Genomic DNA, 115,343 nt, shown 5'->3' on the forward strand with positions numbered 1-115,343 from the left:
TCTCGCTTGTGCTCAAATTGACGGCAAACGGCGCGGAGAAACGCTTGATTTGCAAGAATTTGCACGCTTGGCTAATGCGTTTGTCGAAAATGGCGTACAATAAGAGGTAAAATAAGAACAAAAAGAACAAAGCACAAGGATATCCTGAAGTTTCTACCATTCCTGATGGTGGTCCATCTGCAGGAGAGTGATGCGATGTGTGGATGTTTGAGAGTCCTACTTACGGCAGACTGACGCTCGACGAAGTAGCCGAAAGAATTCAGGCTGCGCTTAGCCATCATCCGAACGACGAATTTCGCCTCATTATAGGCTCGGATTCTCAGCCTAAACCGCAGGCGCATCACGTCTCGTTCGTGACAGCCATTATCTTGCATCACGTCGGTAAAGGCGCCCAATATTTCATCCATCGAGAACAACTCATGCATATGGAATCCTTGCGTCAGCGCATGTTTACAGAAGCCTCCTACTCTCTCCAGGTAGGAGGCATGTTATTTGAAGCTCTCCCTGCTTTGCCTCAACGCCTGCGCGTAGAGGTACATCTGGATATTGGCGAACGCGGTGCGACACATCACATGATTCGTGAGATTGTGGCCTGGATTACTTCCAGCGGCTACGAAGCGCGTATCAAGCCAGATTCCTACGGTGCCTCTAAAGTGGCCGATCGCTATACCAAGTCGTAAGCCTGGCAAACACATTCGGCGCAACCTTCGCATAGGCTGATGCATCAACGGCGGACGGGAGGGATGCGCGTGTGGAAGCCAGGTGACTGTGTGGTTCGAAAATCATACGGCAAAGACGTTTTCTTTCAAATTGTGGAGGTTGATGAAGAAACTTCTACAGCTATTCTCAAGGGTATGGATGTACGGCTGATTGCCGACGCTCCTTATGACGATCTGGAGGCTGTTTCTGAAGATGAGCAACGCGTCTTTGAAGCAAGACGCAGCAAAGTAGAAGGAGAAAGTCTCAAGCTGATTCAGTCCAGACGGGCTGTCGATTTAGAGAAGCGAGCGTTGCGCAGGGAAACGCGCTATCAATCGAATCCGGATTTTTTTGAACGGCCCGGACGAGTTCTACACCTCGACGGAGATGGAGCATATTTACAGAAATGTTTGGCGATGTACCGCGAACTCGGTATCCGGGCAATAGGAGAACATTTGGCCGAGCACAAAATGGCGGATATGGTCGTACAGCTGATTGAGAAGCATGAGCCAGACATCCTGATTATTACTGGACACGATGGTGTGATTCGCAAAGGAAAAGATCTGAAAGACATACAAAATTACCGCAACTCCTTGCATTTTATCCGCGCAGTGGCTAATGCCCGCAAGCGCGTGCGGAATATGGACGATCTCGTTATTATTGCAGGAGCCTGCCAATCCCATTTTGAAGGTATTATTGACGCGGGTGCCAATTTTGCCAGTTCCCCGCAGCGCATCATGATTCATGCGCTCGATCCGGTCTTTATTGCGGAGAAAATTGCTTATACGCCGATTCACGAGACGGTCAATCTCTACGATGTCGTCAAGGCGACCTATACAGGCATTGATGGTGTAGGCGGATTGGAGTCGCGCGGAAAATATCGCCTTGGACTTCCGAAATCCTCCTTTTAAATGAAAGCTTAATGGCTTCGGGACGAAAATATAAAAAAAGAATGTAGTTTACCCATTGACAACAAAATTCATGCGTTGCTATAATGTACGCTTTGGGTTGACATGCCTCTTTCTTGATGATATACTGTTTGTTGGAAAGAGGTGGTGTGTGTTGGCGAAAAATGCGCTCCACGAAATTAAAAAAAATCTTGAAGGTCTGGTTGGTGAGCGCCTGTTATTGCGGGCCAACGGAGGGCGCAGGAAAACAGTCGAGCATTTTGGTGTGCTTGAGGAAACCTATCCCTCTGTATTTGTCGTCAAGCTTGATCCTCCTGATGGTTCCTTTAAACGCGTTTCCTACAGTTATGCTGACGTGTTGACAGAGACTGTTGAATTGGTTCTATGCAAAGACGGCGAAAACACGCGGCTCATGTAGCAGGCAAGTGATTGCGGACATTTGGTAGCCGCAGCGTTTCGTTTTAGAGATAGAAGCAATAAATTTGACATCTAGGTCAATCTCAATAGATTTTGATATGGTTAAGTTTCTCCTGAAGTCGGCGCTTTAGCGTACGGCTTCTTTTATTTTTTCGTTTCCGCGTCTACGTTATCTGGATATTTGAAAAAATATGGCCAAAATCTCTGAGGGGTTCATCTAAAAATGGAATATGATTGCGCTTCTGCGCAAAAACTATGCCTTGTTCCACGAGAGGAGGGAAGTCTGTGGCCCCTCAAGCTGGACCACTTGTAGTAGTGGGTGGAGCAGAGGACAAGCAGAATGAATGCAGAATTCTTAGACATTTTTTGGAACTTGGAGGCGGTCGGCACGCCCGTGTCCTCATTATGACCGTGGCCACTGAGTATCCAATCGAAGTGGGAACGCAGTATATCGAGGTGTTTAAAAAACTGGGCGCAGCTGATGTGCGCACTTTTGACGTTTCTAACCGTAGCGCAGCCAATCGGGATAGTGCGGTGGAAATGATTCGCGATGCCACTTGCATTTATTTTACAGGTGGAGATCAGTTGCGGATTACCAAGTTACTGGGAGGGACACGCGTAGACGCAGCACTTCATGAGGCGCACGCAAACGGCATTCCACTTGGCGGTACGAGCGCGGGTGCATCCATGATGTCAAGTACCATGATTGTCAGCGGCGAGGCGGAGACCAATCCGCGCATATCTATTGTGGATATGGCTCCCGGTATGGAATTTTTAGATGGCGTCGTTATTGACCAACACTTTGCCCAGCGCGGCCGGCTTGGACGACTACTCTCGGCAGTAGCTCAATATCCGCACCATCTTGGTATGGGAATTGATGAAGATACAGCCATTTCTGTGCATCAAGGTGTGCTGCGGGTGATTGGGCGTGGCGCGGTTTCTATTGTCGATGCTGGACAATTGCTTTACAGCAATTTAGATAAGGTTCATCGAGATGAATCACTTGCACTCTGTGGCGTACGCCTGCATGTGCTACCAGATGGATACGGGTTCCATATGCGTCGGCGGGAAGCCATTACAGACTGGTCCGCTTATCGGGAGCAGAGCGACAAGGAGCTGTCAGAATGAGAATCGTCTCTGTACGGCATATTGAAGGGCCTAATTTGTTTCTTTATAAACCTATACTTCAGGCCCGTATCCATTTAGAAGAACTGACAGAGCGCGAGAGCAAAGAGTTTCCGGGTTTTCATGAACGTTTGCTTCAACTCTTGCCAGGACTGTCGGAGCACCACTGTGCAAAAGGTCAGCCTGGAGGTTTTTTGGAGCGCCTTGAAGAAGGAACGTATTTTGGGCACATAGTGGAACATGTTTGTATAGAATTGTGTACATTGCTGGAGATCGACGTACATTATGGCAAGACACTCTATGCAGACGGTCCAGGTATATACAATATAGTTATTGAGTGTAAAGCGTATGCTGCGCAAAAATTTCTTCTCTACAAAGCGTTGGAATGCGTAGAAAATCTATTGCAAGGGCAGGCATTTCCCTTGCAGAGCGTATTGCAGGAAGCACAAGATATTCTGGCGGTTACAGAACTTGGCCCCAGTACAAAAGCGATTTTGGAAGCTGCTGAAAGGCGTGACATACCAGTTCGACGGATCGGCGGGCAAAGTTTTCTTCAACTTGGATATGGCCGTTACTGCAAAAGGGTGGTCGCTACCATTACCGATAACTGCTCCGCGGTAGCTGTAGATATCGCATCTGATAAAGAATTGACCAAGCTCGTTTTAGAAGAAGCAGGAATACCGGTGCCTCGTGGTGATGTGGCCGTTACTTCTGAGGAGGCAGTGCAAATCTGGGAACGTCTGGGTCAACCAGTAGTGGTCAAACCGCGTTACGGTAACCAAGGAAGAGGCGTATCGCTCGATCTGAACAGTCCAGAAGAAATCCAAAAAGCGTTTGACATTGCAGCAGAGTATAGCCAGGAAGTCGTGGTTGAGGTCTATTGCCGCGGACAAAATTTGCGTCTGCTTTGTGTAGGCGGCGAATTTGCCGCAGCTAGTCTTAGAATACCTCCTTATGTAGAGGGAGATGGTCAACGGACCGTTAGTGAATTGATTGAAATCTTAAATGAAGATCCTCTTCGGGGCATCGATCATGAGCGGCCGTTGACACGTGTCAAGGTAGATGAAATTGTTCATCAGACCTTGACTCGCCAGGGCTATTCTCTTGATTCTGTGCCGCAAGCAGGTCAACAAGTGTGGTTGAGGGAAAGTGCAAATCTCTCGACAGGTGGGCATGCGAAGGATATCACCGATCAAATTCATCCGCTTCTTAAAACTTTGGCTGCTCGCACAGCCAGAGCAGTAGGTCTGGATGTATGTGGTATTGATATAGTGATGGACAATCCGTTAGCCAAACCATCTTCTTCGAATATGGCTGTCATTGAAGTGAATGCTGCGCCGGGAATTCGCATGCATCAATATCCTACACAAGGACGTTCAAGAGACGTGGCTGATGCTATTGTTGCATCCCTCTTTCCTGACAATAGCAACGGAAGAATTCCCATTGTCGCTATTACAGGCACCAATGGCAAAACGACAACCACTCGTTTGATTGCCCACGCTTTAGAGAGGCAAGGCGTCAGGGTAGGGATGACGACCACAGAGGGAGTCTATATCAATGGCGTACAAGTGATGTCAGGAGATACCACAGGACCGCGCAGTGCCCGTCTGGTTTTGTCCGATCCAACAGTCGATGTAGCTGTTTTGGAAACGGCTCGTGGCGGTATTTGTCGCGGGGGTCTTGCATACGACTTGGCTGATGTGGGTGTGATTACGAATATTACAGCTGATCATCTTGGTCAAGACGGCATTGACACATTGGAAGACATTGTACATGTCAAATCGTTGGTAGCAGAATGTGTCAAACCAACCGGTTGTGTCGTATTGAACGCTGACGACGAGCGTGTTCTTTCTATGCGTTCGCGCATTAAAGCAAAAACAGCCTTGTTTTCAATGCAGACACAAAACCATGAGATTCAGCTTCACTTAGCCTCTGGAGGAACAGCTTATTACTTAAATCGTAAGCAAATTGTTGAGGCGGTTGGGAGCTTTGAATATCCAATTGTATCAGTAGAGAAAATACCTCTCACCGTTTTAGGGACAGCCAAGTTTCATGTGCAAAATTGTTTGGCTGCGACAGCGGCGTTGCGCCATCTCGGGTTGACCCGGCAGGAAGTGGCGGCGGCATTGCTCGGTTTTCATGCCAATCAGCATAACACTGGCCGAGCTATGATGTACGAGTTGCCCAATCGGGTAAGGGTCATTCTTGATTATGGACATAATCCTCACGGCTTTGCTTGTGTGACAGAGTGGGTGAAACAGTTGGGGGCCCATCATCTCATAGGGGTTGTGGGTGTTCCGGGCGATCGCGCTGACGAAGTTGTTTACGCTTCTTCAGAGGTGTTGGCGGGTTGTTTTGACTGGACGATTGTGAAAGAGGATGCGGATAAGCGTGGACGACAACCAGGCGAAATCGCCAAAATGATGGCAGAACGTATGCAAAGTTTGGCTCCTCAAAGTGCGTTGCAAATCATTGAAGATGAACTGATTGCTTTTCAGACGGCACTAGATAAGGCAAAAGCGGGAGATATGGTGGTAGCTTTCTATGAAAAATTGGAACCGTTGTTGACAGAACTCAAGTCACGTCAGGCCAAGCCCCTTACACAATGGCAGGCAGACGCCGAACAGGTTCCTGGTTACGCAATGGTTTAAGCGTATTTTCCTAGGCTTTTCAACAAACTAGACAAGGAACTTGACTTGGCCTTCGCCACGTCGCATGCTAGAGTGCGACGAGGTGGGGCCTTTGTTGTTGGAGCGGGCGTATGCCAAAATTAATTTAACCCTAAATGTACTTGGAAAACGTCCAGATGGTTATCATGAAGTGGATATGGTCATGCAGAGCATTGATTTGTCGGATGAAGTGGCTCTGGAGTGGTTGCCGGAATCTATGGAAATTGTCATGGAATCACAAGCCACGAGCATACCGCTTGATGGACGTAATTTGGCGGTGATAGCGGCTGAGAAGTTTCTTTCTGCTGCTAACCTTACGCGCGGTGTACGTATTTATTTGACCAAAAATATACCGGTCGCAGCCGGATTAGCCGGGGGCTCGGCTGATGCTGCTGCCGTTTTGCGCGGTCTTAACCGTCTGGCGGGACATCCCTTTTCATTGGACGAATTAGCTGAACTTGGTGCTCAAATCGGATCGGACGTACCTTTTTGTATTTACAACGGCTGTGCTATTGCATCCGGGCGGGGCGAGAAAATTACGCATGTTCAACCTGCCTTGCGCAGTTGGGTAGTTTTATTGAAACCTCCACTTTATGTTTCGACTACAGAGGTTTATCAGTCGATTCAAGCGGATGATTTTAGCAACAAGCGAGTCAGTTCTGCCATGACGGAGCGATTTGCTAAAGGCTGTACACTGGCGGAAATAGAGTCGCTCATCTGTAACGACTTGCAGCCCGTGACCTTTCGGCTCTATCCCGAAGTGGCTCAGCTGCATCGTAAAATGCAGTCGGTGAGTGGATTACCCTGCCATATGTCAGGCAGTGGCCCAACGCTTTTTACGCTGGTTCCTACGCAGTCTGCAGGACAGAGGGTATACAATGCGCTACGCGGGTTTGCCAAGGATGTTTATCTTGCGCGACTTTTTCAGCCAAACAGCGGGGGCAGACAGGATGAGACGGTCTTCACGTTTGCTGGCTATGGCCAAGCGTCTCTTTGATCGTCCCCATCATGTATACTCTCTTTCGGAATTGGCGGGCAGTGAGGTAGCTGCCAAATCGACGCTCAGTGAAGATGTGGCGTTTTTGCGCGCTTTTCTAGAAGAAACACAGGAAGGTACAATTGAAAGTTTGCCTGGTGCATCGGGTGGAGTGCGTTTCACGGTAGGTATGCCAGATTCCATCAGACTGCGTTTTCTTGAACGGTTAGCGAGTGAACTTTCTCATCCTTCACGTATGTTGCCGGGTGGGTTTATCTATATGTCGGATATTCTTGGCCAGCCTGATGTATTAGATAACATTGGTCGGATGATAGCAGCAGAAATGGCTAAAGTACAACCCAACGTGGTAGTGACAGTGGAGACTAAGGGAATCCCACTAGCTGTAGCGACAGCTCGCTATCTCGACGTGCCGCTTGTTATTGTCCGTCGCGAGCATAAGGTGACGGAAGGAGCGGCACTCAGCATGCATTATGTGTCCGGTTCGGAACGGCGGATTAGTACAATGTATGTGTCCAAACGGGCGCTCCCAGAACGGGCGCGTGCCTTGGTAGTTGATGATTTTATGAAAGCTGGTGCCACAGCGCAGGCTGTGCGCGCTTTGCTGGCAGAGTTTTCAGTGGAAGTAGTTGGAACAGCGGTCTTTGTAAAAACCGAGGAACCCCAGAAAAAGTTGATATCCGATTACTTGGCGCTCCTTGAGGTCAAAGCAACTCAGTTGGATGGGAGTATATTTGTTCAACCTGTCTATCACGCGTAGCTATCACGTCGTGATATAGTGAATAACGGAATGTCCGGATGGGTTCCCCATTCTTTGTAAGCCTTAGAAGGGAAGGATGAAAAATCATGAAGATGATTGCCACTGAAAAAGCACCGGCGGCCATAGGTCCTTATTCACAAGCGGTGCAATTGGGAAATGTTCTCTACACCTCTGGCCAGATACCCTTGACTCCAGCTGGTGAAATGGTCACTGGCGGAATTGAAGAGCAGACAAAGCAGGTACTGGATAATTTGGATGCAGTGCTACATGCGGCTGGAATGACACGTCAAAATGTGGTTAAAACGACTATTTTTCTTACCGATCTCGCTCATTTTCAAACTGTGAATTCCTTGTATGCACAATATTTTGGCGACCATCGCCCGGCGCGTTCCACGGTTCAGGTGGCTGCTTTGCCACGTGGGGCGCAAGTGGAAATAGAATTGGTTGCTGCTCTCGAATAGAATTTTTTCTAACCTGTTCCAACCTGCCCCTGACTTTTGAGAGGGGCAGGTTTTTTATTGACGAAAATTTTACAAACATTTTGACGTAATAGCAGGAAAAGAAGAACAATATGTAGAAAAATATGCACAGCATGGGGGATGCTTCTACAGCTAAGGGTGGTGAACAGGGTGCAAATTACGGATATACGTTTGCGCAAAGTCGTCAATGATGGACGTATGAAGGCAATTGCTTCAGTAACTTTTGATGGCGAATTTGTTGTTCATGACATCCGCGTCATTGATGGAAACAATGGTATGTTTGTGGCCATGCCGAGTAAAAAAACACCGGATGGTCAGTTTCGAGATATTGCGCATCCCATTTCATCCGATATGCGTCAAAAGATTCAACAGGCTGTTCTGGAAGAGTACTATCGTTCCGATGTATCCGATGTGGCTTTGGAAGAGCCAAGTGCCTGATGATATCGGAAGAGGCGTTGGGGTTGTTGAATAAAAAGTCGTGCAGCAATGCAATGACTGAATTTATGTATAAAAAGATAGACCCTGCCAAATTTGCAGGGTCTTTTCTTGATATCACCTTTCTGATTTACAATAAAAGGAAAAACAATTCTTTATGTAGATCATGTCCAAGTAGAAAACTGAAAGAAATGGTACACAAACTACTCTTAAATGAAATTGAAATTGTTTTGTCCCTTCCTGTACACTGAAATGAGGAATGAATCGCGCTTTCAAAAACATGTGGACTGGAAGTGCGTACGGTTCTCCTATTGAGGACAGACAGGTTTGGTAAGGGGGATCAAGGTTGGGTAGAACTGCCATAGTACTGGCCGGCGGGCTAGGTACGCGTATGAAATCCTCTTTGCATAAAGTGCTTCATCCTGTACTTGGGAAACCCATGATTTTGCATATTTTAGATGAAATTGAAAAAGTACAGGTCGATGAAGTGATTGTTGTTGTGGGTCAAAGCCGCGAATCTGTCATTTCAGTTGTAGAAGGACGGGCAAAGATAGCCGTTCAGGAGCAACAGTTGGGAACTGGACATGCTGTAATGGCGGCGCTTCCCCACGTGAAAGCGGATTCTGACACAGTATTGATTCTATATGGAGATGCGCCGTTGATACAGGCATCCACTATGGAATCGATATTCCAGAAACAGGAGCAAAGTGGAGCGGGAGCAGTGATTTTGGCTGCCCATGTTCAAAATCCGACCGGTCTGGGTCGTGTTATATTATCGCAGAGCGGACAAGTGGAGCGAGTGGTGGAAGAGCGCGACGCAAGCCCTGAAGAGCGTCAAAATCATTTGATTAACACAGGAATTTACTGTTTCCGCACCGAACGCCTGCGGGAAGCTTGCGCTCAGTTACGTCCGAATAACGCTCAGAATGAATATTACCTCACCGACACCTTGCAATACTTACAAAGTATGGGTGTCGATGTATGGGCGCAGATAGCGGATGATGAAGAAGAAGTGGCTAGTGTAAATGATCGTTTTCAATTAGCACAAGTTGAAAAAATTGCTCAGCAAAGGCGTAACCGCGAACTGATGTTGGCAGGCGTCACCTTCTTACAACCGGATTCCACTTGGATTGGAGCCGACGTAGAAATCGAGGCTGACGTCACGCTTTATCCAGGTTGTGTGCTGGAAGGCTGTACACAAATTGCTGCGGGTGCTGTGATTGGGCCATATACTCGTCTGGTGGATGCCCAGGTAGAGGCTGGCGCCGTGGTGCAAAATAGCGTTGTTCTGCAGTCAATCATTGGTGAGGGTGCACAAGTTGGACCTTTTGCCTATATCCGTCCAGGCAGTACTGTGGGGGCGCGAGTCAAAGTTGGCGATTTTGTCGAACTCAAGAACACTCGACTTGGAGCCGACAGTAAAGTCAGTCATCTGGCCTATCTAGGCGATGCAGTCATTGGCGAAAGAGTCAATATTGGCTGTGGAGTCATTACAGTGAATTATGATGGAATGCAGAAACACACTACAGTGGTAGGGGATGACAGTTTCATTGGTTCTAACGCCAACCTCATCGCACCTGTCCAAGTTGGAGAGGGCGCTTATGTCTGTGCCGGATCGACCATTACAGATAATGTGCCAGACGACGGGTTTGCCATTGCTAGAGTGAAACAAGAGACCAAACCACGCTATGTTAAGGCCTGGAAACAGAAAAAAAGTCGCGTTTTGCGCATGGGGAGGGACTCTTGAAGTGAGTTTTGACGGGGATTTAAAACTCGTCACCGGCAACGCGAATCCGCAGTTGGCGCGTGAAATATCGGAATTTGTCGGTGTCCCGCTGGCGGAATGCCAGGTCGGGCGATTTATGGATGGAGAAGTGCAAATTAAGTTGGCAGAAAGTGTGCGCGGTAGCGATGTATTCATCATTCAGCCAACGTCTGCGCCAGTCAACGAGCACTTAATGGAGTTGCTGATTATGGTTGATGCCATCAAGAGGGCTTCAGCCAGCACCATCAATGTAGTTATTCCGTATTATGGTTATGCGCGTCAAGAACGAAAAGCTCGTGCGCGCGATCCGATAACAGCTAAACTGGTGGCCAATCTCTTAGAGAAGGCTGGTGCAAACCGCGTTATCTGCATGGATTTGCATGCGGCTCAAATTCAAGGTTTCTTTGATATTCCGCTGGATCACTTGATTGGAATGCCCATTTTGGCCAAGTATTTTCTCAACAAGCAATTGGAAAATCCTGTTGTGGTTTCTCCGGATATGGGTGGCGTCACACGTGCCCGCGCGTTTGCTGAACGGCTTGGGGCTCCGCTTGCGATTATTGACAAACGCAGACCAGAAGCGAATGTTGCTGAAGTTATGAATATTATTGGCGATATTCAAAATCGGACAGCCATTCTGATTGACGACATGATTGACACAGCCGGAACTATCACATTAGGTGCCAAGGCGCTTCTCGAAAGAGGGGCAAAGTCTGTTTATGCTTGCTGTATTCATCCTGTTCTCTCCGGCAATGGTGTAGAGCGTTTAGAGCAATCCGATATTCAGGAGGTCGTGGTTACCAATACCATTCATCTGCCAGAAAGCAAGCGAATTGATAAAATTACCGTGTTATCTGTTGCTGAGTTGATTGCCGAAGCGATCATTCGGGTGCATACTCAGCGTTCTATCTCACAGCTTTTTGACTAGGCGGTTATTATGAAGTTAATTGTAGGATTGGGCAATCCAGGAAAAGAATATGAATGGACAAGACATAACGTTGGGTTTTGGGCGGTTGATACGTTAGCCGCCCGTTTTGGCATGGGCGTGAAAGATTTTCGCGTGAAATTTCAGTCTCTCGTCTCTGAGTATACGTTTGGCGGAGAGAAGATTCTGATGATGAAACCGCAAACATATATGAACGTAAGTGGTGTAGCTGTGGCTGAAGCATTGAATTTTTATAAGATTATGCAACCCGATCGAGATGTAATGGTTATTTACGACGATATGGATTTTCCGGTAGGCACATTGAAATTACGTATATCCGGCAGTGCAGGCGGTCATAACGGAATCAAATCACTGATTGCGCATATGGGAACAAGTCAATTTGCCAGATTGCGTGTTGGCATTGGGCGGCCATTACCTGAACAAACCGTCATTTCCCATGTGCTTGGTCGCTTTCCCAAAACCGAAGAGGATCAAGTGAAGTCTGTTTGCGAGAAAGCGGCAGAAGCAGTGGAATATGCTTTGATGCATTCTTTCCAGGCAGCTATGAATCGCTATAATAGCTGAGCTAACTCACTTTGTTAGGTATGATAGGACGGTTTCGCCCCCATACTAACTAGGGATGATTCCTGGTATGTGTTCCATTGTTGGGAACGCAGGCAAAGGTGGGGTAGTTTATGCGTATTGAATATATCTGCCGACATTGTCGACAAAAAGTAGGCCAGCTGAATCAGCCACATTGGACCATGGCTGACGTGGATGTGCGGCTTGGCTTAGGGCGTCTGACACCAGCTGAACGACTTGAATCTGTACAGATGGACACATACGACGATATGCGGGTGTATACCGTTTGTTCATACTGTGAAAATGCTTTGCGTGAGCATCCAGAATTACTTTTGGAAGGAAAACTTTTGCAATAGGGCCGCTGTTGGAGAGCGCAGGAGGCTTCTCGCGGCTGGTTCTATAACCCGCGTATTCGTTAATCAGATGGAAGACGCGAGTTTATGGTGCGGATTTTTCAGATCCGCCAAGCGAGGAGGAGTCTCATGTTGGAATTGGCGCACATCCTTCTGCAAGATCAAAATTTTGTGGATTTTTTGCAATCCGTCAATCGAACGAATATCGATGCATTGGTGACAGGAGTTGGCGGCAGTGCGCGCAATTTGGCGTATGCAGCTATGTTGCAACACTGGCGCCTGAAACACCCAGATCAATCATTGCTGATTGTCACTCATAGCAGTAGCCAAGCTGACAGTGTGGCAGACGATTTGCGTACGCTTCTGTCTGAAGAGGAAGTCTTTGTCTATCCAGAACGAGAATTGGCTGCCCTCCATACATTGGCCGCCAGTCCAGAAGTTACAGCGTTGCGCCTTCGCGTATTGGATAGACTTTCTTTACGTATGCCAACCGTAGTGGTCACCACCATTCTGGCAGCAACTGAATGGTTGGGACATCCAAAGACATTTCATGAGGTTGTGCGCGAGTATCAAATCGGTATGCAGCTTGATATAGAGTCAGAGTTGACGAGACTCGTCCAAATGGGTTATGAACGAACAGAAATGGTCGAGCGGCAAGGACATTTTTCTCTTCGCGGTGGCATTCTTGACATCTTTCCAGTGGGTCAAGAGCATCCCGTACGCATGGAATTGTTTGATACTGATATTGACTCATTGCGTACATTTGACGCACAAACCCAGCGTTCATTGGAAAATTTGCAAGAGTTTCGCTTGTTGCCAGCTGTGGAACTAATCTTTCCGCAATCTGCTTTGTTACAGGCGGCGGATGAAATTGAAAAATTCATGCACGATCGATTGCGCAGTTTGACAGATTTAGAACAACGTGATCGGCTGCAACAACAAGTGGGCAAAGATATTGAGAAGATGCGACAGGGCCAGCCATTTCTAGGGCAAGCACGGTATATTGAACATTTTAAAACTCATGCGGCCACACTGTTGGATTATTTCCCTGCAGCCACTTTGCTCTGCCTGGAAGAACCGTTGCGGCTTCAAGAACGGGAGAAGTCCGCGCGGCGTGATTTTACAGAATGGCTTGCCAATGCTCTGATGCGTGGTGATGTATTGTCAGCGTCAATCGCTGCACCAGAAACTGGGCGTGTTTATGATGAACCGCGATTCACTCGCATTCATTGGAGTAAATTCCAAAGAGGATCTGGACGTTTTACGGCTCATTTGACGTTGACGACCAAAGACGCCCAAGAATTTCACGGACAGATGAATGTTCTGAAAACAGAACTTGCTCATTGGAAAAAATCAGGTTATCAAGTCGTTTTTTTGGCACCAACTGAGGAACGGGCAGCGCGTATGGAACGCGTTTTTGTTGATTATCGTGTCGAAGCTGTGCGTCCGAAATCATTTCAGGTCGGTGAGACGCCACAAATTTTAATCGGAGAATTGGCAAGTGGTTTTGAGTTTCCCATGCAGCATTTGGTCGTTGTGACAGACAGGGAAGTGTTTGGGAATCGCCAGAAAGTTCGGCGAGCACGTCTGGAAATGTCAGATGCCGAGCGGATCAAGAGTTATCAGGAACTGAAAATTGGCGATTACGTAGTGCACGTCAATCACGGTATTGGCAAATACGTAGGCATAAGGACACTGGAAGTGGATGGTCATCATAAAGATTACCTGCATCTGGTTTACGCCGGGAATGACAGTCTCTACGTTCCCGTAGAGCAGATTGATCAGGTACAGCGCTATATCGGATCGGAGGAAAAAGAACCTAAAGTTTATCACCTTGGCGGCGGCGAATGGTCACGTGTCAAAAATCGCGTATCCAAAACTGTTAAAGATATTGCGGCCGATCTCGTTAAACTTTATGCCAAACGAGAAGCTACGCCAGGACACGCATTTTCACCGGATACACCCTGGCAGGCAGATTTTGAAGCGGCCTTTCCATATGAGGAAACCCCCGATCAATTGCGGGCTATCGAGGAAATTAAACGGGATATGGAACGCGGTCGACCTATGGATCGCTTGCTCTGTGGAGATGTAGGTTATGGAAAAACAGAAGTTGCCATTCGGGCGGCATTTAAGGCGGTTATGGATGGCAAACAGGTGGCTGTGTTGGTGCCAACAACCGTTTTGGCACAACAACACTTTGAGACGTTTAAAGAGAGGTTTGCTGGGTTTCCCATCACAGTGGACGTTTTGAGCCGTTTTCGTTCGCGGAAAGAAGCAACAGCCTGTATTCGCGGGCTGAAAGATGGCAGTGTGGATGTCGTAATTGGGACGCACCGACTGCTGCAAAAAAGCATTGAGTTTAAGGATTTGGGGTTACTCATTGTTGACGAAGAGCAGCGTTTTGGTGTCACACATAAAGAACGGCTGAAAGAACTGCGGGCCAATGTGGATTGTTTAACGCTGACAGCAACGCCCATTCCGCGCACGTTGCATATGTCGATGATGGGTGTGCGCGATTTGTCAGTGATTGAGACACCACCGGAAAATCGTTTTCCCGTACAGACATACGTAATCGAGCAGAATGAGGGAATGGTTCGCGAAGCTCTCGAACGCGAACTGGGTAGAGGCGGTCAAGTCTATTACCTTTACAATAATGTGCAGAGTATTGTCAGTCAGGCGGAACGGTTGCAACGTTTGATGCCGCAAGCAAGAATCGCCGTGGCGCACGGTCAAATGGCGGAAGATGAGCTTGAGCGTGTCATGTTGGAATTTCTTGAAGGAGAAATTGATATTTTGGTCACTACGACCATCATTGAAACGGGATTGGATATTCCAAACGTCAATACTTTGATTGTGCATGATGCTGATCGACTGGGACTATCGCAGTTATATCAATTGCGTGGTCGTGTGGGGCGTTCCAACCGGATTGCCTATGCTTATTTCCTGTATCAAAAAGACAAAGTCTTGACAGAAGTGGCAGAAAAACGTCTACAAGCTATCAAGGAATTTACAGAACTGGGCAGTGGTTTTAAAATTGCCATGCGCGACTTGGCGATTCGCGGCGCAGGCAATCTGCTGGGCGCAGAGCAACACGGCTTTATTAATTCTGTTGGATTTGACATGTATAGTGAAATGTTGGCGGCGGCAGTCAAAGAGTTGCGCGGCGAACAAATAGAAGAGCATCCGGAAGTAAGCGTCGAGTTGCAGGTGGATGCTTATTTACCCGACTCATATATTTCCGATCCGGCGCAGAAAATCAGTATGTACAAAAAGTTCAAATTTGTGCAAACGCCTGAAGCTGCTGATGATCTCGAAGAAGAACTGGAGGACAGATACGGCGATTTGCCTGAACCTGTACGTCATTTGTTGGACATCACGCGCATAAAAGGCTATGCTGTCAGGTGCGGGGTTGACCATATCTCCCAACAGGGAGCGGAGACGGCCATCCGCTTGCTTCAAGATGATAGGCATCGCATCGATTACGCTAAATTGCAGTCGGTTGCAGTCAAACATGCGGCTGCCGTCACCAAGAGGCCCAATGGCACGACCTTTTTGTTACTGCGGACGCGGGGGTTGTCTGACAGTGAAAGATTGCTTCGCATCAAGCGGATCCTTTCGGATTACGCAGAGATGTTGAGTAGTACACGGGAGGTAGAAAAGATTGCAAAGTAAACGCACCGTCCTGTTGTCGCTGGCAACGGCTGCTGTTGTAACCTTGGTAGCCGGCTGCGGGGCGCAAAACGCCGGCAACCATACCACGCAGAATGCCACTCCAACTAGCCTGAATCTTCCTAAACTGCCGACTTATAGCGGTCCTACAGTGGCTACTTACAATGGGGGCACGCTGACCAAGCAGGAATTTGAACAACAGTACAATCTGCAAGTTGTATTGCCCAAGTTGACTGCTCAGGAGTCGAAGACGCAGTTCTTGCAGAATTATATCCTTGTCTATAAATATCTTTATGCTAAGGCAGTGAAAGCAGACAAAACACCCGTCAATGTATCTGAAGCGGAACAATTGACCAATCAGTATATGAGTCAGTTGGTCGGACAAGATTACAAGACACAAGCAGACTTGAATAACGAAATGAAAAAACTGGGCATCACCAAACAAGATTTCGTCACATTGGCGGAAGAGGGACAAGTGTTGCAAAATTATCTGCAGCAGGAATTGAAAAATGTCACCGTTTCAACGACGGATGCACAAAATTACTATAACGCCAACAAATTGAATTACTTGCAGGTGACCGTCAGCGAGATTCTTGTCAAGACGGAGAGTCAAGCTAAGTCGCTGATAGCTGAATTGAAAAAAGACAATGGCAAAAATTTTGCACAATTGGCTGACAAATATTCTCAAGATCCGGGTGTCAAGCAAAATCATGGCACATACGCCAATGCAACAGCCGGTCAATTTGTGCCGCATTTTGCAGAAGCTTGTGCAACCTTGCCAATAGGTCAAATCAGCAGTCAACCTGTGCATACACGTTATGGATGGTTTGTCATGCGAGTGGACAAGCGTCAACAATTACCGTTTAGTCAAGTTGAGAGCAGCATCAAACAACAGTTGTTGCAACAGGCGCAAAATCAAAAAGAGACACAGATTATGGATGATGCCAAGAATAACGTCGATGTGAAAATGACAGTCAAAAGTTCGCAGTTGTAAAATCTGTGTGCATCATTGAATAAAATTGGGCTGTTTGATTCTACGAATGTGCAACAGTATGCCTGAATTGGTGTATAGAGGAATCCCACCCGTCACATACTAACCACACGCCAGACACCGCAGAACTAACTCATGAGGGTGGGGGACTTCACATTGAAAGCTACAGGCATCGTACGGAGAATTGATGACCTCGGTCGTGTCGTAATTCCGAAAGAAATTCGCCGAACGCTGCGTATTCGCGAAGGTGATCCGCTGGAGATTTTTGTAGATCGAGATGGGGAAGTCATTCTGAAAAAATATTCACCAATCGGTGAATTGGGCGATTTTGCAAAGGAATATGCAGAGTCGCTTTCTGAATCCACGGGGCATGTCGCGTTAATTGCCGACAGAGATGTGATTATTGCGGCCGCAGGCACTGCCAAAAAAGATTTTCTCGATCGTCCCATATCCAGTGATGTAGAACAGGCTATGGAAGATCGCAAGACCATTATGAATTTTACACCTGGGGAATACAGTATTGTCCGGGATATGCCAGAACGTCTAGGTTCGCGTGTCATCGCGCCGATTATTGCAGCGGGTGATCCGATTGGCGTTGTGATGCTTATCACTCGGGATGAAAATGCGAAAATGAGTGAGTTGGAGCGCAAACTTGTGGAAACCGCTGCTGGTTTTCTGGCTAAACAGATGGAACAATGAATTGTCACGTAAATTTTAAAAATGCGTACCGTCTGACGTAAGCAACAAAATACGAGAAAAAATCCCGTCCAAAGCCGAGACGGGATTTTTTCTGATTCATCAATGGGACTAACTGGCCCACTTTGTCCATAGGATGTTGAAAGAATCTATGGATAGGGGAGAAGGCGTATGAAACGGCGCGGTTTTGTCCATGGCGCCATGCTCCTGGCCGGGGCTGCCATGCTTTCTAAATTGCTCGGATCGGTCTATACCATTTTCTTGCAAAATATTATTGGCGATCACGGTATGGGGCTGTTTCAAATGGCCTATCCTGTTTACTCGACACTCCTTGCTGTCGCAACAGCAGGTTTTCCGGTTGCAGTTTCCAAGCTGGTTGCAGAAGAGTTGGCCCAAGGACATACACAAGCTGCTCGCCGCACATATCAAATCTCTGCATTTTTTCTTTGCGTGCTAGGCGTTTTTGCCTTTCTGGTGCTGTACATTTTTGCGCACACCTGGGCAAAAATTGCTGGCGATCCTTCTGCTACGCTGGCGATTCGCGCGATTTCTCCGGCGCTTTTGATTGTGCCATTGCTCAGTGCCATGCGAGGTTATCTCCAGGGGCATGAATGGATGGAACCAACTGCAGTTTCACAAGTCATGGAGCAGTTGGTCAGGGTAATCACGATTTTGGCTTTATCCATTTATTTTATGCAAGCCGGGTTTGGTGCTGCTACAGCTGCCGCTGGAGCGGCTTTTGGTGCCGTGACGGGTGCGGCGGCCGGTTTGTTGACCATGATGTTTTATCGCAGGCGACAACCGGTTTCTAAAATGTCGGATCGACATCAAATTCCATGGAGTCGACTGCTACGCCGTCTGATTTATTATGCCTTGCCGATTTCCTTGGGAGCTTTGGTGATACCTCTCATGAACAATGTGGACGCACTCACTGTCGTGCATTTATTGAAACAGGCGGGCGAAACACAGCGAGAAGCTACCAGTGCTTTTGGCTTGTTGGCAGGAAGGGCTGCAAAATTGACACTTTTGCCAATTACGCTGGCTTCGGGTATTGGCATTGCGGTGATGCCAGCCGTCTCTGCTGCTGCCGCTCGACAGGACATGCGCAGCGTGCGCAATCATGTGCAAGTTTCTCTACGCATGACCGCCATTCTAGCTCTTCCGGCGACCGTCGGTCTGGTTTTACTGGCACGTCCAGTGGATATTGTCCTTTTTCAAAATTCGGATGGCTGGAATGTTATAGCTTGGCTTTCCCTCTCCATTCTATTTGCCAGTTTGCAGACCACAGCAGCGGCAGTTTTGCAGGGAGCAGGTATGGTATACTTGCCCGTAATTCATCTATTGGCGGCAGCTTGTCTGAAGGTCGTACTCAATCTATTGTGGATTCGACAACACGGGTTAGTAGGTGCTGTTTGGTCTACAGATATAGCCTATTTGTTTGCGTGTCTACTCAATTTGCTTGCCATCTCGCGCCGTCTGGGTGGATTGAGTCTCTCCGATTTTGGGTTTCTGCCCATTGGTGTTTCGGCATTTGTCATGGGAGCTGTGGAATTCGCTTTAGTTCGTGCCTGGCCTCTCTTGCAAAGTGATACGGAAAGCCGTTGGACAGTTTCCTTGGCGCTGATGGCGGCTATTGTACTCGGCGTGCTCGCTTTTTCCATAGCGGCTGTTGCCAGTAACGCTTTGCAGGAAGAGGAAATCGAACGAATACCTAAAGTTGGTCCACGTTTGCTCTCGATTTTCTCGCGTATGGGATTGACACGCAGCTAAGTTAGAAAAGGCTCCTAAGGGGATGAAAAAATGCTGATTGAAGTCGTGGGGCTTGGTCCGGGTGATGAAAGTACCATGCCGCTTTCTACATGGAAAACATTACAAGAATCTCGTTCGCCCATTATTTTGAGAACCAAAATTCATCCGTCCGTTCCTGCTCTTACAGAAGCAGGCATTTCCTTTACAACGTTTGACCATCTCTACGAGCAGCACGGCGACTTTGAAACGCTTTATGAACAGATGGCGGAAGAATTGCTACGTTTAGCAACACAGCATAAGAAAGTGATTTACGCCGTTCCTGGTCATCCGCGGGTTGCTGAGCAATCTGTGGAATTGTTACTGAAAAAAGCGACTGCCTGCGGGGTGGAGGTGCATGTTGGGGCTGGACAATCTTTTCTCGATCCGCTTTGCACAGCTATCGGATTAGATCCGATTGCTGGTCTCCTGCTCTTAGATGGAACTCAATTACATATAACTGAATTGCAACCGGGAGTTCATACGCTGATAGCTCAAGTTTATTCACCAGCCGTTGCCTCAGATGTGAAATTGACACTCATGGAAGTTTATCCTGATGAACACGAGGTCACAGTTTTGAGTGCTGTGGGTGTTGCCGGGGAAGAGAGCGTCACTTCTGTCCCGCTCTATGAATTGGACAGGCTGACAGAGATTCATCACTTGACGACAGTCTATGTTCCCCCCGTGCAAAATTTATCAGAAAAAGCTCGGCATCCATTATATCTTGCTGACATTGTGGCTCGCTTACGGCATCCTTTGGATGGCTGCCCATGGGATTTGGCCCAGACGCATGAAACATTGATTCCCTATGCCACCGAGGAAGCCTATGAAGTGGCTCAGGCAGTTTTAGAGGATGATCCAGCACATTTGCAAGAAGAGTTGGGCGATTTATTGCTTCAAGTTTTGTTGCATGCGCAAATTGCAGCAGAGAACGGAGATTTTACGTTGCAAGATGTGTTTTTTGGACTGGCAGAAAAACTCGTCAGGCGCCATCCTCATGTATTTGGTCAACAATCAGCCAGCAATGCAGAAGAAGCCGAAGCGATGTGGAAGTCTGCTAAGGCAGAGGAGAAACAGCGAGACTCCCTGTCCCTGGAAGGAAACGAGACGCCACTGTCGCGCATGAGCGATGTACAGACTGGACAAGACGCACTCAACTATGCGTTTGACGTACAAAAAAGAGCGGCAAAGGTCGGATTTGAATGGAATTGTATAGAGGATGTTTTAGAAAAGCTGAGAGAGGAAATAATTGAGTTTGAAGAAGCGCTTAACCAGAATGATTCTAAAGCTTTGACAGAGGAATTAGGGGATTTATTTTTTACTCTGGTTAACTTGTCGCGTTGGTTAAAGATGCATCCAGAAATGGTTCTTCGTAAGGCGGTAATCAAATTTGTCCGCAGATTTGAAAGGGTAGAGCAGGCTGTACATGAGAGTGGGCGAACATGGCAGGAGTATCGTTTGGATGAATTAGATCAACTGTGGCAAAATGCGAAATTATGATCTGAATGAATGAAAAGCAGGAATTTGGCGGGAAAACACGAATATTGTTCCCGACATTCCCACAAAGGGGGCACTTTCCAGTGAATAAAGCAGATTTGGTCAATAAGGTTGCGGATAAAACCGGACTTAAGAAGAAAGATGCGGAAGCTGCTGTGAATAGCGTCTTTGAAAGTATTGAAGAAGCGCTTCGCGAAGGAGAAAAAGTTCAGGTCATTGGTTTTGGAACCTTTGAAACCAGAACGCGCGCAGCGAGGTCTGGCCGCAACCCGCAGACGGGTGAGACGATTGAGATTCCTGCTGCCACTGTACCAGCCTTTAAACCAGGCAATAAACTGAAAGAGCTGACTCGCTAATTGCGTCTAGACAAGTTTCTCAAGGTTTCGCGCTTAGTGAAAAGGCGAACACTGGCTAAAGAATTATGTGACGCAGGACGTGTGTCTTTGGGAGACAGGGTGGCAAAGGGTAGTAGCCCAGTTCAAATTGGGGATATTTTGTCAATTCGTTATGGACATAAAAGAATCACCGTAGAAGTGTTGCAGTTGATGGACAATCCCCGCAAAGAACAGGCGTCGTCCCTGTATAGGGTTCTTTCCGAAGAACGTCTTGAGCAGGTGAATACTCATTTTGTGGATGATGAAGAATAGACCCTTTGTATCACTGGGGTATGGTTTTCTTTCTATCCATAAGCAAACGATTTTCAAGAGTTAACTGATAGGAGTCAGCAAAAATTCATGGAGTCAAGAGCCTCCAAATTCACTGTTTGAAAAGTGGATTTGGAGGCTCCTGTATTTAGAAAAAAGCTTTTGCCATTTTCGGTTCTAAATTTTGCTCCCCATCCATAGCATGATGAAAGGACGGGCAGGCGAGGACTGGAGGTAGGCGTATGGCAGAATTGTCCACGCATCATATCCATTTGGATGGTCGTAGACGTGCTGATATCACAGGCGTTTCCAGCGTGGAAAGTTTCGATGTACATGAATTCACTCTGAAAACTACAGCCGGAATGTTGCAAGTCAAAGGCGCGAATCTCCATATGAAACATCTCGATCTTGAATCCGGACAGGTTATTATCGAAGGGACAGTTCATGGTATGCAATACATTCAAGAGAACAAGAAGAAGAGTATTAGTTCTCGGTTCAAGTGGTAAACCATGATGAATTCCAGCATGTACCTATTTACAATCAGTGCATCCGGATTTTTGATGGGCTGCGTATTCGATATTTATAATACCATTCTCTCTGAGCACCCTTTGTTGAGATGGTTGCGAACGTTGGCTGATTTGCTGTTTTGGCTTGTTTTTGCTGTGTGGGTCTATCATTTCTGTCTGGTGACTGATGAAGGAAGATTTCGCATTTACACACTCGGTATATTGTTGTTTGGATATGTGGTATATCGTCTGACATTGCGTAAATTGCTGTTGGGGAGCGTTGCGCTGTTAGTGAAACTGACGCGCATGATCTTTCGTATCGTTTGGCGAATCGTTTACGCAGTCGTGATTTGGCCGTTGCTCGCCTGCTGGAGGATTGTCTGGCGAATATGTTCTATTGCTTATTCAGTTCTTCAAAAATTAGAGAATATGCTGGTGACATTTTTAACTTTTGGACTGAAAATTCTTTTTTGGCCACTGAAAAGACCTTGGGAAAAGTTTAAACCCATGTTCTTGCCGTTTTTTGGGCACTGGGAAGGATTCTGGACAAAACTGTCGAACATGTTGAAACATCCACCGAATGCAGCATAAGCATAATGGAATGGCGTATGTTGCTTTTCATGAGACAGGGAGCGGTTCGCTTTGCCCAGACAATCTTCATATGCTTCACGTCAAGCTGCCCCGGATGTTGCACCCAGGATTTTCGTCCGCAAACCTTGGAGAAAGTTTTTGCGTCTTCGTTATGTGGCACTTTGCGTCGTGTTTGCGTATGCGGTTATTCACTATGAAACAGTGCAGCGCCCCATTCTTCAGCAATTGGAAGTGCAACATCAACAACTCAACAACCAGTTATCTCAGTTGAAAACGCAGAATACTTATTTAAAGAATCGAGTTCAGCAACTCAATAATCCTAGTTTTATTGAGAAATACGCAACCGATCATTTTGGTCTGATTGTACCGGGACAAATCCCGTTCACTGTTGCAAATTCCCAGCACTAAAGCGTGAGGGATGACAGTCTAAAATAAGACCATGATAAAAATGAATCGGTAAGTGGGGCAATTTAAGGCGGTTTGCTTGACACCAATTTTTCGTCTTTTCTATACTGTAGAATGGAAGTCTCTAAAATCCTAAGGAGGAAGCTCGTCTGTATGTCCATTGAGGTCGGCAGCAAAGTGTCTGGCAAAGTTACTGGTATAACAAATTTTGGCGCATTTGTCCTCTTGCCCGGAGGCGAAACGGGTCTTGTTCACATTTCGGAAGTTTCCAATAGTTATGTGAAAGATATTCGTGAGCATTTGCAAATGAATCAGGAAGTACTCGTTAAAGTAATTAATGTCGACCCAAGCGGCAAAATTGGTTTGTCCATTCGTCAGGCAGATGACCAAGCGCCAGCAGCCCGTCCAACCCGCGAGGGGAATTCTCGAGGTCGTAGCGGTGGTCACCACAATCAACAGAGAATGTCGTTTGAAGATAAAATGTCCCGCTTTATGAGAGACAGTGAGGAACGTTTAATGGCTTTGCGTCGCAGTGAATCCAAACGCGGGGGTCGTGGCGGTCGGCGCGGATGACAGCAGGCGAGCCTATCATTTCAGATTAGATTGTCTGTTATAGTCTTTGATAAGGGCACTCCATAGAGGAATGCCCCTTTACTTTTGTGCGCCCGGCATGGGCGTTGTCTCTACGGTGAGAGTCCGGAATGGTGAAGGTAGCAGTAGCCATTAGCTTAAGCCAAGGGTGTCCACCGTGAGGTGGAATCTGAAGGAAGGCGGCGGCAAACCTCCGACCCGAGGTTCACGAACTCCAATCGAGGCTAGCGACAGTTGGGTGAGTCTGCAAAACAAGACAAAGCCCTTGCTACCGAAGGCTGTCGAGAGTAAATGGAGCGGGTAGATGGAGGGAAAGACAACGTTCTTACCCGGGGAGGTCTGTCCGGCACGCCAGCGATGCTGGTAAGCGTTTCTGAAAGGAAACGTTGAACGGACAGAAGTCAGCAGAGGTCATACTACCTGCAAGGGGACGCCCAAGCAGGGAAGGACTGAACATGATTGTGAGGGTTGTTCATGGCAAGTTCGAGAGAGAAGCAAAGACAGCCGAATATCCCACGAGGGAGCTATCCTCAGGAGGAAGTGGTGAATCCACGGGGGACTGAGGAAGCGCCGAGTTTCTCTCCGGCACGACCCAATGAACCAGTCCGCGAGGAAAGTTGTATTGACCTGATGGAACAGGTAGTAGAGCGGGAAAACCTACTCTCAGCGCTACGCCGTGTGGAGAAGAATAAGGGAGCTGCCGGTGTCGATGGAATGGAGATAAAATCCCTTCGTCCATTCCTGATGGAAAACTGGGGGCGTATCCGAAGCGAACTCCTTCATGGAACCTACCAACCATTGCCCGTACGTCGAGTCGAAATCCCGAAGCCAGACGGTGGCGGCAAAAGGATGTTGGGAATACCAGCGGTGCTAGATCGCCTGATCCAACAGGCACTTCTGCAAGTATTGACACCCATCTTTGACCCAGAATTCTCATGGTACAGTTATGGTTTCCGCCAGGGGCGCAATGCCCACCAAGCGGTCAATCAGGCACAGATGTACATTGCCCAAGGCTACCGCTATGTTGTGGACATGGACTTAGCTCAGTTCTTTGACCGGGTGAACCACGACATGCTTATGGCACGAGTGGCTCGCAAGGCAAGAGACAAGCGAGTTCTGAAACTGATTCGTGGATACCTAAACGCAGGTGTCATGGAACACGGCGTATGTGTCTCTACCGAAGAGGGCGTTCCACAAGGCGGTCCACTCAGTCCATTACTCGCCAACATTATGTTGGATGACTTGGACAAAGAACTGACGCGACGCGGACACCGCTTCGTCAGATATGCCGATGACTGCAACGTGTACGTGAAGAGTCGCCATGCAGGAGAAAGGGTCATGGAAAGTGTGCGCAGATTTGTGGAAGAGCGACTCAAGCTTAAAGTCAATGTGGATAAGAGTGCAGTAGACCGACCGTGGAAACGCAAGTTTCTTGGGTTCTCATTCACACCTAACAAAGTGCCGCGAATTCGAATAGCACCAAAGTCACTGAAGCGATTCAAGGACAAGGTCAGACAACTTACCTCGCGAAGTCGGGGACAGTGCATGGAACAAAGACTCGATTGGCTCAACGCATATCTAAGAGGGTGGGCAGGCTACTACCGCCACGCTCAGACCCGTAGTGTGTTCGAGGACTTAGACAAGTGGATACGTCACCGATTGAGAATGTGCTTCCTTAAGCAATGGAAGAAACCTAAGACAAAGCGACGAAACCTCGTCGTCCTTGGGATTCCCGAGGAATGGGCAGTCCTGATAAGCGGTTCACGCAAGGGCTACTGGAGACTCTCAAATACCCCACAAATGAATAAAGCCCTCGGTCTTGCCTATTGGCGTGACCGAGGACTGGTTAGCTTAGTTGAGCGATACGATGTGATTCGTTCCACAACATGAACCGCCGTATACCGAACGGTACGTACGGTGGTGTGAGAGGACGGGGGTTAGTCACCCCCTCCTACTCGATTGGACAGAACCGCGCGTTCGGCCATCGTTCTGGTACATGCTGTCCTGTCCATTTTTTGACTGATGCATTCTGGAGAATGTAACTGGTTTATCCAGACATTAATTGGTGGTATTCCATTCAAAATAACATGACACAAGGAGAGAATCAGATGGGGGAACCCTATTTTCTTCAGTACCAACTTTCCGACGATAGAGTTGTGATGTTGCAGTTCTCCAACATAAACGATAGGGACGGCTGCCATATCTCTCTTGATATGTACAAAGCCCAACTGGGCCCTGTTACTCAAGCTGTGATGGAACGCATTTTAGCTAAGTTTCAGGGCACAGTGTGGGGAGGATTAGACCAATCGTAATGACTATCCCGCCTCTGGCGGTATCGATAGTACGCTTCATTGAGCATCACAATCGATTGAACGTCACGATTATAAAAAGCTCGTTTCAACTGCTTGCACAGCCAATCAGGCATCGGTATTCCTCCGTCCTGAGTGTGATGTGCCTCTTGCATACGCAAAGGCAGAGTCAATGACCTCTGCTCTATCATACGCATGGATAGCTTGTCACGCGCCACTTGCAGACGAATTTACCGCTTGCAGCAAAATATCAAAGCGGCTCTGCACTTGGCGTGTTTGCACGCCAGCCTTTTCCAGTAATTCGATGGCATATGTGTTGGGGCGGTAGTCAAATTCAAAGCATACTTCACGTATGCCAGCTTGAATCAAACTCTTTGTGCAGTTTAAACAGGGCCGATGGGTTACGTAAAGCTGAGATCCGTCCACAGCAATACCTAATTTTGCACACTGCAGCAAGGCGTTTTGCTCGGCATGAATAGCGCGTATACAATGACCATCTTCCATCTTGCAACCCACATCAATGCAATGAACGTCCCCTGCTAGAGAACCATTGTAACCACTGGCCACAATTCGCTTATCGCGAACAATGACACACCCAACCGCCAATCGGGCACAGGTCGAACGAAACGACATGACTCGACTTTGTGTGGCAAAAAACTCATCCCATGACATCCTTGGTGTTTGTGTGTTCGATGAGGCAAAATTCATGGATAAGTCATCCTCTCTATAAAAATCGTCCGTTAAACCTTCAGGAAACTTGGCAGATGATGTCGGAAGATTTTATCTTGCAACCTCCTTGGTTTGACAAAATCAGCGTCATGCTCCGCCTATACTGGTCATACAAATAACAGGAAGGGGCTCGGCTCATGTCACACCTATCCCTGGTGGGAAAAGCGGATCGACCATCATCACAAAAAGCTGCGTTGGTGCGAGTGCACTGGCAACGTGCAGTATTGCTTGCTGGAATGGCTTTTGTTCTTGGACACGCTACTATTCTACACGCAGTATCACCCTTTGGTTTTGCTTTCTTTGTAATTTTGCACGAACGCGGTGGACGAGGCAGGCGATTTCCTGCCTATGCTGCAGTATTGGGAGCCCTGGCTGGTGGGGGAGTTTACGCTGCTGCTGGCATGCTTTTGCAATTTTTTATGTACCGCGCTGTGCGTCTGTATATATTGCGCAAACCGTTTGCCGATTTTCGGTTTATTCCACTGATTGCAGGCGTAGTAGCGCTCTGCAGCAAGTTGTTGTTGATTGGCACTGTCTGGACGCAGATGGATGTTCTGCTGGCTCTGGCTAATGCAGCGCTAGTCACTTTGTTGTGCCTGATTTTTATTCAGTGCATTTCCATATTCATTGGCAAAGAAGCCGTTAAATCTCTACGTCACGAACAAGTAGCGGCGCTTATCATTCTTGCTGGATCTGTAGTCATGGGTTTGTCTGATTGGAAAATACATGATGTTTCAATCGCCTCCATAGCCGTGAACTGGATGATATTAATGATAGCTTGCGGCGGTATGGGGATGGCTGCAGCAGGTGCTATTGTGTTGAGCTTACTTTCATTACTGAGTCATCAGGGCAATATGGCGGATGTAGCCATTAGTGGATTTGGAGGCTTTCTGTCGGGGCTTTTAAAGGATGCCAACCGCTTCTGGATCGGTCTAGCCTTTGTACTGTCCACTACAGTACTTGCTATGTCAACATCCAGTGATTGGCATGGTTTAGCGAATCATGCTTTAGCTGCTTCGATTGCGACAGTAATTTATTGGTTAACCCCGCGCCGTTTGCATCTTGAAGTAGCATCGTATGTTCCAGGAACATTAGAAAATCGCCAGTCAGAGCAAGATCGTGTGCGTCGTATGAATCAGTTGATGGCTGAAAAAATCGAGCAATTCGGACAAATATTCGAAGAATTAGCCGTTACTTTTGCCGATCACGGTGAAAATCCATATACTACCGCGCAACAGTTGGTTACGCACATGGTCAGTACGACAGCTGGTCAGGTTTGTTCAGGATGTGCGAGACGTGCCACCTGTTGGGATAAACAAGGTATCCAAACTTACCAGGCTATGGCCAATACCATTAGCCAAATTGAAAGCTGTCCACCTGGCAAAGCATTTCCTACTCATGATTTAAAAGAACGCTGTTGTCGGCTTGACGCTATGATGGGGGTTTTAAAATACAATCTGGATCTTACGTATCGAGATGAAAAATGGATGGCTAAATTGCACGATTTGCGTACACTGGTAGCCGCCCAACTTGGTGGAGTTGCAGCAGTTGTCCGGGCAATTACAGACGAAATTGAAGAATCCGAACGCAGTGCGCTCTCAGATGAAGAACAGATACTAGCGGCTCTTGAAAAATTAGGATTGTATGTCGACCGGGTGCATATTGTTTCGTTGGATGCCGGCAAAATTCATATTGAAGTTTTGCAACCGACTGACAGGGCATATGAAACGTCAACAAAAGTGATTGCTCCACTGCTGTCGGGTGTGGTTGGTGAAACACTCTCACTGTCAAAGCTTGATGCAAATGGTGATGGATACAGTATCTGTGTCTTTGCGTCTGCTCGCCGCTACAGTGTCCATACAGCAGTTGCTAGCGCTGCGCGAGGTGGACGAATTGTCTCTGGAGATACTCATACGGCAGTTGATTTGGGGAACGGACGCTTTGCGATTGCCGTTTCAGACGGTATGGGTAATGGAGAACGCGCACGCCGTGAGTCTCGTGCTGCCATTGAACTTCTCAAAAAACTTTTGAAAGCTGGATTTGATGAACAGTTGGCCATTCGTACAGTCAATTCCACCTTACTTTTACGCAGTCAGGATGAGATGTTTGCCACGCTCGATATGGCTTTGATAGATCTATACAGCGCCAAGACAGAATTTTTGAAAGTTGGTTCCGCACCGTCTTATATTTTGCGAGGCAATGATATTATGACCATCACTGGCGCGGGTGTACCCATTGGTATTTTGCAAGATATCGATGTTCAGGCGGTCACGGAAGATTTGCAAGATGGAGATATTCTCATTCTTATTTCAGATGGGATTTATGATGCACCCAAAGAAACTTTCGAGCCTTCTGATTGGTTGCAGCAGCAATTGCGTATGTTGAAAACACGCGATGCCCAAAGTATTGCAGACACACTTGTGGAAGCGGCAGTGCGTGCTAACAACGGTAAAATTGCTGACGATATGACAGTGGTTGTAGCAAAAGTGGGAAAGTTTGAGCCAGAATGGGCCACCATTAAGATTCCTGGTGTACAAGGCTTGCGACGTAAGGCGGACAAGCGTAGACGAGGCGCCTGACAAAGAAAGACACCCAAGTTTCAATATTTTTTGGAACTGATAAATGAATAGCTGAAATTTCATAGAGTGAGAATGTCCACACCATTGGCTGACCATACTGGTAGAAGAACCAGATGTGGAAGTCGATGGAGGTGGACGTTTTGTCTCTGGAAGCCAAGATGAAGCAGATTTTAGTGATTACAGATGGTTGTTCCAATGTTGGAGAATCCCCGATAGAAGCGGCTGCTGATGCGCGTCGTCAGGGTATCGCAGTGAATGTCATTGGTGTAGTAGAAAAAGGCGAGATGGGCGGCGCAGGGCGTGATGAAGTCATGCGTATTGCAGAGGCGGGAAATGGTATGTGCCGGATCGTTCAACCCAGCGATTTATCAGCTACTGCTCAAATGATGACACATCAGACTATGCAGTTGACCTTACAGCAAGCGGTTAATGCAGAATTGAAATCGGTTCTCGGAAAAACGCAGGAGGAACTTCCGCCTGAAGAACGTGCTCGTGTGACTTCTGTGGTAGACAAATTACAGGAAGAACTGCATCTGGATTTAATAGTACTCATTGATACGAGCGCTAGTATGAAACACAAAATGGACATGGTACGCGAGGCTGTGCGGGACTTATCTTTTTCGCTCAGCGCCAGAATGGGTTCTTCACGAGTGGCAGTCGCTGTTTTTCCAGGACAACGGGGAAATTGGGTAGAGACGGTGCAGACTTTCTCTGCTACTCTTGACCCCAAAGCATTAGAGCGTTGCTATGTAGCGAGTGGAGGTACACCTACGGGTCCGGCTATTCGTCATGCTTTGCAGTTGTTTCAGGAAAAAACGGAAAGTGGAATTGATGAGCAATGGGCGGCGCTTGACTAATGGTGACCCGCCTGCTGCAGCCAGGCCAAGTGCTTGTTGGTAAATGGCAAAAAAACAGTTATCGTATTCTCCAGCCGCTTGGGCAGGGAGCAAACGGTGAAGTCTATCTGGCGCAATCTATCATGAACAAGCAGGAAGTGGCGCTTAAAATCAGCAGTAACTCGCATGAAATCGCAGGTGAATGGCGACTACTCAGACAACTTTCCGCAGTAAGTCACGCTTTGCCGAAACCGATTGAACTAGATGATGCACAGCATGCACCACTGTACTTTTACAGTATGGAACGTATTGCCGGACAGCCGCTGACAAAAGTTCACCAGCATCTGCGCCAGACGGAAATCGATCGATTATTTGCTGCCTATCTTCAGGTTTTACATGAGTTTCACCAGGCTGGATTCGCTTTTTCTGATGTCAAACCAGAAAATTTATTGGTTGAAAGCGGGACGGATGGCAGGTTGCAAGCGCGTGTGGTTGATATAGGCGGTGTCAGTGCCTTTGGTCGATCCGTTCGACAATACACGCCAACAAGTGATCGTGCCTATTTCGGCTTAGGTACGCGTTCAGCCGACGCGATGTATGATTTGGTAGGGCTCTCGCTGGTTTTTCTTCAGTTGCAACAACCATTGCCTGTTCATCGCATGGGTCGTGTGGAAGATCGCCAGCGCTATGTTTTTACAGCACTGCAACTTATGCCTAAAACGAGAAGAAAAACAGTCATTGACGCTATTTTGCATGGCCAGGTGCAATCGGCGGCAACTGCGCTTTCTCTGTTTCATTCAGCTAAAAGCAACAAGAAGAGACAAACCATGCCAAAGCCTGCTCGGCAGAAAAAGTCAATGGCTACTTCTCCATCACCGCGATCGAAAAAAAAGAAATGGGACTGGACAGAGCGCCTGATGTGGTTTTCTTTGACGACGGCGGCGATTGCTACACTTGCGGCCTGGACGGTATTTTTACTATGATGAAGCAAATTGGGCGCGTGGTTCTGAATGCGGTTTGCAGATAAGGATTGAGCCGCTGCGATGAGTCAAGGTGGATTATGCGGAAATCATCAGTAGTTTCAGTACATGAGTTTTTGCAAATATGGCTCAGCATGGCGAAGCAAAAAAAGCTTCAAAGAGTTCTTGTTGCCTGCTCAGGCGGTGTGGATTCTGTAGTGCTTTTGCGAATGCTAGCCAGTTTGCAATCTTCCCTCTCTTTGCAGTTGGTGGTAGGGCATGTCCATCATGGATTGCGCGAAACGGCTAATCGTGACGCCCGCTTTGTTCAGGAATTGGCTGAACAGCTTCACTTGCCAGCTGAGATAGAGTATGTCCACTTGCAAGACATCAGCATTCAACATCGGCGCGGTACGGAGGCGGACGCTCGTCATTTACGCTATCAGGCTTTGCTTCGCATGGCAGAGAAATATCAATGTGATGCGATTGCCGTTGCTCACCATGCTGACGATCAGGTGGAAACGGTATTGTGGAGATTGTTGCGCGGCGCTTATTTGTCGGGGTTGCAGGGAATGCAGGCTGAGTCAGTTGTTCCACAAAGCCATATGCGCTTGCTCCGGCCACTTCTCTCTTTTTCCAAGCAAGCTATTGAGAAAACAGCTCAACAAAACGGATGGTCCTGGGTTGAAGATGAAAGCAATCAGTCGCTTCGCTTTCTTCGCAATCGTTTGAGGCAGCGTGTGTTGCCAGAACTTCGCGCTATTGAACCCAATGTTTCAGAGATAATTGGACGTTTTACAGCAATGGTTCGTGAAGAAAATGATTGGCTGAATGATTGGGCCAAACAATTATTCAATACGTATATTACATATGACGAGACTTTATCAGCGTATCATTTGTCTACAAATCAATGGATAGAGTTGCCGATTCCTTTACAAAGAAGGGCAATTCACCTACTATTGACATGTTTTCCGACGGAAATCAATTGGACTGCGCGCCACGTGGAAGATCTGCGGAAATTGGCCAGCAGCAAAGATCCGTCGGCTGGCATTGATTTGCCGGGCGGATTTTTAGCGTGGCGTATTTATTCTCAATTGTGGGTGGGCCCTCGACCTCGTTTCTTGAACACTAAGCGGCAAACTGTTCGGGAAGTCCTTCTCAACGAAGGAGAGTGGGCTGATGAGCTTGGATGGATTTGGCGTCTTACACGTCATCATATATCAAACTTGGTGTCAGGTAATGATTGGGGATGGACGGTTCATTTACCGCCAGAAATCCATTCGTTGAGCATTGAAGACTGCAATCGAAGCTGGCGTGTCAAGACACGGGTCGGATCGAAAAAAATTCAGGACTTGATGACAGATAGTAAGTTGCCGAAAATGTTGCGAGCTGCCTGGCCAGTTGTAAAAGCTGGCGACTGGCTGTGGATTCCAGGTTTGTATAGCTCATCGCGAATTCATTCAAAGGATGCAGAGATTGCCCGTTGGACCTTACAAACCATTCCGCCCAAACATGTGCAAAGTTTGTTGCAAGCTGAGGAATGCAGAATTTTATGGAGAAGGGACAAGGAGGAGTAGATTTTCTGTCATGCAAAAAGACCTAGAGAGCATACTGTTCGATGAAGAGCAAATTCAACAGCGCATTCAAGAGTTGGGGAAACAGTTAGCTGTCGAGTACAATGAGAAAAATCCGCTTTTTATCTGTGTCCTCAAAGGCGCAGTGCTCTTTATGGCGGATTTGATTAAGCGGGTAGATGTTCCGCTTGAAATTGATTTTATGGCAACCTCCAGTTATGGAGATGCCTCAAAATCATCAGGTGTTGTGCGTATTTTAAAGGATCTTGACAGACCTGTGGAAGGTCGGCATGTGGTAATTGTCGAAGATATTGTGGACTCTGGTTTGACACTGCGCTATTTGCGCGAAACCCTCTTGCATCGAAAGGCAGCATCTGTGAAAATTGTTTCGCTGTTTGACAAACCGGAGGGCAGGCAAGTGGACATTGAACCGGATTGGTTTGGTTTTCGTGTACCCAATGCTTTTATTGTAGGATATGGACTGGACTATGCTGAACGCTATCGGAATCTGCCTTATGTAGGCATTTTAAAAGCCGAGATTTATCAGGAGTCATGACGTTCAACAGATCTGTCACAAAGGATTCATGGCCTCCTTCCGCTCTGCTGTTGTCTATTCAGTCCTTATGGTACAATATTCCCGCCATGACCGAGAGGAGGTAAGGCATGAACAGGTTTTACCGCAGCATTGTTTTCTATGTGCTGATTTTGCTAGCCATCGTCGGAGTGGTGGACTTTCTGACAAATTCAAGCCGCCCGCAATCGACGATAGCCTATAGCCAATTTGTGAGCGATATCAAATCGCATGAAATTTCCGGTCCGGTTTATGTGACTCCAGATGGGCTAACGCTTACCATTGACGGTACGCTCAGTGACGGAAAGAAGTTTTCTACCAGGGGTCTGAATGACGATAACGTCTATCCTCTTCTGGAAAATAATAAAGTCGACTTCTACGTCAATCAGCAACCAAAAGAATCTGTTTGGATTCAATTTTTAACTTCCATTATTCCGTTTGTCTTTGTTTTTGTCATTATGTTCTTCCTGTTTAATCAGGCACAAGGCGGCGGCAGCCGAGTCATGAACTTTGGCAAAAGCAGGGCAAGACTTTACACTGAGGAAAAACGTCGCGTTACTTTTCGTGATGTAGCTGGTGCGGATGAAGAAAAGGCTGAATTGGAAGAAATTGTAGAGTTTCTTAAAGATCCCAAACGCTTTTCACAACTCGGTGCCCGCATTCCCAAAGGTGTACTTCTGGTAGGGCCGCCTGGTACGGGTAAAACTTTGCTGGCTCGTGCGGTTGCGGGAGAAGCTGGCGTTCCCTTTTTTAGTATTTCAGGTTCTGACTTTGTAGAAATGTTTGTCGGTGTCGGTGCATCACGTGTGCGTGATTTGTTTGAAACTGCCAAGAAAAACGCACCTTGTATCATTTTTATTGACGAAATTGATGCAGTTGGACGTCATCGTGGAGCAGGTCTCGGTGGCGGTCATGATGAACGTGAACAAACACTCAACCAATTGCTTGTAGAGATGGACGGTTTCTCGGGAAATGACGGCATAATTATTATTGCTGCCACCAACCGTCCAGATATCCTCGATCCAGCGCTGCTGCGTCCAGGCCGTTTTGACCGCCAGATTGTGGTCAATCGTCCTGATGTAAAAGGCCGTGAGGAAATTTTAAAGGTGCATGCTAGAAACAAGCCGTTTTCTTCTGATATTCGCTTGGATGTGATTGCTAAGCGGACACCCGGGTTTACAGGAGCCGATTTGGAAAATGTCCTCAATGAGGCAGCACTATTAGCGGCTCGCAAGCGAGAAACCCGCATTACCAATCGCGATATTGATGAAGCGATTGACAGAGTGATGGCTGGCCCGGAAAAACGCTCGAGGGTGATTAGTGAACATGAGCGTAAACTGGTAGCCTTCCATGAAGCTGGGCATGCAGTGATTGGCTATTATGTGCAGGCTGCGGACACAGTTCATAAAGTCACCATTATTCCCCGCGGAATGGCGGGTGGGTATACGGTTACCTTGCCTAAGGAAGATCGTTATTTCATGACACGGCAGGAGATGTACGATCGCATCTGTGGATTGTTGGGTGGTCGAGTCGCGGAAGAGATTGTTTTAGGCGAAATTAGCACAGGTGCATCCAACGATTTAGAGCGAGTTACGGAAATTGCTAGGCAAATGGTGACTCAGTATGGTATGAGCGACAAACTTGGCCCCATGCAATACGGTAGCCGTCAAGGTCAAGTCTTCTTAGGCAAAGACCTGTCGTCAGAAGCCAATTATAGTGACAGAGTTGCCTTTGAGATTGACGAAGAAATGAAGCGGATAGTTGAAGATTGTCATGAGCGCACTCGCAAGATTTTGACGGAACGTCGAGATCGGCTGGATGCTTTGGCCAATCTTCTCCTGGAAAAAGAGACGATTGATGAATTTGAGATTCGGGCCATTATGGAAGGCAAATCACCAGAAGAGGTAATAGCAGAACAGAATAAAGACCTCTAGATAATAGATGGCAAGGGAAAATGCGTTTTGAAGAAAAGCAGCATTGACAGGAGATTCTAACGACAACCCTCTACATGGGGGTTGTTCGTCATTCTAGGAGGTTTAAACATGAAAAGCGCACCTGACCAGTTAGTGAGGGCAACGATATTGAATGGTCGTGGTCGTGCTCTGGCATGCGTTACGACGAACGTTGTCAATGAGATGCAGGGTCGACACCATACTTGGCCGGTGGCCACGGCTGCATTAGGAAGAACAGCAAGTATTGCCCTCATGATGGGGCAACAATTGAAAAATGAAGAGCGTCTGACACTTCGTATTGATGGAGACGGTCCGCTTGGACGCATTCTCGTAGATGCGGACGCTTTTGGCAATGTGCGGGGATACGTGGACAATCCGTTTGTTGATTTGCCAGCCAATTCAAAAGGTAAGTTGGATGTTGGCAGAGCTGTTGGCAGAGGTACTCTCTATGTTACACGAGATACCGGTTTGAGAGATTATTATACAGGTTCGGCAGCTATCCAGACAGGTGAGATTGCAGATGATTTCACTTATTATTTTGCTGTATCCGAACAGACGCCCTCTGCTGTGGGAGCAGGGGTACTCGTTGGGACAGACAATCGTGTTATCTGTGCAGGCGGGTTTCTCTTGCAATTGCTTCCCGGGCATGAAGAAAATGACATTGAAAAGCTGGAAGAACGGTTGTCTTCTATGCAAAGTGTAACTGACATTCTACAAACAGGTAAGAGTGCAGAAGAATTACTTTATTTGCTCGATCCCGATGCACACTTGCTCAATCGAGTAGCTGTACAATTTGCTTGTAACTGCTCTCGTGAACGATTTGCGGCAGCAATGAAAAACCTCGATGTCTCAGAACTCCGCAGTATGATGGAAGAAGACAAAGGAGCAGAAGCGGTTTGTCATTTTTGCGCTGCAAAATACTTTTTTGGCGTAGAAGAGATAGAAGGCTGGATTGCTGAACAACAGTCCTAAATTTATCGAGCCTGCTATCGCGTCTTCGCTTGCGTGGAGTGTCATTGGAAAGAAGGGTAACACAGTGCGTACAAAAGTGATGGGGATTTTGAATGTAACACCTGACTCTTTTTCTGACGGGGGATTTATTTTTCCCCGACTGATGCGCTGAACCATGCGTATCGCCTGGTTGAAGAAGGCGCAGACTGGTTGGACGTGGGTGCCGAAAGCACGCGACCAGGTCACCAATCCGTTACATCTGAAGAGGAATGGCGAAGATTGCAGCCTGTACTCAAAGATCTTGCGCTTCATTGTCCGATTCCCATTAGTGTAGATACGTATAAACCTGAGATAGCGGCACGTGCTCTTGAATGCGGCGTGAGCGGTATCAACGATGTTTGGGGTGCCCTGCACCATAAAGAGATGCTACAAGTAGTCAGTGACGCCAACTGTATTTATTTTTGGATGCATAACCGAGACAGCCGACCTTTAGGGAATGGTCTCGCAGAACTTCTTCAGGAAACACGGTCTGGTATAGAACGCTGCTTATCTGCAGGTATTGCGAGAGAACGTCTGGTCATAGATCCGGGAATAGGTTTTGCTAAGGATACCCATCAAAATCTATCTGCTTTGCGAATTTTGCCGCATTATACAAAACTGGGTCAATCCGTTTTGCTCGGTGTCAGTCGGAAACGATTTATTGGAGAAATTCTTTCGGCAGATGTATCCGATCGATTAGAAGGAAATCTGGCTATTGCTGCATATGCAATAATGGAAGGTGTGGAATACTTGCGCGTCCATGACGTGAAGGCGACTGTGCGCGTTTGTCGGATGCTTGAGGCTGTACAAGACAAGGAGGACGATGGGCAGCAAAATGGTCCATGAGGTATTTATAGCCCTGGGTTCCAATCAGGGTAGGAGAATTCACCATTTACAACGAGCTGTAGAAGCTCTTACCTGTTTATCAGAAGGGCCAGTACGTTGTTCTTCAGTATATGAGACGACCCCGGTTGGATATCTTGAACAGCCAGATTTTCTGAATATGGTGATGTCTATACAAACATCACTGGAACCTTTGCAATTGCTTCAAACCTTACATGAAATAGAACAGAACGAGGGGCGTGTGCGAGCGATACAGAACGGACCGCGTACGCTTGATTTAGATATTCTCCTTTATGATAATTTGTCTGTATGCTATCAAATGTTGCAGATTCCTCATCCGAGGATGTGGGAAAGAGGTTTCGTCATCATTCCACTGGCAGAGTTAGTTCCGCAAAGGCGCGGTCTTGGAGGAGTAACGCTGGCTGAAATGGCCGAAAACCTTTCGGAAAGTGGGGTTGAATATGTCGGACACATTTGGTAGACGAATTCGCGCTTATCGCAAGCTGAAATGTTGGACACAAGAAGAGCTGGCCAAAGAATTAGGAGTTTCCCTAACGATTGTTGGATCATTAGAAAGAGGGACGCGTCAACCGAGTCAAGAAATGATACATAAACTGGGTAATGTTTTGGATGTTACAGAGGAAGAACTTTTGAGTGATAAAATGAGCCTCTCGCCCATAAAAGATAACAGATAAGCATATGTATACGCTGTCTGGTACGCATTGACAAGCCTCAGGAGCGTATCTATAATTGCCACTAGACATTGTGTCCGGAATGGGTTTACAGAGCACTGCCGGTGTCCCCGGTGGTGCTCTATCCCATATATTGTGCGAAATGGCTTGGAGAATTCGCGTCTGTACATCGGCACTTGTCGGCAAAAAGGAGCGATATTGCTATGGCAGAAAAAGAAGTTCTTTTGACTCCCGAAGGGTTGCGAAAACTCGAAGAAGAACTGGAACAGTTAAAAAGCGTGAAACGCCGTGAAGTGGCAGAACGCATCAAACTGGCCATATCGTATGGAGATATCAGTGAGAATTCGGAATATGAGGACGCTAAGAATGAACAGGCGTTTATTGAAGGCAGAATCATGACTTTGGAAAAGATGCTTCGCAATGCGCGAATCATCAATGAAGATGAGGTCGATACCAACTCTGTATCCATTGGCTCAACCGTATTGCTTAGAGATATGGAATTTAATGAAGATGTGGAATATACCATCGTTGGTTCGGCAGAAGCCAATCCAGCAAGCAACAAGATATCCAATGAATCACCGGTAGGACGCGCGTTGCTTGGTAAATCCATTGGCTCTGTGGTAGATGTTGCTGTTCCTGCAGGAACCATCAAGTTCAAAATTTTAGAAATTCGCCGTTAAAGCATTGGTCTCATGAGTGGGGTATCCATGAAATGGCTGTGTTTTAGTTGTCTTAGAATCACTAAAACATGTTTGCAGTTGGCATAACCATGCGCTCTTTTATGAAAAATGGCGAGGGAGAATTTCCCTCGTCTTTCCGTGCAGGAGGAATGTTTGAATGGATGAGTTCGATTTAATGAGTGTCCGTTTGGAAAAATTGGACGAGTTGCGAAACAAAGGTGTCTATCCATATGGCCATCGATATGATGTTACTCACCATGCGAGCGATATTTTAAATGCCGCAGGCGAGAAAAGCAAAGAGGAATTGGAAGAAATGTCGATGCGTGTTCGGATAGCAGGACGGATGATGATTCGCCGCGGGCATGGCAAAGCTTCTTTCGCCGTAATGCAAGATCGGACAGGTAGTATTCAAATTTATGCCAAGCAAGATGTGCTCGGGGAAGAAGGATACGAAATTTTTCAGTTGCTCGATCTCGGTGACATCATAGGTGTTGAAGGTACAGTATTTCGCACCAATCGCGGTGAAGTGACAGTGCTTTGTCAGAAACTTGATGTGTTATCTAAGGCTTTGCGCCCATTGCCTGAGAAATGGCATGGACTTAAAGATGTTGAAACGCGTTATCGGCAAAGATATCTTGACCTGATTGTCAATCCAGAAATTCGCGACACTTTTATGGCGCGATCAAAAATTATTCAAGCGATACGTGAATATTTGGATAAAGAAGGATTTCTGGAAGTGGAAACACCTACTTTGCATACTGTGGCCAGTGGAGCACATGCACGACCTTTCCACACGCATCATAATGCACTCGATATACCACTTGTATTGCGCATTGCGCTTGAACTTCATCTAAAACGGTTGATTGTTGGTGGTTTGGAGAGAGTTTATGAAATAGGTCGTGTATATCGAAACGAAGGTATTTCCACACGCCACAATCCTGAATTCACTATGCTTGAGCTATATCAAGCGTATGCAGATTTTCATGATATCATGGATTTAACTGAGAATTTAGTGCGACATGCCGCATCAGCCGTACATTCAACATTAGATATTACGTATGGAGAATATACCATTCATCTTCAAGGGCCGTGGCGGCGCGTACATATGGTTGACGCAATCCGTGAACAGACAGGCGTAGATTTCTGGCCCGTTCACGATTTGGAGACGGCGCGGCAGTTAGCTCATGAACATCATATTCAAATTAGTGACGAAATGAGGTATGGTCACATTGTCAACGAATTTTTTGAGCAACGTGTAGAATCCACGTTGATTCAGCCAACGTTTGTCTATGGGCATCCAGTGGAGATTTCTCCCCTTGCAATCAAGAATAAAGAGGATGAGCGATTTACCGATCGTTTTGAATTGTTTATTGTGGGTCGAGAGCATGGCAACGCATTCTCAGAATTAAATGATCCGCTGGATCAAAGAGACCGTTTTCTGAAACAAATGGAAGAACGGGCCGCTGGCAATGAAGAAGCGCAAGAATTGGATGAAGATTTTTTGCTGGCACTCGAACAGGGTATGCCACCAACAGGAGGGCTCGGCATCGGGATAGACCGTTTAGTGATGCTCTTGACGAATCAGCCTTCCATTCGAGATGTTCTCTTATTTCCTCTCTTGCGTGAACGACGCGATGAGCGCTCCTAAATATCTTATAGTGCATAGATCAACATGGCCTGCTTATAGCAGGTCAATATTTTGTGTGGAAAAAAATACATGATTATTTTTTTGGAAAAGGGGTTGCAAAAAAGTTCGGAGGGAGGTAAGATAGTCGCTGTCGCTGCAAGAGGGGACGCGAAAGAGAGCCTTGGCAGCGAGAGAACCTTGAAAACTAAACACGCACAAGAATCACCAAACGCCAGAGAAGAAGTGCCCGAGCTCGAGAGAGCGAGGGAGAAGGAATTAGACATTGAGAGTTTGATCCTGGCTCAGGACGAACGCTGGCGGCGTGCCTAATACATGCAAGTCGAGCGGGTATCGAAAGATACCAGCGGCGGACGGGTGAGGAACACGTGGGGAATCTGCCTAACAGACCGGAATAACGCCTGGAAACGGGTGCTAAGGCCGGATAGGCGCATGGGGCGCATGCCTGATGCGGGAAAGGATGCTACGGCATCGCTGAGAGAGGACCCCGCAGCGCATTAGCTAGTTGGTAGGGTAAAGGCCTACCAAGGCGACGATGCGTAGCCGACCTGAGAGGGTGACCGGCCACACTGGGACTGAGACACGGCCCAGACTCCTACGGGAGGCAGCAGTAGGGAATCTTCCGCAATGGGCGCAAGCCTGACGGAGCAACGCCGCGTGAGCGAGGAAGGCCTTCGGGTTGTAAAGCTCAGTCAAGGGGGAAGAGCGGCAAGGAGAGGGAATGCTCTTTGCGAGACGGTACCCCGAGAGGAAGCCCCGGCAAACTACGTGCCAGCAGCCGCGGTAATACGTAGGGGGCAAGCGTTGTCCGGAATCACTGGGCGTAAAGGGTGCGTAGGCGGTTCTGCAAGTCTGGGGTGAAAGGCCAGGGCTCAACCTTGGGAATGCCTTGGAAACTGTAGGACTTGAGTACTGGAGAGGCAAGGGGAATTCCACGTGTAGCGGTGAAATGCGTAGAGATGTGGAGGAATACCAGTGGCGAAGGCGCCTTGCTGGACAGTGACTGACGCTGAGGCACGAAAGCGTGGGGAGCAAACAGGATTAGATACCCTGGTAGTCCACGCCGTAAACGATGAGTGCTAGGTGTTGGGGGGTACCACCCTCAGTGCCGAAGGAAACCCAATAAGCACTCCGCCTGGGGAGTACGGTCGCAAGACTGAAACTCAAAGGAATTGACGGGGGCCCGCACAAGCAGTGGAGCATGTGGTTTAATTCGAAGCAACGCGAAGAACCTTACCAGGGCTTGACATCCCTCTGACGATACCAGAGATGGTAGGTCCCTTCGGGGCAGAGGAGACAGGTGGTGCATGGTTGTCGTCAGCTCGTGTCGTGAGATGTTGGGTTAAGTCCCGCAACGAGCGCAACCCTTGACCTGTGTTACCAGCACGTAGAGGTGGGGACTCACAGGTGACTGCCGGCGCAAGTCGGAGGAAGGCGGGGATGACGTCAAATCATCATGCCCCTGATGTCCTGGGCGACACACGTGCTACAATGGGCGGCACAACGGGAAGCGAGAGAGCGATCTGGAGCGAACCCCTGAAAACCGCTCGTAGTTCGGATTGCAGGCTGCAACTCGCCTGCATGAAGCCGGAATTGCTAGTAATCGCGGATCAGCATGCCGCGGTGAATCCGTTCCCGGGCCTTGTACACACCGCCCGTCACACCACGAGAGTTGGCAACACCCGAAGTCGGTGGGGTAACCCGAAAGGGGGCCAGCCGCCGAAGGTGGGGTCGATGATTGGGGTGAAGTCGTAACAAGGTAGCCGTATCGGAAGGTGCGGCTGGATCACCTCCTTTCTAGGGAAGAGAGAGGGGTTTGGTGGAGAGGCGTGCGTGTTTAGTTTTGAGGGTTCTCGGGAGAGAACTTAGCGAAAGCTACTTATGCCTTGAGAGAGGGATAAGCTCGAAGGACCTTGAGAACTGAATCAGCAAGAGGGAAGAAAGGTGAAGGTAGAAAGGGCGCACGGAGGATGCCTAGGTGCCAGGAGCCGAAGAAGGACGGGGCGAACACCGAAATGCCTTGGGGAGCTGTACGCGAGCGAAGATCCAGGGATGTCCGAATGGGGGAACCCACCGGTCGTGATGGGCCGGTACCGCTATCTGAATGTATAGGATAGACGGAGGGAACCTGGGGAACTGAAACATCTCAGTACCTGGAGGAGAAGAAAACAAGAGTGATTCCGCAAGTAGTGGCGAGCGAACGCGGAAGAGCCTAAACCATGATGGTGGAGAAGGGGACCCCCGTTGCCATCATGGGGTAGAGGGGATGCGCAGCCAGGCAGGGTCTTGCCTGGGCCGAAGGAGACAAGGGAGCCAAACGACATGGGAAGGTCGGCCAGAGCGGGTGAGAGCCCCGTAGGCGAAGCTTGTCGAGGGAGGTAGCGCAGGCCCCAAGTACCGCGGGACACGAGGAACCCCGTGGGAATCAGGGAGGACCACCTCCTAAGGCTAAATACTCCCTGGCAACCGATAGCGGAGAGTACCGTGAGGGAAAGGTGAAAAGAACCGCGGGAGCGGAGTGAAAGAGAACCTGAAACCGTGTGCTTACAAGCAGTCGGAGTCCGAAAGGATGACGGCGTGCCTTTTGTAGAATGAACCGGCGAGTGATGGTGATGAGCGAGGTTAAGGCAGGGAAGCCGGAGCCGAAGCGAAAGCGAGTCTGAAGAGGGCGAGAAGTTGATTGCCATCGACCCGAAACCGGGTGAGCTACCCCTGGTCAGGGTGAAGTGCGGGTAACACCGCATGGAGGCCCGAACCCACCGGCGTTGAAAAGCCGGGGGATGAACTGGGGGTAGGGGAGAAATTCCAATCGAACCCGGAGATAGCTGGTTCTCCCCGAAATAGCTTTAGGGCTAGCGTCACGGATGAGGGACGGAGGTAGAGCACCGATGGGGTGCGGGGCCCGACCAGGGTTACCAAGCTCCGTCGAACTCCGAATGCCGTTTCATTGAACCGTGGCAGTCAGACTGCGAGTGCTAAGATCCGTAGTCAAGAGGGAAACAGCCCAGACCAACAGCTAAGGTCCCCAAGGGTGGTTAAGTGGGAAACGATGTGGCGGTGCATAGACAACCAGGATGTTGGCTTAGAAGCAGCCATCATTGAAAGAGTGCGTAATAGCTCACTGGTCGAGTGACGCTGCGCGGAAAATGTAACGGGGCTAAACCACACACCGAAGCTATGGCTGTGGGAAGACCACAGGGTAGGGGAGCGTTCCATAAGCGGAGAAGCCTTCTTGAGAGGGAAGGTGGAGGTTATGGAAGTGAGAATGCCGGTATGAGTAGCGAAAAGAGGGGTGAGAATCCCCTCCGCCGAAAGCCCAAGGTTTCCTGGGGAAGGATCGTCCACCCAGGGTTAGTCGGGACCTAAGGCGAGGCCGAGAGGCGTAGTCGAAGGAGAACGGGTTGAGAATCCCGTACCAGATGGATTTGCATGACTGAAGGGGTGACGCAGGAGGCTAGAGCGAGCGGCCGGATGGAAGAGGCCGTCCAATCCGCAAGGGGGTCGCGCAGGGAAAACCGCGCGGCGAGAACTCTGAGCGGTGATGGGGAGGGAAGAAGAGTACCGAAGCGCTCGAGGTCACACTGCCAAGAAAAGCCTCTAGGGAGAATGCATCTGCCCGTACCGGAAACCGACACAGGTGGGCGCGTGGAGAACACGGAGGCGCGCGGGAGCACTCTCGTTAAGGAACTCGGCAAAATGGCCCCGTAACTTCGGGAGAAGGGGCGCTCTGAAGAAGAGCCGCAGTGAAAAGGCCCAAGCGACTGTTTAGCAAAAACACAGGTCTCTGCGAAGCCGAAAGGCGAAGTATAGGGGCTGACGCCTGCCCGGTGCTGGAAGGTTAAGAGGAGGGGTGAGGGCGAGAGCCCGAAGCTCTGAATTGAAGCCCCAGTAAACGGCGGCCGTAACTATAACGGTCCTAAGGTAGCGAAATTCCTTGTCAGGTAAGTTCTGACCCGCACGAAAGGCGTAACGACTTGGGCGCTGTCTCAACGAGAGACCCGGTGAAATTGTAATACCTGTGAAGATGCAGGTTACCCGCGGCTAGACGGAAAGACCCCGTGGAGCTTGACTGTAGCTTGATATGGGAGACGGGCATGTCATGTACAGGATAGGTGGGAGACACAGAAGCATGGGCGCCAGCCTGTGTGGAGTCGATGTTGGGATACCACCCTTGAGATGCTAGTCTTCTAACCTGGCACCCTGAATCGGGTGTGGGGACAGTGTCAGGCGGACAGTTTGACTGGGGCGGTCGCCTCCTAAAAGGTAACGGAGGCGCCCAAAGGTTCCCTCAGCGCGGATGGAAACCGCGCGGGGCGTGTAAAGGCACAAGGGAGCTTGACTGCGAGACGGACAGGTCGAGCAGGGACGAAAGTCGGGCTTAGTGACCCGGTGGCACTGCGTGGAAGGGCCATCGCTCAACGGATAAAAGCTACCCCGGGGATAACAGGCTGATCTCCCCCAAGAGTCCACATCGACGGGGAGGTTTGGCACCTCGATGTCGGCTCATCGCATCCTGGGGCTGAAGTCGGTCCCAAGGGTTGGGCTGTTCGCCCATGAAAGCGGTACGCGAGCTGGGTTCAGAACGTCGTGAGACAGTTCGGTCCCTATCTGCCGTGGGCGGAGGATACGTGAGAGGGTTCGTCCTTAGTACGAGAGGACCGGGATGAACCGACCGCTGGTGGACCAGTTGTTCTGCCAAGGGCACAGCTGGGTAGCCAAGTCGGGGAGGGATAAGCGCTGAAAGCATCTAAGCGCGAAGCCTGCCTCAAGATAACGTATCCCATTCCGTCAAGGAAGGAAGACCCCTTATAGACGATAAGGTAGATCGGTCCGGCGTGGAAGCGTCGTGAGGCGTGGAGCGGACGGATACGAATCGGTCGAGGCCTTCACCAAGGAAAATCCCTCTTGCTGAGACAGTTGGAAAGGAAAGAAGAGTCTGGTGACCATAGCGGAGGGGATACACGCGTACCCATCCCGAACACGACCGTGAAGACCTCCAGCGCCGAGCATACTTGGGGTGAAGACCCCTGGGAACCTAGGTCGTTGCCAGGCGACAGGAGTACAGGTGGCTGTTAAGTGTAGAGTTTCCCTCCTTGGGGACTCTGCCTTACAGCCTCTTTTTCTTTGCTTGGATGGTTTCCTGGCATGTAAGTTGATGAGATATCAAAATCTAAGTTTATCAGTAATATATGTTGTCAAAGTTAGTTGTAATGTGTATAATTATATTTGCCGTTTTTGAGGGCCCATAGCTCAGTTGGTTAGAGCGGCCGGCTCATAACCGGTTGGTCCTAGGTTCGAGTCCTAGTGGGCCCACCATAGAATTTTGAAACCCTTGAGAAATCAAGGGTTTTATTCATTGTATGGACGAGTGCTTTATGTTCAATAGAAGGTTTAAGAATAGTTATTTGTGATCACTGACGTAATGAAATTCTGAGCAGAAACGGTATGTCATTTCATACGATGTACGGGTGAAATGATGCGGGTCATGGAGACTCGTCGTTTTTGGGGGTTACAAGCATGTCATCAGCTGCGGCGAATCGTAAGTTTCATAAACCATTGACACAATGGATTGTAAGAAAAGATTTAGCCATTCCAAAACAGCAGGGGATGAGACAAAAACATCGTACAAAAGGATGGTTGTCATTTCATGTAGCTCAAATGCCAAACCCCTCTGCTCAGTCTGAAATTCAGTTGGATATAGAAGTTCTATTTACTTCACCTATCCGCGGTTTGTCACTTTGGGAAAGTAGCACAGTACCTGAAAGAAAAATAAAAAGATATCGTCAAGTACTCCGTAACCAAATGACAGATACAGTTCAACGAGATCTATCCGAAGAGGTTTATTCTATTTCCACACCTGTTGATGTCTCGGAAATTTTCTTAGATATTTTGCATAATGAAAGCAAACATCATGAGGGTGTTGAATTACAACAGGCGGTAGATATCGATTTTGTTGATCACATAGAACAAAGCTATAGCTTTATAGAAAATCCTCTTTTAAAATCATTTTCGTATGGTGATCGCATTCAACTCATCAATGGTGATGCTGTTATTGGTGAGGGTATTGTGATTCGCGTATTACCAGATGGTGTGTTATGGGCAGATACAAGTGGCTATGTTAGGATACAAAAAATTTCAAGCCATGATTCGATACGTAAACTATAAAATTCCTAGACGCCGAATCTCCACAATGGATTCGGCGTCTAGGATTGTGCTGTTATACTTTTTGGATGGTAATAGCATCGCCAAGATGGGTAAAGTTAATCAGGCCAGTAGAATCTGCCCAGATGAGGAAGCGGTCTTGAAAGGCAATGAAACTGCCAGTGCCATCAATTTGAGTATCACCCGCATACACTTTAATGCGATCTCCCAATGTAAATGCTCGACGCAAATCTTCAATCATGGTTAAGCACCTCCTTCACACTTCTACAGTACGCTGAGGTTTGAATGATCGAGTGGACAGAACGAACAAGTTATTCGCCGTTTTTAAAATCAACAAACTTAAAGCTTGTGTTTTTCTTGGTTCCGAGTTATAATATCATCTGTTGTCAGTTCAATATGTGCGGGTGTAGTTCAATGGTAGAACCTCAGCCTTCCAAGCTGATGGCGCCGGTTCGATTCCGGTCACCCGCTCCAGAAAAGATAAGGCTTCCGAGTTCGCTCGGAAGTTTTTTTATAGACTTTCATCGTCAACTTAGTAGAAAATATGATAAGAGTTGTCAATTGAAAAGAGAGGCAATGATCATGAAACTCGTAAGATCTGTTTGTCCCCTTGATTGTCCGGATACATGCAGCCTGTTGGTTAGTGTGGAGAATGGCAAAATTATAAAAGTCGATGGACATCCCCATCACCCTGTAACCAAGGGTGCCATATGCCAGAAAGTTCGAAAATTCCCAGAACGCATCTATCATCAAGATCGTTTGCTCTATCCAATGAAACGTACAGGACCCAAAGGTACTTTACATTTTGAACGTATCAGTTGGGATGAAGCGTATAAAGAAATAAAGCGCAAATTACAAGATGCTATTGAAACTTATGGCGCTGAATCGATTCTTCCTTATAGTTTTTACGGTAATATGGGTGTCTTGAATGCAGAAGGAATGGATAGGAGGTTTTTTCATCGACTTGGTGCAAGCTTGCTCGAGCAAACCATTTGCAATGCCGCTGGAGCTGCGGGATATGCTTATACCATGGGTGCAAACGCCGGAATTGATCCTGAAGATACCATCTACTCGAAACTGATTGTCATCTGGGGTTGTAACGTGATCAGCACCAATATGCATCAAATGTTGCTCGCGAATGAAGCTCGTAAACGAGGGGCCAAAATTGTTGTCATTGATATTCATAATAACCGTTCAGCCAAGTGGGCTGACTGGTTCATCCAGATACGCCCTGGTACGGATGCCGCTTTAGCCCTGGGTATTATGCATTTACTGATCCGTGAAAACCTTGTTCATGAGGAATTTTTAAACAAGTATACGGAAGGCTACGCTGAGCTGAAAGAACACGTGACAGATTACACTCCCGAGAAGGTTTCGGAAATCACCGGAGTGTCAGTGGAAGATCTTAGTTTACTGGCACATCTGTACGGCACAACTAGTCCATCATTCATTCGAATTGGTAATGGCCTTCAACATCATGAGAATGGCGGAATGATTGTAAGAACTATCGCTTGCCTGCCTGCTCTAACGGGTCAATGGGGGATTCGTGGAGGCGGTGCTATAAAGGGAAATAGCTATTACGCTAAATTAAATACATACGGATTACAGAGACCGGATTTGCTTCCGCAACCTCAGCCACGTTCTATCAACATGAATCAATTAGGAGATGTTTTACTCCATCCATACAAGCCGATCAAAGTTCTGTTTGTTTACAATTCCAATCCAGCTCAGGTTGCACCTGACCAAAACAAGGTGAGGAAAGGGTTGGCGAGGGAAGATCTTTTCACTGTAGTCCACGATCTTTTTCTGACAGATTCGTGTAAATATGCCGATCTCGTTTTACCGGCGACGAGTCATTTTGAGAACTTAGATTTATATAAATCTTATTGGCACTTGTATCTTCAGTTACATGAACCAGTGATTCCTCCTCTTGGTGAATGCAAATCCAACTTTACATTCTTTAAGGAACTGGCTGAAGTAATGGGTTTTACGGAGTCTTGTTTTTATGATACGGAAGAAGACATGATTGAAACGGCTCTGAGAAATGACAATAATCCATATTTACGAAACGTCTCACTCCCATCTTTACGAGAAAAAGGGTGGTTAAAACTAGAAATCCCCATAAATGATGAAATGAAACACAAGGATTTACCGACGCCGACGAAAAATAAAATTGCTCTTTATTCAGAGGCGATGAAGCTGGCAGGGCTTCCTTCTCTTCCTACGCATGTGGAATTGCAGGCAGACATCTCTTATCCGCTATATTTTGTTACTCCTCCAAACCATCACTTTTTAAATTCTACGGGGGCGAACGTTTTATCGTTAAAGAAGGCAGAGCGGCGACCATTGCTACAAATTCACCCCTTAGATGCTGAGATTCGAGGAATAGAACAAGGGCAATTCGTTCAAATTTTTAATGATCGTGGTTCAATTGTGCTTCAAGCTGAAATTACTTCAGATGTACAGCCTGGTCTGGTTGTTTCGCAAGGACTGTGGTGGGATGATGAAGTTCTTGGATACCAGTCTGTCAATGTACTTACATCGCAAAGTATCGCTGATATGGGAGGGGGAGCAACCTTCTTCTCCACACGGGTTGAAGTCATAGGACTTCAAGGTACCTAAACAATAGACCGCCCAAAGATGAGATATCTTTATTAGCGCTCTTCTATCAAAACCGAGATTGTGAAAAGCAGATGACAATCATTGCTTGTGAAGATAAAAAAGTGGGTTAGAATGACCAGATTGTAATGTTGTTGCTTCATCTGACAATTTGGCCAGATTGTGCAAACGTTGATAAGCAAGTAGGAGGATGAGTGAAACGAGCAATGCAACCACAGGCAATCCGCCAATCAGTAGGCGAAATCCCCAAATTGTGCGTACGCTTTGTACGCTTAAATGTGCGTTGTATCCACTGATGGAGAAGAAAATTGCCATGACAGCGTATTGTAACGAGAGACCAAGACGAACAAGGAAACCATTCATGCCAAGATACATGCCTTCTCTTCTGCGTCCGGTTAGTTTGGCATCGTGATCAATAACTTCTGCGAGAAGTATATTTAGCAAAACAAGAAAACCAGAAACAGGAATACCCATCATAAAACCAGTAAGAATGACGCTCCAGACAGCGTGATCGAACACTAGAGCCATAGAAGTGAAAATATAGAGAATACAGGCTAAAAATGCAGCTTTAGCGGTCGTCATTTTGACAGCCAGTCGTGCCCAGAGAAAAGATAGAGGTATGGCGACAATAAAAATACCACCTAGGAATAAAGAGCTTTGTAGACCTGTCATGCTTACCACATATTTTGTGTAAAAAGAAGATACGGATGTGCACAACGTTGTGGAAAATTGAATCGGGAAACTCGCCGATACAAAGAACAAGAATCGACGGTTTCGAAAAGTGGATGCGACAGCTTCTTTCAGATGAAAGGCGGATTCCGTCTGTCCCGAACGTTCAAAGCTTCCATACAAGGATACATAAATGGATACAAAAGCAATTCCAGCAAATAAGGCAGCTACTTTACTCCATCCCAAGCTTTCCCCAAGAGATTTCGATAGTGCGACTCCCAAAATCAGTCCGACAATTGCGAAAACTTGCTGTAAGGCGGAAACAAAGGCGCGACTTTTTTCTTCTTGATACATTTCCGGAAAGAGACTACCAGCGTTAAGAGCAACTAATGTAAAACAAAAATCAAATAGAAATGTTAGCAGAAAAAAGTAAAGTAATAGTCCATCATTGCTGACAGCTGGTGGGGAAAAAAGAAAGTAGAAAGTTAGACAAAACGGTAAACCTGATGCAAGTATATAGGGAATTCTTCTACCCAGTCGAGTATGCGTGCGGTCACTCCAATGCCCAGCTAACACGTTCATAAATGCATTTAAGATGCCATAGACAATCATTCCGTAAGAAATTTCAGTAGCAGAAACTTTTAACACTGTAACGTAAAAAAACACGGCAATCGTGCTAAAAGCGTACCATAGCATATTGATACCAAGTTGATAAGAACTATAGGCTACTTGTTTGCCTAGAGGTATTTGATGGGAATGAGTGAGATTCGCGTTAGCCATGGGCAAGCCCTGCTTTCTGTGCGTGTTGATGTTATGAAAAAGTTCAGAAAATGACTATGACTTTTGTCATTTAAAATGATAGCGCTTTCTTGAAGAGCGAAACTTTATAGAGATTAACTGAATAACGCACTCGGAAAGAAGTGCAGTTGACGGCTGGAGAGTACTTTAAAAGCTTCAGCTAGGCCATTTTTGGGCGAGCCGTGGGTTGAATTTGTGACGAGTTGTTGGTCATGCTTCAACTTTAAAGCGTAAATTTCATTTGCCTCCAGACGCAAATATTCAGAAAGCAACGGCCATTCTTCATTGTCAAACTGACTCTTGTGAGTCAAGAGGGCCGCCAATTTGTTTTCCCAAACATGAGTGATATCAACATATGTATTGGGATAGTTAGTTGCGTAGAACGCGATTTGCTGAACAGCAAATGGCTCTCCTGCTTCTGGTTTATAACAAGGGTTGCTGGAAAAAAGGACGGCTTCAGCAACCGCTTTTCCTGTTTTGATATGGTCAGGATGTGCCTCGTAAGCCATCCACGGATCTACCGTCATTACCATCTGAGGTTGTAGTTTACGGAATATGTCAACCAGTTGAGCGGTTAAATCATCCACTTGGTAAGTTCCAGCATCAGGGAAGTTGAGAAAAATCGATTCAGTCACACCTAATAATTTGGCAGCCTGTAAGCGTTCTTTGCGACGAATATGAGCAAGTTTTGTTCCCGCTACATCAGGATTTGAGGTTCCAGCTGCGCCGTCTGTTACGGTGACAAAGTGAATTTGGCATCCGTTTTGAGCAAGTTGAAATAGCGTTCCCGCAGCTCCTACTTCATTATCGTCAGGATGTGGTTCTACACAAACAAGGCTACGAATTTCCAATAAGTCAGGTAAATTCATTATAGAACGTATATTCACTCATTCACGCTCCCTATTTCGATAAGGTGAATGTTCTATTCGTCATGGCAGGCACTTTTCCTTGTGGGTTGTTGCTTGGTTTTATTGCGATGATGGATGGGATTTTCTGCAGATTAAAAAACCCAGTTGTTAGGCTGGGTTTTACTGTGTGTTAATCTCATCTAGGCGAATAGAGCGTTTGTGGATGGTATGATACCATTTTCGGTTGTTGCGTGTCAGATAGGCATGCAGCGTTACGGGTCCCCAGGTCCAGAGAAACAGAGGCACAATGGCTAACGCAAAATAAGAGCGCCAATTTTTCCTTTCCATAAATAAAGTGAGAGGTATTTGCAAGAAAAGAATGGCACTCACCACAATTAAGATATCTGAAACTGTGTTGTTGGAAATTTGGTCAACCACTCTCGTAGGTACAAGAAATTTAAGAACAAACATGAAAAGAGATGTAGCAAAAATGATGAGCGCTCGCATGGGTTGAAATAAATATAGCCCTGTATCAAATTTAATCAAGTTTCTTTCACGAATTCCTTCTTTAAGCATCTTCATCATGTACTGTTTCGCACACTGAAAATGACCTTGCTGCCATCGCAGACGTTGCCTAAATGAAGCAATAAAATCTGTAGGTTTTTCGTCGTAGACAATAGCATCATGTGCCCATATGGGTAAGACACCATGCTCTACGCAACGTACTCCAAATTCCAAATCTTCTGTAAGACCAGTAGCATTCCAGCCAATACTTTGTAACAAAGAGTAATCAATACATAGCCCAGTTCCACCTAAAGCACAGGCCAAACCAAGATTTTGTCTGGCATTTTGCCACATACGGTTATCGTACCAATATGAGACGGCAAGAGAAACTGAAACCCACGTATCAAACGGGTTTTTGACGCCGAGATAACCTTGAATGGCTTTATGCCCACGGCAAAGTTTGTCATTCATGATGTTTAGAAAATTCTTGTCTACTAAATTATCAGCGTCAAACATGACCACAGCATCATAAGGCTGGCCTGATAATTCTAATTGCTCCAGCATCCATTCAATCGCGTAGCCTTTTCCCTGATGAGTGTTGTCTGTTCTTTGATGAACAATCGCACCATGACGTTTACCGACATCAGCCGTATGATCAGTACAATTGTCGGCAATCAGATGTATGGAATAAAGATGATCTGGATAATTTTGTCTTTTGATGCTCTCTATGAGTGGACCTACAACTCGTTCCTCGTTATGCGCTGGAATAATTACAGCGAATTTTTTTTGCGGAGGAAGGAGTTCTGTCATCCGACGGTGTCGAAAACCGAATAGGGAGATTGCTAATTGGTAAAGAGCAATCACTCCAGTGATAACTTGCAAAAAGATATAAAGAATACCCAGCAGGGCGTAGAGCACGGACATGAGGAAACCTCAACTTTCTTTTGGTATCTTATCTTCCTGATTACGAAGATCTGTTTTTTGTGAATCAAGCGTTCTTCCCCATAATATCAGCAATCCGGAGATAAGAAAGTAGACAGTCTCCGTAGGGGCATATTCAAATAGATTTTCAAAAAAAGCATGCACAAGCAGAGCTACTAATCCAGCTAAACCTCCAAGTGCAAGGTATTTTTGCCTGCCTTGCGCTTTCCTAACCACAGTTTGAATGACTTCACGGATAATCGCAATATGCATCGCGCTAAAAAGTAATAAACCTACGAGACCTGTTTCTCCTAAAATTTTAGCATAATAGTTATCGGAATAAATGGAATAACCGTATGCCGATGCAATAGCGCCCCCATATTGTCCAAGTCCTACGCCAAAAAGGGGATTTCTTGACATGCGATTAAACGCAGTTTCCCAGCGCATAATTCGTCCTCCCTTGGCAGACTGAATCCAGTAGGTTGGACTCAATAAATCAGCCAGACGATGATGAATTGGAGGCAGGAAAAATAGGATTGCGCATAGGATGATAAGGAGGACAAGCAGCCGTCTGTCGTAAAAGAGACTAATCAACAAAAGACCTAGTGCTAAACCTAGCCATGCACCGCGATCGTACGTAAAAAGCAGTGTGGCTAGACAACAGAATTCACCAATCATATAGAGGATGCGTCTGCGGCGATTTTTATCCAGGCAAAACAGCCCTGCAATCACAGGTATCATAAGTTCCATGTTGGCAGCTAATTCTGCTGGAGAACCGTAGACAGAGAAGACACGTGTCCGCACATGTTCACCCACATCTACCCAACCGCTGGGAATAGGAACCTTGGTGATATATTGAAAGACCCCATCGAAACCTAGCAGAATGGAAACTACAACGCTTGTAAATATCATTTTAGGAATATCTTTCTCTTGTATGACGAAGGGCAGAAGCAGAGCAAAAAGTAAATATTCAATATTCATGCTCAGACCATCAAAAGCGACGTGTGGCAGACCCAGTTGTGAGAAAAAGAGAGCCACGCAGTAAAGGATAAACAAGCCTCCAAATTTTGACCAGGCAAAAGCCGAGAGTTTAGGAGACCGCTTATATTGATATAAACCAACTAAAGCCATGAGGCAAAGTAAAATGGTTGACCAACTATTCGCATAAGCCCTAAGAAATGAAATACTGATGGCACGATTGACAATCGGAAAAGCTGCGTATGCGTAAACGCTCCACTTGCCAAGCAGTGCTGCAGAGCGATCTAATTTCAAAAACAACGGCTGTGCAGAGTTTGCTTGTGACGACAATGGGTTCACTCCTGCATTCACAAAGAAATTCTCCTATAAGTAAACCATTTATCCCAGAGACATGCGAATACGACACATGACAAAAAGCAAAAAGGGAAGGATAAGTCACGAAAAATTCTTTATGTCAGAAATGGAGAGTTGAGGTGGCATCATGTTTGGAAAACAACTTTGTGTCGTAATGGCCACTTTTCTATTCGTCTATGGTCTCGTGTTTGGGTGGTCTGGCAAGCATTTGGCACTTGCCAATACGGTTTCTGTGGCCAATCGGGTGCAAATGGAATTTCGTGTAGCGTCAGGCAAAGATTTTAAGCGAATTGCTGGTGCTCGTATTATATTGGTGCAGTCCAATGGTTCTGTGTTGACCAGTGGTCAAACCAATACTTCCGGAGTCTGGAGGGCCGATGTTCCACTGCAGCAAGATCCACGTTTTGCAGGTGTTGAAAAGCTGGGAATCGTCACGGCTATTGCGGTTGCAAATGGTTTTAATGAAGAAGTCGTATTTGAAGTGCCAGTTAAACAGGATATGGTTCAGCCTATCATTTTAAACCCAATTCGGGGAGGACGGCGCAATGAACCGGTAGCTGTACTTGGCAATTTACATCGTAACGCGTTAGCCAAGCTCGTTTCTCGATATGCAACTCAATTAGGTCTGAAACGTCAAACCATACCGACTGAATTTGATGTGCCACCCTGGAGTCCCAATCAAAAATCTTGAGCAGGGGGGATGAGCTATGAATCGTCATGGGACTCAAATCGCAAAGTGCGGTCTAGCTGTTTTAAGTGTATTTTCCATGGGACTTATGGCACCTGTCCAGCATGTGCAGGCGCAAGTTCAATCGATTTACAATACAGCGTTGCCCTCTGTGATACGTGTAGCAATCCGGCCTTTCAACAATCCGTTTGCACCTATCTTATACGTTCAAACTATTGGTTTTGAAGAATATTGTGAAGATGTGTTGCCGAATGAATGGGTTCCTTCCTGGAATCAACAGGCGCTTGAAGCGGGTGCTGTAGCAATCAAGATGTTTGCTTGGTATTATACCCTCCATCCAACCACAGAAAATGGATGGACTTACGATGTTGATAATACTGTCAATTATCAAAAATTTGTGTATCTCAGTGGTACGCCAGCTACGGATGCTGCAGTTCGCAATACATGGAATGTAGTGTACACGCCCAACAATGGTGAAATTTTACCTCTAGAATACCGTTCAGGATGGCCAGGAAGTGCTAACTGGACCTTTGTGGGTTCTAATGTGATGTCGCAATGGGGCTCAGAATACTGGGGTTCTGTAGCCAATCTGACTTATCCACAGATCCTCAATCTCTATTATCCAGTATATACATTGAAATTTATTTAAAATTTTCCTTTTGGGAGTCAACGAAATAGGTCGAGTATTTTTCCTCTGAAGTATGGCGAAGGCGTTTGGAAGGGAAAAAATGCTGTCACATGTCATTTTTTGGGCTGCTGATGCTGGCATTACATTTGGCTTTTTATTGATTCTTGTGCGTTGGATTGGCGAAACGCAAATCAGCCAAGTAACCTATTTTAATTGGGTAGCAGGCGCCTGTATGGGGAATGTTGGAGCTAATATGCTCACATCTCAGTCCATTCTAGATGTCATTAAATATGCTACTATTCTTTTTTTCTTCTCTTTCGCTACAGTTATTGCCGCTTGGCTTTCCTTGAAAAGCAAGAAGTTTCGCGATGTGGCGAGTGGCGTACCGGTTGTTCTGTTAAAAGACGGTGAAATGATTGATGCACATTTAAAACAATGCAAAATCAATCATGACTTACTCATTCAACTGTTGCGTGAACAGGGATATTTCAATTATCGCGACATCAAATGGGCTATTTTGGAACCTACAGGTACGCTCAGCGTTCTTCCCAAAGAGGAGGGGCATATCACTTCGGAAAAAGGTCAGAATCCGTCCAGCCAAGAACGGCGGACAAACCAACATATCAAATAGATGTTAGAGAGTCCCGAGAGCCCCGTACTTTGGGGCTCTGTTCTTGTCAGCGGTTTTGAAAAAATTTGCTTGCGAGTCAAAGAAAAGATAGGTATGCTGAATTTGTTCTCAAACAAACGGTCGTTTGTTCTCTGCTGAGTAGAGCCATGGATAGTCTTGATTACTTAAATTAGGAGGTTTGCCTGTGCTGAATTTTGAATTGACTGCTGAACAAAAAGAAATGCAGAAAGTAGCACGAGATTTTGCTCAAGAACAGATTCGTCCTGTTGCAGCACATTATGATGAAACGGAAGAATTCCCCTGGGATGTTGTAAGGGCCGCCCATAAAATAGGTTTAACGACTTATCAATATCCGGAAGAGTATGGCGGCGGAGGCATTACAGACGCCATTACCCATTTGCTGATTGCCGAAGAATTGGCTTGGGGCTGTGCAGGAATTCAGACTTGTATCACAGGCAGTGGTTTGGCAGGAACAGGTATTCTTGCAACCGGTACCGAAGAGCAAAAAAGAAAATATATTGGGATGCTTTGCGATCCTAAAGAATTGCGTTTAGGAGCCATGGGTCTGACTGAGCCAGATGCCGGATCGGACGTATCATCCATGCGCACAACAGCCGTGCGTGATGGCGATAGTTGGGTATTAAATGGTACCAAGCAGTTTATTACACATGGTGGTATTGCGGATATTCATGTCATCTTTGCTCAAACTCAACCAGGTAGTGGGTGGAAAGGTATAGAATGTTTCGTGGTGGAAAAAGGTACGCCAGGTCTCTCGATGGGGCGCAAGGAGAAAAAATTGGGGGTTAGGGCATCCCACACTGCGCAGGTAGTGTTGGAAGATTGTCGTATTCCGCTAGAAAATCGTCTTTCGGGCTTGGATGGTAACGCTAAAGGTATTTCTGGCGGTTTAGGTTGCCTGATGATGTTGGATAGAACCCGTCCAGCTGTAGGGGCGGCTGCGCTCGGTGTGGCAAGAGCAGCTTATGAATACGCGTTGGAGTACGCCAAAACTCGTCAGGCGTTTGGCAAAAAAATCATCGAGAACCAAGGAATCTCTTTTAAATTAGCAGATATGGCTACAGGTATCGATGCTGCCCGCCTATTGATTTGGCGCGCAGGTTGGTTACAAAGCCAAGGCAAATCAGCGAGTTTGGAAGCTAGTATGGCTAAATTGTTTGCGGGCGATCTCGCTATGCGCGTGACGGAGGAAGCTGTGCAAATTCTAGGTGGTAATGGCTACATTCGTGAGTACCCCGTAGAAAAATGGATGAGGGATGCCAAAATATTTAAAATTTGGGAAGGCACAGCCGAAATTCAGCGCCTTGTCATTTCCCGACAGATTGCTGGCCGAAGATAAACCAAGATCATTAAGAGTCATGCTGGAGTTTATCACTTGGCAGCCGCTGCTTGCGTAGCTTCCTGCTCTGGAGCGATGATAAAGAATGCCAGTAGAAGGAAAGTGATTCCCCAGGGCAACCATACTTTGAGTGCTTGCATTTGTTCTTGTGGAGTTTTCTTAGCCATGATGTCTATGCCAATGAGCGTATATAAGAGCAGAAATATAAACGCTCCATGTCGTGAGTTGGATTCAGCTTGTGCGAACGCTGTCAAAGACGGAGACTGGCTATGCAAGCAAATCACATCCTTGTCAAGAGATTCTGGTATTGCTTTATCTTATGAGAGTCAGCCGAAAATGAAATAGGCATTGATTCAACTGGGTGAAGCTATGTCATCAGTGTGTCGCTTCAAAGTTGTAAATCCGATGCTTCTCCTATCTATATTGAAAATATTGAAATGCCTCCTAAATCCACGGAATAGCGTGGAAGGAGGCATTTATATGCTACGGATGTTTAGTTTTTCTCTTCGAAGTATTCTTTTGATTTCAATTTCGTTTCCGGCAAGAAGAAGGTTCCAATAAAACAGAGAATGGCAAAAATCAATCCAACAGCAAAGAGGTGTTGAATGCCAAAAGTGAGAGATAATTTGATGGTATGCAGTAATTGGCGATAAAGCGCTTGACCGACTGAACCATAAGGGGCAAATTTTACGGCAATGGCTTTTTGAGCTTGCACAGTCAGCAAGGACTGCGGGTTAATGCTAGACAATTGGCTCGATAAAGAATGTAAGTCGGTTGGCAGGGACTGCTTAAATTTGGCAGAGAATGACTTGTCGAGGATGGAACCGAAAATGGGAGAAGCGATTACTCCACTGAGTGAGCTGACAAATTGTTGAGTTGAGTTGACAGTTCCCATCATGCTGTATGGAAAAGCGTTTTGCACCGCTACATTGAGCAGAGGCATTAAAGAACCAATACCCAGTCCAAGCACAATCATATTGATGACGACGGTTGACCAATGTGTATACAGGTTCATTTGATTGAGCAAAATTGAACCTACTACAATGATAGCTCCACTCACCCAGGCAAGTACACGATAACGTCCAGTGCGTGTCATCACTTGACCAGAAACGATACTACCGACAATGAAACTGAGCATCATAGGTGCCATTACCCAACCGCTGTCCTGAGCGTTTAGACCAACAACGCCTTGGACGTAAACGGGCAAAAACATAAGACTACCAAACATCGCCATTCCCACTAAAACACCAAGAATCAAAGACATACTGAAAATGCGATTTTTAAACAAGGTTGGAGAAAGAAGCGCATCTTCTGCTCGACGTTCCCAAATAAGAAAAATAACCAGAAAAAGAGCGCCGCCAGCAAAGAGGATAATTTCAACAGGTGATGTCCAAGCGTACTTGCTACCTGCCCAGGTAAATCCAAGTAAAATTGGCAAAAGGCCAATGACGAGTAAGACAGATCCGAGCCAGTCCACTTTAACTCGGTGTTCTGCTCGTACTTTGGGTAGTGTGAACAGAACGCCCAGAATGGCAAGCAACGCAAATGGTAGGTTGATGTAAAAGACCCAGCGCCAAGAGAAGGTATCCGTAATCCATCCACCCAAGGATGGCCCAATAATGCTGGATACCCCGAATACAGCCCCCATGACACCCATCCAACGACCACGTTCTTTAGGATCAAAAATATCTCCAACCGTTGCGCGTGGCATACTCATCATAGCGCCAGCGCCAATGCCCTGGAATGCGCGTGCCAAGATGAGTTCCATCATGGTATGGGACTGCCCAGATATGGCAGATCCGATTCCGAATACAGTGAGTCCGAATAAATAAAACGGTTTGCGGCCAAATACGTCCGATAGCTTTCCATAAATAGGAACAGTGATGGAAGAAGCCATCATATAAGCACTGAAAACCCAAGCGTAGAGTGAAAAGCCTTTTAAATCTCCAATGATGGTAGGCATAGCAGTGGAGACGACCGTTTGATCCATGGAAGAAAAAAACATGGTCAGAAGCACAGTCGCCAATGCCCACCATTTACGAGAACCAGTAATGCGGTTGGTCGTTTGCACTGCGGATGAATAGGTTGACAACAGTATCACCTCAAAATTAGGGTTTCGTCGAAAATGAATCCTGAGAAGATAGCTGATGAATTTCCATTTTTGTAGAAATTTCAGCCAGTTCCTCTAAGGCTTGAACAAAAACAACCGGATCGATGACTGTAACTTGACGCAGACAGTGTGCAAACACCTGTTCTCTCAGGTGCACTATTTTCTTCAAAATTTCTTCCCCGTCCGCTGTCAATGCAATATGAACTACGCGTCGATCGGAAGTATCACGGGTTCGTTCCACCCAACGGTGTTTTTCGAGTCGATCAAGCATGACTGTGACGGCACTCGGATTCACTTCCATCTTTTCGGCTAACTGAGAAACCGTGCAGACTTTTTGCTGATGAATGTAGTACAAGACGAACGCCTGCGTACGCGTAAGCCCTAAGTTGGCTCGTTGGACCATATGTTCACCTAGATTTTGCAGAATCATAAACAGTGATCGATCCATGGTTTGCACAAGTGCTTTCCAATCCGTTTCCAGAATAAATCCCCTCACAATTCCTTAGGACAATAAATTATATAGTATAAAATTTTCTATATCATATATTTTAATTATATAACTAAATTTTATCCAGTCAAGAACGGACTTTCTCATTTTTCTTTTAGCGCGATCACGAAAAAAAAATGGAACTCTTAGCTCCATCTAAATGTTGAGGATTCTTAAGTTAATGGGAGTGTCAATCGTCGACTAATTTACCGGGATTGAGGATGTCCAGAGGATCCAGTAAACGTTTTATTTCTCGCATCACTTCTAATGCAGTTCCGTGCTCTGCTTTTTGATAAGCGCGTTTGCCTAAACCGACGCCATGTTCTCCTGTACAAGTACCGCCTACAGACAATGCAAAATCGACCAAATGATGGGAAAGTTCTTGGGCGTGTTGTAAATCTTCTTTATCGTTAGGATTAACCATGAGGCTGACATGGAAATTACCATCTCCGACATGACCTAATATACCGCCGCGTATCTGTAATCGCCGTATCCACTCTTCCGCAAGCGATATGGCTTCAGGCAGTTTAGAAATGGGAACACAGACATCTGTGCTCATGTGTGACAAGCCAGGATAGCTACGCATTAAGGCGTAAGCGGCGTTGTGACGGGCCGTCCAAAGTTTTCGTCGTTCTTCCTCTATCCGTACAGCTGTAAATTTCAGGCAACCTTCTTCAAGGGCTATCGTTTCAGCGAGCTTAACATCCGCTAGGATACTGGAGGATGTTCCAGAAAACTCCAAAAATAGGGTAGGTGTTTCAGTGTACGCAGTGCCAAGTTGTCGATTGATAATTTCAAGATACTGTTGACTTACCAGTTCACAACGCGTCAATAAGACACCCGTACCTATGAGGCTACAGACTGTTTTGACAGCCGACTGAACACTAGAAAATTCCGCTGCTGCTGCCATGTTTTGCTCAGGAATTCCGTAAATTCTGAGCCAAATTTTGCTGAATATCCCAAGTGTACCTTCAGAACCTACAAAAAGTTCGGTCAGGTGATAACCCGAACTCGATTTGGCTGCCAGTGAGTTGGTATGAATGATTTGCCCATTTGCTAGTACCACTTCAAGTGCTTGTACGTTGTTTTTCATGCCGCCGTAACGGACAGTGGTAGTACCACTGGCGTTTGTGGCAGCCATACCACCTATTGTTGCGTCTGCACCGGGATCGACCGGAAAAAAGAGGCCAAACGGACGCAGGTAATCATTGAGGGCTTGGCGGGTGACACCAGGCTCTACGCAAACCAAAAAATCGTCTGGCCGGACTTCTAAGATGCGATTCATACGTGTCAAGTCCAGTGAAATCCCGCCTTTTATAGGTATGACATGTCCTTCCAAACTGGAACCAGCGCCAAATGCCACGATGGGGATGGAGTATTGACGCGCAAATTCCATCGTGTGGCAGATGTCTGAAAGTGATTCAGCAAACACTACTGCGTCTGGCAGATGGGGTGAATGATAAGATTCATCTTGCGCATGCGTACTGCGCACACTTTCGTTGAAGCTGACTTTGTCACGACCTAATTGATTTTGCAGCCATACCCAATCTATATTCATGGTTTCACTCACGCCTTTCTATCGAAAGAACATTCTTTTTTGAATTGACGATATAATTGCAGTGGGAGTCAGAATATTATTTGTATTTTATCGAGAGGTGATGATGATGTCGACTGCTTCGCAAGCAACAGCGCCAGCGGAAAAGCAGGGGCTGGCCATGAAAGCGCTTATTTCCATTGCGCTGGTCTGGGCGTTTGACGCTATGGACTTTTCTATTCTTACTTTCGTTTTAATTGATATTATGAAAGACTATCACGTTCCGCTGACACTTGCTGCAGCGGTTTCTTCCGCAACAACATTTGCTAGGCTTGGCGGGGGATTTTTAGGTGGGCTTTTAGGCGACGCCAGAGGTCGCAAAGTAAGCCTGCTCATCTCCATTGTCTGGTTTAGTGTTTTTGAGTTTCTTACGGGTTTTTCAATTGGCTTTACGCTGCTCTTTATTGTGCGTATTCTTTACGGCCTTGGCATGGGTTCCATGTATGCTAGCGGTACCCCGATGCTCATGGAATTGATGCCTGCCAAGTGGAGAGGATTAGCATCTGGATTAATGCAATCTGGCTTCTCATTTGGCTATATTTTTGCCGCCATTCTATATCGAGTCTGGTATAGCAGTCTTGGTTGGCACAAGTTATTCTTTATTGCCTGTATTCCGGCTTTGCTCGTAGCTCTTTACATATGGCGGGCTTTGCCTGAATCAGCCCGTTGGCAAGAAACGCAGAAAAAAACTGGCAAACGTGTTCCAGTATCAGCTCTCTTTGGCAAGGGGCGTACATGGAACACTTTGCATGCCGCCATCATTGCCATTATCGCTTTTAGTGTGACATATCCAATTAACGTGTTTTATGCCACTTTACTCAAAGAAAAAGGTCATTTTTTACCTGCTGTAATTGCAAATACTATTATTATTCTGAACGTGGCGGGTATTCTTGGCAATTTGATTGGTGGATGGGTATCTGACAAAGTAGGTCGGCGTTGGACACTCGTGGTCTCTGCTCTTGGAACGATTGCCAGTTCATTTGTCTTTTTGCACATCTCCAACCAGGCCGATCGTGATATTTTTACTTTCTTAATAGGATTTTTCTCTATTGGTGGAGTTTGGTCAGTGATTCCTACTTATCTGGCCGAACATTTTCCAACGAGTGTACGTTCAACAGGGCAAGGAACCACCTACCATTTTGGAGCGGCGCTTGGCGGAGCCGTTGTACCTCTGATTGTCTCGGCTGTCGCGCCATCCGTTGGCGGACTGGCGTCATCTATGACCTATTCAGTGGCGATTGCCTCTATCTTGGTATTGATTTTTGCCTTCCTATGGCGTGAATCAAAAGGGGAAATACTCGAATAGAAGAGGGTTCTGATTGCAAACCTGCTCTTCACAAGGAGAAGTGCAGGTTTTTTCTTTCGGCACCATTCAAAACGTTGAAACCTCGTAGTACAATTCATTTAGCCTGAATCCTCTAAATATTTTAAGAGAATATCAGGGGAAGTGCATATCTGTAGAGGCTTGAGAGTATTTTTCGAGAGACAAAGGAGGCTACATTCGGTGTACAGAGTTTCAAAAGAACATGTCATTTATCAAATGTCAGCTAAACATCCCCCAGTCCTTCGCGTACCTGATGGAAGTCGTGTTGTCTTTGAAACCTGTGATTGTTTTGAAGATCAAATTCAAAGCGAAGATATGGACTTTGGGACATTGGACTGGGAACGCATCAACCCAGCAAGCGGTCCAGTTTATGTAGAAGGAGCAGAACCGGGAGATTTGTTGTTGGTGAATATTGAACATATTCATCTTGCCCGTCAGGGTGTGATGACGACAGGTCCTGGACTAGGTGTTTTAGGGGATGAATTGCAGGAAAATGTCATCCGTGTCGTACCGATTGAAAACCAGCGGGTGATATTTTCTGAAGATATTTCCATATCTGTTTCTCCTATGATTGGCGTGATTGGCACAGCTCCTCCCGAAGATCAATCGATTGCATGTGGTACGCCTGGTTTTCACGGTGGCAATATGGATTGCAAACGCATAACGAGAGGGGCCACACTTGTATTGCCGGTCAATGTACCAGGAGCGTTGCTTGCCATGGGAGACTTGCATGCATGTATGGGTGATGGAGAGGTAGCAGTTTGTGGTGTGGAAATTGCTGGGGAAGTAACGGTTAGTCTGCATATCCTGAAAAATCGTTCCTGGCCAGCGCCCATGCTTTTTCATGAGGACAGTGTGATGACGATTGCTTCGGCACTTACATTAGATGAAGCGGCAATTATGGCAACCAAGCAAATGGTTGACTGGTTACAACAGGAATGTGGTTTATCAAGGAGTGAATCTATTTTCCTGCTTTCCGCCGGATCGGACGTAAGAATATGTCAGATTGTCGATCCGTTGAAAACCGTACGAGTTGAACTGCCCAAAAAACACTTGGCAGCTTATTCTCCATTCATACCGAAGTTTTCAGCATAGGAGATGTTTAAGATGTCGCAACCCTTGCATAAAAATGGCCTATCCTTATTAGAAACCATGGCCATATCAGTCGCCATTATGGCTCCTACAGCAGCCATGGCTCTAAACGGTTCTCTTGCAGCCAGTATTGCCGGGGTTAGTGTACCGCTGACCTTTCTTCTGGCTATGGTGACCATTGGACTTGTCGCTTTTGCTTTTGTACAGTTTAATCGACATTTCTCAAGTAGTGGTTCAGTTTATGCTTTTACAACCGCGTCGTTAGGCCCGCGGGCAGGTTTTTTATCTGGATGGGCTCTGCTTCTTACGTATCTTGCTTTTACAGGAGCATCGGGTGCAGAGGTAGGAGCTTTCCTCCAGAGTTTCCTGGGGATTCTTAACATGCATATCAGTTGGGTGCCACTTGCCGTTGCAGCTACTTTGCTCATTTGGCTGTTGGCATTTCTTGAAGTGCGTATTTCGGCGCGTGTCATGCTGGTGTTTGAAGGAATTTCGATGCTGCTGATTCTCATTTTAACGGTTGTGATTCTTGGACGGGGCGGTGCTGCAGGGCATCTCAGCGCCTTACCTTTCACACTTGGTGGGAATCGCTTTTCAGCCATTGGTTTAGCATCTGTTTTCGCCTTTCTTTCTTTTGCAGGCTTTGAGGGAGCATCAAGCTTGGGCGAGGAGACAGCCAATGCCAAGCGGGCCATTCCTATGGCCATTGCTTCCGCAGTCTTTGTTACAGGTATCTTTTATGTATTAGTCAGCTACGCGCAATCTCTAGGATTCGGATTAACTGCGGCTGGTGTCAAAACATTTGCTAATTCTTCAGCTCCGCTTGGTTATCTGGCTCAACATTACATGAGCAGTGGTTTTGCGGCAGCAATCATGTTTGGTGCGGCCATGTCAGCCTTCTCAAGTGGATTGGGAACTGCTACAACCGGCTCGCGATTGCTCTATTCTATGGGGCGGGATGGTTTTTTAAACAGTAAGTTAGGAGACGTGCATAAACGGTTTCGTTCCCCTTATGTAGCGTTGGCCGTAGTCATGGTGATAGCTCTTTTGGAGATGCTGGCTCTTGCCAAGCAAACAGGAACAAACGTCTTTGGTTACTATGGAACACTTGGTGTTTTGTCACTTTTGCTTGCTTATTTGGCTACCAATATAGGTGCTATATTTTACTTCACGCGAAAGCGGATTTGGCGATCCGGTATCTTGGTGGTTCCTGCTCTTGCTGTGTTGGCGCTCGCTTACACGCTCTATTCCAACCTGTACCCGGTTCCAGCAGCTCCCTACAATTGGTTCCCTTATATTGTTCTCGCTTGGCTTTTGTTAGGCGTCATTGTGATTTGGGTAAGCCCGCAAATGGTCAAAACCATCGCACGTCGTTTGGCGGAAGAAAGTGACATTTCTCTCTAAAACTTTTTACGGAATTCTTAAGTCTTTTAGAATGATTGATTGACAGGACAGAATATTCAAAACTATACTTCATTTAGATGTTGTATAGTCGACGGTCGACCGTCGACTATACAACGGACTCTGAACGTAGAAAAGGGTGATGTATTCTGTCCGATCCAATCGTACAGCGTGCTGATGTACTTTCTGCACAAGTCTACCGCTACTTAAAACAAGAGATTCTCAGTGGGAGACTGGCGCCAGGCGAAAAATTGGTTGAATCGCGTTTGGCCAAAGAATTTAGTACGAGCCGAACACCGATTCGCGAGGCGTTACGCATGCTGGTGGTCGAACAACTGGTCAAAGAAGGAGAGGGAAGTTTACGCGTTTTTGAACCCTCGTACGCAGATTTCTATGAAATCTATGAACTGCGCCTGTCTATGGAACCGTATGCTGCTAAATTAGCTGCTGCTCGTTGGGATGAAGATATTGCTTTGCGTATCACAGACAATTTGCAGCAAACCTCAGCGGTATTGGAGGGTCAGAGACGGATCGACATTATTCAATTAAACTCTGAATTTCACCAGTGTATTTGGGAAGCGTGTCGTAATACTAGAATTCAGCGCATGCTGGAAAATGTCTCGACATTGATTCAGTACTACTGTTTGCTGGTGCTGCGCATCAATCAATTACAAACGAATCTATTTGCGGAACACACAGCTATTTGGCAGGCTATTGCTAGTGGTGACGGAGAGTTGGCGTATCAGCGCATGCAGGACCATGTAGAAAAAGATCTGCGCATTCTCGATGTAGCTCGCCAAGAAGGGCGTATGCAAAGATAAGCGTAAATAGGGATGTAGATGAGGGGGATTCCCGTAATGAGAAAAGTCAAACATGCAGCTAAAATTTTCGGAATTATTGCAACAGCGGGATTATTGACCGCCTGTGGCAGTCAGAGTTCAGGAAGCAATGCTTCTAGCAATTCAAGTACCACTCCTGCGGCTAACACATCTGCTTCTACAAGTACACTCTATGTTGGACTCTCGGCAGACCCACCTAAACTTGATCCTGCTCTTTCCAGCGCACTGGTTGATCGTCAAGTCATGATGAATATTTATGACACGTTGTTTAGATTAACTTCCACAAAATCGATTGTCCCGGATTTGGTAAAAAATTATACTGTCAGCAACAACGGCTTGACGTATACTTTTTACCTTCACCAGCATGTCACGTTTCAAGATGGTACACCGTTCAACGCTGCGGCTGTCAAATTCAATTTGGAGCGCGATATGAGCAAGCTCTCTCCGCGGCGCAGTTCGCTTTTGGATATAGCAAGTATTGATACACCCAGCAACGATACGGTAGTACTCCACTTAAAGCAACCTTTTAGTCCGCTCTTGGCCATACTCGCCGGTCGCGCAGGGATGATGGTGTCACCCACTGCTGTTCAAAAAGAGGGCGCCAATTTTGTGAACGATCCGGTCGGCACGGGACCATTTATGTTTAAAGATCGTATCAAAGGCGACCATATCACGTTAATCCGAAATCCTCACTACTGGAATGGTGAACCCAAACTGAAGAAAATTGTCTTTAAAATTTTTACCGATCCCAATGTGGAGTTAGCCAATTTGGAAAGTGGCGCGGTGCAAATCATTGATACGGTTCCACCTCAACAGTTAAGTTCCCTATCCAGTAATCCTGCCTATGTAGTATCGAATACACCAGGACTTGGGTATCAAGGTTTCTATTTAAATTGTTTGACGCCTCCTTTTAACAATGTTGATCTTCGAGAGGCTGTTAATTTGGCCATCAATCGTCAGACGCTGGTCAACGCTATGTTGAAAGGGTCGGCTGTTCCTGGATACAGCCCATTCTCACCTGCCTCTCCAGTTTACTCCGTAAGTGAGGATACACCGCCGACGCCTAATGCCACAGAAATTCATGCACTGCTTGTCAAAGGCGGCAAACCGAATGGATTTAGCTTTACTATGCAGACAGCTAACGATCCGGTTGATCAGCAAATTGCGACCATTATTCAAAGTATGCTTGGTCAGTATGGTATCAAGATGAACATTGAACAATTAGAGTTTGGTACCTTACTAGGCAATGCTGACAATCATAATTTCCAAGGTTCAATGCTAGGCTGGTCAGGCCGACTAGATCCGGATCAAGACATTTATAGTTTCCTTATCACCAACGGATCGCTCAATAATTCTGGGTACTCCAATCCACAGGTTGACGCGTTGCTGAATGAAGCGCGACAGGTTTCCAGCATGTCTGAACGTAAGGCGCTCTATAAACAAGTCATAAATATTGTTCATCAGGATGCTCCTTATGTGTACCTCTACCATCAAAACAATATTTTTGCCTATACCAACAAGTTGCATGGATTTAAAGCGTATGCGGATGGAGTTTTGCGCTTACAAAATGTTTACCTGTCCTAAAAAGAGCCATGCGCGCGGGGGCAGATTTCTATAGGGTTATTACATTTGTGCCAACGGCAGCGAGAGGTGAGTTCGTATGGCTTATATAGTCAGGCGCGTATTGACTGCAATACCTGTACTTTGGATTGTCTCTATAATCGTGTTTTTACTCATTCATCTTATTCCTGGCAATCCTGCTCAAGTTATTCTTGGGCAGGATGCCACTCCTACTGCCATTGCTGCTCTGACAGCACAGTTAGGTCTCAATAAACCGTTACCCATTCAATATATTCAATGGCTTGGGCAAGTACTGCAAGGCAATCTGGGAAAGTCTTTGCTAGATGGGGAATCTGTCAATCATCTCATCATGCAACGTTTACCTGTGACTGTTGAACTGGCGGTATGCACCATTCTGGTGGCACTGTTAATTGCTTTTCCGATGGGGATTTTGGCTGCTGTTTTTCGTGGCAAGTGGTTAGATGTAACCGCACTGTTCAGTGCTACGGTAGGTATTGCTGTGCCTCCTTTTTGGATTGGTATCTTGTTTTTGCTGTTATTTACGGTGCGTGTGCACTGGTTTCCATCTTCAGGATATGTACCAATTTGGCAGAATCCATTGCAAAATTTACAGAGTATGGTTTTACCTGCAGTTGCCACAGGCATTCGTGAAGCGGCTGTGCTCATGCGCATGTTACGCGGTGCGCTCCTGGATGTCTTGGACATGGATTTTATTCGAACAGCACGGGCTAAAGGAATGTCAGGTTATGGTGTCATCATTCATCATGCTTTAAAGAACGCTCTTATTCCTGTCATTACTACAGGCGGTTTACAAATTGCTGGTTTACTTGGCGGGTTGGTTATTACGGAGACCATTTTCTCTCTCCCTGGTTTTGGAAGTTTGCTTGTGCAAAGTGTCTTTAGCCGCGACTACACAACTGTGCAAGGAACCGCCTTGATAGCAGCAGTTGCTGTGGTGTTGGTGAACTTGGTTGTAGATGTGCTTTACAGCGTGGTTGATCCACGCATTCAACTGGGAGGGAGGTCAGCGTAGAGATGGCTCAAGTTGAAATCACCCACTCAGAGCTTCATAGTGAGACACGCCTGCTGCGAAAAAATCGTTGGCGACATTTGCGCAAGAATGTTTCATTGTGGACGGGTGCTATATTAGTGGCCATGGTGATCATCATCGCAATTTTTGCTCCCTGGCTCACTCCTTTCTCGCCTATACAATTGAATTATTCAGCGATTCTTCAAGCACCGAATGCTACCCACTGGTTTGGCACAGATGAACTCGGAAGAGATGTTTTAACCCGGGTATTTTTTGGGGCTCGAACTTCTATGGAAGTTTCTATTGGTTCTGTGGTCATTTCACTTGTAATAGGAATTCCGGTAGGCCTTTTGAGTGGATTTTATCGAGGTATTGTTGATGAATGGTTGGTCATGCGTGTGGTGGATGCTATTCAAGCTTTTCCATTTTTAATTCTTTCTTTGGTTTTGGCAGCCATGTTAGGACCGGGTATTCGTAATGCGACATTCGCTATTGCAGTTGGATATATTCCTGTTTTTGTTCGAACAGTGCGTGGTCAGGTTTTGCTCGAGATGGAGAAAGAATATATCCAATCGGCGCGCGCACTGGGGGCGAGAGATTGGCGAATTATGTTGCGTCATGTTTTCCCCAATATTACAACGCCGTTGATTATTCAAGCTACATTGGCGGTTGCCTCGGGAATCGTGGCAGAAGCGAGCCTTTCCTATCTTGGCCTGGGAGCACAGCCACCTACTCCAAGTTGGGGCTCCATGTTACACACAGCGCAAGGCTATCTGACGGAAGCGCCTTGGTTAGCGATTGTACCAGGTATTGCTATTGCTGTAGCGGTCCTCGGTTTTAATCTGCTCGGTGACGGATTGCAAATCTGGCTTGATCCGCGAAAGCGTAGAAGTTGAAGGTTGTTATTATGAAGGGAGATTGCCATTATGCTCAATTTTGACCCGCTCTATCATCCCTATCCCTCACGCCGTATGACCGTTTATGGAAGACGCGGTATGGTGGCAACTTCCCACCCGCTTGCTGCCCAGGCTGGATTAGCCGTACTTCAGGCAGGAGGGAACGCTATGGATGCGGCGGTAGCTACTGCAGCAGCACTGACTGTTGTAGAACCCACCTCTAACGGAATTGGCAGTGATGCCTTTGCCCTTATCTGGCATCAGGGGAAACTTCATGGATTAAATTCCTCTGGTCCTTCTGCCAACGCATTGAACATCAAAAAAGTTAAATCTATGGGATATCAAGAAATGCCCGTCTATGGCTGGTTACCCGTTACCGTCCCTGGTGCACCAGCGGCCTGGGCAGCTGTTTCTAAAAAATTTGGTCGTCTGCCTTTCTCTAAAGTACTTGCACCGGCCATTGAACTGGCTGAACAAGGGCATCCCGTTGCTCCAATAGCAGGTAAGTATTGGAATAGAGCTTATCAAGCTTATCAAAAAAAACTGCAGGGAAACTTGTTTGAAGAATGGTTTCATACATTTGCGCCCCATGGACGACCACCGCAACCTGGTGAAATCTGGAGGTCTCCTGGTCATGCACGCACTTTAATTGAGATTGCAGAAACACAAGCAGAATCCTTTTATCGCGGTCGAATTGCTGAACAAATTGTACAGCATGCTGCTGCGACAGGAGGATTTTTGAGTATTGAAGATTTGGGAAGCTATTCTCCGGAATGGGTCGATCCGATTTCCATTCGCTATCGTGGTTATGATGTCTGGGAAATTCCACCCAACGGGCAAGGCATTGTGGCTCTTATGGCCTTAGGAATGCTGGCTGAAGATGAATTAGCCGGTCGAGAAAATGAGTGGGTTCTCCATTTGTCCATAGAAGCTATTAAGAAAGCTTTTCAAATTGCCAAAGAAGAAGTGACGGATGCCCGATGGATGCGAACAACTAAGGAAGACCTGTTGTCTAGTGAAAAACTGCGCGCCTGTCGGCAGCAAATTGGAACAGAAGCCAAGCAGCCTGGAATACAACCAGACGCTGGTGGAACCGTTTATCTAGCCACTGCAGATGGCGAAGGGAACATGGTTTCCTTTATCCAAAGTAATTATATGGGTTTTGGATCAGGTGTGGTGGTGCCTGGAACAGGCATTTCTCTGCAAAATCGCGGCCATACTTTTTCGCTCAACGAACAACATATCAACGCACTGGCTCCTGGTAAGCGCACGTATCACACGATTATACCAGGTTTTTTGAGCAAAGATGGCGAAGCAATGGGGCCGTTTGGTGTGATGGGCGGTTTTATGCAACCGCAAGGTCACCTGCAGGTCTTACAGAATGTACTTGACTTCCAATTAAATCCTCAGGCTGCGCTTGATGCGCCTCGCTGGCAATGGGTAGAAGGAAATCGAGTTCAAATTGAACGCAACGTTCCTGCACATGTGGCAGAAGCGCTCAGTCAGCGTGGGCATGAACTGCAAATTATGAACGATGGTGGCAGCTTTGGCCGAGGGCAAATCATTTGGAGAAGAGCAGACGGGGTCTTAGCTGGTGCGACTGAACCACGTACAGACGGATGTGTGGCTGCATGGTAGAAAAAAAGGGGAATTTACGTGAATTGATGACAGCCATGTTGCGAGTGGGGATTGTTGGTTATGGTGGCGGTCCTGCCACCATGACGCTTTTTCGCTACGAGGCGGTAACACGTTATCAGTGGTTGGATGACTCTGAATTCGCAGAAATTCTGGCCTTGGCTAATACGTTACCGGGACCCATGGCTACTAAGATGGCTGCCTATTTTGGATTTCGAATCGGTGGGTGGCTGGGAGCTTTACTGGGCGTTCTGGCACATATTTTACCTTCCACATTGTTGGTTGTGCTCTTCTTTGGAATAATTAATCACTATCGCTCTTACCATGCAGTGCGTCTGATGATTGCGGCGGTCAATCCGGTAATATCCGTTTTGCTCGGTATGCTTGCCTACGATTTTACTCGCAAATCGATACAATCGCTGCGCTGGCCTGCTGCATTTTTAGGTGTTCTAGCTGCTTTAGGTTGCCTGCTATGGTTACGCATACCTGATGCGGTGGTTGTCTTGGCTTTTCTCGCATTTGGTGCTCTGATTGGACAAACGGGCAAACTGTCTCGATGGATGGATAAAAGCGGATCGGCCAAAGGGGGAAAAGACGTTTGACAGGAGCGTTATTGATAGGTTTTTTCATCGCGAATTTGCTGGGCTACGGCGGGGGGCCCTCATCTATTCCGCTGATGGAAGCGCAAATAGTGAATCACTATCATTGGATGAGTGCTGGAGATTTTGCAAATGTGCTCGCTGTTGCCAATGCACTTCCTGGTCCGGTAGCGACTAAAATAGCTGCTGCTGTGGGCTACAGCAAAGGAGGAGCTGTGGGTGCCTTGGCAGCACTTTTGGCAACCATTGTGCCATCCGCAATAGCTTTAATCGTTATGCTAAGGCTTGTGGATAAGTTTCGTCAATCGGCTGTGGTGAAAGGAATGACACGTTGGATTTTACCGGTGATCACGGTACTTATGGGTATTCTTACCTGGCAGGTATTAGAAACCGGTGCGCGTACTCTTGGCTGGGTACAAGATTTACTGATTGCCGCTGTGTCGTTGTTCTTTATCCGTTTTCTCAAGGTACATCCAGCTTTTGTGATTGTAGGAGCATTTTTATATGGAGGTTTTTTATTGCCACATTTCTCGCATGTTCTTTCTTAAATATGTATTAAAATTCATTATTAAGTCGATAAATTTAGACAAAAAATTCTATTGCGTCTATATCAAATATTCAGTAGACTTGATTTCGAGGTTTTGATTTCAGCCTGTAGGGGGAACATTGAATGGGGAAAAAAAAGTACGCTGGTGCATTGCTGGCCACGCTAGCCACATCGATGATTGGCTTGCAGGGTATGTCTGCACCACCGCAACAGACGGTAACCTTACAACAGGGCATAGGTCCAGCCGTGGTACCGCATGCCACCGTGTTCGGCAATACTCCAGCGAATACTCCAGTCACCGTATCCATTATTTTAAAGACCCAAAATACCGCAGCGTTGCAACAGTTTATTCAGAATAGTACAACTCCGGGTAATCCCCAGTTCCACCAGTTTATGAGTACCGCTCAGTTTGCTCAACAATTTGGGCAACCTCAGTCCGTTATTCAAGCTATAGTAAACTATTTTCAATCATTTGGCATTACCGCCTATGTTTATCCTAATAATCTTGATATTACATTAAACGGAACAGCAGGTGAGTTTGACCAAGCATTCAGCGTCAATTTAGAGAATATGGGACTCCAAGGGCAAAACTTTCACGGTGTTCCCGGTCCTCCGAAAGTACCCGCCAATGTGGGTTCACCTATTTTAGCCGTACTTGGGTTGACCAACTATAGCCCTTTTGTATCCAATGCTGTACGCGTACCACAGTCTGTTTTAAGTAAACTTCCCAACCGTGGTTCTTCTTCTAATACACCACCTACGGGTGTTGTGACACCACAACAGATGGAGAAACTATACAATATTACGCCGTTGCAGTCGCAAGGAGATGAGGGTCAGGGCGAGACCATAGGTATTGTCACCTTGGCCAGTGTTTATCCGGATGATCCATACAAGTTCTGGCAGGGGTATGGCATTTCCGTCAAACCTAATCGCATAAATTATATCAATGTTGATGGTGGTTCAGGCGCTCCTTCAGAAGCTGCTGGATCGAGCGAAACGGCATTAGACATTGAACAGTCAGGTGCTATTGCTCCACAAGCCAATATTGATGTCTATGAAGCGCCGAATACGGATTATGGATTTGTAGATGCATTTTTCAATGCGATTTCGAGCAACCAAGTCGACTCTCTGTCTGCTAGCTGGGGTGAGAGCGAAACCATTATTAACTATTTGATTCAGCAAGGCGAAGAATCTCCAGGCTATGCTCAGTCTTTCAATGAAGTGTTTATGGAAGCGGCTGCACAAGGTATCAGCACGTTTATTGCAGCCGGAGATCAAGGTGCCTATGATGCCATTAACGACACAGGTTATGGGACGACAACCAATCTGGCAGTGGATGATCCGGCAGACAGTCCATATGTGACGGCTGCTGGTGGAACTACATTGCCTTGGTCTGATATTCCTAACAACTTTGGCAGTTCTCTAGGCATACCTGACTCGGTGGTCACTACACAGCGGGCTTGGGGCTGGGATTATCTCTGGCCATACTACAGCATCTTTGGAGCTAGCAGTGAAGCGAGCTTTGCGCCCAACTTCATTGCTGGCGGCGGTGGAGGATATAGCGTTATCTTCTCCCAACCTTGGTATCAAAACGGCGTGCCAGGAGTATCACAGTATCATGCAGTACCTTATTTAACTCCTATTGATAAAGATACTTCATGGAGCTTTAATCCGAATCCATCTGTCATTTCTGGACGTTCTAATGGTGGGCGGGCTATGCCGGATATTGCCATGAATGCCGATCCGTTCACAGGCTATAACATTTACAGTACCACATTTGGCGCTGGTCAGGAGTGGGGAAGTGGCTGGGGTGGAACCAGCTTTGTGGCTCCACAGTTAAACGGCATCGCTTCTCTCATTGATGCGAAAGTGGGTGGACGAGTAGGATTTTGGAATCCGCAAGTCTATCAATTTGCTCAACAGCCAAATTCTCCATTCACTCCCATGAATGCGACAGGTACGAGCAATGACAATCTTTACTACACGGGGACGGCGGGGACTGTATGGAATCCGGCAACAGGTCTTGGTTACCCGAATGTAGCAGATTTGGCGCAGTCGTTTGCTTCGGAATCTGAAGGGCCAGCTGCAACTGGACCGGCAGCACCAACGCCTCCTCCGGGACCTGGTGCTCCAAATGGCCCAGCGGGTCCATAAGCATAAGTCCTAAAAGGATTCTATCACTTACTCAAGGGATTTTCTGAAAGACAAAAAGTAAGCAAGTTTGCCCTTTTCGCCAATGATTTGCGAGAAGGGCTTTTTTCATTCATTTTCTATAAAAAAATTCCTTTCATTTTAATGGTAAACATCTTGGCTGCTGCTGTGCCGTATCTTATGCTGATGACATAAGGTAATGCGAATAGCTGGGATGGTGGAGAGTATGAAAAGTGGGAGTGGGGGGCAAGGGACAGCCGCAATCGAAGCGCTTTATCGTGGATTAGGACTATTAACAGCAGCTTTTTTGCTTACAGAACAATTGAAAATATCTGGGGTCTTTTTGTCTTCAGGCGCCTTTTCTCTGTCTTTATCTGGACCTGTTACAGGGTATCAAATGTTTGGTGTAACAGAAGAAGCTAATCAATGGATGTATGGCATGAATGTCATTACAGCTTTTTTACTGATTTTAGATGAATTGCAGGTCATCGGCACTTATATAACGTCCGGGAGATTTTCAGTGGTTGTCAGTGGTCCATTGTTCGGAGGAATTCGCATGGGTGTTTATTTGCCTGAGACTCAAGAATTTTTTCATGATTATCAGGATATTTTGCTGAAGTATTATCTGAATCAAAACGGTGGGAGACGTTAAACTATGAAATCATCTGGCGGTAACGGATTTCTTCCCCGCAAAGGTGCAATATTTGCTATTGGCGTACTTGTGGGAGGATTCACCTTCTTTTTTACAAAACCCGTCAATAACGAAATAAATGAAGGCCATTCATCAGAAAAGAGAGCAACTATCGCTAAGTAGAGTTCATTCTAGTCTGTCGTTCTCTTTGTCGTCTGTGAACATTAACTGTGCCATATCCGTGTGCCAAAGCCGTCCTTTAGCGATGAGCATAGATTGGCTCACGAGACGTTCCAACTCCTCTTGGTTCTGGATGATCACAGTCCTGCCATCCAATTTAATCCAACCTAGACGAACGAATTCTGTCAGCGTGCGAGAAACAGATTCACGGTTTAAGCCAATCATTTCTGCCATTCGTTGTTGTGAGGTTCGCCAAGCAATATGCGTACTTCCGTCCGCAGAATTTTTAACGCCAAAATTCTTTTCCATGTCCAGTAAAAGATTGGCAATTCGCAAACGGGCATCCAAGAAGGCAAAGTAACTCAGTTTACGATCGGCCTGTTGTAAACGTTCGGCAAGCATTCGGGCAATTCGCAAAAGTATCTCTGGATAAGCGTGCACAATCGTTAAAAAACTTTCGCGGCTGATTCGCCATAAAAAGCAAGGCTCCAGTGCGCGTACAGATGCTGTGCGATGGTGGTCAGGGTGTACGAGTTCCAATTCACCAACCACTTCTCCTGCAAATTGGTGGCCTAAAACCAAACGCCGTTGCTCATGTTCAACGTATATTTCGAGTGATCCACTTTCCAATACGTAGAGATGATGGCCTTCATCACCCTGAAGAAAAAGGATTTCTTGTTTGTCGATTTGCATAGGAAACAGATGAGTTGCAAAAAACCCCTCATCTAAATTAGGTATATTTTGAAATAGAGCAGTTTTCATAAACGATAACATACACATATCCTTTCTTTGTTTAAAATCCTTAAATCCCAGATAATTCATAAATTCATAAAGTTTTGGGAGGGATCGCCAATAAATAATGAATGGTCAAACCTTCCTGACGAAAGCGTGCTTCAAAGTCAGTCTGTATATATTTCCCACTATAAGAGCATGTTTCTGTGGACAATCCATTTTCACCCACATGGTGTTCTATCTCGCAAACGCTCCAGCCAACCTTTTGAAACTGTTGAATCGACCATGCAAAAAATGGACCATTATCCGTCTTTTGTTCCAGAGCACCATCCTTATTCAGCCAACGTTCATAAAGTTGGATAAAACGCGGATGTGTCAATCGGCGTTTCTCATGTCTGCGGTGTGGCCAGGGATCAGAGAAATTCAAATAAATTCGCGTTAGTCGGTGTCTTGGAAGATGTTCCATTAAAGTAGATATATCAGCTGACAGTGTACGTATATTTTTAAGTCCCGCTTCACGGGCTCGGGTTGCGGTGAATGCGGTGAGATACGGTTCAATGTCAACACCTAAAAAATGAATATCTGGGAATTGACTGGCGAGTTGGCAAAGAAAAGCGCCACGGCCGCATCCAACTTCCATACAAACCTGCTTCTCAGGTAACCAAAAATCAGTATCGTTCAACAAAGACTCTGCCGAGTTCCATAAATAATTTCCTGCTCTCTGCTGATATAGGGGTAAGCGGTATTGACGGCGTATACGCACGTTGCCAAAGCTCCTTTTCCTCAATCGTTCAATAATCAGAAAATGTCATGATTTCACTATCAATTGCACATCAAGACTACGACCATGATGATTTAACCATTGGATACATTCCTGATAGTGAGGCAGATGGGATTTTACAATGCGCCAAAAAGCGTCCGAATGATTCATTTCCAATAAATGCGCCAGTTCATGAACAAGGACATAATCAATGACATCTAGAGGGGCAAGAAATATTCTCCAATTGAGATTGATATTTCCTTGACTAGAACAGCTACCCCATCTTGTTTTCTGCTCTTTCACTCGAATCTGCGTAGACTTAACATTCATTCGAGACTCCCAAATCTCAGCACGCATTGTTGACCATGAACTTCCCTTTTTGCGAAGCCATTGAATCAGCAATTGGCGGGCGCTTTCCGCTAATTCTTCAGGTTGTGTATGTTCAGGGATAAAAAATGTCAGATGTTCATCTTTATCTACCTTGAGTCGGAGCGGATCGTCCTGATGGCTCGGTTGTACTATAAATTTATAATTTTTACCACAAACTTGGATTTGTTCACCGCTTTGCAGTCGATAATAAGTCCGATCTCGTTCAGAAAGCAGATGAGAGCGGGTTTTCTGAATCCAATTGGCTTGTTTACGGATAACTTCTTCCACAACCGATTGAGATACAGACGGGTGAGAAATTGCGAGTAATTGACCATCTGTATGGAATCGCAAGGTGATACGTTTGGCATTGGCTTTGGTCATCCACAAGCAAGAAATCTCCAATTCATGTAATTTGATGTTGATTTGACGATGAATGAATATCACGCTCTCTGCTCGATAATAGAGAAAGGATGCCCAGTTGTGTGGACATCCTTGTCAGTATAACAAAGTTTCAACCTGCTTGTATGGGTATATTTTGATGAGAAAGTCGTTTAAGCGGCTGATTTCAAGAGATTTGCTTGCTTACGTATTTTACGGGAAGCGAGTAAATAGTAAACCATACCTGTCACAATCGGAGCTGCGTAAGCGCTCAAGTCTGCTCCACCAAACAGTTGATTGCTGAGTGGGCTGACATAAAGTTGGCTGTTGACGCAGAGAATCGTCGCAACAATACCAATGATAAACGAGACAATGGCCTCCCAGTGAATTCCTCCCTGATACCAATAGTCGGAATGCGGTTGATTGGAAGCGAGTCCGTTTTCGGAGTAACGTCCGCGAATCAAGAAATGATGGAGCAGGAAGATGGTTGCCCAGGGACCAATGACGATAATGTTGAGTGACAAGAAATTGGAAAAGAAATTCATGAATTGTGGCGAGATGAACAGTGGATAGATGGCAATCAATGTACAAAGTGCGCCATCTAACAAAACTGCGCCGTATCTTTTCATAGGAACTCCGAGAGAAAGAAAACTCATACCAGAGCTGTAGGCGTTTAAGTAATTAGCGGCAATATCGCCAAGCACGACAACAATGAGAAAGGGAATAGCTGCCCAAGCGGGAACAGCATGAGCAATCGCTCCTACAGGGTTGCTGGCAAAAGCTTGAGGATTGACAAAAGTACCTAATAAAATGCCGACCCCCATCATAATTAGTGAAGCAATACCGCCGCCCCAAAACGTGGCAGAAACAATTTTACCAGCCGAGGTTTGGGCGGGAAGATAACGTGAATAGTCGGCAGCGAAATTGACCCATCCATAGAAAGTACTGATAAGACCAATCGAGAGAGCCATCAGAAATGTGGGCCATGAGCCATGTGCAGCCATATCTTTAACGGGAACACTGAATCCCCAGTGTACTTTAGGTAAAATGGCAAAAATAAGAATGATGGTGCATGCGGCAAGGATATATGAAAGAATGCGTTGCATGGTAATCACTGTAGCATGACCGAGCACGGGCACGGAGTAAGTGAGAATCAAGGTTAGAATTAGGGCAACAATTGTTGGACCAATACCGCTGGAGGGAAGTCCAATGTATCCAGCGAGACTTAACATTGCATAAACCGTCAAAACCATGGTTACAGCTTCCCAGCCCACAGCAGAAAGCCAGCTGAAAAGGGCAGGAACTTTATTGCCAAGAACACCAAACGATGCTTTGGAGAGCGTTAAGGTCACTGTACCACCTTTTGGGCCAGCGCAAGAAGCGTAACCTAGTAAAGCAAATGATATAGAACAAATGATGGCAGCCAGAAAACTTTCCCAGACATTTAAACCAAGACTGGTAAACAATTGACCAATGGTTACGCCCGTATAAGTCAATACGGCTGCAAACCAGACAAAGAACAGTTCGCGAGGCTTTCCATGCCGTTGACTCGCAGGAACAATTTCAGTACCGAGCGTTTCAACTCGAAACGCTGTGTCTTCCGCCGCTTGTCTATGGACGAGCGTGGTTGTCTGCTGACTCACAGTTCTTCCCCCAGAATTTTATGCAAAGATGGTATGATGGCATAAAAGCATAGCCCGCCTTTTCTCCCAACCAGTCTTGTCTGACTGCGGAGAAAAAGCGGGCTAAAACTAAGAAAAACAAACAGACAGGCTGATTTCTATAGAAATAGGAATGAAAAACCTGTCTGTACTGTTTTTAGTAGATGTCGTCCACTTTCCCCGTAGTCAAGCAATTTATGGTTGCTTGGTAGAAACCGCCAGACCTTATTACTAGCGTTATACGAGGCTTGCAGAACAAATTCTATAGGGAAAATGACGGACGGTCAACATGTTTTGTAGACTTAATTCGACTTCATAGGACATACTTTGCGAGATATTCATGGCTTTTTCACATCTGTACAATTTTCTCTTGGGTAAGTAGCGTTCACTTAACGAAAAAAGCTCATTGAAGAGAAAAAAACAGAAGCGACCCATCCCAAGCCTAAAACTTTGAGATGTTGAAACTGAACGCAGGGATTTTTGTCATCGGAGAGGGGGACATGCGCGTGGCATGGCTGGTGGAAGAACAACCAAGTCAGGCGGAACTGGCGAAGCAGTTTTTGATGCGTATTCAACAATCGAACATTCTTAAAATACCAGGAGCCCACGATGGGTTAACAGCGCGCCTGGCCAAGCGTGCAGGTTTTGAAGCGTTGTACTTGTCTGGCGCAGCTTACACTGCTAGCCGTAGCTTGCCGGACCTGGGGCTGGTCTACTCCAATGAAGTGGCCGAACGCGCGGCTGATCTCGTCCGTGCTTCAGGTCTTCCGGTACTGGTGGATATCGATATGGGCTACGGCGGCGTTCTGAATGTCGCCCGAACAGCCAAGGAAATGGTAGAAGCTCGTGTGGCCGCGATCCAAATTGAAGATCAGTTGATGCCAAAGAAATGTGGACATTTGAATGGCAAGAAGCTTGTCGAAGCTTCAGAGATGGTCGAAAAAATTCGAATGTTGAAGAGGGTAGCGCCGGGTCTAGTGGTAGTGGCGAGATCCGACGCCAAAAGTGTGGAAGGTCTAGATGCCTTGATTCATCGCGTTAATCTGTATATTGAGGCTGGTGCGGATGCAGTGTTTCCCGAGGCCTTGACGAGCGAGCAAGAATTTCGGTATGTTGCGGAACGTGTTCCCGTTCCATTGCTAGCAAATATGACTGAATTTGGCAAGACGCCCTACTACAGCGCGGCTCAATTCGAATCATGGGGATATCGCATGGTGATTTACCCAGTGACGAGCGTGCGCGTGGCTGCGAAAGCTATTGAGCGGGTATTTGAGGCCATTTTCCAGGAAGGTACGCAGAAGTCGTTCCTCTCCTCGATGCAATCGCGAGAGGAACTGTACGAAACCATTGGCTATTTTGATTACGAGGAACTCGATGAGCAAATCGCCAAAACGATTTTAGACCCTTCAATGTTGTCAGACAACGAGTAATATCTCCAACTCGAAAATCTGTAAAAAAACGGGATCGTCCAAAAGTTAACCCTCATCTCGAACCAACTGGTATTGGAAATGAACAAGGACCGCGAGGCGCAAAGTAGGGATGGACGAATTCTTGTGGAAAACATGAAAGATTGGTAGAACAATATCATCAATTGAAGTCTTAAGTGATATCTTCATATGCAAGCTGTGGTACAGTTAAATAAAAGGAGCCATGGAAATGTCCTATGTTGTTGATTTTGAAAATGTGTCTACAGTTGGTTTAGAGTCTTCACCTGTCGCAGAAGCACTTGCAGGGTTACGTGCTCATGAAGCTCGCTATTTTATGAATAAATACAATCATAAATTTACAGTTGTACCAGTTCATGAAAGTCAGGATACTCTTGATTATATAAATCGAATCTTGAAAGAAGAACGCGATCTTGAGTTTGCGGCCAAACCTTTAGAAACATCGCATTTTCAAGTAGAAAATATCAGATGGTCTTATGTCTTTTATGAAGATGGTCTTGAGGTTAATGTTATGTATACGGTGGATGATCCGAAGAAGCGAGCGGTTGGTCTTAAGCTTTCTGACGGGATGGAAGTACCGAAGGAGTTGGAAGGAAAGTTTAAGTTTGCCAGACAGAAGTCTAAATTGGCTGGGACTATTCGTGGAACATTTTTTATTATTAAAGGGGAATATTAGAGCAATTTAGAATGCAAAATTTTATGTCATTCAATTCCTAATGTAAATTCAAACAATGCGATTGCCATTGAAGTGAACTTCCCTAACACCAAGTATATCGAAGCTAGAAATACAAAGAATTTAGTATTGACGAATTATTCCGTTTAGCGAGAAAAGGCAATCTTACAATGCCGCTCAAAAAGCAGGTCTCAACATTACCTATATCTCCATGGCGATTGCACCGAATGACAAATGGATAAGCATTGGAAATGTCACATCGAATGAACTCTCAATTTTTTGGTGCTTTATCAATTGTGTTATTAATTGCCTTTTGAAATTCAGAAATGCTAATGTGATTTGGAGGTTCTAAACTTATACTTTTGAAATTTCTATAGAAATAAGAGAGAAACATTTCGCCCTTTGTATAAGGCGGATTATTTATAGCAATTAATAAATCTTCTGATAAAGTGGATGAACCTTTAATCCCCATATATCGGAGTCCAGGAACTGTTTGAGTGATTATTCCTACACCTTGATTTCCAATTCCAGAATCTAATTTCTTTATATTGAATTATATTGATATATGCTGAAGCAATGAATAATACAGTCATAATGATGATGTATACAGGACTTTTCACTGGTAATTTTTTCACGACAATTCACACCACCCTTTTGGCGCTCACTTTAAGTTGTACGATGAAAGTTATTAAAATCATAACGACAAAGAACGTCGTTAGTCGTGTTGAATATTTGTTAAAACTAATCGTCACTGCTAATTAATTTAACATAGCTTGGCCGCGGCTAAAAAATACCTTGTCCAAGACAGGGAGAGAGCTACTTGTGAGGGTGCAAGCTCTGGTAGATTTTTCGGCTGTGCTCGGTATGGATTGCCTTCTCGTTGGCTGTTGAGCCTTCGAGCGGGCTTTACGTAACTGAATCTGATTCTTTAGCCGTATACTGATGCGGTTCACCGCTTTTCTCATGGGACAAACAAGCAGTAAAGTGCAGAAACGAGGAGGGCTTGTATGGACGGTATTTTAGGAGTCGACGAGGTGCTCTTCTTTGTTCCTGATGTTCAAGTAGCTAAACAGTGGTATGGTGAGTTGCTTGGAGTCGAGCCGTATTTTGACCACGAAGGGTATTGTGCTTTTCGATTGGCGAATGTAACTGTCGGTTTACATCCAAGCGATGAAAAAAACTCTTCGGGTGTAGCTGGACAAGTTACATACTGGCGTGTATCAGACATACTGAAGACCATTGCTCATTTTGAAGCTCATGGATGTAGTAAGTTGCGTGGTCCAACCTTTGGAGTAGATCGGGTTTGGGTATGTCAGGTCAAAGACCCGTTTGAAAATGTGTGGGGGCTAGTACAACGTTCAGAACGTCCAGAATGACTATAACTGCTCTGCGATATTGGGGAAGGACTGAACAGAATTCCTGACACTGTTCTTGCATGAAAATTCGTTTGTGTTGGGCACTCCGTAGTGTCGCTAACGGACAGGATCATCCAATAGTGTGTCAATTCAAAACAAATCTATGAGTGCTGTATTTTTGAATATCAGATTGGCGGTGATTCAATGTTCAAGTACCAAGTCGATGAACACATTTATTTAGCGATCACGGAGATGCGGCATGCAGAGGCATTGCACAGTGTCATTGTCGAAAACCGCGACCACATTGGACAATTCTTAATGTTTGCAAGAACCCAAACTCTGGAGGATACGAAGTCATTTGTACAAGCCTCGTTAAGTAATTTTGCCGCTGGAACCGAAATTCCTACATGCATTTGGTACGACAATCAGTTGATTGGTTCTATAGGGTTGCGTATTTCTCAGGCAAACCGATCTGCTTCAATTGGATATTGGATTTCAAAGGAATACGAAGGCAAAGGCGTTATGACGAAGTGTTGTAAAGCCATGATTAATTATGCATTTCGTGAACTGAAGCTGAATCGAATCGAAATTCGTGCAATCAAAGAAAACGTAAGGAGCCGTGCCATACCTGAGCGGCTGGGATTTAAGCATGAAGGAACGTTCCGTCAAGATGTTAAGTTAAACGACGAACTGGCTGATTCCAGTGTTTATGGTTTATTAGCGGAAGAATGGAATTCTGGAAGCTAGGTTGACATAGGTTCATTGGTTATTGGGTTATCGGGGCGAGAACTGAAGAAAAACGGTCGTCCCCTGGTGCATCAATATACAATGCGGGAGCAGTCGCTGATTTTCAGGTAATGGGCCGGAGTACGCAGCATGAATAGTATGTAACGCTCGTTAGCAACTGACTCACGCAGTATATCTACTGGGAGGGACTCAGGTGATGCAGAAATTGGATAATGCTCGTATTTATTCGTATATAAAGACATCGCAATTGGTGATTTATTGTCTTGTATTGGTCGGGTGCTTGTCAGTAGCGTTAACTGTAATGTTCCATTTGCCGTCATATAAGGAACAGATACCTAATTGGTTTAGATTCGATGTTCCATGGATTTGTTTAGCCATTTTGGTGTGGATACCCGTTATTCAAAGGATACGCTATCGGAAAATATTGGTTACTATGCATGTAGACAAGTTGCATTCTGTTTGTAGTATTGAAACAGGAGCTTTCGCTGGAAGATGGCGACTTCACAAGAAATCGCCACGTTTAATGTCATCCGTGAAAGTACTTACTCCATTCTTATTGTTGATGGTAGCGTTCATTGTCATCATTAACCTCATGATTCTGGACCATGCGATGCACCCAGTCATTGGTTTTGCGGACATAGAGAAAGTGAATGCCGTTCAAGGCTTGTGTGAAGCTACATCGTTATTGGGGATGTGTGTTCCGCTCTGCTCGTTCTGGCGGTATCCGTACTTGATAGCGCTCCGTCAAAAAGGAAAGTGGCTAAGTCTTCAGTATCGAGGAGTGCTTTAATTACGAGCGGAACATAAACATCGTACGAGGGAGCATGGGCACTAAAGCGGGAGTATATTGAGTAAACCTCCTGTGGATGATTTTTTGAACATTCATTTTCGTATCACGGCGCTTACTGCGTTTTTGGGCAGTTTAGCCGAAGAAGGCTCGACCTTTCGTCATGTCGAAATACCGGTGTAATCCTGAAAATGTGTAATGACAGACAAATAACGGAGAGTGTACCTTCCATCGAGTATGATACGATTCATTGTTCATACCGTTAATATCCCTCCATGCACAAAGCATAATGATATGTAGATTAAAAGCGAAATGATAATGTGGCTCGGATGTGCCATTGTGCTTGCAAACAGCAGAATTGGAAAAATTTTCAGACAGTACTCCCGTTTCAAATTAGGAAGAGCCTGAATCTTCATGAAGGAGATGTCCTAATCTGGGAACCGACAGAGGAAGGAGATGTACGCGTTCGGGCAGTTCCAAGTTACACTGAATATCTGAAATCACTTGGTGGTCAAATATGGAAGACAGCGGAAGAGGCGGATAGCGCAGTGAAGGAAGAGGATCAAGCATGGGACTAAGCCTTCATTCCATGGTATCAGGCGGATTGCACTGGATACAAACTGTTTCATCTATTATATTGGAGGCTCCCCTTGGAGTGAAAAGCTTGCGCCAATCTTCTCTTCAATTGAAACCGGAGAAATATCGGGTGTCACCTCTTCACTAACGCTTCTGGAGACATTGGTTCAACCAATTCGTCAGAAGAAACGACATCTTGCAGATTTATACCGTCAAGCTGTCATGCAGTTTCCACATCTCACAGTACGTGATGTTGACACTAGGATAGCTTATCGTTCCGCAGAATTGCGCGCGGAATACCCTTCCCTAAAGTCACCTGATGCCATCCAATTAGCTACTGGTCTGATTGAGGAAGTCTCTGCTTTTCTAACGAACGACATACGAATTCCAGATATTGAAATGCAGGGACTACGTATCATTCGCTTTGAGGAACTGTAGTTCACAAACTGAACATCGCATAAATATCCGGTTTCAGACGTTTCAATTCTTCGGTTAACGGGCAGGTTAGGTGAGCAAAACGATATTCGGATGATCACGAAATCGAACAGGTGGAAAATGATGAAACATCCAAGGGGTTACCCAAATGACATGATGAAATTTTTGCAATCCAAGTTTGGACACTTAGTTGGCATCGAATCGCTGAGAGGCGTCGCGGGATCGCAATCTTCTACGAGCAGGCTCCAATATACAAGCGAAGCCGTCGTGGTCAAGTCGTCGACTCGTAACAGAGAGCGGTAATTTTACGAACTATACTCACCCTCCCTTTTTGAACATGGCGTCCACCTTGCACAACATTACTGAGCAGGGATTGATTCAGTTCATACCAACTGGATCGCTCTCAAATATGTGCCTGAAGTCTTTCCTCAAGAACAGTGGAAGAACAACCCGACGCAAATCAGCATGTTGTGCAAACTACATTCTTACAGTTTGACGCATATCTCGTTCGACCAAGATGCCACGTGGTATCGTCCTAAATGAGATGACAAAATGACAGAGCAGGCTTTTATATGGTATAACGGCTGCTCCAAAAGCGAAGAAATCAAGCACATGCTGAGAAATGCACAACACCTATCTCAAACCCTCTTTGTGCCACATTGCTGTTTATCTGTTGACCCTAACCCAACGAACTGTCGCTTGCATTCCAGCGGAGAACTTGTGATGCTTGATTGGGAAAAATTTTGCGAAGGGAATCCAGCAATTGACTTGGCAATCACGATGCCAAACATGAGAACCGGAGACCTATCTTTGGAAACTCAACTTGCTCAGACTTACAAAGGGTTCTACAGAGACAGGTACGAGGACACATTGCCATCAGAGTCGGATTTCGCAGTTCAAATTCGTTTAGCAAAAACAAAAATTAGGACGGCTGTTGAGTTTATAGCAACTGTAACTCAGGATTCTGACAACTACCCAAAAATCACGGTCGATTACATCGTGAAGGAGCTTCCTGCTTTCCTCAGTATGTTGCCTTAGACTAGATTTGCTGGGGCATCGTTATTAGACAACGACAGTGGTCAAACTGGAGGGTCCAATGAGGCGTCTCATAAGCATAGGGGAAAGAAAACTTGAGACTGAAATTCGTGGAACAGGCGAAAAGACAGTTGTGGTGTTGCCGGGGATGAATTCTTCCATTGATGACTGGAACGAGGTTATCCGTGCACTTTCTGATATGTGTAAAGTGATTTGCTTTCACCGAGCTGGCTGTGGTGAAAGTGAACCCAATCCATTTGGAGCATCGGTCCTACAGACCGTCCGGGATTTACGGTCGTTGTTGGGTGCATTACAGGTTTATACGCCAATAATCCTGGCAGGTCATTCTTATGGGGGGCTTTGTGTGCAACGTTTTGCTCGTGAATATCCCGATAGTGTTGCTGGCGTTGCACTTGTCGACTCAACCTCCGTTGATCTAAGCAGGTTAAACTTATTACCAATACCCAATCTAAACGAACAGCAGTCAGACGCTGACTGGATAGCCGAATGTAAACGTTACGCTTCTATGACTCCGACAGAGATTTCTGAATGTAACTCCGATATATTGAATCACAGTCGGTCTCAGCTTTCTAAAGACACAAGAGAACGGATTTCAAGGTTTTATACCAATCCCACCTTGTATAAAACGATGCTTCAAGAGGTAGAAGTTTGGTATCAATGTGCCAAGGAAACAAAGGAATCGGGACAATTCCCTGACGTTCCGTTAAAAGTGATTGCCAGGGATTCGAAATATTGTATTCAGATATTAATGAATGATGGAATTCCGAAAGATGAAGCAGAGCTATTTGAACAGACGTGGCATGATTTAATTCTTGAACAGAGCAAACTGTCGGGACAGAGCCAGTTCATTACAGCAATTAATTCAACTCATTCTGTTTATGAAGACAGACCTGAAGTCATTATTCAGGCGATTGTGGAACTCCTAAGGATGTGTTGAGGCTCAGTGTATACAGTAGAACGTTGGTCAGGTACAACAGGGTGCCGACATCGTGTCGTGCATGAATATGCGGAAGTGACGAGCCAGCACTATTGCGCACTTGGGCAGAAGTGCGCAACAAGACTATTGTTATAGATAGCGGATAGATTATGGTTTCTCTCAAGAGCGAATTTGAAATTGATGCAATTCGCGTCGCAGGCAAAGTTGATGCCGAATACCACCGCGTGCTAGAGACGTTTATAACTTAAGGTGTCACAACACTTCAGATCGATAAATTCGGCAATGAATTTATCCGCGATCACAAAATGGAACCGGCTCAACGAGGGATTATACAGGACAAGTCTTGCGGACTAACGGTAGCAAGATAGCATGTACCAAATAGGAGGTACTAAATCTGAAAGACAAAGTGCGAGTAGCCTACTCAAAACTTGCTCAAGATTATGAAAAGAATGTCGATACAACAAGTGGATTTAATGCTTTTTACGAACGTCCAGCCATGATGAAATTATTGCCGCACAATATGACTGGGTTAAAAGTTCTTGATGCGGGATGTGCCGCTGGCTGGTATACATAGCAATTCATGCAACGCGGTGCAAATGTGACATCTATAGATTTGAGTCCGGAAATGGTGGAGGCGACTAGAATAAGAGTTGGTCCACAGGTCACGGTGTTGGAACAAGATCTGAGTGAAGTTCTTCTATTTGAAGATGAGACCTTTGACATCATATTGAGCTCGTTGACACTTCACTATTTCGATGATTGGACAACCACTTTTCAAGAATTTCACCGGGTGATAAAGACGGGGGGACGGTTTGTGTATTCCGTGCATCATCCGTTTATGGATTTTAAGTTGTTTGACAGACCTGACTACTTTGTTCATGAATTATTGGAGGAAGTGTTGAACAAGAAGGAATCTGGTCCCGTTGAAGTAACCTTCTTTCGACGACCTATGTCTGAGATTATCAATGTGACGACAGGGGATTTTACTCTTGTACATATCATTGAGCCTAAACCGGTGAGTGAGTTTATAAAAAAATCCCGGAGAAAACAGCGTTATATAATTAACTTATGACAAACCCTCATTTTCTGATAGTGGTGTCCCGCAAGCCAGTATAATGGAATTCGTTTCAAGGTGGTTGCGTCTGTCGCATAAGGGGGCAAAAATTCTAATTCCCTGAGTGCCACCTGTTGTATGATTATACGATGGCGTTTACTTTCTGAATCTTGCGCAATCTGGCCGGTTTGCGACAAATCACAGCATAATCGACAAGAAAGGAATGGTTGGTTTGTCAATCCGTGTTGGAATCGTAGGGACTGGGTTTGGAGCAACGGTACATGCGCCAATCTTGGCACGCCATCCAGCGTACGACCTTTTGGCTATTGCAAGCCAGCGTCCTGGTCGGGCTTCAGCAGTTGCATCCACATTTCAAATACCTCATGCCTATGATGATTGGAAACAGATGTTAGAACAGGCTCCGATTGACCTTGTGGTTTTTGCTACCAGACCAGCAGATCACAAGTTAATGACCCTTGGAGCGTTGTCTTATGGTGTACACGTTCTGTGCGAAAAACCGCCTGCATTGAATCTCGTGGAAGCAAGGGCTATGGAACAAGCCGCAAAATTATCAGAGTGTGTAACAGCTATGAATTTCGAATGGAGATACTTGCCCGAACGGAAAGCCATAAAACGAGTTTTGAACGAAGGTACATTAGGTAAGATTCTTCACGTCAGTTGGTCAGAGGCGTGGCAGATATGGGGACGGATTCAAGAATTCGAACCTGGATGGGACTCGGAAGCAGAGCAAGGAGGCGGAATGTTAGGAGCAATAGGGTCTCACATCATTGATGCTTTGTGTCATTGGCTTGGAGAAGTATCTACAGTCAAAGGAATAACCATGAATCAAGTGCCGACAAGGAAGACAGCAGACGACAGTTTTTCATTCATCGGTATTTTCGAAAATGGAACCACGTTTTCCGTCAGTTGTACGGTTGCGAGCATTGGATGTCTACCACGTATCGAGATTTTCGGTACGGAAGGAACACTGAGAATAAGCGGACATCAACTGCTAATAGCCACGACTTGTGCACCCGATTTCGTTCCAGTATCAGTTGAAGAAACTATGGACGTGTCTGACTTCCCAAAAGACATTCAGGGTTACGTTCACGCACAATGGCACCTATATAGTGACCTGGCAAAATCCATTGCAGGTGAAACTGTCGATAACCTACCGAGCCTCACAGATGCCGTTTATGTTCAAGCAATAATGGACAGTATTCGTTCTTGAAGTTATTGTTGCCGAGTTATGACATTCCCGTCCTTTCTCAGTTTACGGTGGCTGATCTTCAACAAGGATTTGCTCCCGTCTGTGCATAAATATAAACCAAGGAACTTTCCTGGTTATGTCATTATAGGGCAGGAATGTCCCATATCAACCATATGAGTAAATTTGACTGGAGCTGTCGTATGAAGGTACTAATCGTGCAACCAAAACTTGAAAAAGCGATAGTGCAGTTAGAGAGGGAACTGCAGAGTAATCCACACGTCGACGCAGTCATCTTTCCAGAAGGATACTTAAACGAAAATGTAAAAGAGGCATGCACGTTAGCCGTGAAGTATGGCGTTGTACTCATTGGTGGTTATCGAAGATTACACGAAAAACCGAAAGACCGCGTGATTATGATTAACCGCCAAGGGGAAATCGTCATCGACAGAATCAAGTACAGTGACACTGCATTTGCAGTTGAGGACGGGCTGAAAATCGGTCATATTCTGTGTGATGAATTGATGGTACAAGGTCTAAAATCACAAGACCTAGTTGGCATTGACCTGATTGCCCATCCAATCGGAGTCGGGATGTTCAGTGAGGAACAGTTCGAAGAGTGGATTTCCGAGGCAAGGAAAGTCGCAGCTGAATACAGAACAATGATTATTGGTGCCAGTCACGCAGATGGATCATTTCGAAATAGTGACGTCTCAATTCCAATTGCCTATTGCATTGGGAATGACGGCGAAGAGATTTTTGTGTCAAAGAACAATGTGCAATCGGTTGTGTTGGATACAGTCAGTAAATCAGTGGTCCTCGCCCAGTCCATTTGCTAGTCGCGGCTGTCAAACGGAGGCATGTCAGCCACAACATTGTGGCTCTGTTGATGTATCAATATGCAGCAGTCAGCCCTGCGCAGTTGTTGCGTACTTGGGCAGAAGAACTACAGAAGAAGAACTTAGTTTACTGGGGGAATGTTGATGCAAATTTATGTTATCCGTCATTGTGAAGCGACAGGTTAGTCGGAGGATGCACCTCTCACTGCCAAAGGATTTGAACAAGCGGAGTTACTTGCCAATTTCCTTAAAGACATAGGAATTGAGCGAATCATTTGCAGTCCTTATTTGCGTGCTCAGCAAAGTGTCGCTCCGTTTGTTCAAGGGAACAATATTCCACTGACGGTCGATAATCGTTTGTCGGAACGAGTTTTGAGTGGTTCGAATATGGATAACTGGTTGGACTGTCTTCGGAAGACGTTCGATGACTTCGATTTGTCATTTGACGGCGGAGAGTCCAGCAAGCATGCCATGGAACGTGTTGTTCATGCCATAGATGATTTTGTCTCAACCGAAACTACATGTAACGCAGTTGTTACCCACGGAAATTTAATGATTTTGTTGCTCAGACATTTCGATGCACGATTTGGGTTCGATGAATGGGCTAGATTGAGCAATCCAGATGTCTTTTTGGTATCAGTCGATGAGAATGAAGCTACAGTACAAAGGGTATGGAGAGAAGTCATTTAGCTCCCAAGTCTTTTTCTCATGTCATGGGCAAGTTTCAGACTTTCCTTTGTCCACGGCGGAGTTGCATCGTCTCCGAGAACTTGCTCAATGGGGAGCCAGAGTACAGCGTCTACTTCATCAGGACTCTTACAAACCGCTTCGCCATTCAGGTATTCGCAGAGAAAAACCACGTCAATAACGTTGTCACCGTCGTCTGCCACAAACGATGTGCTGTGGACATAATGAATGGCATCAGATACTTCAATGCCAACCTCTTCTGCAATTTCACGTCGAAGAGTACGTTCCAAGATATCACTCTGATTACCTTCATGTTCCACTTTACCGCCTACTAACGAAATCATGCCTGCTGCATGGGATTCCTTTAGGCTTCTTCGTATTACCAGCCACACGTCATCTCTGTATATGGCGGCTTCAACGTTGACCACGAACAAGGTTCTCACTCCTTTTCATACATCATACATAAAATAGTAAGTCTATGAAAGCAGCTTTCAGACTTGCTACTGCAGTAATGGGAGCAATAGCGCAAGATCGACCATCACATAAATTTGAATGAATATGCAAAAAGAAGCATTTATACACTGTGTTTCTTCTTGTTTTAAGAAACTCTTAGAGTAGGGGTAAAGTGAATTTTGATTGGGAGGGGGGAGGTGTGTCCAAGTAATAACTCCAGGCTCATTGAAGCACCGTGATCGATAACATATTTCCTAATTGGGCCGACCTGATCGCTGCAAAAATGTAGATTTTTTCAAGGGCCACTAGTTAGTGTATGTCGGAGGAGGGGATTCCGCTTGTTGTTGACAACGGAGCGCATGCGCGGCGTCCGTGTGTCGATCGTCTGCGGAGAGCCGCATTTTCGTCGTCTTCGCGGGCGAGGACGGCGGACGCACCTGGTCTTCCAGGCGTCGGAAGACGCGGTAGTTGATGCCTACACACTCGTCAAGGAGGTTCTGCCCGCGCTTGACAGTAAAGGCGGCGGGAAAGCGAAGTCTGCGCAAGGATCGGTGTCAGCTTCTGCACAGTGGGTCGTCGATCTGGTAGAATCTGTGCTGGTGAAGCGGTTATAAGTTGGAAGGGAGGATAGGATATTCAAAAAAATACTGGAACGAAGCCATCGTGGTAGACTTGGCACTTTGGCGAGTGGCGTAGCAAGCATGGTTTTTCAGCAAGTTTGGCCTACCCTTCCCTTAGTCCCTAACCTTGCCGCCCCCCGACCCGCGAAGGTTCCGTGTGTGCATACGGGAATGGCCCTTGGAAGTAGTCGTTCAGCGCCAGAGAGGCCGCACCCGTAGCCGTCGCGTTGCGCCCTAACGAAGAAAGTTCGACGCGCGCGAGCGACGCTGGCACATCGAGTGCTGAGCTATGGATCACGTCCTTGACCGAATTCAGCAGACATTCCCCGGCTTCGCTCAGGCGATTGCCAATGACGACGAGGCTGGGGTTGAGACCGTTAATAACGTTACTGATACCCGTACCGAGATAGTGCCCGATGCTGTTGACAGCTTGCACCGCATTGTTTTCGCCATCGCGAAGTCTGCGCATGATTTCGTCGAAAGACACGGTGGTTCCAGCGAGCTGCGCGTATTTGCTGACAAGCGCGCGCGTCGATGCGTACATTTCCAAACAGCCGCGACTCCCACAGGAACACCGCAGGCCTCGGGCTTCAACAATCATGTGCCCAAACTCGCCAGCTGTGCCACCGCTGCCGCGGATCAGTCCGTGATTCAAAATGATGCCTACGCCGATCCCGGTCCCGACACTAAAATACACAGCGTTTTCGTCAGCTGTGCCTACCCGAACAACTGTTCTGCCAGTGCACCCGTGTTTGCTTCGTTGTCAATAAAAATCGGGAGGTTGATGTGCGCCTCCAGATAAGCCCGTAAGGGAACATCCGACCACCCAAGGTTTGGCGAGTAAAGAACGTTGCCCGAAGAGAAGTCGACCAAGCCGGGGACACCGAGACCTACGCCAATGATGCCAAGATCTGAATCGGGAATATTGGAAATTTCTTCCTTAATGCATGCTACGATTTCCGCGACGACGCTTCGAACGTCGGTGGTGGGTAGGGGCGACTCGTGGCTGGAGACGACGCGGCCCGCCAAGTCCACTGTCAGCACGTGGACATACTCTATGCCAAGTTCAACACCAATGGCGTAGCCAGCGGTTGCATTGAATCCAAGCATCCGGGGGCGGCGTCCGATCGCCGAGCGGGCAGGTCCGAGTTCAATCACGAGGCCCTCTTGGATAAATTCATCGACGATGGAAGATACCGTCGCTTTGTTCAGGCCGCTTTCTACCGAAATTTGTGCGCGGGAGATAGGACTCTGATTACGGATCAGGTTCATAATGATATTCTTGTTCAGTTCTTTGATTAGTGTCTGATCGCCAGTTCTCATATGACATGTTCCAATCTGGTAATAGAATTGTGTTTAGTGTGAAGTTTGCCCGCGATGTCAATGACTTATTTCGATGCTGACTGATAATGACTTATTATACAGTCCTTTTTCCTTTTCTCACATTTTAAATTATACTTTTATTTGTTTTGATGTCAAACAAACTAACAAAAGCGTGAATGTGTACGGATACGAACGGAACGGGAGGGGGATTGCATGCACAATGACGCCAAGAGTCATAGAGACACTCCGCCAGGGATAAGGGCACTAGCAACTTCAGAGAGGGTGCTGGCACTTACCTTCGATGATGGGCCGGACACCGAATTCACACCGAGCGTGCTCGACATCCTACAACGATATGGGATTAGTGCAACGTTTTTTTGCCTGGGTGTTCAGGTTGCTGCCAACTGGTCTGTAGCCAAGCGAATTGTCGTAGCGGGACACCAAATTGCTAACCACACCTGGAGTCATCCGCACGCTTCCGACGTCACTGTCTCCGAGCTTTTGCGAGAAGTAGAGAATACAACGGACACAATTGAAGAGGCTACAGGCGAGCGCCCGCGCTGGTTTCGTCCGCCATACGGGGAACTCGGAGCGGAGCAGGGGCGAGCCATCGCGGACGCGGGTTACGAGGTTGTCCTATGGACTGTAGATTCGCTCGACTGGTTAGGGATAACTGGGCCTCAGATTGTGGCGAATGTCGTGCCGGCTTTAGAGAATGGCGCGATCCTCTTGCACCACAGCGCGGGCAATGTGGCGGGGACCGTCGACGCGCTGCCGTATTTGATTGAGGTTTGCCTGCGACTTGGGTATCGTTTTGTTCGCCTGGATGAGGCTATGTAGATGACCTGAGTACGAAAAATGAGAGCGGTTTCGGCGAATCTTGCAAATTGGTGTTGTAACCCAATGAAAAACGATCTACAATTCTATTTAGTTTATTTGATAACCAAACTTAATGAGCAGGGGTGAACAAATGTGAAGAAGGTTAGCAAGGCATTGTTCGCAGGTGTAAGCGTTCTCACAATAACTGGGTTTGTTGCTGGTTGTGGGACTAGTGGCGGAACGTCTAACAACGGAAACAGCACGACAACTTCAGGTGCAGAAACACAGTTGACTCTATGGAGCGTTGATAGCGGCGTAGCTGAACAGACAGATAACAGCCTGATTGCGAGCTACAACAAGGCTAATCCGAATGCACCGATTACGGCGCAGTACTTTGAATCGACACCGTATATCCAGAAGTTGCAGATTGCGATGGGCGCAGGCCAGGCAGCCACGATCTTTATGAACTGGGGTGGCGGTCGCCTCGAGAACTATGTGACCCCGGGCAAAGTGGTTGACCTGACATCACAGCTGAATGCTGACCCGTCCTGGAAGAATAAGTACCTGCCTTCCGTCATGAAATCCGTCACATTTAACGGCAAGGTGTACGGTATTCCGTACGGCAACATGCAACCTGTGAACTTCTTTTATAACAAAAAGTTGTTCAAGCAGTACAACCTCACACCGCCGACCACCTGGAGTCAGCTCTTATCTGACATTCAGGTGTTCAAGTCGCACGGTATCATTCCAATCGCGGTTGGCGGCAAGGACAACTGGCCATACCTAATGTACTTCGAGTACCTCGTCGACCGCATCGGTGGTCAGCAGCCGTACAACAATGTCGCGGCTGGGAAAGCGGATGCATGGAACAATCCGGCCATTGTGCAAGCTCTCAATGACATGCAGCAACTGGTCAAAGCAGGCGCCTTCGAACCTGGCTACAGCTCAGTCGGTTCGAACGATGGGTCCGACGCGGCCTTGTTATACAGCGGCAAAGCAGCTATGTGGCTGATGGGCAGCTGGGGATACGGCTCCATCATGACAAGCGACAGCAGCTTCATCTCGCAGCTTGGCTACTTCCCGTTCCCGGCTGTGGCTGGCGGTAAGGGCAATCCGGCTGACGTCGCAGGCAACCCGAGTGACTTCTATTCGATTCCGACATCTGCAACCCCTGCACAGCAGAAAGCGGCGATTAACTTCCTGAAGAACTACAATCTCGACTCGCAGAACGTCAAGGACTTGCTCAACATCGGCTATGTTCCTGCGGTCAATGGGATCGAAGCCCAGCTGAAGCATTCCAAGGAAGCAGCTTACGAGACGTTCTACTACAACTTGGTGAAGAACGCTCCGTACTTCCAGCAGTCCTGGGACACGGCGCTTCCGGCAGCAGAAGGCAACGAACTCGATACGGACCTTGGCAAGTTCATGGTCGGCCAGATGACAACGAGCCAGTTTGTGTCGGACATGAATTCATATCTCAACAAGTGAGCTGGTGGTCGGGAGGGGTAACTCTCCCAGCTGTCCGCGACATGTAAGGAGTGTTCACAAATGCTAGGCTCTCGTATGAACTGGCAGCGTTGGGTGATGATGCTGCCAGCCGCCCTCTTTTTCGGCGTATTCGCGCTGGTGCCCATGTTGGTTGCTGTATACTACAGCGGCTTGAATTGGGACGGTGTCTCAAAGGCGACTTGGGTTGGCTTCTACAACTGGACGCATGCTTTTGACGATGGGCAAGCTTTGCACTCCCTGTGGCTGACCATCGAATTGATGGTGCTGTGTTGGCTGTTGCAGAACCCACTCAGTCTCGTACTTGGCGTGTTTATGGCAGGCAAGCAGCGGCATCGCGTTGTCTACGGTGTGGTGTACTTCATTCCGTTGCTGTTCTCTGCGGTCGCCATCGGCATCACGTGGTCGTACATCCTCGATCCTGAGTTCGGTCTCATCGACACCTTGTTGCAAGCAGTCGGCATTGGTAACGGCACGGAGAATTGGCTGGGTAACCCGCACCTAGCAATGTTGGTCGTCGCATGCATCATCGCGTGGCAATTTATACCATTCAACTCTCTCTTGTATCAAAGTGGCGTCAAGCAGATCCCGGCGTCCCTCTATGAAGCGGCGATGCTGGACGGAGCTGGGCCATTAAAGGCGTTCTTCCACATCACGCTGCCGCAGTTGAAGTACACGATCATCACGACGACGGTTCTGATCCTTACCGGTACGCTCACCTACTTTGACCTGATTTACGTGGTGACGAACGGTGGCCCTGGTGACTCCACCGAAGTTTTGGCGATGGACATGTATAAAGAAGCGTTCACCAATCTGAACATTGGAGCAGGTAGCGTAATCGCTGTCATTCTCGCAGCTGCCGGACTGCTCTTGTCCATTCTGATTCTCAAGTTCACCGGGTTTAACAAGATGGAAAGTCAGATGGAGGGGACGTGACTGAGATGGGGACACAGACCGCAAGTGTTCAACGAGCGAAAGTCAGACCCAACAAGCGGAAGAGGAAAGTTACTGGTTACGGGATCGCTTTTACGACCTTCGGCACAATCTGGCTGATCATCGCGGGATACCCGCTGCTCTACATGGTTATGACCAGTTTCCGGACGCAAAACGGGTATTTGATTGGCAAGCCATGGCTGCCGCCGTCGCATCCGACGCTCAGCAATTACGCACAAGTGCTGCAGGCCGGGTTTTTTCACTACTTCCTGAACAGCGCCATCGTCTCTGTTTGTTCCGTAGTCCTGATTGTAGTGTTTGCACTGTTGCTCGCTTACGTCATCGTCCGCTCGCATAGTCGCACGGTGCGCACGGTATTTAACGTGTTTTTGGTCGGGCTGGCACTGCCAATTCAGGCGGCTATCATTCCGGTCTACATTTTGATCAACAAGTTTGGACTATACGACACGCTGATCGGCATGATTCTGCCGATGGTCGCGTTTGGCCTGCCACTGTCGTTGCTGATTTTAGTGAACTTCGTTCGCGATATTCCGAACGAACTGTACGAGTCGATGGGACTTGAGGGGGCGACAGACTTCCAGATCGTGCTTCATCTGGTAGCACCGCTGTCGATGCCTGCTCTTGTGTCGGTCGGAATCTATGAATTCATCCAGTCGTGGAACAATTTTTTGTTTCCTTTAGTACTCACACAAAGCCAATCGGTTCAGACACTTCCGCTCGCGATCGTCCAATTCCAGGGTCAGCACACGATCGACGTGCCCGTGACGATGGCAGTCGTTCTCTTTTCGGCTCTGCCACTCATTCTGGCGTACATTTTTGCGGGAAAATACCTGCGCCGGGGCATGTTGGTTGGGTTCGGCAAGTAAGCTTAGCGATGACAGATATATCGAGGTGACACATGAACAGACAAGTTGTTTTGGGCATTGACGTTGGCACCTCGGGCACCAAGGTAATTGCTGTCGCTCTTGATGGCTCCATCGTATCGGTCGCGACAGTATCGTACGAGATGTTGACTCCAAAACCGGGGTATGCCGAGCAGAATCCGGAGGATTGGTGGAATGCAACCGTCACGGCAATTCAGACAGTGTTGGCAAAGGCGGGTGATGTCTCAGTGGCGTGCATTGGCCTGTCCGGGCAAATGCACGGTCTTGTGCCGCTCGACAAGGACGGGCGCGTGATTCGACCGTCGATTATCTGGTGCGACCTGCGCTCGGACGCCGAAGCGTTGGAACTGGAGCGCACGGTTGGGCGGGACACAGTGATTCAACTCACTGAAAACCCGCCGCTGCCTAACTTCACGATTACGAAAATCCTCTGGATGCGAAACCACGAGCGTGACCTGTACAACCGGATCAATAAGGTGCTGCTACCAAAAGATTACATACGTTATCGACTGACCGATGTGTTAGCGATAGACGTATCGGACGCGTCCGGCACGCTGATGCTTGATGTCGCGAAGCGAACTTGGTCTGAGGAGATGTGTAAAGCCGCGGGCGTACCGATGGAGTGGCTGCCGCCGGTATATGAAGCGAACGAAGTCGTCGGTCACCTGTCGGCAGCCGCGGCGCAGCTGCTCGGTTTGCCTGAGGGCGTTCCGGTGGTGGCGGGAGCTGGCGATCAAGCAGCGGGCGCGATCGGTCTTGGCATCGTCGTGCCTGGTACCGTATCCGCGGTATTCGGTACGTCCGGCGTGGTGCTGGCTGTTACGGACAAGTCTTTGCGTGATCCAGGAGGTAGACTGCACACTTTCTGCCACGCCCAGCGAAACAGCTGGTTTGTGATGGGCGTCACCCAGGCTGCGGGTGGATCGCTGCAGTGGTACCGAAACCGCTTCGGCCAAATGGAGCAGACCGTCGCTACTCGGTCAGGCAGTGATGTCTACACGCTGCTAATGAAGGAGGCGGAGACGGTCGCGCCGGGAGCGGACGGTCTGTTGTTTTTGCCATACCTGATGGGAGAGCGCAGTCCGCACCTCGACTCACAAGCGCGCGGCGCCTGGATTGGTCTGCAGTGGCAGCATACCGCCGCGCACCTTGTCCGAGCTATCCTCGAAGGCGTTTCGTTCAGTCTGCGAGACTGCTGGGAGGTCATGCAACAGATCGGCGTGAAGTCGTCCGGCTGGAAAGCATCCGGTGGCGGCGCTGGCGGACGGCTGTGGATGGAAGTGTTCGCGAGTATCATCGGCAATCCCGTGCAGATTATGCAGGCGAGTCACGGACCGGCGCTCGGCGGTGCGATCCTGGCTGCGCAAGGGATTGGCGCCCTGACCGAAGACCCAGCATCGATACAAGCGTGGCTTGGCACTGGCAACAGCGTTCCGCCGCGCGCGGACTGGGTAGAGTTTTACAACGACCTGTACCCCTTGTTCCAGAAGGGTTATAGGGAGACAAAGAACTTGATGCATGACCTGAACGGGTTGGCAAGGAGGTTGCAAGCATGAGTGAACTGTACCGGGACCCGAGTCGGCCCGTTGAGGAACGCGTCGAACACCTGCTGTCGCAGATGACGCCAGAGGAAAAGTCCGCGCAGATTGGTAGTCTGTGGGTGTACGAAGTGCTAGAGCGCTCGGCGTTCTCCACAGTCAAAGCGGACGCACGGATGAAGAACGGGATCGGCCAGATCACGCGGATTGGTGGCGCAAGCAGCCTTGACCCTGTGGATAGCGCAAAGGTTGCAAATGATATCCAGCGCTACCTCGTGAATGAGACGCGCCTTGGCATTCCGGCCTTGGTGCACGAGGAGTCGTGCAGCGGCTACATGGCGAAAGGAGCGACTCTCTTCCCGCAGACGATCGGCGTGGCGAGTACGTGGAACTCTGATCTGACCGAGGCGATGGGGGAAGTCATCCGCACACAGATGAAGTCGGTCGGCGCTCACCAGGCCTTGGCGCCACTTCTGGACGTCACGCGCGACGCCCGCTGGGGCCGCGTCGAAGAGACGTTTGGCGAAGACCCCTACTTGGTCACACAGATGGGGCTGTCGTACGTGCGCGGTTTGCAGACCAATGATGTGAGAAACGGCGTGATTGCGACTGGCAAGCACTTCGTCGGCTACGGCGTGTCTGAAGGCGGTATGAACTGGGCTCCACCGCACATTGCACCGCGAGAATTGCGCGACGTCTTCCTGCAACCATTTGAAGCGGTCGTCCGAAAAGGCAAGCTTGGCTCCATCATGCCAGGTTATCACGAACTAGACGGTGTGCCGTGTCACGCTTCGAGCGAACTCCTGACAGAGGTGTTGCGTAAGGAGTGGGGTTTTGACGGCATTGTGGTCTCGGACTACTTCGCCATCGATATGCTACAGAGCTACCATCACCTGGCCGAAGGCAAGCCGGGGGCTGCGCGCACAGCCTTGCGAACAGGTGTCGACATTGAATTACCAAGTATTGACTGCTACGGTGCGCCGCTCGTGGAGCTGATTCAGCAAAGCGCGATTGATATGGAACTCGTCGACGCAGCTGTCCGGCGCGTGCTGACCGCGAAGTTCCGCATGGGGCTGTTCGAGAACCCGTATGTGGACGAGTCGCGCGTCGTGGAGGTGTTCGACAATCAGGAGCAGCGCAGGCTGGCGCGGACGATTGCGCAGCAGTCGATGATTCTGCTCAAAAATGAAGGCAACCTGTTGCCACTCAGCAAGAACGTGGGGACGGTCGCCGTGATTGGCCCGAATGCAAACAGCGTCCGCCATTTGCTCGGCGACTATGCATACCCATGCCATATCGAAACCCTCCAGGACATGACCAACACGTTCAACACAGCGGTGCCAGACAAAATTGAACTCGATGTCAACTTCGTCTCCATCATCAGCGTGCTCGAAGCCATCCGTGACAAGGTGTCGCCAGAGACGTGCGTCTTGTTTGCAGAAGGCGCCGATACACTGACGGGATCGCAAGAAGGTATTGACGAGGCCGTTGCCGCCGCAAAACAGGCAGACGTTGCGATTCTCGTGGTCGGCGACAAGGCAGGGCTCATCGACGGCTGCTCGTCGGGTGAGTCGCTCGACCGCGCCAGCCTTGATTTGCCTGGCATGCAAGAGGAGCTAGTTCGCTCCGTGCACGCGACGGGCACACCGGTTGTCGCGGTGCTTGTGAATGGGAGACCGCTCTCGATCAACTGGATGAACGATCACGTGCCGGCGATTCTGGAAGCGTGGTTGCCTGGCGAAGAGGGCGCTGCGGCGATCGCGGATGTGCTGTTTGGGGACTACAACCCGGGCGGTCGGCTGCCGATGTCTTTTCCGCGATCGGTTGGCCAAGTGCCAGTGTACTACAACCACAAACCGTCCGGCGGGCGCTCTCATTGGAAAGGCGACTACGTCGAGATGAGTTCTAAACCGCTGTATCCGTTCGGTTACGGCCTCAGCTACACAGAGTTCTCGTACGCAAACCTCGTCATCTCCGGCTCCCCCCTGACAGTGAGTGACCGGGTGACGATTCAAGTCGATGTCACGAACACGGGGTCTGTCGCTGGAGACGAAGTGGTACAGCTCTACGTTCACGACCCGGTCGCCAGCTTGACGCGGCCCGTGAAGGAACTGAAAGGCTTCCGGCGGGTCTCGCTTGCGACAGGCGAGACGAAGACGGTGACGTTCGTGCTGCCGGTTTCGTCGCTCGGGTTCCACGATGTGAATCTGCACTACGTCGTTGAACCAGGCGCGTTTGAGGTAATGGTCGGCAGTTCATCAGAGGACATTCGTCTGAAGGGATCGTTTGAAGTCACAGGTGAACCAACTATCGTCGTAGAGAGAGAGTATACAACAGAAGCTTTCTAAAGCTAAAGGAGGAGACAAATCATGACTTACTTCGAGGGCGTCGGCAAGATTCAATTTGAGGGCTCGGAGTCGAATAACCCGCTCGCATACAAGTACTACAACCCGGACGAAATCGTTCTTGGCAAGCGGATGGAGGACTATCTGCGCTTCTCCGTCGCATATTGGCACACACTGGTCGCCGACGGCAGCGACCCATTTGGCGTTGCGACGATGCAACGCCCGTGGAACGGCTACACTGGTATGGACCTCGCGAAGGCGCGCGTCGAAGCTGCGTTTGAACTGATTGAAAAGTTGGGTTTGAAATACTTTGCCTTCCACGATCGAGACATTGCGCCGGAGGGCGACACGCTGACTGAGACCAATCGCAACCTCGACGTGATCGTCTCAATGATCAAGGACTACATGAAGACCTCCTCCGTGAAGCTGCTGTGGAACACTGCAAACATGTTCACTAACCCGCGCTTTGTGCATGGTGCCGCAACTTCGCCGAACGCCGACGTCTTCGCGTACGCGGCTGGCCAGGTCAAGAAGAGCCTTGAGATCGGCAAAGAGCTTGGTTCCGAAAATCACGTGTTCTGGGGAGGGCGCGAAGGCTATGAGACGCTGCTTAACACGGACATGGGGCTTGAACTCGACAATCTCGCGCGCTTCTACCACATGGCCATCGCCTACGCGAAGGAGATCGGCTATACCGGCCAGTTCCTGATCGAGCCGAAACCGAAAGAGCCGACCAAGCATCAGTACGACTACGACGCAGCAAGCGCAATCGCGTTCCTTTACAAGTACGACCTGATTCACCACTTTAAGTTGAACATCGAAGCGAATCATGCGACCCTCGCTGGCCACACGTTTGAACACGAGCTGCGAGTGTGTCGTCACTACGGCGTGCTCGGTTCGGTCGACGCCAACCAGGGTGATCCGCTGCTCGGTTGGGACACGGATGAGTTTCCGACGGACCTCTACAACACGACGCTCGCGATGTATGAGATCATCCAAAACGGCGGGCTACACAGCGGCGGCTTGAACTTCGATTCGAAAACGCGGCGCGCCTCGTTCGACGCGATAGACCTGTTCTATGCACACATTGCCGGTATCGACAGTTTCGCCAAGGGCTTTAAGGTGGCAGCCAAACTGATCGAAGACGGCGTGCTTGAGGACTTTGTCGCCAACCGCTACAGCAGCTACAAGAGCGGAATCGGCGCCGACATCGTTGCCGGGAAGACAGACCTTAAGGCGCTCGCAGAGTACGCTACGGAACATGAAATTACGAACCAGTCAGGTCGTCAGGAGATGCTGAAGTCTATCTTCAACCAGTACCTGACGAGCGTGTAATGGCAGATACCAGACTGCTGGTAGGTGCCATACGAACGGAGGGGGTGAACTGATAGTGAGAGGGGCAAAGGAAACGACCTTCCGTGGGGAGCGCGCTGTCGTCTTGCGGTGGGAAAACCTTCAGGCGACGGTTCTCCCTGAAATCGGGGCCAATCTGATTAGCTTTCGCGACCTCATCCGCGGCTTCACACTGCTGCACGAACCAGGCGTTAATGAGATGGACGACTTCAGGCGGACACCATATTTGTACGGGATCCCTGTCCTGTTCCCCCTAACCGTTACGATGCCGGCACGTTCACCTACGCCGGCACGCACGTTCAATTGCCTGTGAACGAAGCGGCCACTGGCGCGCACCTGCACGGTGTTTTGTACGATACCGCGTGGGAAGTCAAGGACTTTGGCAGTACTCAGGTCGAAAGCTATGTTGTGCTGTCTGTGAAAGTGGACGAAGCGCACCCGCTGTTCGCAAAGTGGCCGTTTTGTTTCACTTTTGAATTGCGCTATGGGCTGAACGAGTTTGGACTTTCTCAACACGTTTTGGTACGAAACGATGGGGGTGGATCCATGCCGTGCCTGGTCGGATTCCACACGGCGGTCAACGCGCCGTTTGCAGAGCATGGAGACGCTACCGACTACCGCTGTCGCTTCACTATCGGCGAGCGCTGGGAGCTTGATAATCGTGGTCTGCCTACAGGGGTTCGTCTGCCTTTGACCTTATACGAGCAAGCCTTGCGTGATGTCGGGGCGTACCCGTTTGTCGAGTCGATGGACAATCATTACACGGCGCTTGCACAAGACGGTTACAATCGCATGGAACTCTGGGACATGAAGCGCGACGTGACGCTGGTCTACGATGTGGGGCTTGGGTTCGGGCAATGGATGGTTTGGAACCACTACGGGCAGCCTGGGTTTTTCTGTGCCGAACCGCAAGTGAATGTCGTCAATGCGCCAAATTTGGAGTTGCCAGCAGATGAAGTCGGGTTGTTCCCTGTACGACCAGGTGAGGTGTGGGAAGCGCACAGTCGCCTGTACGTACGTGATGGAGGCGTGAAGCAGGATTGACGCGCCGTGTTGTCGTGCCGCGCCGTAGTTGTGTTAGCCGCGTCCCTGCAGGCCAATATCCACTCAATCAGCTGAGTCCGTTGTCTAAGCGAAGTCTTAAACTTGTTGAAAATAACGACCACCCGTTTGGGTGGTCGTTAAGATAAAATGCATGCGTTGCGAGATTTGCGTCATACTCAGCCGATATCTTCACCCGGATGATGTAGCTAGTTTGTTTCTATGTTATGTTTGAACGAGCGTGGGTATGCTCGATTTTCAACCGGATGCCACCAATCACGAAATTTACCACTGTCGTAGAGCATACCAAGCATGGTTAACATGCCGTCATAATAACGCCATTGCCCTGTTGGGAGAGCAGTATTCCATAGGGCCTGAACGAAAGCCATCTTTTCTGGGTTCGTAGCCGAGATGGCAGAGGACGCGTTCATCGCTACCAAACCGGGGGAGTGACCCGAACTGGAATTGAGTTCAGTTCCATTAAGTTCGTAGTTGTTGCCATAGGTATTGATGACAGGGTAAAAGAAGTTCTCCAATGCATTCGAATAAGTAGTTTCCCAAGGTTTAACTCCAAACCAGGCTGCATCAACATTGGCATTGGCAATAACACGAAACGCATCAAATTCGAAGTTGTAGCCATAGTTTGTATTGGTCGGCTGTTCGTTTGATGGTATAGAAGGGTAAGGGGTGCCATTAAAGTTTGTGTAGTCGGGCGCTAGTCCCGTAGCCGGATTGTAGGCATCTTTCAAAAGGTTTTCGCCGGAAGTGTACGCTTTGTTCCATAGCTGTTTATCAGTCGGATCAACGGATGCAAAAACTTTATAAAAAGCTGGCAAACTGTAGGATGGGTCCGTATAGTTCATGGCGTTTGGCGGTGAGAAGACAGGTAAGTAAGTGGTTTGACTGAATTCGGGAGATGGGTCATGCCACATGGCATGCAGAATCTGTTCGGATTGTTTCCGATAGTTATAGATACCCCTCCCATTACCCCAGCGTCCCGCCGCAAAGGCGAGTGCAGCGGCAATCCATTGATCGCCATCAGGAGCAACTCCATAATCAATGACCTTACCGTCAGGATAAGTATGCCATGCAAACTCATCCTTCGTCGGTCCCTCTTTAATCTGCATATACGTTTTTGCATAATTCCACAAAGAATCGAATTCCCTTTTGTGATTCAACTGTACGGCAATCATCATTCCGTAACCCATACCTTCAGTACGCACATCGTTTGGATTGGCAGTACCGGGATAAGAAGAAATGGAGGCGATATAAGCCATATCAGGCGTCATTTGATAGTATAACGCCTGTCCATTATAGTAATGATCAGCAGACGTCCCGGGATTCCCGTGAAAAAGCTGGTGCCAATCGGTATTAACCTTTTCATTAATTTGTTTCTGTGTATACCCTGCCTGTTTAAATAAATTTGGGTATATTCCAGTTTGAACTGCTCCTTGGGGACTATCCCCTTTGCCATTGACGGATTTTTCTATCCTGTGGGAAGACGTGGCTGCAAATGATGTAATTGGAGTCAGTAAAGCTGTGGCAGAAAGAATGGAAACACCCAGTTTCATTCCACTTTTCAAGCTCATCTCTCCTCTTGAAAATTCTGAATACTAAGATATATCCAACCGCTATTTGTGAATTATTTTCTCACCTCCTTTAGTGAAGCGTTTTCATGCTGGGCCCGTTTGTTACTCTTGTTGACTACTGTTGTTTAATGCACAAACTCAAGATTCTTTGCACGGTGGTTTTACCTCTTTACTGTTACATGATATTTGATTTGTACATTAAACAAACTAATTATAGGATAAATTATTTCTGTCCTCAACCATCGATCGCAACAGCCCCTTTAATTTCATGCTCATCTTCTGCATTACATTTTTTTGCCCTGCACTACTGGTCAAGGATGCACGGTACTCCGAACTCAATCGTTATTTACTAGTAGCTGGTTACCCGGATTTGGGTTTTCCGGATGTGATCTCGATGCCGCACTCCGAAGTCATTCGTGTTAGAGTTTCGCGGAAGCAGGGTTGAAAGGGTAATTCGTGATTATTTCAGTGTAAGATCACACTAGGAACGTGTCCGAGTAAGATTTATGTTCTAGGTATAGGAAATTTTAAAAGAATTATCAAAATCTTCATTTGCAAAGCCATGAGAATGCAGTGTAGGGCTGTCGAGCGGCGGATCGTTTTTTCGCTCAATATAATGCGTCTAGGAACAAAGGCTACTTGAAGACCCTGGACTCAAGGCCGCTGCGCTTGTACCTATACTTCGGATTTGCGGCCAATAACAAACTCGGTCACTCATGGCCAAGCATTGAAACCATCGCGAAGTATTTTGGCAAGCAAACCCGAACCATCGACTACTGGATACAACAGCTTGTTGAGGCTGGTTTGGTGTATAGGGAGCGAGATACCCAAAAATCGAGTACAACGTACTTGGTTCCATATGGGGATACCTTCATGCGGCAACGGCTTTCCCGAGTCTTTGAAGAGGACAATCAAGATATATTCGATAATCTAATTGATGTTATCGAGCAACGGAGGGCAGTTTATGGTTCAATTGTGGGCGTGTTCCATCTGTTTCACTAGGGAGCAAGGGGTAGAAAAGGGCCTTCTCCGAACCTTGACAAAAGCAATATCATTTTCATCATCACCAAACGTGACAACAATATTTTGGTTGGGCACATGTACCAATTGCAGAAATCCGCAGGGTACGGCTTTAGTGAATTGAACATATATGACCCGGTGACGTTCCAAAGCCCATTTACATATATGGGACAACCTGTTCGCGGCATTGCCGTTCGTCATTCTCATCGGATGAGGAAATTCCTCAAGTTCCAACAAGCGAAAATCAGGTAGCTATTGATTTGGGATTGACCGATTCCGTAGCACAACGCCGACTTGCAAAGAAAAAGAAAGGTTCCAAAAACAGAGACAAAGAACGTCTCAAAGTTGCACGTATTCAAGCCAAAATTGCGGATCGTCGTCAAGACTTCCTGTACAAGCTCAGCACACGGTTGATAAACGAGAACCAAGTGATCGCCGTAGAGAGTTTGCAGGTTAAGAACATGATTCGCAATCACCACCTTGCAAAATCCATTGCAGATGTAGGATGGGGCGAGTTTGTACGTCAACTCGAATATAAGGCTGAATGGTACGGTAGAACGGTCGTCAAAATCGACAAGTTTTATCCAGCCAGTAAGCGGTGTTTTGATTGCGGACATATCATGCCGAAGATGCCACTCAGCGTCAGACACTGTACGTGTCCAGAGTGCGGGGAGAATCACGACAGAGATGTGAACGCCGCTCAAAACATCTTAGCCGCAGGGCTTGCGGTGTTAGCCTGTGGAGAGGCGATAAGACCCGCTGGAAAGCTCACCAGCCAATGAGAAGGCAAGCCTCAACGAAGCAGGAAAGCCAACTAGAGATGGTTGGAATCCCCTGCCTTTAGGCATGGGGAAAATGTGTGCGGGCGGCAGCTCGCATTGGATGCTGAACATCTAGCGGAAAATCGCTGGACAGGTCAGCGCTGCATAATGGTCAGTGCTGCAAAGGATACGTCTAGGGCGTCTCCGTGAGGAGCGTGTCGGAGGAGAGAGGGAGTGTCGAGGGGTCCCTATCCGAAGTGTGCAGGTTGAAAGCGCAATGCTGAATGCCGAAACGGCGGGATGAGTTGGGGACGCTGCGCTCTCTGCGGAACCCAAAACCCTATCGGGGTAGGTCAGCCCTGTAGATCACGATAACATGGTATGCGGCTCATCACGTGGAGGGTGAGACATGCACACTGTAGCCAGTGCGGGTGACCCGTCGAGATCTCTCGGTTACCGAAGTGGGCGTGGACATATCAAGGGTATTCGAAGTTGTCCGTGTGCTGAGAGAAGTCAGAGCGACTTCATAGTAGCGAAGTAGCTTCGAGACCTTAACTTGATGTGAAATGAAGGAAGGCGTCGTTACTGAAAAGTTGATTCAGAAGCAGACATGTCAATTGGTAAGCCTCCGCTGCGAAACACTGCCAAAATGGTTCTGCTTGCGAGGAGACACTCGAACATGAAATGGTACAATCTGTATGGTCAGTTACTGAGTTATCAGCGACTGTCCGAGGCATGGCTGAAAGTCAAGGCAAACAAAGGAACTGGCGGAGTAGACGGCATAAATCTGTCCGCTTTTGAAAGGAATCTGGAGGAGAATCTTCAGCAACTTCTCAGCGACCTGAAAGCCAAGACTTATAAGCCGATGCCAGTGCTCCGGATGTATGATGGACAGGGGGCTTGGGACATTTTCATGGTTTCGGTTTTTATCTTAGTAGATACATTCCTTTGCGCTTGACTCAACTCATCACTATGACCAAAAAAACGTGTATTGACAGATGGGGCCATCTTAACCTGTATCAGTCAATGTATGGGAGTATGTCTGTTTTCAATGATGGCGGTAATCTTTATTGAGTCAAAATTCAAAAAATCTAAATTTTCTTTTCAAAATGTATTGCATCATACACGCTTATCTGTCATAAATCATTCATATAAAGTGTATGACTTCTTTATGGTGAGAGGCGGGTGGTATGTAAGCGCTTCCTCTAAAGGTTTGTAATATTCATACTAATATTTTGCGAGATAGCGGGGTGGGTATATGCAAAATCATTCTACCGAACGGTGGGCAGAGGCAACTCCACTTGGTTTAGCAGCCTTTGTTATATCACAAACCTTATTGAATCTTCCTAACGCACATCTGGTTCCTGCTTTAGCAACCACGTTCTTTTTACCTGTCATTCTCATTTGTGGTGGTGGACTTTATTTTCTTTGTTGCATTCTAGAATTTATTCGCAAAAATACTTTTGGCATGACAGTAAATGGATTTTACGGTGGTTTCTTTAGCTCACTTGGTGTGTTTTTGATTATGGAATTGAGTGGCTTTTTGAAATTTGGTGCGGATGCGAATATTGCCCTGGGCACTTTTCTCTTAATTTGGTCTATACTGACAATACCTTTTGTGGTAGCTGCGTTCCGTGAAAATATGCTTTTTGGCTGGTTGTTTTTCTTTGTCGCTATAGCTTTCTTTGGTGGCGCTTTTGCCAACTTGACAGGTCTCAATTCAGCCATTGGCGGTTATGCAGGTTTGATTTCAGCCGCCATTGGTCTCTATCTGCTGACACAAATGTTGATGGCAGCTACGGCTCATCACGCACTGCCAAGCAATGTGGTGAATTTGGAAGAAACACAAGCCATAGTGGCAGAGTAAAGTTCAAACAGACTTCACTGTATACAGTGAGGAATTATAAAAATCTGCATAGTGCGGGTCGCCTTCCAAAAGGCGATTCGCATTTTTGTTTATGTCCCCTGCCTCCTGGTGAATTTGCATATTGGGTGTTGCAAAGCCCATTTTACTTAACTTTGTCAGCCGGCGGCAGAGCAGTAAGTTGGTTTGCTAACCCATAGAGTTTGACTGAATGTAAAAGGAGGAAGGCGCATGGCGCAGACAACCGAGTTAGGAAGAGTATTGCAACTCCAATTCAATGTAGGCACTACAAGCAAGGGGGAAATCAAGGTCAAAAATCATAATTTTCCTCATGTTAATCCCAATGTTGCAGACGATGATTTGCTGGCCGTCGGCAATGCTTTGGCTGATCTCTTTAGTATGCCTCTCTATCAAGTTGCCCGTACAGATCAGGTCGCGTTAAGCGTTGATAGCAGTTCGACAGTAAGCACATCCAGCAGTTCTTCAACCAACAGTTCAGGTCAAGCTGCGCAGAGCAATGCTGCTAGCGGTGCCTGAACCACGCTAATCAATCCACTGCCGGACTATCCATCACTTGCTCAGGTAAAACCCAAGAGGACGGAGGAGTATAAAATGGCCGATAAAATGATTCTGCAAATGCAATTTCTTACAGATAGCAACAAAAAAGTCCATATCAATATTGCGAATCCCAAACAACCTGTAGATCAAACGGCTGTCGACGCAGCCATGAGCTTAATTGTTGAAAAAAACATCTTTTTATTGCCGCAAGGAAATATTGTCAAACAAGTAGGAGCTGCAGCCATTACTACCAGTAGTTCAACGGTTGGATAAACGCACTTTGCAACTTTTATATTCTGCTTCTCCCGGAGTTCATAATCCGGGAGAGGTGGAAATCATGTTAACAATCCTCTTGTTATATCCGTTTCTCTATCATCTCCCACAGTTGTTCCACCGTCTCAGCCATTAGCCACTCTTTTTTCTGCCAAAGCAGAAAAGGTTGTTCTATACATATATCGCAACGATCGAGACAAATCACAGTGCGCCGTTCTACCTGAGGGGCTTCATCTGCTAAGCGGCGCATAATTTCTCTCGAACCACGTTTTAAATTGCGCAGACAGAATGTCGCTTTTGACAACCTCAATCCCCCCTTCGTTGCTTTAGCCATTGTCGCCAAGCGTAAAAGATGAGTCCAGACATAAGCAGGGCCACGGCGATTGAAAGAGCGGGTCCGCGCGCAGTTTGCAGCAGCGTGCGTACACTTTCGCCAAAAAAATATCCACCTAAAGTGATGATTGAACACCATAATGCCGATCCGATGCTAGTGTACAGCACAAAACGTGTGAAAGCCATGCGTGAGAGGCCAGCCGCGTACGAAGAGAGCGCGCGGATTCCTGGGACAAAGCGACCCGGAATCAGGAGCCATATACTGTGCCTGTCAATGAGATGGGCAGCGCGATCGAGATGCGGCTTCTTGACAATGCCTGTGCGCATCATTGCTTGCAAGAATCGTGACTCCATAGAAGATGCTGCGTAAAAAGCAAGAGAGGTACCACATAAGTAACCAAGAGTTGCAGCTAGCAACACACCACCTAAGTGGATGCGACCCATGGATGCAGAAAATCCATAAAAGAGCAAGAAAGCGTCACCGGGGAAAGGAACACCCAGACCTTCAATAAACAGAGCAAACCAGATGCCTGGATAACCGAGATCGACCAGAAATTGAATGATATTGTTCATCATGCAGGTCAGACAGATGTGCATGGAGCTTTCCCGCCTTTGTTTTGGGCTGCTTTTGCTTGAAAGATTGTTGTTCCTGGATGGGGACACACTGTATGTGTATGGGACAACGCTTTTTCTCATGCGTAAAGGAATGTGGCGATTGGTTTTGTTATGATGGTTACAGTAGCCAAAAGATGAGCAGCGGCTTAGGAAGTGAGGAGAAAGTATGGCGGATGAGTTTGAGCGAATTTGCCGTCTCATGGAGCAATTGCCGCCATGTGGGGAAGAAGTGCGTGTTGGCGTTGGGGACGACGCGGCTATTCTCCAATTGCCGATAGACAATGATGTGGTGGTTTCAACGGACACTATGGTGGAAGGTGTGCATTTTCGCCAAGACACACTCAGTTGGGCAGACGTCGGCTATAAATGTGTGGCAGCCTCAGTCAGTGATATAGCTGCCATGGGGGCAACGCCAACCAGTGTTTTACTTTCATTGGCTTTGCCAGCTTCTTTGTCCATGGATGAGATGTTGAACATTTATCAAGGAGTAGCGGATGCTTGTCATGAATATTGCGTATCTGTGATTGGCGGAGATTTGGTACAATCCTCGCAGAGTATGTTGACGAGCACGGTGCTTGGCAAAATTGACAAAAAACAAGCACTCTTACGCAGTGGAGCGAAGCCTGGTGATGTTCTTTTTGTCACCGGACATCTGGGTGCCAGTGCTGCCGGATTAAAGTTGTTGCTTACTTCATATGGAATGAGGGATGCTCTTGATGCAGCCTATGTCATTTCACGCCATCGGCGGCCCACTGCAAGGGTTTTAGCAGGGCAGACTTTCTTGCGTTATGGTGTAAACTCCTGCAACGATATCTCGGATGGACTGGCTTCGGAATTGAATGAAATTGCCAAGGCTAGTCAGGTTCGGTTGCGTGTGGAAATTGAGAAAATTCCTCTTCATCATGCAACTCGCAATGTTGCCCGTCAATTGGGTGAATCTGCGCTGGATTATGCCCTGTCAGGTGGAGAAGATTACGAATTGGTGGCTACTGCGCCGCCAGTTGTCTATGCCAGGTTACTCCCTTTACTGGAAGCTGTTCGACTCCCGATCACGGCCATTGGCCGGGTGGAATCAGGAGATGGTGTGGTTGGGGAGTGGCCGGATGGCAAGCTCGATGTGATTCTTGCTACAGGGTATCACCATTTTTGACAATCTTTATAGGTTTGGGCGGAAAATAGCATGCTGAGCGGAATTGGTGTTGCAGACAAAGCCATCTTGATTGACAAAGCAACCATCCAGCAGATGGGGAGATTTTTATGGCAGATCAAGGTATCGATGATAGTGGACTTTCTTGGATTGTGAGTATCACTTCTGCTGCTGAAACATACCAATTGGGAGAAGCTTTTGGGCGTGTGGCAGAAAAAAATTCATTGTTATTATTGTTTGGTTCACTGGGTGCGGGCAAGACCACATTGACCAGTGGAATAGCGCATGGATTGGGGGCGGGCGAATCGGTTCCATCCCCAAGTTATGTATATGCCTTTGTTTATGACAAGGGACGGTTGCCATTGTGGCATTTTGACTTTTATCGTCTCTATCAGGAGTTGCCGGAAGACGTAACACCCAATTTAGCAAATTGGCCATCGAGTAGACATGCATGGAGAGAATTGGAGCCAGAGCTGTTAGACAGTGTGGGTTGGTACGAGGCTTTGGAAGACGATGCGGTGGTGGTTGCTGAGTGGCCTCAGGGAGTTGTGAATGATTTATCGGACGCACTCGTGGTGGTGATGCAGAGCAGTATGACAGATGATGTAGAGAAACGCATATTGCAAATTTTCGCAGTGGGCACAAAGAGCCAGTTTCTGCTGGCGAACTGGAGGAAACAGTGGCAATCCTTGTAATGGATACAGCGACAGAAGTTTTGGCAACAGGTCTGATCGTCGAAGAAAATATACTTGTCTCTGCTGTTTCGTCAACGCCCCGTGGGCATTCAACGGCTTTAGCTCCTTTATTGCAGAGTATCTTGCAAAGCGGTCGGACAACGCCTCATCAGTTAAAAAAAATTGTGGTGGGTGTGGGGCCGGGGTCATACACGGGTGTCCGTATGGCAGTCAGTATGGCAAAATCTATGGCCATGGCGTTGGAAATTCCTCTTCTACCTGTGAGTACTTTAACCGCTCTTGCCTATGCTGCAGTACCGCTGATTGATAAAGGTCCATTTCTTTTGCTGCCGCTTTTGTATGCGCGGCGTGGACGTGCTTTTGGAGCGCTCTATCAGGGGGCCGGGGATGGGTTGGAGGTGCTTGCGCCTGAATCTGTACAACCGATAAGTGAATGGTCTTCTTTAGCAACTCGTGCTGTTCAAGACAGGCAGAATCAGGTGAAACTTGTGATGATTCACGATTTTCCGGATGCTCAAGCAGATGAGATACCTCAATTTGCAACATCCATTCACTTGAAAAGCAATCAGGAACGCTTGCCGCGCGGTCTTTGGCTGGCGAGTCAAACCGTTCGTCCGATGATGCGCGAGGAAATACATGAAGTATTGCCGAATTACATGCTAGAAGTGGAGGCGCAGGTTCGCCTGCGTGAGAGAGGAGCTGCGCGGTTTGGAAACGGACTGGAATCCTGAAAAGCTGGAGTTGCGTCGTATGACACTTGCTGATGTTGATGCGGTAATGCAGGTGGAGCGCCGCTCGTTCAGCGCGCCGTGGTCCCGGCAAGCGTTTGTAACAGAATTGGTCGAGAATCAGTTTGCGCGTTATCTCGTGTTTGATTATGACGGACGTATCATCGGCTATGCAGGCGTCTGGTTGATTTTGGATGAAGGACACATCACGAATATAGCGATTGATCCCGATTTTCGCGGTAAAAACCTGGGCGAGATATTGATGCGTTCGCTCATGTCACTCTGTATGTCGCAAGGTGCACGCAAGATGACGCTGGAAGTCAGAGTTTCCAATTTAGTAGCACAAACGCTCTATAAAAAACTTGGATTTGAGACGGTAGGCGTTCGCAAAGGTTATTACACAGACAATCAAGAAGATGCATACATCATGTGGGCCGATTTGCCGTTGGAAGAAAACAAGGCGGTGGACGCGTGAAAGAACGTTTGATGCTGGGAATTGAGACCAGTTGCGACGAAACATCGGCAGCAGTAGTGGCTGACGGTCAATCTGTACGTTCATTGGTTACCTACTCGCAAATTGCTATTCATCAAGCTTTTGGTGGTGTGGTACCAGAAGTGGCCTCGCGCCAACATGTAGCGGTGATTACGCGAACGGTTGAACAGGCCTTGACAGAGGCAAATGTGCAGCTTTCCCAATTGGATGGAATCGCTGTCACATGTGGACCAGGGCTACTCGGGGCGTTGTTGGTCGGTTTATCTGCTGCCAAAGGATACGCCTTGGTGAGTGGACTCCCCTTTTTTCCTGTCCATCATATTGCGGGTCACGTAGCGGCGGCTGGTTTAGAAGCTCAGTGGCGTCCTCCTATGCTTTGTTTGGTAGTGTCAGGTGGACATACAGAATTGTTGGTTGTGGATGAAAATTTTCGTTTTCAAAGACTCGGAGGTACGGTCGATGATGCTGCAGGTGAAGCTTATGATAAAGTGGCGCGGCTCTGTGGCTTGAATTATCCTGGCGGGCCGGAAATTGACAAACTAGCAGCCCAAGGAAACCCTGATGCTCTGGATTTGCCGCGATCTTTTCTGGATAGTGAAGAGCTATCTTTTTCCTTTTCAGGATTGAAATCAGCGGTTGCCAATCGATTGGAGAAAGCACGGCGCAATCACGAATATTTGCCTGTAGAAGACATATGCGCGAGTTTTCAACAGGCTGTTCTTGATGTGTTGGTTACTAAAACCAGTCAGGCTGCGAAAAAAACGGGGTTACGCCGAATTGTGGTAGCTGGAGGTGTGGCTGCCAATCGTGGGTTGCGACAAGCTATGACTCAATTAGCCTGCCGCGCCGATTTAGAAATTTTCTTTCCCAATCCTGTCTATTGTACAGACAATGGAGCTATGATTGCAGCTGCTGGCAGCCATATGATGAAGGCTGGACGCCATGGGACATTGGATGTCAATGCGTATGCCAATTTATCTTTCGCTGAGTGGCAAAACCTCACGAGTTAAAGGAGCTTAGGCCATTTAGCTGAGTGTTCCCTATATTGTGAGATGATGTGGATAAAAGATTGTCCACAATATGTGGACAGGTTGAATAAGTCTCTCTAAAACGATTAGACTTCTATCTGTACGACCTCTTAGGGTTGTGGATAACGTTGTGCATAAAGTGGATAAGTTGTGGATAAATTGGTCGATCCGTTTTACTGCAACCTTTTTGGAACCATAGGAGGTTCTTCCATCCAACCTCTATCAATGACGAATTTCATGCAGTGTTTGGCGTATTTACCCATTGATATCATAAGCTTTCCGTACATTACAGCAATATCTTGGCGCGGTGATGCGCCAAGCGCCAAACCGTAGTTGCCAATCGCTCCAGCGAGTAGTTCGGAAGTGTGGAAAAGTATCAGTGGCAACGCAAATGTAAACGTGTCGCTAGGAGATACATAGTCGTCCAAAAGTCCTGGAGAGGGGAGGAAATCTTCACTTAACTTGTGGTGTAAGGTATCAAAGTGCTTTTGGAACAAGTGTACACCGTCCGTTAAAATTTTCTGAACTGCAGGGTCGTTGGCGGTTTGAGCAAAGCCAAGCAGCAACGCTTTTGTAAAGGCGCTTCGTACCAAGTTCATGTGCAAA

At 47.2% G+C, this 115,343-nt stretch carries 110 protein-coding genes, 2 tRNA genes, 3 rRNA genes, 3 pseudogenes and 1 riboswitch (2 of these 119 cut by a window edge); of the genes and pseudogenes, 96 read left to right on the forward strand and 22 right to left on the reverse strand.

Annotated elements, in window-relative coordinates; all coding sequences use genetic code 11:
• The 26 genes from rsmA to ltrA all read left to right on the forward strand — a co-directional run.
• Positions 1–103, forward strand: partial view of a 16S rRNA (adenine(1518)-N(6)/adenine(1519)-N(6))-dimethyltransferase RsmA gene (gene rsmA, locus FY534_RS00590; protein ID WP_072873630.1) — the 3' end only. Its footprint begins 770 nt before the window's first position; 103 of the gene's 873 nt are visible here — the last part of the coding sequence; the start codon falls outside the window, past its left edge; it ends in the stop codon at positions 101–103.
• Positions 104–203: 100 nt separating this feature from the next.
• Positions 204–680, forward strand: a complete 477-nt coding sequence (locus tag FY534_RS00595; RefSeq protein WP_072873723.1) for a ribonuclease H-like YkuK family protein — start codon at positions 204–206, stop codon at positions 678–680.
• Between the two features lie 63 nt (positions 681–743).
• Positions 744–1,610, forward strand: a complete 867-nt coding sequence (gene yabG, locus FY534_RS00600; protein ID WP_072873628.1) for a sporulation peptidase YabG — start codon at positions 744–746, stop codon at positions 1,608–1,610.
• 151 nt (positions 1,611–1,761) lie between these two features.
• Positions 1,762–2,025, forward strand: a complete 264-nt coding sequence (gene veg, locus FY534_RS00605) for a biofilm formation stimulator Veg (protein WP_072873722.1) — start codon at positions 1,762–1,764, stop codon at positions 2,023–2,025.
• A gap of 284 nt (positions 2,026–2,309) precedes the next feature.
• A complete protein-coding gene (locus FY534_RS00610) occupies positions 2,310–3,152 on the forward strand; it encodes a cyanophycinase (protein WP_238413599.1) in 843 nt (280 codons plus the stop codon).
• Entirely contained in the window at positions 3,149–5,800 is a 2,652-nt protein-coding gene (gene cphA / locus FY534_RS00615; protein ID WP_072873626.1) for a cyanophycin synthetase, read from the forward strand. The genes FY534_RS00610 and cphA overlap by 4 nt, the downstream gene beginning before the upstream one ends.
• An 82-nt stretch (positions 5,801–5,882) precedes the next feature.
• On the forward strand, positions 5,883–6,815 hold the full coding sequence (ispE, locus tag FY534_RS00620) for a 4-(cytidine 5'-diphospho)-2-C-methyl-D-erythritol kinase (RefSeq protein ID WP_370541538.1): 933 nt from the start codon (positions 5,883–5,885) through the stop codon (positions 6,813–6,815).
• Positions 6,769–7,572: a pur operon repressor gene (gene purR / locus FY534_RS00625; RefSeq protein ID WP_072873623.1), complete on the forward strand. Its 804-nt coding sequence runs from the start codon at positions 6,769–6,771 to the stop codon at positions 7,570–7,572. The genes ispE and purR overlap by 47 nt, the downstream gene beginning before the upstream one ends.
• An 86-nt stretch (positions 7,573–7,658) precedes the next feature.
• Positions 7,659–8,033, forward strand: coding sequence for a RidA family protein (locus FY534_RS00630; RefSeq protein WP_203114928.1), 375 nt, complete (start codon positions 7,659–7,661; stop codon positions 8,031–8,033).
• A 168-nt stretch (positions 8,034–8,201) separates the two neighbouring features.
• Entirely contained in the window at positions 8,202–8,489 is a 288-nt protein-coding gene (spoVG, locus tag FY534_RS00635) for a septation regulator SpoVG (protein WP_072873621.1), read from the forward strand.
• 343 nt (positions 8,490–8,832) lie between these two features.
• On the forward strand, positions 8,833–10,233 hold the full coding sequence (gene glmU, locus FY534_RS00640) for a bifunctional UDP-N-acetylglucosamine diphosphorylase/glucosamine-1-phosphate N-acetyltransferase GlmU (RefSeq protein WP_072873619.1): 1,401 nt from the start codon (positions 8,833–8,835) through the stop codon (positions 10,231–10,233).
• Position 10,234: 1 nt separating this feature from the next.
• The gene (locus FY534_RS00645) at positions 10,235–11,179 is read left to right on the forward strand and encodes a ribose-phosphate diphosphokinase (protein WP_072873617.1); all 945 of its coding nucleotides are present in this window, start codon (positions 10,235–10,237) and stop codon (positions 11,177–11,179) included.
• Positions 11,180–11,188: 9 nt separating this feature from the next.
• Positions 11,189–11,761 carry an aminoacyl-tRNA hydrolase gene (gene pth / locus FY534_RS00650; protein ID WP_072873611.1) on the forward strand — a complete coding sequence of 191 codons (573 nt, stop codon included), beginning with the start codon at positions 11,189–11,191 and terminating at the stop codon, positions 11,759–11,761.
• 110 nt (positions 11,762–11,871) lie between these two features.
• On the forward strand, positions 11,872–12,114 hold the full coding sequence (locus tag FY534_RS00655) for an anti-sigma-F factor Fin (RefSeq protein WP_072873610.1): 243 nt from the start codon (positions 11,872–11,874) through the stop codon (positions 12,112–12,114).
• A 126-nt stretch (positions 12,115–12,240) separates the two neighbouring features.
• Complete coding sequence (gene mfd / locus FY534_RS00660; protein WP_072873609.1) at positions 12,241–15,783, forward strand: transcription-repair coupling factor; 3,543 nt, start codon at positions 12,241–12,243, stop codon at positions 15,781–15,783.
• Positions 15,773–16,774, forward strand: a complete 1,002-nt coding sequence (locus FY534_RS00665) for a peptidylprolyl isomerase (RefSeq protein WP_072873608.1) — start codon at positions 15,773–15,775, stop codon at positions 16,772–16,774. The genes mfd and FY534_RS00665 overlap by 11 nt, the downstream gene beginning before the upstream one ends.
• Positions 16,775–16,927: 153 nt before the next feature.
• Positions 16,928–17,470, forward strand: coding sequence for a stage V sporulation protein T (gene spoVT, locus FY534_RS00670; RefSeq protein ID WP_072873607.1), 543 nt, complete (start codon positions 16,928–16,930; stop codon positions 17,468–17,470).
• A 168-nt stretch (positions 17,471–17,638) separates the two neighbouring features.
• On the forward strand, positions 17,639–19,237 hold the full coding sequence (locus FY534_RS00675; RefSeq protein WP_072873606.1) for a putative polysaccharide biosynthesis protein: 1,599 nt from the start codon (positions 17,639–17,641) through the stop codon (positions 19,235–19,237).
• Between the two features lie 30 nt (positions 19,238–19,267).
• Positions 19,268–20,752: a bifunctional methyltransferase/pyrophosphohydrolase YabN gene (mazG, locus tag FY534_RS00680; protein WP_072873605.1), complete on the forward strand. Its 1,485-nt coding sequence runs from the start codon at positions 19,268–19,270 to the stop codon at positions 20,750–20,752.
• A gap of 80 nt (positions 20,753–20,832) precedes the next feature.
• Positions 20,833–21,105, forward strand: a complete 273-nt coding sequence (locus tag FY534_RS00685; protein WP_072873604.1) for an HU family DNA-binding protein — start codon at positions 20,833–20,835, stop codon at positions 21,103–21,105.
• On the forward strand, positions 21,106–21,396 hold the full coding sequence (locus FY534_RS00690; protein ID WP_072873603.1) for an RNA-binding S4 domain-containing protein: 291 nt from the start codon (positions 21,106–21,108) through the stop codon (positions 21,394–21,396). It begins immediately after the preceding gene.
• A 239-nt stretch (positions 21,397–21,635) separates the two neighbouring features.
• Positions 21,636–21,899 (forward strand): sporulation protein YabP, encoded by a 264-nt coding sequence (gene yabP, locus FY534_RS00695; protein ID WP_072873602.1) that lies wholly within the window; start codon positions 21,636–21,638, stop codon positions 21,897–21,899.
• A gap of 6 nt (positions 21,900–21,905) precedes the next feature.
• Positions 21,906–22,490, forward strand: coding sequence for a spore cortex biosynthesis protein YabQ (gene yabQ, locus FY534_RS00700; RefSeq protein WP_207549715.1), 585 nt, complete (start codon positions 21,906–21,908; stop codon positions 22,488–22,490).
• 51 nt (positions 22,491–22,541) lie between these two features.
• Positions 22,542–22,898, forward strand: a complete 357-nt coding sequence (locus FY534_RS00705; protein WP_083574116.1) for an FtsB family cell division protein — start codon at positions 22,542–22,544, stop codon at positions 22,896–22,898.
• Positions 22,899–23,048: 150 nt separating this feature from the next.
• Positions 23,049–23,468 carry a S1 domain-containing RNA-binding protein gene (locus FY534_RS00710; protein WP_072873600.1) on the forward strand — a complete coding sequence of 140 codons (420 nt, stop codon included), beginning with the start codon at positions 23,049–23,051 and terminating at the stop codon, positions 23,466–23,468.
• A gap of 492 nt (positions 23,469–23,960) precedes the next feature.
• Positions 23,961–25,376, forward strand: a complete 1,416-nt coding sequence (gene ltrA / locus FY534_RS00715; RefSeq protein ID WP_203114930.1) for a group II intron reverse transcriptase/maturase — start codon at positions 23,961–23,963, stop codon at positions 25,374–25,376.
• A gap of 385 nt (positions 25,377–25,761) precedes the next feature.
• Here the strand turns inward: ltrA and cmpA are convergent, their stop codons facing one another.
• Complete coding sequence (cmpA, locus tag FY534_RS00720; RefSeq protein WP_129583530.1) at positions 25,762–25,911, reverse strand: cortex morphogenetic protein CmpA; 150 nt, start codon at positions 25,909–25,911, stop codon at positions 25,762–25,764.
• 91 nt (positions 25,912–26,002) lie between these two features.
• Complete coding sequence (locus FY534_RS00725; protein WP_072873598.1) at positions 26,003–26,503, reverse strand: ComE operon protein 2; 501 nt, start codon at positions 26,501–26,503, stop codon at positions 26,003–26,005.
• Between the two features lie 158 nt (positions 26,504–26,661).
• Between FY534_RS00725 and spoIIE the strand changes: the two genes are divergently transcribed.
• The 17 genes from spoIIE to FY534_RS00810 all read left to right on the forward strand — a co-directional run bounded on the left by spoIIE (position 26,662) and on the right by FY534_RS00810 (position 46,010).
• Entirely contained in the window at positions 26,662–29,103 is a 2,442-nt protein-coding gene (gene spoIIE, locus FY534_RS00730) for a stage II sporulation protein E (protein ID WP_238413601.1), read from the forward strand.
• A gap of 131 nt (positions 29,104–29,234) precedes the next feature.
• On the forward strand, positions 29,235–29,960 hold the full coding sequence (locus FY534_RS00735) for a vWA domain-containing protein (protein ID WP_203114931.1): 726 nt from the start codon (positions 29,235–29,237) through the stop codon (positions 29,958–29,960).
• Positions 29,960–30,922 (forward strand): protein kinase domain-containing protein, encoded by a 963-nt coding sequence (locus FY534_RS00740; RefSeq protein WP_072873596.1) that lies wholly within the window; start codon positions 29,960–29,962, stop codon positions 30,920–30,922. Before FY534_RS00735 ends, FY534_RS00740 begins: the two co-directional genes overlap by 1 nt.
• Positions 30,923–30,999: 77 nt before the next feature.
• Complete coding sequence (gene tilS / locus FY534_RS00745; protein ID WP_072873595.1) at positions 31,000–32,475, forward strand: tRNA lysidine(34) synthetase TilS; 1,476 nt, start codon at positions 31,000–31,002, stop codon at positions 32,473–32,475.
• Between the two features lie 10 nt (positions 32,476–32,485).
• Positions 32,486–33,028, forward strand: coding sequence for a hypoxanthine phosphoribosyltransferase (gene hpt / locus FY534_RS00750; RefSeq protein WP_072873594.1), 543 nt, complete (start codon positions 32,486–32,488; stop codon positions 33,026–33,028).
• Positions 33,029–33,135: 107 nt separating this feature from the next.
• Entirely contained in the window at positions 33,136–34,977 is a 1,842-nt protein-coding gene (gene ftsH, locus FY534_RS00755) for an ATP-dependent zinc metalloprotease FtsH (protein ID WP_072873593.1), read from the forward strand.
• 108 nt (positions 34,978–35,085) lie between these two features.
• Complete coding sequence (gene hslO / locus FY534_RS00760; RefSeq protein WP_072873592.1) at positions 35,086–35,967, forward strand: Hsp33 family molecular chaperone HslO; 882 nt, start codon at positions 35,086–35,088, stop codon at positions 35,965–35,967.
• Between the two features lie 165 nt (positions 35,968–36,132).
• A complete protein-coding gene (gene folP / locus FY534_RS00765) occupies positions 36,133–36,831 on the forward strand; it encodes a dihydropteroate synthase (RefSeq protein ID WP_238413706.1) in 699 nt (232 codons plus the stop codon).
• Complete coding sequence (gene folK, locus FY534_RS00770) at positions 36,809–37,309, forward strand: 2-amino-4-hydroxy-6-hydroxymethyldihydropteridine diphosphokinase (protein WP_072873591.1); 501 nt, start codon at positions 36,809–36,811, stop codon at positions 37,307–37,309. The genes folP and folK overlap by 23 nt, the downstream gene beginning before the upstream one ends.
• On the forward strand, positions 37,290–37,523 hold the full coding sequence (locus tag FY534_RS00775; protein WP_072873590.1) for a helix-turn-helix transcriptional regulator: 234 nt from the start codon (positions 37,290–37,292) through the stop codon (positions 37,521–37,523). Before folK ends, FY534_RS00775 begins: the two co-directional genes overlap by 20 nt.
• A 200-nt stretch (positions 37,524–37,723) precedes the next feature.
• Positions 37,724–38,200 (forward strand): transcription elongation factor GreA, encoded by a 477-nt coding sequence (greA, locus tag FY534_RS00780; protein WP_203114932.1) that lies wholly within the window; start codon positions 37,724–37,726, stop codon positions 38,198–38,200.
• 157 nt (positions 38,201–38,357) lie between these two features.
• On the forward strand, positions 38,358–39,848 hold the full coding sequence (lysS, locus tag FY534_RS00785; RefSeq protein WP_072873588.1) for a lysine--tRNA ligase: 1,491 nt from the start codon (positions 38,358–38,360) through the stop codon (positions 39,846–39,848).
• A gap of 258 nt (positions 39,849–40,106) precedes the next feature.
• A 16S ribosomal RNA gene (locus tag FY534_RS00790) occupies positions 40,107–41,642 on the forward strand.
• A gap of 146 nt (positions 41,643–41,788) precedes the next feature.
• Positions 41,789–44,738 (forward strand): 23S ribosomal RNA (locus FY534_RS00795).
• A gap of 42 nt (positions 44,739–44,780) precedes the next feature.
• Positions 44,781–44,897: ribosomal RNA gene (gene rrf / locus FY534_RS00800) — 5S ribosomal RNA — on the forward strand.
• Together the 16S, 23S and 5S rRNA genes with 1 tRNA gene alongside form the textbook arrangement of a ribosomal RNA operon.
• Before the next feature lie 187 nt (positions 44,898–45,084).
• A tRNA-Ile gene (locus tag FY534_RS00805) sits at positions 45,085–45,161 on the forward strand.
• Positions 45,162–45,362: 201 nt separating this feature from the next.
• Positions 45,363–46,010 (forward strand): hypothetical protein, encoded by a 648-nt coding sequence (locus FY534_RS00810; RefSeq protein WP_072874048.1) that lies wholly within the window; start codon positions 45,363–45,365, stop codon positions 46,008–46,010.
• A gap of 52 nt (positions 46,011–46,062) precedes the next feature.
• Here the strand turns inward: FY534_RS00810 and FY534_RS00815 are convergent, their stop codons facing one another.
• On the reverse strand, positions 46,063–46,248 hold the full coding sequence (locus FY534_RS00815; RefSeq protein ID WP_072874047.1) for a hypothetical protein: 186 nt from the start codon (positions 46,246–46,248) through the stop codon (positions 46,063–46,065).
• A 159-nt stretch (positions 46,249–46,407) separates the two neighbouring features.
• On the opposite strand from FY534_RS00815, the gene FY534_RS00820 reads away from it, so the two are divergent.
• Positions 46,408–46,481 (forward strand) — tRNA-Gly (locus tag FY534_RS00820).
• A gap of 108 nt (positions 46,482–46,589) precedes the next feature.
• Complete coding sequence (locus FY534_RS00825; protein WP_370541539.1) at positions 46,590–48,629, forward strand: molybdopterin-containing oxidoreductase family protein; 2,040 nt, start codon at positions 46,590–46,592, stop codon at positions 48,627–48,629.
• Between the two features lie 78 nt (positions 48,630–48,707).
• Here the strand turns inward: FY534_RS00825 and FY534_RS00830 are convergent, their stop codons facing one another.
• The 4 genes from FY534_RS00830 to FY534_RS00845 all read right to left on the reverse strand — a co-directional run bounded on the left by FY534_RS00830 (position 48,708) and on the right by FY534_RS00845 (position 53,674).
• A complete protein-coding gene (locus FY534_RS00830) occupies positions 48,708–50,075 on the reverse strand; it encodes an MFS transporter (RefSeq protein ID WP_203114933.1) in 1,368 nt (455 codons plus the stop codon).
• Positions 50,076–50,188: 113 nt separating this feature from the next.
• The gene (locus FY534_RS00835) at positions 50,189–50,980 is read right to left on the reverse strand and encodes a PIG-L deacetylase family protein (RefSeq protein WP_072874045.1); all 792 of its coding nucleotides are present in this window, start codon (positions 50,978–50,980) and stop codon (positions 50,189–50,191) included.
• Positions 50,981–51,121: 141 nt separating this feature from the next.
• On the reverse strand, positions 51,122–52,369 hold the full coding sequence (locus FY534_RS00840) for a glycosyltransferase family 2 protein (RefSeq protein ID WP_072874044.1): 1,248 nt from the start codon (positions 52,367–52,369) through the stop codon (positions 51,122–51,124).
• A gap of 9 nt (positions 52,370–52,378) precedes the next feature.
• Positions 52,379–53,674 (reverse strand): O-antigen ligase family protein, encoded by a 1,296-nt coding sequence (locus FY534_RS00845; protein ID WP_129583563.1) that lies wholly within the window; start codon positions 53,672–53,674, stop codon positions 52,379–52,381.
• Positions 53,675–53,825: 151 nt separating this feature from the next.
• Between FY534_RS00845 and FY534_RS00850 the strand changes: the two genes are divergently transcribed.
• The 4 genes from FY534_RS00850 to FY534_RS00865 all read left to right on the forward strand — a co-directional run bounded on the left by FY534_RS00850 (position 53,826) and on the right by FY534_RS00865 (position 57,002).
• Positions 53,826–54,389, forward strand: coding sequence for a hypothetical protein (locus FY534_RS00850; protein WP_072874042.1), 564 nt, complete (start codon positions 53,826–53,828; stop codon positions 54,387–54,389).
• A gap of 16 nt (positions 54,390–54,405) precedes the next feature.
• Positions 54,406–55,035, forward strand: a complete 630-nt coding sequence (locus tag FY534_RS00855) for a SpoIID/LytB domain-containing protein (RefSeq protein ID WP_072874041.1) — start codon at positions 54,406–54,408, stop codon at positions 55,033–55,035.
• A 79-nt stretch (positions 55,036–55,114) separates the two neighbouring features.
• Positions 55,115–55,645, forward strand: a complete 531-nt coding sequence (locus FY534_RS00860) for a DUF421 domain-containing protein (protein WP_165611976.1) — start codon at positions 55,115–55,117, stop codon at positions 55,643–55,645.
• 187 nt (positions 55,646–55,832) lie between these two features.
• Positions 55,833–57,002 carry an acyl-CoA dehydrogenase family protein gene (locus FY534_RS00865; RefSeq protein ID WP_072874061.1) on the forward strand — a complete coding sequence of 390 codons (1,170 nt, stop codon included), beginning with the start codon at positions 55,833–55,835 and terminating at the stop codon, positions 57,000–57,002.
• Between the two features lie 32 nt (positions 57,003–57,034).
• On the opposite strand, the gene FY534_RS00870 is transcribed toward FY534_RS00865, so the two are convergent.
• The 4 genes from FY534_RS00870 to FY534_RS00885 all read right to left on the reverse strand — a co-directional run bounded on the left by FY534_RS00870 (position 57,035) and on the right by FY534_RS00885 (position 61,157).
• Positions 57,035–57,277 carry a hypothetical protein gene (locus tag FY534_RS00870; RefSeq protein WP_203114935.1) on the reverse strand — a complete coding sequence of 81 codons (243 nt, stop codon included), beginning with the start codon at positions 57,275–57,277 and terminating at the stop codon, positions 57,035–57,037.
• Positions 57,278–57,495: 218 nt separating this feature from the next.
• Positions 57,496–59,094, reverse strand: a complete 1,599-nt coding sequence (locus FY534_RS00875) for an MDR family MFS transporter (protein WP_072874038.1) — start codon at positions 59,092–59,094, stop codon at positions 57,496–57,498.
• A 16-nt stretch (positions 59,095–59,110) separates the two neighbouring features.
• On the reverse strand, positions 59,111–59,608 hold the full coding sequence (locus FY534_RS00880; RefSeq protein ID WP_238413602.1) for a MarR family winged helix-turn-helix transcriptional regulator: 498 nt from the start codon (positions 59,606–59,608) through the stop codon (positions 59,111–59,113).
• Positions 59,609–59,789: 181 nt separating this feature from the next.
• Positions 59,790–61,157 carry an FAD-binding oxidoreductase gene (locus tag FY534_RS00885; protein ID WP_083574190.1) on the reverse strand — a complete coding sequence of 456 codons (1,368 nt, stop codon included), beginning with the start codon at positions 61,155–61,157 and terminating at the stop codon, positions 59,790–59,792.
• Positions 61,158–61,263: 106 nt separating this feature from the next.
• On the opposite strand from FY534_RS00885, the gene FY534_RS00890 reads away from it, so the two are divergent.
• From FY534_RS00890 to FY534_RS00950, 13 genes are all read left to right on the forward strand, one after another.
• The gene (locus FY534_RS00890; protein WP_072874037.1) at positions 61,264–62,499 is read left to right on the forward strand and encodes an MFS transporter; all 1,236 of its coding nucleotides are present in this window, start codon (positions 61,264–61,266) and stop codon (positions 62,497–62,499) included.
• A gap of 198 nt (positions 62,500–62,697) precedes the next feature.
• Entirely contained in the window at positions 62,698–63,612 is a 915-nt protein-coding gene (locus FY534_RS00895; protein WP_072874036.1) for an acetamidase/formamidase family protein, read from the forward strand.
• A 12-nt stretch (positions 63,613–63,624) separates the two neighbouring features.
• Positions 63,625–65,013, forward strand: a complete 1,389-nt coding sequence (locus tag FY534_RS00900; protein WP_083574189.1) for an APC family permease — start codon at positions 63,625–63,627, stop codon at positions 65,011–65,013.
• A gap of 158 nt (positions 65,014–65,171) precedes the next feature.
• Positions 65,172–65,831 (forward strand): GntR family transcriptional regulator, encoded by a 660-nt coding sequence (locus FY534_RS00905; protein WP_255567420.1) that lies wholly within the window; start codon positions 65,172–65,174, stop codon positions 65,829–65,831.
• 36 nt (positions 65,832–65,867) lie between these two features.
• Positions 65,868–67,433 carry an ABC transporter substrate-binding protein gene (locus FY534_RS00910; RefSeq protein WP_072874033.1) on the forward strand — a complete coding sequence of 522 codons (1,566 nt, stop codon included), beginning with the start codon at positions 65,868–65,870 and terminating at the stop codon, positions 67,431–67,433.
• 76 nt (positions 67,434–67,509) lie between these two features.
• Entirely contained in the window at positions 67,510–68,463 is a 954-nt protein-coding gene (locus FY534_RS00915) for an ABC transporter permease (protein ID WP_072874032.1), read from the forward strand.
• Between the two features lie 2 nt (positions 68,464–68,465).
• On the forward strand, positions 68,466–69,356 hold the full coding sequence (locus tag FY534_RS00920; RefSeq protein WP_083574187.1) for an ABC transporter permease: 891 nt from the start codon (positions 68,466–68,468) through the stop codon (positions 69,354–69,356).
• 30 nt (positions 69,357–69,386) lie between these two features.
• A complete protein-coding gene (locus FY534_RS00925) occupies positions 69,387–70,994 on the forward strand; it encodes a gamma-glutamyltransferase family protein (protein WP_072874031.1) in 1,608 nt (535 codons plus the stop codon).
• Positions 70,988–71,593 carry a chromate transporter gene (locus FY534_RS00930; RefSeq protein ID WP_072874030.1) on the forward strand — a complete coding sequence of 202 codons (606 nt, stop codon included), beginning with the start codon at positions 70,988–70,990 and terminating at the stop codon, positions 71,591–71,593. Before FY534_RS00925 ends, FY534_RS00930 begins: the two co-directional genes overlap by 7 nt.
• Complete coding sequence (locus tag FY534_RS00935; RefSeq protein WP_072874029.1) at positions 71,590–72,138, forward strand: chromate transporter; 549 nt, start codon at positions 71,590–71,592, stop codon at positions 72,136–72,138. The genes FY534_RS00930 and FY534_RS00935 overlap by 4 nt, the downstream gene beginning before the upstream one ends.
• Before the next feature lie 122 nt (positions 72,139–72,260).
• Positions 72,261–74,291 (forward strand): S53 family peptidase, encoded by a 2,031-nt coding sequence (locus FY534_RS00940; RefSeq protein ID WP_072874028.1) that lies wholly within the window; start codon positions 72,261–72,263, stop codon positions 74,289–74,291.
• Positions 74,292–74,514: 223 nt separating this feature from the next.
• Entirely contained in the window at positions 74,515–74,940 is a 426-nt protein-coding gene (locus tag FY534_RS00945) for a hypothetical protein (RefSeq protein ID WP_072874027.1), read from the forward strand.
• Between the two features lie 3 nt (positions 74,941–74,943).
• A complete protein-coding gene (locus tag FY534_RS00950; protein ID WP_165611975.1) occupies positions 74,944–75,102 on the forward strand; it encodes a hypothetical protein in 159 nt (52 codons plus the stop codon).
• A gap of 3 nt (positions 75,103–75,105) precedes the next feature.
• Here the strand turns inward: FY534_RS00950 and FY534_RS00955 are convergent, their stop codons facing one another.
• From FY534_RS00955 to FY534_RS00970, 4 genes are all read right to left on the reverse strand, one after another.
• Positions 75,106–75,873 carry a Crp/Fnr family transcriptional regulator gene (locus FY534_RS00955; protein WP_072874026.1) on the reverse strand — a complete coding sequence of 256 codons (768 nt, stop codon included), beginning with the start codon at positions 75,871–75,873 and terminating at the stop codon, positions 75,106–75,108.
• A 52-nt stretch (positions 75,874–75,925) separates the two neighbouring features.
• On the reverse strand, positions 75,926–76,594 hold the full coding sequence (gene trmB, locus FY534_RS00960; protein ID WP_072874025.1) for a tRNA (guanosine(46)-N7)-methyltransferase TrmB: 669 nt from the start codon (positions 76,592–76,594) through the stop codon (positions 75,926–75,928).
• 45 nt (positions 76,595–76,639) lie between these two features.
• The gene (locus tag FY534_RS00965) at positions 76,640–77,341 is read right to left on the reverse strand and encodes a M48 family metallopeptidase (RefSeq protein ID WP_238413708.1); all 702 of its coding nucleotides are present in this window, start codon (positions 77,339–77,341) and stop codon (positions 76,640–76,642) included.
• A 170-nt stretch (positions 77,342–77,511) separates the two neighbouring features.
• Positions 77,512–78,981, reverse strand: a complete 1,470-nt coding sequence (locus tag FY534_RS00970; protein WP_072874023.1) for a purine-cytosine permease family protein — start codon at positions 78,979–78,981, stop codon at positions 77,512–77,514.
• 181 nt (positions 78,982–79,162) lie between these two features.
• Positions 79,163–79,264, reverse strand: a riboswitch (purine riboswitch).
• 241 nt (positions 79,265–79,505) lie between these two features.
• Between FY534_RS00970 and prpB the strand changes: the two genes are divergently transcribed.
• The 14 genes and pseudogenes from prpB to FY534_RS01030 form a co-directional block, all read left to right on the forward strand.
• On the forward strand, positions 79,506–80,429 hold the full coding sequence (prpB, locus tag FY534_RS00975; RefSeq protein ID WP_072874022.1) for a methylisocitrate lyase: 924 nt from the start codon (positions 79,506–79,508) through the stop codon (positions 80,427–80,429).
• A 226-nt stretch (positions 80,430–80,655) separates the two neighbouring features.
• Positions 80,656–81,120 carry a phage tail protein gene (locus tag FY534_RS00980; protein WP_072874021.1) on the forward strand — a complete coding sequence of 155 codons (465 nt, stop codon included), beginning with the start codon at positions 80,656–80,658 and terminating at the stop codon, positions 81,118–81,120.
• Positions 81,121–82,124: 1,004 nt separating this feature from the next.
• Complete coding sequence (locus FY534_RS00985) at positions 82,125–82,493, forward strand: VOC family protein (RefSeq protein ID WP_072874020.1); 369 nt, start codon at positions 82,125–82,127, stop codon at positions 82,491–82,493.
• A 183-nt stretch (positions 82,494–82,676) separates the two neighbouring features.
• Entirely contained in the window at positions 82,677–83,219 is a 543-nt protein-coding gene (locus FY534_RS00990) for a GNAT family N-acetyltransferase (protein ID WP_072874019.1), read from the forward strand.
• Positions 83,220–83,412: 193 nt separating this feature from the next.
• Positions 83,413–84,009 carry a hypothetical protein gene (locus tag FY534_RS00995; RefSeq protein WP_072874018.1) on the forward strand — a complete coding sequence of 199 codons (597 nt, stop codon included), beginning with the start codon at positions 83,413–83,415 and terminating at the stop codon, positions 84,007–84,009.
• A gap of 57 nt (positions 84,010–84,066) precedes the next feature.
• Positions 84,067–84,189: a hypothetical protein gene (locus tag FY534_RS14775; protein WP_255567393.1), complete on the forward strand. Its 123-nt coding sequence runs from the start codon at positions 84,067–84,069 to the stop codon at positions 84,187–84,189.
• 146 nt (positions 84,190–84,335) lie between these two features.
• Positions 84,336–84,584, forward strand: coding sequence for an AbrB/MazE/SpoVT family DNA-binding domain-containing protein (locus tag FY534_RS14935; protein WP_072874017.1), 249 nt, complete (start codon positions 84,336–84,338; stop codon positions 84,582–84,584).
• Positions 84,585–84,615: 31 nt separating this feature from the next.
• The gene (locus FY534_RS01000; RefSeq protein WP_255567421.1) at positions 84,616–85,020 is read left to right on the forward strand and encodes a type II toxin-antitoxin system VapC family toxin; all 405 of its coding nucleotides are present in this window, start codon (positions 84,616–84,618) and stop codon (positions 85,018–85,020) included.
• 549 nt (positions 85,021–85,569) lie between these two features.
• Positions 85,570–86,055, forward strand: coding sequence for a hypothetical protein (locus tag FY534_RS01005; RefSeq protein ID WP_129583559.1), 486 nt, complete (start codon positions 85,570–85,572; stop codon positions 86,053–86,055).
• Positions 86,056–86,113: 58 nt separating this feature from the next.
• Positions 86,114–87,010, forward strand: coding sequence for an alpha/beta hydrolase (locus FY534_RS01010; protein WP_072874014.1), 897 nt, complete (start codon positions 86,114–86,116; stop codon positions 87,008–87,010).
• Positions 87,011–87,404: 394 nt separating this feature from the next.
• Positions 87,405–88,126, forward strand: a pseudogene (locus tag FY534_RS01015) (class I SAM-dependent methyltransferase).
• Positions 88,127–88,296: 170 nt separating this feature from the next.
• Positions 88,297–89,295, forward strand: a complete 999-nt coding sequence (locus FY534_RS01020) for a Gfo/Idh/MocA family protein (RefSeq protein WP_072874013.1) — start codon at positions 88,297–88,299, stop codon at positions 89,293–89,295.
• Between the two features lie 194 nt (positions 89,296–89,489).
• The gene (locus FY534_RS01025; protein ID WP_238413603.1) at positions 89,490–90,110 is read left to right on the forward strand and encodes a carbon-nitrogen hydrolase family protein; all 621 of its coding nucleotides are present in this window, start codon (positions 89,490–89,492) and stop codon (positions 90,108–90,110) included.
• Between the two features lie 201 nt (positions 90,111–90,311).
• Positions 90,312–90,800 (forward strand): annotated as a pseudogene (locus FY534_RS01030) (histidine phosphatase family protein); the annotation flags it as partial.
• Here the strand turns inward: FY534_RS01030 and FY534_RS01035 are convergent.
• Entirely contained in the window at positions 90,797–91,231 is a 435-nt protein-coding gene (locus tag FY534_RS01035) for an NUDIX domain-containing protein (protein WP_072874011.1), read from the reverse strand. The pseudogene FY534_RS01030 and the gene FY534_RS01035 sit on opposite strands and share 4 nt — an antisense overlap.
• A gap of 357 nt (positions 91,232–91,588) precedes the next feature.
• On the opposite strand from FY534_RS01035, the gene FY534_RS01040 reads away from it, so the two are divergent.
• The gene (locus FY534_RS01040) at positions 91,589–91,864 is read left to right on the forward strand and encodes a hypothetical protein (protein ID WP_072874010.1); all 276 of its coding nucleotides are present in this window, start codon (positions 91,589–91,591) and stop codon (positions 91,862–91,864) included.
• Positions 91,865–91,991: 127 nt separating this feature from the next.
• Here the strand turns inward: FY534_RS01040 and FY534_RS14940 are convergent.
• Together FY534_RS14940 and FY534_RS14945 are read right to left on the reverse strand one after the other, a co-directional pair.
• A pseudogene (locus FY534_RS14940) lies at positions 91,992–92,576 on the reverse strand (ROK family protein); the annotation flags it as partial.
• 11 nt (positions 92,577–92,587) lie between these two features.
• Positions 92,588–93,193, reverse strand: a complete 606-nt coding sequence (locus tag FY534_RS14945; RefSeq protein WP_203114939.1) for an ROK family transcriptional regulator — start codon at positions 93,191–93,193, stop codon at positions 92,588–92,590.
• A gap of 213 nt (positions 93,194–93,406) precedes the next feature.
• Here FY534_RS14945 and FY534_RS01055 point away from each other — a divergent pair, with 213 nt between their 5' ends.
• From FY534_RS01055 to FY534_RS01090, 8 genes are all read left to right on the forward strand, one after another.
• Positions 93,407–94,033, forward strand: a complete 627-nt coding sequence (locus FY534_RS01055; RefSeq protein ID WP_083574183.1) for a polysaccharide deacetylase family protein — start codon at positions 93,407–93,409, stop codon at positions 94,031–94,033.
• Positions 94,034–94,165: 132 nt separating this feature from the next.
• The gene (locus FY534_RS01060; protein WP_072874008.1) at positions 94,166–95,500 is read left to right on the forward strand and encodes an ABC transporter substrate-binding protein; all 1,335 of its coding nucleotides are present in this window, start codon (positions 94,166–94,168) and stop codon (positions 95,498–95,500) included.
• A gap of 60 nt (positions 95,501–95,560) precedes the next feature.
• Entirely contained in the window at positions 95,561–96,454 is an 894-nt protein-coding gene (locus FY534_RS01065; protein WP_072874007.1) for a carbohydrate ABC transporter permease, read from the forward strand.
• A 5-nt stretch (positions 96,455–96,459) separates the two neighbouring features.
• Positions 96,460–97,338: a carbohydrate ABC transporter permease gene (locus tag FY534_RS01070; protein WP_083574194.1), complete on the forward strand. Its 879-nt coding sequence runs from the start codon at positions 96,460–96,462 to the stop codon at positions 97,336–97,338.
• A gap of 32 nt (positions 97,339–97,370) precedes the next feature.
• Entirely contained in the window at positions 97,371–98,912 is a 1,542-nt protein-coding gene (gene xylB / locus FY534_RS01075) for a xylulokinase (protein ID WP_072874006.1), read from the forward strand.
• A complete protein-coding gene (locus FY534_RS01080; RefSeq protein ID WP_072874005.1) occupies positions 98,909–101,242 on the forward strand; it encodes a glycoside hydrolase family 3 N-terminal domain-containing protein in 2,334 nt (777 codons plus the stop codon). Before xylB ends, FY534_RS01080 begins: the two co-directional genes overlap by 4 nt.
• A gap of 21 nt (positions 101,243–101,263) precedes the next feature.
• Positions 101,264–102,574: a xylose isomerase gene (gene xylA, locus FY534_RS01085; protein ID WP_072874004.1), complete on the forward strand. Its 1,311-nt coding sequence runs from the start codon at positions 101,264–101,266 to the stop codon at positions 102,572–102,574.
• Between the two features lie 240 nt (positions 102,575–102,814).
• Entirely contained in the window at positions 102,815–103,636 is an 822-nt protein-coding gene (locus FY534_RS01090; protein ID WP_370541554.1) for an aldose 1-epimerase, read from the forward strand.
• A gap of 206 nt (positions 103,637–103,842) precedes the next feature.
• Here FY534_RS01090 and FY534_RS01095 read toward each other — a convergent pair whose 3' ends face one another.
• Complete coding sequence (locus FY534_RS01095) at positions 103,843–105,216, reverse strand: family 8 glycosyl hydrolase (protein ID WP_072874002.1); 1,374 nt, start codon at positions 105,214–105,216, stop codon at positions 103,843–103,845.
• 645 nt (positions 105,217–105,861) lie between these two features.
• Here FY534_RS01095 and FY534_RS01100 point away from each other — a divergent pair.
• The 6 genes from FY534_RS01100 to FY534_RS01125 all read left to right on the forward strand — a co-directional run bounded on the left by FY534_RS01100 (position 105,862) and on the right by FY534_RS01125 (position 109,698).
• Complete coding sequence (locus FY534_RS01100) at positions 105,862–106,224, forward strand: helix-turn-helix domain-containing protein (RefSeq protein WP_072874001.1); 363 nt, start codon at positions 105,862–105,864, stop codon at positions 106,222–106,224.
• Between the two features lie 278 nt (positions 106,225–106,502).
• Positions 106,503–107,024 (forward strand): RNA-guided endonuclease TnpB family protein, encoded by a 522-nt coding sequence (locus FY534_RS01105; protein ID WP_072874000.1) that lies wholly within the window; start codon positions 106,503–106,505, stop codon positions 107,022–107,024.
• A gap of 658 nt (positions 107,025–107,682) precedes the next feature.
• The gene (locus FY534_RS01110) at positions 107,683–107,961 is read left to right on the forward strand and encodes a hypothetical protein (protein WP_072873999.1); all 279 of its coding nucleotides are present in this window, start codon (positions 107,683–107,685) and stop codon (positions 107,959–107,961) included.
• Positions 107,962–108,261: 300 nt separating this feature from the next.
• The gene (locus tag FY534_RS01115) at positions 108,262–108,870 is read left to right on the forward strand and encodes an acetate uptake transporter (RefSeq protein ID WP_072873998.1); all 609 of its coding nucleotides are present in this window, start codon (positions 108,262–108,264) and stop codon (positions 108,868–108,870) included.
• A 228-nt stretch (positions 108,871–109,098) separates the two neighbouring features.
• The gene (locus FY534_RS01120) at positions 109,099–109,404 is read left to right on the forward strand and encodes a DUF1659 domain-containing protein (RefSeq protein WP_072873997.1); all 306 of its coding nucleotides are present in this window, start codon (positions 109,099–109,101) and stop codon (positions 109,402–109,404) included.
• A gap of 75 nt (positions 109,405–109,479) precedes the next feature.
• Complete coding sequence (locus FY534_RS01125; RefSeq protein WP_072873996.1) at positions 109,480–109,698, forward strand: DUF2922 domain-containing protein; 219 nt, start codon at positions 109,480–109,482, stop codon at positions 109,696–109,698.
• Between the two features lie 82 nt (positions 109,699–109,780).
• On the opposite strand, the gene FY534_RS01130 is transcribed toward FY534_RS01125, so the two are convergent.
• Complete coding sequence (locus tag FY534_RS01130) at positions 109,781–110,002, reverse strand: DUF1450 domain-containing protein (RefSeq protein WP_072873995.1); 222 nt, start codon at positions 110,000–110,002, stop codon at positions 109,781–109,783.
• 2 nt (positions 110,003–110,004) lie between these two features.
• Entirely contained in the window at positions 110,005–110,628 is a 624-nt protein-coding gene (locus FY534_RS01135; RefSeq protein WP_072873994.1) for a DedA family protein, read from the reverse strand.
• A 184-nt stretch (positions 110,629–110,812) separates the two neighbouring features.
• Here FY534_RS01135 and thiL point away from each other — a divergent pair, with 184 nt between their 5' ends.
• From thiL to tsaD, 5 genes are all read left to right on the forward strand, one after another.
• A complete protein-coding gene (gene thiL / locus FY534_RS01140) occupies positions 110,813–111,796 on the forward strand; it encodes a thiamine-phosphate kinase (protein WP_072873993.1) in 984 nt (327 codons plus the stop codon).
• A gap of 107 nt (positions 111,797–111,903) precedes the next feature.
• The gene (gene tsaE / locus FY534_RS01145) at positions 111,904–112,488 is read left to right on the forward strand and encodes a tRNA (adenosine(37)-N6)-threonylcarbamoyltransferase complex ATPase subunit type 1 TsaE (protein ID WP_072873992.1); all 585 of its coding nucleotides are present in this window, start codon (positions 111,904–111,906) and stop codon (positions 112,486–112,488) included.
• Positions 112,473–113,219 carry a tRNA (adenosine(37)-N6)-threonylcarbamoyltransferase complex dimerization subunit type 1 TsaB gene (gene tsaB, locus FY534_RS01150; RefSeq protein WP_072873991.1) on the forward strand — a complete coding sequence of 249 codons (747 nt, stop codon included), beginning with the start codon at positions 112,473–112,475 and terminating at the stop codon, positions 113,217–113,219. Before tsaE ends, tsaB begins: the two co-directional genes overlap by 16 nt.
• Positions 113,197–113,691, forward strand: coding sequence for a ribosomal protein S18-alanine N-acetyltransferase (gene rimI / locus FY534_RS01155; RefSeq protein ID WP_255567395.1), 495 nt, complete (start codon positions 113,197–113,199; stop codon positions 113,689–113,691). The genes tsaB and rimI overlap by 23 nt, the downstream gene beginning before the upstream one ends.
• A gap of 11 nt (positions 113,692–113,702) precedes the next feature.
• Entirely contained in the window at positions 113,703–114,719 is a 1,017-nt protein-coding gene (gene tsaD / locus FY534_RS01160) for a tRNA (adenosine(37)-N6)-threonylcarbamoyltransferase complex transferase subunit TsaD (protein WP_072874055.1), read from the forward strand.
• Between the two features lie 191 nt (positions 114,720–114,910).
• Here tsaD and FY534_RS01165 read toward each other — a convergent pair whose 3' ends face one another.
• On the reverse strand, positions 114,911–115,343 hold the 3' end of the coding sequence (locus FY534_RS01165; protein ID WP_072873990.1) for a DUF3231 family protein. The gene runs 671 nt beyond the window's last position; 433 of the gene's 1,104 nt are visible here — the last part of the coding sequence; its start codon lies off the right edge, out of view — the gene reads right to left on this strand; its stop codon occupies positions 114,911–114,913.

The organism is Alicyclobacillus sp. TC (assembly GCF_016804365.1).
GTDB lineage: Bacteria > Bacillota > Bacilli > Alicyclobacillales > Alicyclobacillaceae > Alicyclobacillus_I > Alicyclobacillus_I tolerans.

What these genes read in the sequence shown, in the direction of transcription:
- FY534_RS00595 (WP_072873723.1), top strand. Translation starts at nt 204, where the DNA reads ATGTTTGAGAGTCCTACTTACGGCAGACTGACGCTCGACGAAGTAGCC.
- yabG (WP_072873628.1), top strand. Translation starts at nt 744, where the DNA reads ATGCGCGTGTGGAAGCCAGGTGACTGTGTGGTTCGAAAATCATACGGC.
- cphA (WP_072873626.1), top strand. Translation starts at nt 3,149, where the DNA reads ATGAGAATCGTCTCTGTACGGCATATTGAAGGGCCTAATTTGTTTCTT.
- purR (WP_072873623.1), top strand. Translation starts at nt 6,769, where the DNA reads ATGAGACGGTCTTCACGTTTGCTGGCTATGGCCAAGCGTCTCTTTGAT.
- FY534_RS00630 (WP_203114928.1), top strand. Translation starts at nt 7,659, where the DNA reads ATGAAGATGATTGCCACTGAAAAAGCACCGGCGGCCATAGGTCCTTAT.
- pth (WP_072873611.1), top strand. Translation starts at nt 11,189, where the DNA reads ATGAAGTTAATTGTAGGATTGGGCAATCCAGGAAAAGAATATGAATGG.
- FY534_RS00655 (WP_072873610.1), top strand. Translation starts at nt 11,872, where the DNA reads ATGCGTATTGAATATATCTGCCGACATTGTCGACAAAAAGTAGGCCAG.
- mfd (WP_072873609.1), top strand. Translation starts at nt 12,241, where the DNA reads ATGTTGGAATTGGCGCACATCCTTCTGCAAGATCAAAATTTTGTGGAT.
- FY534_RS00675 (WP_072873606.1), top strand. Translation starts at nt 17,639, where the DNA reads ATGAAACGGCGCGGTTTTGTCCATGGCGCCATGCTCCTGGCCGGGGCT.
- mazG (WP_072873605.1), top strand. Translation starts at nt 19,268, where the DNA reads ATGCTGATTGAAGTCGTGGGGCTTGGTCCGGGTGATGAAAGTACCATG.
- yabP (WP_072873602.1), top strand. Translation starts at nt 21,636, where the DNA reads ATGGCAGAATTGTCCACGCATCATATCCATTTGGATGGTCGTAGACGT.
- yabQ (WP_207549715.1), top strand. Translation starts at nt 21,906, where the DNA reads ATGAATTCCAGCATGTACCTATTTACAATCAGTGCATCCGGATTTTTG.
- FY534_RS00710 (WP_072873600.1), top strand. Translation starts at nt 23,049, where the DNA reads ATGTCCATTGAGGTCGGCAGCAAAGTGTCTGGCAAAGTTACTGGTATA.
- ltrA (WP_203114930.1), top strand. Translation starts at nt 23,961, where the DNA reads ATGGCAAGTTCGAGAGAGAAGCAAAGACAGCCGAATATCCCACGAGGG.
- cmpA (WP_129583530.1), bottom strand. Translation starts at nt 25,911, where the DNA reads ATGCCTGATTGGCTGTGCAAGCAGTTGAAACGAGCTTTTTATAATCGT.
- FY534_RS00725 (WP_072873598.1), bottom strand. Translation starts at nt 26,503, where the DNA reads ATGAATTTTGCCTCATCGAACACACAAACACCAAGGATGTCATGGGAT.
- spoIIE (WP_238413601.1), top strand. Translation starts at nt 26,662, where the DNA reads ATGTCACACCTATCCCTGGTGGGAAAAGCGGATCGACCATCATCACAA.
- FY534_RS00740 (WP_072873596.1), top strand. Translation starts at nt 29,960, where the DNA reads ATGGTGACCCGCCTGCTGCAGCCAGGCCAAGTGCTTGTTGGTAAATGG.
- tilS (WP_072873595.1), top strand. Translation starts at nt 31,000, where the DNA reads ATGCGGAAATCATCAGTAGTTTCAGTACATGAGTTTTTGCAAATATGG.
- hpt (WP_072873594.1), top strand. Translation starts at nt 32,486, where the DNA reads ATGCAAAAAGACCTAGAGAGCATACTGTTCGATGAAGAGCAAATTCAA.
- ftsH (WP_072873593.1), top strand. Translation starts at nt 33,136, where the DNA reads ATGAACAGGTTTTACCGCAGCATTGTTTTCTATGTGCTGATTTTGCTA.
- hslO (WP_072873592.1), top strand. Translation starts at nt 35,086, where the DNA reads ATGAAAAGCGCACCTGACCAGTTAGTGAGGGCAACGATATTGAATGGT.
- folK (WP_072873591.1), top strand. Translation starts at nt 36,809, where the DNA reads ATGGGCAGCAAAATGGTCCATGAGGTATTTATAGCCCTGGGTTCCAAT.
- FY534_RS00775 (WP_072873590.1), top strand. Translation starts at nt 37,290, where the DNA reads ATGTCGGACACATTTGGTAGACGAATTCGCGCTTATCGCAAGCTGAAA.
- greA (WP_203114932.1), top strand. Translation starts at nt 37,724, where the DNA reads ATGGCAGAAAAAGAAGTTCTTTTGACTCCCGAAGGGTTGCGAAAACTC.
- lysS (WP_072873588.1), top strand. Translation starts at nt 38,358, where the DNA reads ATGGATGAGTTCGATTTAATGAGTGTCCGTTTGGAAAAATTGGACGAG.
- FY534_RS00810 (WP_072874048.1), top strand. Translation starts at nt 45,363, where the DNA reads ATGTCATCAGCTGCGGCGAATCGTAAGTTTCATAAACCATTGACACAA.
- FY534_RS00815 (WP_072874047.1), bottom strand. Translation starts at nt 46,248, where the DNA reads ATGATTGAAGATTTGCGTCGAGCATTTACATTGGGAGATCGCATTAAA.
- FY534_RS00825 (WP_370541539.1), top strand. Translation starts at nt 46,590, where the DNA reads ATGAAACTCGTAAGATCTGTTTGTCCCCTTGATTGTCCGGATACATGC.
- FY534_RS00830 (WP_203114933.1), bottom strand. Translation starts at nt 50,075, where the DNA reads ATGGCTAACGCGAATCTCACTCATTCCCATCAAATACCTCTAGGCAAA.
- FY534_RS00840 (WP_072874044.1), bottom strand. Translation starts at nt 52,369, where the DNA reads ATGTCCGTGCTCTACGCCCTGCTGGGTATTCTTTATATCTTTTTGCAA.
- FY534_RS00850 (WP_072874042.1), top strand. Translation starts at nt 53,826, where the DNA reads ATGTTTGGAAAACAACTTTGTGTCGTAATGGCCACTTTTCTATTCGTC.
- FY534_RS00855 (WP_072874041.1), top strand. Translation starts at nt 54,406, where the DNA reads ATGAATCGTCATGGGACTCAAATCGCAAAGTGCGGTCTAGCTGTTTTA.
- FY534_RS00860 (WP_165611976.1), top strand. Translation starts at nt 55,115, where the DNA reads ATGCTGTCACATGTCATTTTTTGGGCTGCTGATGCTGGCATTACATTT.
- FY534_RS00885 (WP_083574190.1), bottom strand. Translation starts at nt 61,157, where the DNA reads ATGAATATAGATTGGGTATGGCTGCAAAATCAATTAGGTCGTGACAAA.
- FY534_RS00890 (WP_072874037.1), top strand. Translation starts at nt 61,264, where the DNA reads ATGTCGACTGCTTCGCAAGCAACAGCGCCAGCGGAAAAGCAGGGGCTG.
- FY534_RS00900 (WP_083574189.1), top strand. Translation starts at nt 63,625, where the DNA reads ATGTCGCAACCCTTGCATAAAAATGGCCTATCCTTATTAGAAACCATG.
- FY534_RS00910 (WP_072874033.1), top strand. Translation starts at nt 65,868, where the DNA reads ATGAGAAAAGTCAAACATGCAGCTAAAATTTTCGGAATTATTGCAACA.
- FY534_RS00915 (WP_072874032.1), top strand. Translation starts at nt 67,510, where the DNA reads ATGGCTTATATAGTCAGGCGCGTATTGACTGCAATACCTGTACTTTGG.
- FY534_RS00920 (WP_083574187.1), top strand. Translation starts at nt 68,466, where the DNA reads ATGGCTCAAGTTGAAATCACCCACTCAGAGCTTCATAGTGAGACACGC.
- FY534_RS00925 (WP_072874031.1), top strand. Translation starts at nt 69,387, where the DNA reads ATGCTCAATTTTGACCCGCTCTATCATCCCTATCCCTCACGCCGTATG.
- FY534_RS00930 (WP_072874030.1), top strand. Translation starts at nt 70,988, where the DNA reads ATGGTAGAAAAAAAGGGGAATTTACGTGAATTGATGACAGCCATGTTG.
- FY534_RS00940 (WP_072874028.1), top strand. Translation starts at nt 72,261, where the DNA reads ATGGGGAAAAAAAAGTACGCTGGTGCATTGCTGGCCACGCTAGCCACA.
- FY534_RS00945 (WP_072874027.1), top strand. Translation starts at nt 74,515, where the DNA reads ATGAAAAGTGGGAGTGGGGGGCAAGGGACAGCCGCAATCGAAGCGCTT.
- FY534_RS00950 (WP_165611975.1), top strand. Translation starts at nt 74,944, where the DNA reads ATGAAATCATCTGGCGGTAACGGATTTCTTCCCCGCAAAGGTGCAATA.
- FY534_RS00955 (WP_072874026.1), bottom strand. Translation starts at nt 75,873, where the DNA reads ATGTTATCGTTTATGAAAACTGCTCTATTTCAAAATATACCTAATTTA.
- FY534_RS00965 (WP_238413708.1), bottom strand. Translation starts at nt 77,341, where the DNA reads ATGACCAAAGCCAATGCCAAACGTATCACCTTGCGATTCCATACAGAT.
- FY534_RS00980 (WP_072874021.1), top strand. Translation starts at nt 80,656, where the DNA reads ATGTCCTATGTTGTTGATTTTGAAAATGTGTCTACAGTTGGTTTAGAG.
- FY534_RS00985 (WP_072874020.1), top strand. Translation starts at nt 82,125, where the DNA reads ATGGACGGTATTTTAGGAGTCGACGAGGTGCTCTTCTTTGTTCCTGAT.
- FY534_RS00990 (WP_072874019.1), top strand. Translation starts at nt 82,677, where the DNA reads ATGTTCAAGTACCAAGTCGATGAACACATTTATTTAGCGATCACGGAG.
- FY534_RS14935 (WP_072874017.1), top strand. Translation starts at nt 84,336, where the DNA reads ATGTGCCATTGTGCTTGCAAACAGCAGAATTGGAAAAATTTTCAGACA.
- FY534_RS01005 (WP_129583559.1), top strand. Translation starts at nt 85,570, where the DNA reads ATGACAGAGCAGGCTTTTATATGGTATAACGGCTGCTCCAAAAGCGAA.
- FY534_RS01010 (WP_072874014.1), top strand. Translation starts at nt 86,114, where the DNA reads ATGAGGCGTCTCATAAGCATAGGGGAAAGAAAACTTGAGACTGAAATT.
- FY534_RS14945 (WP_203114939.1), bottom strand. Translation starts at nt 93,193, where the DNA reads ATGAGAACTGGCGATCAGACACTAATCAAAGAACTGAACAAGAATATC.
- FY534_RS01055 (WP_083574183.1), top strand. Translation starts at nt 93,407, where the DNA reads ATGCACAATGACGCCAAGAGTCATAGAGACACTCCGCCAGGGATAAGG.
- FY534_RS01065 (WP_072874007.1), top strand. Translation starts at nt 95,561, where the DNA reads ATGCTAGGCTCTCGTATGAACTGGCAGCGTTGGGTGATGATGCTGCCA.
- FY534_RS01070 (WP_083574194.1), top strand. Translation starts at nt 96,460, where the DNA reads ATGGGGACACAGACCGCAAGTGTTCAACGAGCGAAAGTCAGACCCAAC.
- xylB (WP_072874006.1), top strand. Translation starts at nt 97,371, where the DNA reads ATGAACAGACAAGTTGTTTTGGGCATTGACGTTGGCACCTCGGGCACC.
- FY534_RS01080 (WP_072874005.1), top strand. Translation starts at nt 98,909, where the DNA reads ATGAGTGAACTGTACCGGGACCCGAGTCGGCCCGTTGAGGAACGCGTC.
- xylA (WP_072874004.1), top strand. Translation starts at nt 101,264, where the DNA reads ATGACTTACTTCGAGGGCGTCGGCAAGATTCAATTTGAGGGCTCGGAG.
- FY534_RS01110 (WP_072873999.1), top strand. Translation starts at nt 107,683, where the DNA reads ATGAAATGGTACAATCTGTATGGTCAGTTACTGAGTTATCAGCGACTG.
- FY534_RS01115 (WP_072873998.1), top strand. Translation starts at nt 108,262, where the DNA reads ATGCAAAATCATTCTACCGAACGGTGGGCAGAGGCAACTCCACTTGGT.
- FY534_RS01120 (WP_072873997.1), top strand. Translation starts at nt 109,099, where the DNA reads ATGGCGCAGACAACCGAGTTAGGAAGAGTATTGCAACTCCAATTCAAT.
- FY534_RS01125 (WP_072873996.1), top strand. Translation starts at nt 109,480, where the DNA reads ATGGCCGATAAAATGATTCTGCAAATGCAATTTCTTACAGATAGCAAC.
- FY534_RS01135 (WP_072873994.1), bottom strand. Translation starts at nt 110,628, where the DNA reads ATGCACATCTGTCTGACCTGCATGATGAACAATATCATTCAATTTCTG.
- thiL (WP_072873993.1), top strand. Translation starts at nt 110,813, where the DNA reads ATGGCGGATGAGTTTGAGCGAATTTGCCGTCTCATGGAGCAATTGCCG.
- tsaE (WP_072873992.1), top strand. Translation starts at nt 111,904, where the DNA reads ATGGCAGATCAAGGTATCGATGATAGTGGACTTTCTTGGATTGTGAGT.
- tsaD (WP_072874055.1), top strand. Translation starts at nt 113,703, where the DNA reads ATGCTGGGAATTGAGACCAGTTGCGACGAAACATCGGCAGCAGTAGTG.